This is a genomic window from Salinimicrobium sp. CAU 1759 (genome assembly GCF_054482715.1).
The window spans coordinates 1,861,528-1,976,870 of sequence record NZ_JBTLRK010000001.1 but is presented as its reverse complement, the minus strand read 5'-3'; the positions used below and the strand labels follow the sequence as shown (position 1 = coordinate 1,976,870).

101 protein-coding genes, 2 tRNA genes, 1 other RNA gene and 1 riboswitch (2 of these 105 only partly in view) are annotated in these 115,343 nt (G+C 41.7%); of the genes, 60 read left to right on the top strand and 44 right to left on the bottom strand.

Annotated elements, in window-relative coordinates; all coding sequences use genetic code 11:
• The 5 genes from ACXYMT_RS08950 to ACXYMT_RS08930 form a co-directional block, all read right to left on the bottom strand.
• Positions 1-1,143 carry the 5' portion of a CocE/NonD family hydrolase gene (locus tag ACXYMT_RS08950; RefSeq protein WP_459058733.1) on the bottom strand. It extends 726 nt beyond the left edge of the window, so the window shows 1,143 of its 1,869 coding nt (coding positions 1-1,143); the start codon lies at positions 1,141-1,143; its stop codon lies off the left edge, out of view.
• A gap of 68 nt (positions 1,144-1,211) precedes the next feature.
• The gene (locus ACXYMT_RS08945; RefSeq protein WP_459058732.1) at positions 1,212-3,221 is read right to left on the bottom strand and encodes a protein-disulfide reductase DsbD family protein; all 2,010 of its coding nucleotides are present in this window, start codon (positions 3,219-3,221) and stop codon (positions 1,212-1,214) included.
• The gene (tilS, locus tag ACXYMT_RS08940) at positions 3,218-4,480 is read right to left on the bottom strand and encodes a tRNA lysidine(34) synthetase TilS (RefSeq protein ID WP_459058731.1); all 1,263 of its coding nucleotides are present in this window, start codon (positions 4,478-4,480) and stop codon (positions 3,218-3,220) included. Before tilS ends, ACXYMT_RS08945 begins: the two co-directional genes overlap by 4 nt.
• Positions 4,481-4,734: 254 nt before the next feature.
• Positions 4,735-6,039, bottom strand: coding sequence for an anthranilate synthase component I family protein (locus ACXYMT_RS08935; RefSeq protein ID WP_459058730.1), 1,305 nt, complete (start codon positions 6,037-6,039; stop codon positions 4,735-4,737).
• Positions 6,039-6,578, bottom strand: coding sequence for an NADPH-dependent FMN reductase (locus ACXYMT_RS08930; RefSeq protein ID WP_459058729.1), 540 nt, complete (start codon positions 6,576-6,578; stop codon positions 6,039-6,041). Before ACXYMT_RS08930 ends, ACXYMT_RS08935 begins: the two co-directional genes overlap by 1 nt.
• A 126-nt stretch (positions 6,579-6,704) precedes the next feature.
• Here ACXYMT_RS08930 and ACXYMT_RS08925 point away from each other — a divergent pair, with 126 nt between their 5' ends.
• From ACXYMT_RS08925 to ACXYMT_RS08915, 3 genes are all read left to right on the top strand, one after another.
• On the top strand, positions 6,705-8,054 hold the full coding sequence (locus ACXYMT_RS08925; RefSeq protein ID WP_459058728.1) for a DEAD/DEAH box helicase: 1,350 nt from the start codon (positions 6,705-6,707) through the stop codon (positions 8,052-8,054).
• Positions 8,055-8,488: 434 nt separating this feature from the next.
• Positions 8,489-10,864, top strand: coding sequence for a PAS domain-containing sensor histidine kinase (locus ACXYMT_RS08920; protein ID WP_459058727.1), 2,376 nt, complete (start codon positions 8,489-8,491; stop codon positions 10,862-10,864).
• A 107-nt stretch (positions 10,865-10,971) separates the two neighbouring features.
• Positions 10,972-12,504, top strand: a complete 1,533-nt coding sequence (locus ACXYMT_RS08915) for a GH3 auxin-responsive promoter family protein (RefSeq protein ID WP_459058726.1) — start codon at positions 10,972-10,974, stop codon at positions 12,502-12,504.
• Here ACXYMT_RS08915 and ACXYMT_RS08910 read toward each other — a convergent pair.
• On the bottom strand, positions 12,501-13,064 hold the full coding sequence (locus tag ACXYMT_RS08910; RefSeq protein ID WP_459058725.1) for a TlpA family protein disulfide reductase: 564 nt from the start codon (positions 13,062-13,064) through the stop codon (positions 12,501-12,503). The genes ACXYMT_RS08915 and ACXYMT_RS08910 overlap by 4 nt on opposite strands.
• Positions 13,065-13,186: 122 nt before the next feature.
• Between ACXYMT_RS08910 and ACXYMT_RS08905 the strand changes: the two genes are divergently transcribed.
• Positions 13,187-15,379 (top strand): M3 family metallopeptidase, encoded by a 2,193-nt coding sequence (locus tag ACXYMT_RS08905; protein ID WP_459058724.1) that lies wholly within the window; start codon positions 13,187-13,189, stop codon positions 15,377-15,379.
• A gap of 47 nt (positions 15,380-15,426) precedes the next feature.
• Here the strand turns inward: ACXYMT_RS08905 and ACXYMT_RS08900 are convergent, their stop codons facing one another.
• The 4 genes from ACXYMT_RS08900 to ACXYMT_RS08885 form a co-directional block, all read right to left on the bottom strand.
• The gene (locus ACXYMT_RS08900) at positions 15,427-16,860 is read right to left on the bottom strand and encodes a phytoene desaturase family protein (protein ID WP_459058723.1); all 1,434 of its coding nucleotides are present in this window, start codon (positions 16,858-16,860) and stop codon (positions 15,427-15,429) included.
• The gene (locus ACXYMT_RS08895; RefSeq protein WP_459058722.1) at positions 16,860-17,729 is read right to left on the bottom strand and encodes an SDR family oxidoreductase; all 870 of its coding nucleotides are present in this window, start codon (positions 17,727-17,729) and stop codon (positions 16,860-16,862) included. The genes ACXYMT_RS08900 and ACXYMT_RS08895 overlap by 1 nt, the downstream gene beginning before the upstream one ends.
• A 74-nt stretch (positions 17,730-17,803) precedes the next feature.
• Complete coding sequence (locus ACXYMT_RS08890) at positions 17,804-18,022, bottom strand: hypothetical protein (protein ID WP_459058721.1); 219 nt, start codon at positions 18,020-18,022, stop codon at positions 17,804-17,806.
• Positions 18,023-18,210: 188 nt separating this feature from the next.
• Positions 18,211-18,354, bottom strand: a complete 144-nt coding sequence (locus ACXYMT_RS08885; RefSeq protein WP_459058720.1) for a hypothetical protein — start codon at positions 18,352-18,354, stop codon at positions 18,211-18,213.
• Between the two features lie 266 nt (positions 18,355-18,620).
• On the opposite strand from ACXYMT_RS08885, the gene ACXYMT_RS08880 reads away from it, so the two are divergent.
• Positions 18,621-19,985 (top strand): MATE family efflux transporter, encoded by a 1,365-nt coding sequence (locus tag ACXYMT_RS08880; RefSeq protein WP_459058719.1) that lies wholly within the window; start codon positions 18,621-18,623, stop codon positions 19,983-19,985.
• A 116-nt stretch (positions 19,986-20,101) separates the two neighbouring features.
• Positions 20,102-20,389 (top strand): hypothetical protein, encoded by a 288-nt coding sequence (locus ACXYMT_RS08875; protein ID WP_459058718.1) that lies wholly within the window; start codon positions 20,102-20,104, stop codon positions 20,387-20,389.
• Positions 20,390-20,716: 327 nt separating this feature from the next.
• Here the strand turns inward: ACXYMT_RS08875 and lpdA are convergent, their stop codons facing one another.
• Together lpdA and ACXYMT_RS08865 are read right to left on the bottom strand one after the other, a co-directional pair.
• Positions 20,717-22,123 (bottom strand): dihydrolipoyl dehydrogenase, encoded by a 1,407-nt coding sequence (gene lpdA / locus ACXYMT_RS08870; RefSeq protein WP_459058717.1) that lies wholly within the window; start codon positions 22,121-22,123, stop codon positions 20,717-20,719.
• A gap of 236 nt (positions 22,124-22,359) precedes the next feature.
• The gene (locus tag ACXYMT_RS08865; RefSeq protein ID WP_459058716.1) at positions 22,360-22,821 is read right to left on the bottom strand and encodes an Lrp/AsnC family transcriptional regulator; all 462 of its coding nucleotides are present in this window, start codon (positions 22,819-22,821) and stop codon (positions 22,360-22,362) included.
• Positions 22,822-22,980: 159 nt separating this feature from the next.
• Here ACXYMT_RS08865 and ACXYMT_RS08860 point away from each other — a divergent pair, with 159 nt between their 5' ends.
• From ACXYMT_RS08860 to ribB, 13 genes are all read left to right on the top strand, one after another.
• Positions 22,981-24,204 (top strand): aminotransferase class I/II-fold pyridoxal phosphate-dependent enzyme, encoded by a 1,224-nt coding sequence (locus tag ACXYMT_RS08860; protein ID WP_459058715.1) that lies wholly within the window; start codon positions 22,981-22,983, stop codon positions 24,202-24,204.
• Positions 24,205-24,440: 236 nt separating this feature from the next.
• Positions 24,441-25,091, top strand: a complete 651-nt coding sequence (gene deoC / locus ACXYMT_RS08855; protein WP_459059164.1) for a deoxyribose-phosphate aldolase — start codon at positions 24,441-24,443, stop codon at positions 25,089-25,091.
• Positions 25,088-25,786 carry a purine-nucleoside phosphorylase gene (gene deoD / locus ACXYMT_RS08850; protein WP_459058714.1) on the top strand — a complete coding sequence of 233 codons (699 nt, stop codon included), beginning with the start codon at positions 25,088-25,090 and terminating at the stop codon, positions 25,784-25,786. Before deoC ends, deoD begins: the two co-directional genes overlap by 4 nt.
• 200 nt (positions 25,787-25,986) lie before the next feature.
• Positions 25,987-27,465 (top strand): Na+/H+ antiporter NhaC, encoded by a 1,479-nt coding sequence (gene nhaC, locus ACXYMT_RS08845; RefSeq protein WP_459058713.1) that lies wholly within the window; start codon positions 25,987-25,989, stop codon positions 27,463-27,465.
• A gap of 144 nt (positions 27,466-27,609) precedes the next feature.
• The gene (locus ACXYMT_RS08840) at positions 27,610-28,248 is read left to right on the top strand and encodes a peroxiredoxin (protein ID WP_324719323.1); all 639 of its coding nucleotides are present in this window, start codon (positions 27,610-27,612) and stop codon (positions 28,246-28,248) included.
• A 12-nt stretch (positions 28,249-28,260) separates the two neighbouring features.
• On the top strand, positions 28,261-28,572 hold the full coding sequence (locus ACXYMT_RS08835; RefSeq protein WP_459058712.1) for a thioredoxin family protein: 312 nt from the start codon (positions 28,261-28,263) through the stop codon (positions 28,570-28,572).
• The gene (locus ACXYMT_RS08830; protein ID WP_459058711.1) at positions 28,553-28,801 is read left to right on the top strand and encodes a DUF6952 family protein; all 249 of its coding nucleotides are present in this window, start codon (positions 28,553-28,555) and stop codon (positions 28,799-28,801) included. Before ACXYMT_RS08835 ends, ACXYMT_RS08830 begins: the two co-directional genes overlap by 20 nt.
• 128 nt (positions 28,802-28,929) lie before the next feature.
• The gene (tpx, locus tag ACXYMT_RS08825) at positions 28,930-29,430 is read left to right on the top strand and encodes a thiol peroxidase (protein ID WP_459058710.1); all 501 of its coding nucleotides are present in this window, start codon (positions 28,930-28,932) and stop codon (positions 29,428-29,430) included.
• Positions 29,430-29,798, top strand: a complete 369-nt coding sequence (locus ACXYMT_RS08820; protein ID WP_459058709.1) for a diacylglycerol kinase family protein — start codon at positions 29,430-29,432, stop codon at positions 29,796-29,798. The genes tpx and ACXYMT_RS08820 overlap by 1 nt, the downstream gene beginning before the upstream one ends.
• 112 nt (positions 29,799-29,910) lie before the next feature.
• On the top strand, positions 29,911-32,280 hold the full coding sequence (locus ACXYMT_RS08815) for a DNA translocase FtsK (protein WP_459058708.1): 2,370 nt from the start codon (positions 29,911-29,913) through the stop codon (positions 32,278-32,280).
• 15 nt (positions 32,281-32,295) lie between these two features.
• A complete protein-coding gene (locus tag ACXYMT_RS08810; RefSeq protein WP_459058707.1) occupies positions 32,296-32,940 on the top strand; it encodes a LolA family protein in 645 nt (214 codons plus the stop codon).
• 3 nt (positions 32,941-32,943) lie between these two features.
• Positions 32,944-34,395, top strand: a complete 1,452-nt coding sequence (locus ACXYMT_RS08805; protein WP_459058706.1) for an LptF/LptG family permease — start codon at positions 32,944-32,946, stop codon at positions 34,393-34,395.
• A 31-nt stretch (positions 34,396-34,426) separates the two neighbouring features.
• Entirely contained in the window at positions 34,427-35,563 is a 1,137-nt protein-coding gene (gene ribB / locus ACXYMT_RS08800) for a 3,4-dihydroxy-2-butanone-4-phosphate synthase (RefSeq protein WP_459058705.1), read from the top strand.
• Here the strand turns inward: ribB and ACXYMT_RS08795 are convergent.
• A complete protein-coding gene (locus ACXYMT_RS08795) occupies positions 35,560-36,189 on the bottom strand; it encodes an NAD(P)H-dependent oxidoreductase (RefSeq protein ID WP_459058704.1) in 630 nt (209 codons plus the stop codon). The two genes, ribB and ACXYMT_RS08795, sit on opposite strands and share 4 nt — an antisense overlap.
• Positions 36,190-36,575: 386 nt before the next feature.
• Here ACXYMT_RS08795 and ACXYMT_RS08790 point away from each other — a divergent pair, with 386 nt between their 5' ends.
• Positions 36,576-37,622, top strand: a complete 1,047-nt coding sequence (locus tag ACXYMT_RS08790) for a helix-turn-helix domain-containing protein (RefSeq protein WP_459058703.1) — start codon at positions 36,576-36,578, stop codon at positions 37,620-37,622.
• Here ACXYMT_RS08790 and ligD read toward each other — a convergent pair.
• Both ligD and ku read right to left on the bottom strand, forming a co-directional pair.
• The gene (gene ligD, locus ACXYMT_RS08785) at positions 37,619-40,042 is read right to left on the bottom strand and encodes a DNA ligase D (protein ID WP_459058702.1); all 2,424 of its coding nucleotides are present in this window, start codon (positions 40,040-40,042) and stop codon (positions 37,619-37,621) included. The genes ACXYMT_RS08790 and ligD overlap by 4 nt on opposite strands.
• Positions 40,043-40,822, bottom strand: coding sequence for a non-homologous end joining protein Ku (gene ku / locus ACXYMT_RS08780; RefSeq protein ID WP_459058701.1), 780 nt, complete (start codon positions 40,820-40,822; stop codon positions 40,043-40,045).
• Positions 40,823-41,087: 265 nt separating this feature from the next.
• On the opposite strand from ku, the gene ACXYMT_RS08775 reads away from it, so the two are divergent.
• Both ACXYMT_RS08775 and ACXYMT_RS08770 read left to right on the top strand, forming a co-directional pair.
• Positions 41,088-41,747, top strand: coding sequence for a flavodoxin family protein (locus tag ACXYMT_RS08775; RefSeq protein WP_459058700.1), 660 nt, complete (start codon positions 41,088-41,090; stop codon positions 41,745-41,747).
• 20 nt (positions 41,748-41,767) lie between these two features.
• Positions 41,768-42,124: a phage holin family protein gene (locus tag ACXYMT_RS08770; RefSeq protein WP_459058699.1), complete on the top strand. Its 357-nt coding sequence runs from the start codon at positions 41,768-41,770 to the stop codon at positions 42,122-42,124.
• A gap of 176 nt (positions 42,125-42,300) precedes the next feature.
• On the opposite strand, the gene ACXYMT_RS08765 is transcribed toward ACXYMT_RS08770, so the two are convergent.
• On the bottom strand, positions 42,301-43,371 hold the full coding sequence (locus ACXYMT_RS08765) for an NADH:flavin oxidoreductase/NADH oxidase (RefSeq protein WP_459058698.1): 1,071 nt from the start codon (positions 43,369-43,371) through the stop codon (positions 42,301-42,303).
• A 350-nt stretch (positions 43,372-43,721) separates the two neighbouring features.
• Here ACXYMT_RS08765 and ACXYMT_RS08760 point away from each other — a divergent pair, with 350 nt between their 5' ends.
• The 6 genes from ACXYMT_RS08760 to xth all read left to right on the top strand — a co-directional run bounded on the left by ACXYMT_RS08760 (position 43,722) and on the right by xth (position 49,546).
• Complete coding sequence (locus ACXYMT_RS08760; protein ID WP_459058697.1) at positions 43,722-44,513, top strand: hypothetical protein; 792 nt, start codon at positions 43,722-43,724, stop codon at positions 44,511-44,513.
• Between the two features lie 109 nt (positions 44,514-44,622).
• On the top strand, positions 44,623-45,867 hold the full coding sequence (gene xseA / locus ACXYMT_RS08755) for an exodeoxyribonuclease VII large subunit (protein ID WP_459058696.1): 1,245 nt from the start codon (positions 44,623-44,625) through the stop codon (positions 45,865-45,867).
• Positions 45,868-45,871: 4 nt separating this feature from the next.
• Positions 45,872-46,072, top strand: coding sequence for an exodeoxyribonuclease VII small subunit (xseB, locus tag ACXYMT_RS08750; protein ID WP_459058695.1), 201 nt, complete (start codon positions 45,872-45,874; stop codon positions 46,070-46,072).
• Positions 46,073-46,165: 93 nt separating this feature from the next.
• A complete protein-coding gene (locus ACXYMT_RS08745) occupies positions 46,166-47,359 on the top strand; it encodes a sensor histidine kinase (RefSeq protein WP_459058694.1) in 1,194 nt (397 codons plus the stop codon).
• A gap of 253 nt (positions 47,360-47,612) precedes the next feature.
• A complete protein-coding gene (locus tag ACXYMT_RS08740) occupies positions 47,613-48,773 on the top strand; it encodes a PQQ-dependent sugar dehydrogenase (protein ID WP_459058693.1) in 1,161 nt (386 codons plus the stop codon).
• The gene (xth, locus tag ACXYMT_RS08735; protein ID WP_459058692.1) at positions 48,770-49,546 is read left to right on the top strand and encodes an exodeoxyribonuclease III; all 777 of its coding nucleotides are present in this window, start codon (positions 48,770-48,772) and stop codon (positions 49,544-49,546) included. Before ACXYMT_RS08740 ends, xth begins: the two co-directional genes overlap by 4 nt.
• Before the next feature lie 64 nt (positions 49,547-49,610).
• On the opposite strand, the gene metF is transcribed toward xth, so the two are convergent.
• From metF to ACXYMT_RS08720, 3 genes are read right to left on the bottom strand one after another with little or no spacing between them, the layout of a single operon-like run.
• Positions 49,611-50,567 carry a methylenetetrahydrofolate reductase [NAD(P)H] gene (gene metF, locus ACXYMT_RS08730; RefSeq protein ID WP_459058691.1) on the bottom strand — a complete coding sequence of 319 codons (957 nt, stop codon included), beginning with the start codon at positions 50,565-50,567 and terminating at the stop codon, positions 49,611-49,613.
• 23 nt (positions 50,568-50,590) lie between these two features.
• On the bottom strand, positions 50,591-53,818 hold the full coding sequence (locus ACXYMT_RS08725) for a vitamin B12 dependent-methionine synthase activation domain-containing protein (RefSeq protein WP_459058690.1): 3,228 nt from the start codon (positions 53,816-53,818) through the stop codon (positions 50,591-50,593).
• On the bottom strand, positions 53,815-54,840 hold the full coding sequence (locus ACXYMT_RS08720) for a homocysteine S-methyltransferase family protein (protein ID WP_459058689.1): 1,026 nt from the start codon (positions 54,838-54,840) through the stop codon (positions 53,815-53,817). Before ACXYMT_RS08720 ends, ACXYMT_RS08725 begins: the two co-directional genes overlap by 4 nt.
• A gap of 47 nt (positions 54,841-54,887) precedes the next feature.
• Positions 54,888-54,989: riboswitch (SAM riboswitch) on the bottom strand.
• Positions 54,990-55,221: 232 nt separating this feature from the next.
• On the opposite strand from ACXYMT_RS08720, the gene ACXYMT_RS08715 reads away from it, so the two are divergent.
• A tRNA-Ser gene (locus ACXYMT_RS08715) sits at positions 55,222-55,306 on the top strand.
• 577 nt (positions 55,307-55,883) lie between these two features.
• On the opposite strand, the gene ACXYMT_RS08710 is transcribed toward ACXYMT_RS08715, so the two are convergent.
• From ACXYMT_RS08710 to ACXYMT_RS08700, 3 genes are all read right to left on the bottom strand, one after another.
• Complete coding sequence (locus ACXYMT_RS08710; RefSeq protein WP_459058688.1) at positions 55,884-58,868, bottom strand: sensor histidine kinase; 2,985 nt, start codon at positions 58,866-58,868, stop codon at positions 55,884-55,886.
• Complete coding sequence (locus tag ACXYMT_RS08705) at positions 58,846-59,598, bottom strand: LytR/AlgR family response regulator transcription factor (protein WP_459058687.1); 753 nt, start codon at positions 59,596-59,598, stop codon at positions 58,846-58,848. Before ACXYMT_RS08705 ends, ACXYMT_RS08710 begins: the two co-directional genes overlap by 23 nt.
• Before the next feature lie 269 nt (positions 59,599-59,867).
• On the bottom strand, positions 59,868-60,326 hold the full coding sequence (locus ACXYMT_RS08700; protein ID WP_459058686.1) for a CBS domain-containing protein: 459 nt from the start codon (positions 60,324-60,326) through the stop codon (positions 59,868-59,870).
• Between the two features lie 168 nt (positions 60,327-60,494).
• Here ACXYMT_RS08700 and ACXYMT_RS08695 point away from each other — a divergent pair, with 168 nt between their 5' ends.
• Complete coding sequence (locus ACXYMT_RS08695) at positions 60,495-61,514, top strand: M28 family metallopeptidase (RefSeq protein WP_459058685.1); 1,020 nt, start codon at positions 60,495-60,497, stop codon at positions 61,512-61,514.
• Between the two features lie 120 nt (positions 61,515-61,634).
• Here the strand turns inward: ACXYMT_RS08695 and ACXYMT_RS08690 are convergent.
• The 3 genes from ACXYMT_RS08690 to ACXYMT_RS08680 all read right to left on the bottom strand — a co-directional run bounded on the left by ACXYMT_RS08690 (position 61,635) and on the right by ACXYMT_RS08680 (position 63,941).
• A tRNA-His gene (locus ACXYMT_RS08690) sits at positions 61,635-61,710 on the bottom strand.
• A 63-nt stretch (positions 61,711-61,773) separates the two neighbouring features.
• Positions 61,774-62,490: a bacillithiol biosynthesis deacetylase BshB1 gene (gene bshB1, locus ACXYMT_RS08685; RefSeq protein ID WP_459058684.1), complete on the bottom strand. Its 717-nt coding sequence runs from the start codon at positions 62,488-62,490 to the stop codon at positions 61,774-61,776.
• Between the two features lie 278 nt (positions 62,491-62,768).
• Positions 62,769-63,941 (bottom strand): trans-sulfuration enzyme family protein, encoded by a 1,173-nt coding sequence (locus ACXYMT_RS08680; RefSeq protein WP_459058683.1) that lies wholly within the window; start codon positions 63,939-63,941, stop codon positions 62,769-62,771.
• A gap of 129 nt (positions 63,942-64,070) precedes the next feature.
• On the opposite strand from ACXYMT_RS08680, the gene hutI reads away from it, so the two are divergent.
• The 6 genes from hutI to ACXYMT_RS08650 all read left to right on the top strand — a co-directional run bounded on the left by hutI (position 64,071) and on the right by ACXYMT_RS08650 (position 69,348).
• Positions 64,071-65,306, top strand: a complete 1,236-nt coding sequence (gene hutI, locus ACXYMT_RS08675) for an imidazolonepropionase (RefSeq protein WP_459058682.1) — start codon at positions 64,071-64,073, stop codon at positions 65,304-65,306.
• Positions 65,307-66,302 carry a formimidoylglutamase gene (locus ACXYMT_RS08670; RefSeq protein ID WP_459058681.1) on the top strand — a complete coding sequence of 332 codons (996 nt, stop codon included), beginning with the start codon at positions 65,307-65,309 and terminating at the stop codon, positions 66,300-66,302.
• Positions 66,295-66,645, top strand: a complete 351-nt coding sequence (locus ACXYMT_RS08665; protein ID WP_459058680.1) for a DUF1622 domain-containing protein — start codon at positions 66,295-66,297, stop codon at positions 66,643-66,645. Before ACXYMT_RS08670 ends, ACXYMT_RS08665 begins: the two co-directional genes overlap by 8 nt.
• Positions 66,646-67,104, top strand: a complete 459-nt coding sequence (locus ACXYMT_RS08660; RefSeq protein ID WP_459058679.1) for a GNAT family N-acetyltransferase — start codon at positions 66,646-66,648, stop codon at positions 67,102-67,104.
• A 64-nt stretch (positions 67,105-67,168) separates the two neighbouring features.
• Positions 67,169-67,972 carry an MBL fold metallo-hydrolase gene (locus ACXYMT_RS08655; RefSeq protein ID WP_459058678.1) on the top strand — a complete coding sequence of 268 codons (804 nt, stop codon included), beginning with the start codon at positions 67,169-67,171 and terminating at the stop codon, positions 67,970-67,972.
• 59 nt (positions 67,973-68,031) lie between these two features.
• The gene (locus ACXYMT_RS08650; protein WP_459058677.1) at positions 68,032-69,348 is read left to right on the top strand and encodes a DUF2254 domain-containing protein; all 1,317 of its coding nucleotides are present in this window, start codon (positions 68,032-68,034) and stop codon (positions 69,346-69,348) included.
• A gap of 42 nt (positions 69,349-69,390) precedes the next feature.
• On the opposite strand, the gene ettA is transcribed toward ACXYMT_RS08650, so the two are convergent.
• Both ettA and ACXYMT_RS08640 read right to left on the bottom strand, forming a co-directional pair.
• Positions 69,391-71,079 (bottom strand): energy-dependent translational throttle protein EttA, encoded by a 1,689-nt coding sequence (gene ettA / locus ACXYMT_RS08645; protein ID WP_324719395.1) that lies wholly within the window; start codon positions 71,077-71,079, stop codon positions 69,391-69,393.
• 113 nt (positions 71,080-71,192) lie between these two features.
• Positions 71,193-71,672, bottom strand: a complete 480-nt coding sequence (locus ACXYMT_RS08640) for a DinB family protein (RefSeq protein ID WP_459058676.1) — start codon at positions 71,670-71,672, stop codon at positions 71,193-71,195.
• A gap of 89 nt (positions 71,673-71,761) precedes the next feature.
• On the opposite strand from ACXYMT_RS08640, the gene ACXYMT_RS08635 reads away from it, so the two are divergent.
• Entirely contained in the window at positions 71,762-72,424 is a 663-nt protein-coding gene (locus ACXYMT_RS08635) for a hypothetical protein (RefSeq protein ID WP_459058675.1), read from the top strand.
• Between the two features lie 89 nt (positions 72,425-72,513).
• Here ACXYMT_RS08635 and ACXYMT_RS08630 read toward each other — a convergent pair whose 3' ends face one another.
• The gene (locus ACXYMT_RS08630) at positions 72,514-72,693 is read right to left on the bottom strand and encodes a CAL67264 family membrane protein (RefSeq protein ID WP_459058674.1); all 180 of its coding nucleotides are present in this window, start codon (positions 72,691-72,693) and stop codon (positions 72,514-72,516) included.
• A 223-nt stretch (positions 72,694-72,916) separates the two neighbouring features.
• Between ACXYMT_RS08630 and ACXYMT_RS08625 the strand changes: the two genes are divergently transcribed.
• The 4 genes from ACXYMT_RS08625 to ACXYMT_RS08610 all read left to right on the top strand — a co-directional run bounded on the left by ACXYMT_RS08625 (position 72,917) and on the right by ACXYMT_RS08610 (position 77,618).
• Positions 72,917-74,545, top strand: a complete 1,629-nt coding sequence (locus ACXYMT_RS08625; protein ID WP_459058673.1) for an acyl-CoA carboxylase subunit beta — start codon at positions 72,917-72,919, stop codon at positions 74,543-74,545.
• 3 nt (positions 74,546-74,548) lie between these two features.
• The gene (locus ACXYMT_RS08620) at positions 74,549-75,451 is read left to right on the top strand and encodes a hypothetical protein (RefSeq protein WP_459058672.1); all 903 of its coding nucleotides are present in this window, start codon (positions 74,549-74,551) and stop codon (positions 75,449-75,451) included.
• A gap of 8 nt (positions 75,452-75,459) precedes the next feature.
• Entirely contained in the window at positions 75,460-77,097 is a 1,638-nt protein-coding gene (locus ACXYMT_RS08615) for a M1 family metallopeptidase (RefSeq protein ID WP_459058671.1), read from the top strand.
• 98 nt (positions 77,098-77,195) lie between these two features.
• Positions 77,196-77,618, top strand: coding sequence for a DoxX family protein (locus ACXYMT_RS08610; RefSeq protein ID WP_459058670.1), 423 nt, complete (start codon positions 77,196-77,198; stop codon positions 77,616-77,618).
• A 1-nt stretch (position 77,619) separates the two neighbouring features.
• Here ACXYMT_RS08610 and ACXYMT_RS08605 read toward each other — a convergent pair whose 3' ends face one another.
• The 6 genes from ACXYMT_RS08605 to holA form a co-directional block, all read right to left on the bottom strand.
• Complete coding sequence (locus tag ACXYMT_RS08605; protein WP_459058669.1) at positions 77,620-78,720, bottom strand: AMP-binding protein; 1,101 nt, start codon at positions 78,718-78,720, stop codon at positions 77,620-77,622.
• 55 nt (positions 78,721-78,775) lie between these two features.
• A complete protein-coding gene (locus ACXYMT_RS08600) occupies positions 78,776-79,723 on the bottom strand; it encodes a CPBP family intramembrane glutamic endopeptidase (protein WP_459058668.1) in 948 nt (315 codons plus the stop codon).
• Between the two features lie 8 nt (positions 79,724-79,731).
• Positions 79,732-80,766, bottom strand: coding sequence for an o-succinylbenzoate synthase (locus tag ACXYMT_RS08595; RefSeq protein WP_459058667.1), 1,035 nt, complete (start codon positions 80,764-80,766; stop codon positions 79,732-79,734).
• Positions 80,767-80,933: 167 nt separating this feature from the next.
• Positions 80,934-81,614, bottom strand: a complete 681-nt coding sequence (locus ACXYMT_RS08590) for a metal-dependent hydrolase (protein ID WP_459058666.1) — start codon at positions 81,612-81,614, stop codon at positions 80,934-80,936.
• Between the two features lie 70 nt (positions 81,615-81,684).
• Entirely contained in the window at positions 81,685-82,587 is a 903-nt protein-coding gene (gene menA / locus ACXYMT_RS08585; protein WP_459058665.1) for a 1,4-dihydroxy-2-naphthoate octaprenyltransferase, read from the bottom strand.
• Complete coding sequence (gene holA, locus ACXYMT_RS08580) at positions 82,588-83,592, bottom strand: DNA polymerase III subunit delta (RefSeq protein WP_459058664.1); 1,005 nt, start codon at positions 83,590-83,592, stop codon at positions 82,588-82,590.
• A 63-nt stretch (positions 83,593-83,655) separates the two neighbouring features.
• On the opposite strand from holA, the gene ACXYMT_RS08575 reads away from it, so the two are divergent.
• From ACXYMT_RS08575 to ACXYMT_RS08560, 4 genes are all read left to right on the top strand, one after another.
• Positions 83,656-84,099, top strand: a complete 444-nt coding sequence (locus ACXYMT_RS08575) for a type I restriction enzyme HsdR N-terminal domain-containing protein (protein ID WP_459058663.1) — start codon at positions 83,656-83,658, stop codon at positions 84,097-84,099.
• A gap of 59 nt (positions 84,100-84,158) precedes the next feature.
• A complete protein-coding gene (locus ACXYMT_RS08570) occupies positions 84,159-85,151 on the top strand; it encodes a glycosyltransferase family 2 protein (RefSeq protein ID WP_459058662.1) in 993 nt (330 codons plus the stop codon).
• A 94-nt stretch (positions 85,152-85,245) separates the two neighbouring features.
• Positions 85,246-86,079 (top strand): OmpA/MotB family protein, encoded by an 834-nt coding sequence (locus tag ACXYMT_RS08565; RefSeq protein ID WP_324719411.1) that lies wholly within the window; start codon positions 85,246-85,248, stop codon positions 86,077-86,079.
• A gap of 171 nt (positions 86,080-86,250) precedes the next feature.
• Positions 86,251-87,363, top strand: coding sequence for a M48 family metalloprotease (locus ACXYMT_RS08560; RefSeq protein WP_459058661.1), 1,113 nt, complete (start codon positions 86,251-86,253; stop codon positions 87,361-87,363).
• On the opposite strand, the gene ACXYMT_RS08555 is transcribed toward ACXYMT_RS08560, so the two are convergent.
• The 3 genes from ACXYMT_RS08555 to ACXYMT_RS08545 all read right to left on the bottom strand — a co-directional run bounded on the left by ACXYMT_RS08555 (position 87,349) and on the right by ACXYMT_RS08545 (position 90,637).
• Positions 87,349-87,969: an L-threonylcarbamoyladenylate synthase gene (locus tag ACXYMT_RS08555; RefSeq protein WP_459058660.1), complete on the bottom strand. Its 621-nt coding sequence runs from the start codon at positions 87,967-87,969 to the stop codon at positions 87,349-87,351. The genes ACXYMT_RS08560 and ACXYMT_RS08555 overlap by 15 nt on opposite strands.
• A 70-nt stretch (positions 87,970-88,039) precedes the next feature.
• The gene (locus tag ACXYMT_RS08550) at positions 88,040-88,252 is read right to left on the bottom strand and encodes a hypervirulence associated TUDOR domain-containing protein (RefSeq protein ID WP_324719414.1); all 213 of its coding nucleotides are present in this window, start codon (positions 88,250-88,252) and stop codon (positions 88,040-88,042) included.
• 60 nt (positions 88,253-88,312) lie between these two features.
• On the bottom strand, positions 88,313-90,637 hold the full coding sequence (locus ACXYMT_RS08545; protein WP_459058659.1) for an ATP-dependent helicase: 2,325 nt from the start codon (positions 90,635-90,637) through the stop codon (positions 88,313-88,315).
• 181 nt (positions 90,638-90,818) lie between these two features.
• On the opposite strand from ACXYMT_RS08545, the gene ACXYMT_RS08540 reads away from it, so the two are divergent.
• Both ACXYMT_RS08540 and ACXYMT_RS08535 read left to right on the top strand, forming a co-directional pair.
• Positions 90,819-92,438: an FMN-binding glutamate synthase family protein gene (locus ACXYMT_RS08540; RefSeq protein ID WP_459058658.1), complete on the top strand. Its 1,620-nt coding sequence runs from the start codon at positions 90,819-90,821 to the stop codon at positions 92,436-92,438.
• Positions 92,439-92,445: 7 nt separating this feature from the next.
• On the top strand, positions 92,446-92,967 hold the full coding sequence (locus tag ACXYMT_RS08535; RefSeq protein WP_459058657.1) for a DUF7935 family protein: 522 nt from the start codon (positions 92,446-92,448) through the stop codon (positions 92,965-92,967).
• 121 nt (positions 92,968-93,088) lie between these two features.
• Here the strand turns inward: ACXYMT_RS08535 and ACXYMT_RS08530 are convergent, their stop codons facing one another.
• Entirely contained in the window at positions 93,089-95,116 is a 2,028-nt protein-coding gene (locus tag ACXYMT_RS08530) for a M1 family metallopeptidase (protein WP_459058656.1), read from the bottom strand.
• Between the two features lie 76 nt (positions 95,117-95,192).
• Between ACXYMT_RS08530 and recG the strand changes: the two genes are divergently transcribed.
• The 5 genes from recG to pheT all read left to right on the top strand — a co-directional run bounded on the left by recG (position 95,193) and on the right by pheT (position 103,183).
• Positions 95,193-97,298 (top strand): ATP-dependent DNA helicase RecG, encoded by a 2,106-nt coding sequence (gene recG / locus ACXYMT_RS08525; RefSeq protein WP_459058655.1) that lies wholly within the window; start codon positions 95,193-95,195, stop codon positions 97,296-97,298.
• Positions 97,299-97,412: 114 nt separating this feature from the next.
• On the top strand, positions 97,413-98,327 hold the full coding sequence (locus ACXYMT_RS08520; protein ID WP_459058654.1) for a hypothetical protein: 915 nt from the start codon (positions 97,413-97,415) through the stop codon (positions 98,325-98,327).
• A gap of 323 nt (positions 98,328-98,650) precedes the next feature.
• Positions 98,651-99,586 carry a hypothetical protein gene (locus ACXYMT_RS08515; RefSeq protein ID WP_459058653.1) on the top strand — a complete coding sequence of 312 codons (936 nt, stop codon included), beginning with the start codon at positions 98,651-98,653 and terminating at the stop codon, positions 99,584-99,586.
• A gap of 153 nt (positions 99,587-99,739) precedes the next feature.
• Positions 99,740-100,651, top strand: a complete 912-nt coding sequence (locus ACXYMT_RS08510) for a tetratricopeptide repeat protein (protein ID WP_459058652.1) — start codon at positions 99,740-99,742, stop codon at positions 100,649-100,651.
• Between the two features lie 108 nt (positions 100,652-100,759).
• On the top strand, positions 100,760-103,183 hold the full coding sequence (gene pheT, locus ACXYMT_RS08505) for a phenylalanine--tRNA ligase subunit beta (RefSeq protein WP_459058651.1): 2,424 nt from the start codon (positions 100,760-100,762) through the stop codon (positions 103,181-103,183).
• A gap of 62 nt (positions 103,184-103,245) precedes the next feature.
• On the opposite strand, the gene ACXYMT_RS08500 is transcribed toward pheT, so the two are convergent.
• Positions 103,246-103,833, bottom strand: coding sequence for a DUF4136 domain-containing protein (locus ACXYMT_RS08500; protein WP_459058650.1), 588 nt, complete (start codon positions 103,831-103,833; stop codon positions 103,246-103,248).
• A gap of 196 nt (positions 103,834-104,029) precedes the next feature.
• Between ACXYMT_RS08500 and ACXYMT_RS08495 the strand changes: the two genes are divergently transcribed.
• The 3 genes from ACXYMT_RS08495 to ACXYMT_RS08485 all read left to right on the top strand — a co-directional run bounded on the left by ACXYMT_RS08495 (position 104,030) and on the right by ACXYMT_RS08485 (position 105,267).
• On the top strand, positions 104,030-104,755 hold the full coding sequence (locus ACXYMT_RS08495; RefSeq protein ID WP_459058649.1) for a hypothetical protein: 726 nt from the start codon (positions 104,030-104,032) through the stop codon (positions 104,753-104,755).
• A gap of 75 nt (positions 104,756-104,830) precedes the next feature.
• Positions 104,831-105,067 carry a putative signal transducing protein gene (locus tag ACXYMT_RS08490; RefSeq protein ID WP_459058648.1) on the top strand — a complete coding sequence of 79 codons (237 nt, stop codon included), beginning with the start codon at positions 104,831-104,833 and terminating at the stop codon, positions 105,065-105,067.
• Entirely contained in the window at positions 105,067-105,267 is a 201-nt protein-coding gene (locus ACXYMT_RS08485; protein ID WP_459058647.1) for a hypothetical protein, read from the top strand. Before ACXYMT_RS08490 ends, ACXYMT_RS08485 begins: the two co-directional genes overlap by 1 nt.
• A gap of 79 nt (positions 105,268-105,346) precedes the next feature.
• Here ACXYMT_RS08485 and ACXYMT_RS08480 read toward each other — a convergent pair whose 3' ends face one another.
• The gene (locus ACXYMT_RS08480) at positions 105,347-106,972 is read right to left on the bottom strand and encodes an ABC-F family ATP-binding cassette domain-containing protein (protein WP_459058646.1); all 1,626 of its coding nucleotides are present in this window, start codon (positions 106,970-106,972) and stop codon (positions 105,347-105,349) included.
• 151 nt (positions 106,973-107,123) lie between these two features.
• Here ACXYMT_RS08480 and ACXYMT_RS08475 point away from each other — a divergent pair, with 151 nt between their 5' ends.
• Positions 107,124-108,572 carry a TlpA family protein disulfide reductase gene (locus ACXYMT_RS08475; RefSeq protein WP_459058645.1) on the top strand — a complete coding sequence of 483 codons (1,449 nt, stop codon included), beginning with the start codon at positions 107,124-107,126 and terminating at the stop codon, positions 108,570-108,572.
• Positions 108,573-108,626: 54 nt separating this feature from the next.
• On the opposite strand, the gene fsa is transcribed toward ACXYMT_RS08475, so the two are convergent.
• The 3 genes from fsa to ffs all read right to left on the bottom strand — a co-directional run bounded on the left by fsa (position 108,627) and on the right by ffs (position 110,292).
• Positions 108,627-109,280, bottom strand: coding sequence for a fructose-6-phosphate aldolase (gene fsa, locus ACXYMT_RS08470; RefSeq protein WP_459058644.1), 654 nt, complete (start codon positions 109,278-109,280; stop codon positions 108,627-108,629).
• A gap of 62 nt (positions 109,281-109,342) precedes the next feature.
• Positions 109,343-110,155, bottom strand: a complete 813-nt coding sequence (locus tag ACXYMT_RS08465) for an SDR family oxidoreductase (RefSeq protein ID WP_459058643.1) — start codon at positions 110,153-110,155, stop codon at positions 109,343-109,345.
• Between the two features lie 38 nt (positions 110,156-110,193).
• Positions 110,194-110,292: signal recognition particle sRNA small type (ffs, locus tag ACXYMT_RS08460), an RNA gene on the bottom strand.
• Positions 110,293-110,379: 87 nt separating this feature from the next.
• Between ffs and ACXYMT_RS08455 the strand changes: the two genes are divergently transcribed.
• From ACXYMT_RS08455 to ACXYMT_RS08445, 3 genes are read left to right on the top strand one after another with little or no spacing between them, the layout of a single operon-like run.
• A complete protein-coding gene (locus ACXYMT_RS08455; RefSeq protein WP_459058642.1) occupies positions 110,380-111,435 on the top strand; it encodes a glutaminyl-peptide cyclotransferase in 1,056 nt (351 codons plus the stop codon).
• Positions 111,436-111,843 carry an acyl-CoA thioesterase gene (locus ACXYMT_RS08450; RefSeq protein ID WP_459058641.1) on the top strand — a complete coding sequence of 136 codons (408 nt, stop codon included), beginning with the start codon at positions 111,436-111,438 and terminating at the stop codon, positions 111,841-111,843. It begins immediately after the preceding gene.
• Positions 111,840-113,351, top strand: a complete 1,512-nt coding sequence (locus ACXYMT_RS08445; protein WP_459058640.1) for a choice-of-anchor Q domain-containing protein — start codon at positions 111,840-111,842, stop codon at positions 113,349-113,351. The genes ACXYMT_RS08450 and ACXYMT_RS08445 overlap by 4 nt, the downstream gene beginning before the upstream one ends.
• Positions 113,352-113,447: 96 nt before the next feature.
• Here ACXYMT_RS08445 and glyA read toward each other — a convergent pair whose 3' ends face one another.
• Positions 113,448-114,722, bottom strand: coding sequence for a serine hydroxymethyltransferase (glyA, locus tag ACXYMT_RS08440; protein WP_459058639.1), 1,275 nt, complete (start codon positions 114,720-114,722; stop codon positions 113,448-113,450).
• A 110-nt stretch (positions 114,723-114,832) separates the two neighbouring features.
• Here glyA and fahA point away from each other — a divergent pair, with 110 nt between their 5' ends.
• Positions 114,833-115,343, top strand: partial view of a fumarylacetoacetase gene (gene fahA, locus ACXYMT_RS08435; RefSeq protein WP_459058638.1) — the start only. 779 nt of this gene lie beyond the right edge of the window; 511 of the gene's 1,290 nt are visible here — the first part of the coding sequence; it begins with the start codon at positions 114,833-114,835; its stop codon lies beyond the right edge, outside the window.

Below are 115,343 nucleotides of genomic sequence, written 5' to 3'. Positions count from 1 at the left end.
GGTGTCAAACATATAAGCTTCAGGAAGTAATATAGAACCATCGGCTTCACCTTTTAAAAAGTGGTTAAAGAAGATGGTCTCTACATCCTTTTGATAGTCCCTGGAGATATTATCTCCAAAGTAAACGTTTCCAATTGCCTGTCGCTCTTTCGTACGTGCCCAGTCTCCGTGGCTCCAGGGCCCCATAACGAGCATGTTGAAATTATTGCTGTTCTTCTCAATGGTCTTGTAGATATTGAAAGGTCCATAGAGGTCTTCGGCATCAAATAATCCACCAACCACCATTACTGCCGGCTTTATATCTTTTAGATGCTGTACGATCCCGCGTTTTTGCCAAAACTCGTCATAGTTTGGATGCTCTTTTAGCTGCTGCCAGAAAACATTGTCCTCACCATAATATTTATCAAGATTTTTGAGCGGGCCTGCATCAAGAAAGAATTGATATTGGTCCTTTGTTCCCAACTCCGGAAATGAGTACCAGGCAGTATCAGTCGGAGTGGTCTTTTCATAACCAAAGACAGCCGTTGCCCTCCAGTAGCTTAAAAAGTAAGCTCCATTATGGTGAAAATCGTCAAAAAAGAAATCTCCGATAGAAGCCTGCGGCGAAACAGCTTTTATAGCTGGATGGTCTGCAAGAAGTGAATATGTAGCATAAAATCCCGGGTAAGAAATTCCCCAAAGTCCAACTTTCCCGTTGGTGTTTTTGACATTCTTAAGCAGCCATTCTACAGTATCATAGGTATCGCTTGCTTCATCGATCTGCTTCCCCTTTTTTTTCGGAATGAACGGCCGCATATTGTCATACACTCCTTCGCTCATCCATCTCCCGCGTACATCCTGATAAACGAAGATATTCCCCTGCTTCATAAGATCTGCATTAGGGCCCACCAAAGAGCGGAATTTATCTTCCCCATAAGGCCTTGAACTATATGGGGTTCGGGTCATGAGGATTGGATACTTTTTAGAAGTATCCTTTGGTGAAAAGATGGTTGTATGAAGATTGATGCCGTCCCTCATTGGGATGACTACCTCTCTTTTGTTGTAATGTTCTTCAACTTTGTAGTCGGTTTGGGCATAAGTAAAACCAGGGTTTCCAACCAGTAGAAACAACACCGGAAGGAAAAAGATCTTAAAAAATTTCATTCAGTAAGGTTTTTTTTGAAGTCCCTAAAGATAGAAATTCCCACTAAAAACAAAATATTTAAGAAGTTTTACTTCTGAAATTGCTCCACTCCTTCTTCCAGCCATTCCCGGAATTCATCAGAATCAGGGGTATAACCCACCGGCTGGTTTAGCATATTCATGTCGTGATCGAGTAACACGTAAAAAGGTTGAGAATTATTTCTGAAGTTCAATGTTTGAAAAGTAGCCCATTTATCACCAATGGTTTGGATCTCTTTAATTCCGCCACCGGGTTTTTGGTAGTTGAACATTTGGTCTTCGGGCAACTCCTTCCTGTCATCCACATAAAGCGAGATCAAAACAAAGTCATCCTTCATAATATCATAAACCGCAGGATCACTCCACACCTGTTCTTCCATTTTTCGGCAATTCACACAGGCCCATCCGGTAAAGTCCAGTAGAATTGGCTTATTTTCCGCTTTTGCTGCAGCCACCCCTTCCTCAAAATCTTTGTAAGCTTTGAGTCCTAGAGGCCCTTCAGTTTCTTTCTCATAGATACTATAGAACAAGGGCGGCGGGAATCCACTTAACAGCTTGAGGTTAGCATGGGATGTATTAGTAAGGCCCGGAATAAGATAGACCACAAATGCCAGGGTGATGATTCCCAGGAACAATCTTCCTTTGCTCAATTTTGTTTTTGGCCCGTCATGAGGAAATCTTAAGATCCCAAAAAGGTAAAGTAGAAGGCCAATTCCCACCACGATCCAAATTCCTATGAAAATTTCCCTTTTTAGAAGCCCCCAGTGTTGCACCAGGTCGGCGTTTGAAAGGAATTTAAAAGCAAGCGCAAGTTCAATGAAACCAAGTACTACTTTAACCGAGTTAAGCCAGCCACCGCTTTTGGGCAAGGAATTGAGCCAGTTGGGGAAAAGTGCAAAAAGTGCAAAAGGAAGTGCCAGCGCCAGACCAAAACCTCCCATTCCAAAAGACAGCTGAGTTGCGCCACCATCTGTAGTCAAAGAGCTTCCCAACAGGGAACCTAAAATAGGGCCTGTACATGAAAAAGAAACCAGCGCCAGAGTAAGAGCCATGAAGAAAACCCCAATGATCCCTCCAAAACTCGATGCTTTATCGTCCATTTTATTGCTCCAGGAACTCGGTAGTGTGATCTCGTAATACCCAAAGAAGGAGAAAGCAAAAATTATGAAGATCACAAAGAAGATGATATTCAGTGTGGTATTTGTACTAATATTGTTCAGGATCTCCGGGTCGAGGGAATCCAGTAAATGGAACGGCAGACTTAATAGCAGGTAAATTAGAAAAATAAACACTCCATACATGATTGCGTTTACCAGACCTTTACGGCGTGTCCTGGCACCTTTGGTAAAGAAGGAAACGGTGAGCGGGATCATCGGGAAAACGCAGGGTGTCAATAGGGCGATCAATCCACCAATGAACCCCAGAAAGAAGATAGTAGTATAACCGTCTCCTTCTTCCTCTACAATTTCGGCTCCCCCTACTCCTTTAACGTTAATGTTTAGAGCTTCAGTCAACCTTTGATCTTTATCTGAAACCTCGAGATCTGTAAATCCTTCTACGACCTCCTTGTTGCCTATATCAAATGTAAATCGTTCAGTATCGGGTGGAAGACATTTCTCATCATCACATACAGAAAAATAAACTTCCGCAGTAATTACAAGATCTGTGGGATCCAATACTTTGATCTTCTGCCTAAAAACGGCTTCATCTTCAAAGTAAGTGATGTCGGCTTCAAAGACGGCATCGTAAAGCGCAGGAACATTAGGTTCTAAAGTGGGGCCAAGCAGCTCAAATTTTCCGGGAGCTTCAGAATAAGAAAATTCGGTTGGAATTGGTGCAATATCAATTTTGACCTCTTCCTGAGAGTAAAGGTGCCATCCCGGTTCTAAGAACGCAGTGAAAACAAGATTATAAATGGAATCATTCTCCTGCTCCACCCTTGCCTCCCACTCTATGGGATCTTCCAGTCCCTGTTGTCCCAGATTATTGGGATCAAAGATCTGTGCATTGGTGCCAAAAATGCTTAAAAACAAGAGCGTTAAAAATATGGGTAATCTCATGGTGTATAACTTAATCTCAAGATTTCTTTTGTTGTGTCTTCCACGGCAAAACGGGCATCGGCACGATGGCCAATAACCCAAATTATGTCCTTTCCGGAGCAAAGGAGCCAGCAATTCTCCTTTTGAGGCAAAGATAACTTCTCATCCTTAAAAAATTTACTCAGTTTTTTCTTTCCCTGCATCCCGAAGGGATAAAAATAGTCGCCCTGCCTCCATTTCCTTACAATTAAAGGATATTGAAGCTTATTGCGGTCAAGGTAGATCGTCCAGGGATCGGCTTTTAGTATTTCTTCTGTAGGTTCAAATTGAAAAGTTCCAATAGGCAACATCACTACTTCTTCATTTTCCCGGATCTCATAAACTTTATCCTCATTCGGCGGAAGGGTGGTAAGCAGTAGGTCTTCCCTATCCTTTATAAGACGATGCGTTTTTGAAAAGACCATTTTTCCCGCCTGGGCATCAAGAAGACCATGCACATCTTCCCATTCGGTAAAACCGAAGGATCTAAACAAATTATACATCACTGCCTTTGTATTGGGAAGGGTTTTTAACAACTTGACCTTAAAAGAATAACCGTATTCCTCCTGTTTTGCGATCTTCGGAAATATAGCTGAAATATAGTCTTCGATCAGCTCAGAACTTTGCTGAAGGTGACTTCTGGTCTTACTGAAACTCTCCAATAACTGAGGATTCAATTCCAGCAACTTCGGAATGACCTCCAGTCTCACTTTATTCCGGAAATATTTAACCGATTCATTGCTGCTGTCTTCTCTCCACTTCAGTTTTTGCAGGTGCGCATAATTTTCGATGTCCTCCCGGGTATAGGGCAATAGAGGCCGTACAATAAATTCATTCACGTCAGGTATTCCCGTTAAGCCTTCAAGTCCCGTGCCTCTTATAAAATTAATGAGCACCGTTTCAAGGTTATCATTGGCATGATGGGCTGTAAAAACATAATCGAACTGCAGCGTTTCCTGTAGCTCCCTAAACCAGTGATAACGTAGTTCCCGGGCGGCCATTTGAACAGATACCTTTTTTTCTAAGGCATAAGCTTCAGTCTCAAAACTTTCGATAAAAACTTCGGCTTCCAAAGCATCTGCAAGCTCCATAACAAAAGCTTCATCTCCATCGCTCTCATCTCCTCTCAGCTGAAAATTACAATGCGCCAGGGAGATATTAAGTCCGGCATCCTTGCACAGGTGAGCGAGCACGACACTGTCCAGCCCACCGCTCACGGCGAGAAGTATCTTTTTTTCCAAAGTTTTAGGAAAATGCTCTTCCAGGTGTTTTTTGAACGCTAACAGCATAGGCTCAAAGATATCAAAAATGGAACGGCTTATGTCTATTTTTCAGCTCCGTTTTTTGCCGGTATCCTTTAGACAGTACTACTTGACGATAGGCGGTAGCGCGAAGAATTTCACATTTATTAGCCATGGATAAATTGATCGTCCTTAACTATAGCGAAACCGCAAAAGATATTTTTTTCACACTACACGTTAAGTCCTGAACTTGGCTATTCCTCCTCCAGCACCTGCCTTAGCGCGGCAGCTTTCACAAGGCACTCCTGGTATTCGTTCTCGGGAACCGACCTGGCCGTAATAGCCCCGCCAACTGAAAAAGAAACATATCTGGCAGTTGAGTTATACAAAATACTGCGTATCACCACATTGAAATCAAAGTCACCCGAAGGGTCAAAATATCCTACGGCCCCGCTGTAAAGACCGCGTTTGGTCTCCTCGAGCTCTTCAATGATCTCCATAGCCGAAATTTTTGGAGCTCCCGTCATGCTTCCCATAGGAAAAGTTGTGCGCAACACCTCGACCGGAGGTATGCCTTCTTCCAAAGTTGCTCTAATTGTGGAGATCATTTGATGCACTTGAGGAAAACTATAGACCTTACACAATTCAGAAACTTCAACACTCCCTCTTTTTGCCGTTTTTGAGAGGTCATTCCGAACCAGGTCTACGATCATCACATTTTCAGATCTTTCTTTTGGATCATTTTCCAGGTTTTTGGCCAGTTCCACATCCTTTTCCGGGTTCGAGAGTACTCTTCGGGCTGTCCCTTTTATAGGCTGAGAGATCAATTGGTCTTCCTTCTTTTGAAGATATCTCTCTGGCGATGCAGACAAAAGGTACTTATCATAATTCCTGAAGAAAGTGGCAAAAGGAGGCCTGGAAATGTCATTTAAAGCAATAAATTTCTGAATCGGATCTATCTCTGCATCTTCAGCATAGAATTCCTGACAAAAATTAGCTTCATAGATATCTCCCCGCTGAATATGAGCCAGCATTTCCCCCACTTTTTGCAGGTAATCCTGTTTTGGAATTCGTGGCTGCATTTTTACAGCTTTTGCATTTCCTGAAAAATCCTCCTGAAAATCCCTTTTTTGAAGAATATGTTCCAGATCCTCTTCCAGCTCATCATCTACCACCGGAAGGTATTGTAGCTCTAATTCCCTGCCTCTTAAAAAAAGGATCTTTTTGGGCTGAAAAAAGAACAACTCCGGAAAATGGAGTCCGTCGTGATTTTTAGAATTAAGATCTTCCACGTCATTTTTAAGATCGTAGGAGAGATACCCAAAGATCCAGTCGGCCATGGTTTCCTGGTATTCCTTCAGCTTTTCGAAAGCTTCCGAAGCATCGGTTTGAATGGCAGTAAAAGCATCTACGGCTAAAACAGCTTCATAGTTTGAATAGCTGTCTTTATGGTCATTACTATCAAACCACACCACCTCCTGGAACTGTCGCGCCCATTGCAACAAAACTCTTTTAGCTGGAAAATTCTCTTCTAATTTGACTTTTTTGGATACCCGCACTACTCCTTGATTTGCTGAGAAAAAGACGTGACTACTTCAATAATTCCCAGATCAAAGACCTCATTCACAACCACACCTTTTTCTGAATCAAAATTTTCATAGAACTGTGGCAGACTGAAGCTTTCCACTACATTGGCTCCAAATCTCGGAAACTGATTTTTACAATATTCCAGCGCCGAAGCACCCCCGCGTTTACCCGGGGAAGTACTCATTAAAAGCACTTTTTTGCCATCCAGGAAGTTCTTTTCGACACGGGAAAGCCAGTCGATGATATTCTTAAAGAACCCGGAAACATTGGAATTGTATTCATTTGCGGCTATGATCAATGCAGGTGCCTCAAGGATCTTCTCATAAAGGAATTTCACGTCCTGCGGAATTCCTTCTTTTTCCTTTACAATACTATACATTGGAAATTCCAGCTTATGTAGCTCAAGCACTTCCACGGGATGATCTGAAATTCGATTGGTAACATTCAGGATCAATTGGTGATTAATGGAGGTTGGACTACTGGAGCCGGCAAAAGCAAGGATCTTTGTCATAAGTGCAAAATTGAAGGTCAAAAATACAAAATAGGCGGGGAAGAAATTAAGAATGTTGCCGGTTGTATAAAACCAATAGGCTTTCAACAATTTAAGCTTACCTTTGACCTTTTAAATTTTTACCGCGTGACTTTTCAGGACCTCAACCTTACCACACCCCTTTTAAATGCCCTTGAAGATCTAAAGATCTCTACTCCTACTCCTATACAGGAGCAATCTTTACCCGTAATTCTTTCGGGACGGGATATGGTGGGAATAGCCCAAACGGGAACCGGTAAAACCCTGGCGTATCTCCTGCCTCTTCTGAAAACCCTTAAATATTCTGAACAAAAGAATCCGAGGATCCTCATCCTTGTTCCTACCCGGGAACTGGTGGTACAGGTGGTAGAGGAACTTGAAAAGTTAACAAAGTATATCAATACCCGAATTCTTGGGATATATGGAGGAACGAACATTAATACCCAAAAACAACAGGTCGCACAGGGGCTGGATATAATTGTGGCCACTCCCGGCAGGTTATATGATCTAGCCATTAACCGGGATCTGCAGTTAAAATCCATACAAAAGCTTGTTATTGATGAGGTAGATGTGATGTTGGATCTTGGTTTTAGATTTCAGCTTACGAACATCCTGGATCTAATTCCTGCCAGTCGTCAAAATATTATGTTCTCGGCAACAATGACTGCCGATGTAGAAAAACTTATACAGGAGAACTTCAAGAATCCTGAAACAGTTTCTGTAGCCGCAAGTGGGGCTCCCCTGGAAAATATTCAACAGGATGGATTTGAAGTACCCAATTTCTACACCAAGGTCAATCTCCTGAAGTACCTCCTGGAAGACCGGGAAGCCTATCACAAAGTGCTGATTTTTGCAGGGAACAAGCGTATAGCCGACCGACTCTTTCAAAACCTGGACCCTCTTTTTCCCGAAGAGTGTACTATTATTCACTCCAATAAAACCCAGAATTACCGCTTGAGGAGTATCAGGCAATTTGGAGACGGCTTTTGCCGAATCCTTATAGCCACAGATGTTATGGCACGTGGACTGGATATTGAACAGGTAAGTCACGTAATAAATTTCGATACCCCTGCTTATCCCGAAAATTATATCCATAGAATTGGTCGTACGGGAAGGGCAGAAAAAGAGGGCCATGCGATCCTTTTTACCACGCCTTCAGAAAAAGAAGACCTGGAAAAGATTGAGTCTCTCATGGATTTAAAAATTGACTTCCAGCCCCTACCTGAAGAAGTCCAAATTTCTTCTGAATTAATTCCGGAAGAGCAGCCAAAGTCAGATGAAATTTACAACCCAGGGAAGTTCTCTGATGAAGATAAACCCGGGCCGGCATTTCACGAGAAAAAAGAAAAGAACAAAAAGGTGAATCTTGGTGGATCTTATCGAAGAGAGATCAAGAAGAAGTATAAAAAGCCGAAAACCCGCGGTGATAAGAATTACAACCGGAAGAAGAAAAAATAGGGATTAAAAACCTCATTTTTAAATACTTGCATTAAGAAATAATTCACTAAAAATAACGTTAAGATGAACTGTAGGTTTTTACCGCCGAACCACACATCCCATCTCTACTCCCTCCCCACTTTTCTCTGTGAATTTTACCTCCCCAGCAGCTCTTAAAGACTTAAATTGATCTTTTTCAGATTTTTATCTCTTAGTGTTTATGCCTTTTGTGAGGAAAAAAAAGTAAAATTTTGAAATTCCGTAAAAAAAATTTTTGAGGAACCATCAACAACCATGCGCCTTTAGAAATACTTTATTATAAAATCTTTAAAAAACTGAAAGACTGTTAGTTGAGTTTTAAAAAATTATATTAAATTTAACTTTAATGCCCCCCGTTGTATTGAAAGCATGAACAACAGGAAATCCCTTACCTGTTATTCGAAAATTTTTTCTTGATGAAAAAAAATACTTTTATGCCGGATGACTTTACTATAGGTGCCGCACACAGCCTGTTCAATGTCTACGAGGGACATGATAAGCAGGAATTCCTATTGTTCATCAATTCTGCTGATGATCTTTCTTTAAAAGCGGTAAATTACCGCTGTTTACAATACTTTAAAAGAGATTTTCCGCTCGCGCAAACCGACCATAATTTTTACCGGGAGATCATCCATCCGGAGGATTATTCGGTTATAGTACATCAATTGAGCAACCTTCGAGATTTTAAAATGAACGATGATAAAGGGGTGACTATTAGGGTAAAGTCCCCTTTCGGCTACTGGAAAAAGTTTTTATTTCAGTGTCGGCCCTATTTAGGTTTTGAAGGAGAAACGGATGAAGAATATGTCCTGGTCCTGGCAAAACCCTTGGGTAATAATAGATTTCAGGCAAGGAAAGGGATCAACATTGAAAACGAAAAATCACTGCAGGAGAGTCTCAACAGGTACAGAGTGCTGGTCAATTCCCTGGACCAGGGATTTGGCGTTGTAGAAATGATCTTTGATCTTAAGAAAAAGCCTTTAGACTACCTGTTCGTGGAGATCAATCCTGCTTTTGAAAAACACACCGGCCTTAATGAACCCCTTGGCAAAACGATAAGGGAATTTTACCAGCAGGATGAAAGCCACTGGTTCAGCACCTTAGGCGAAGTTGCGTTCACGGGAGAGGCAGTACGTTTTGAAGATTATGCGACTGCTCACGACCGTTGGTTTGATGTATATGCCTTTCCCATTGGAAGTTCCAAAAGTAGAAAAGTGGCCTGTCTTTTTTCCGATATCACCCCCAGAAAGGAAGCTGAGGAAAAACTTCAAAAGCTCAACGAGAAGCTTGAGTTTAAAGTGAAAAGCCGTACTCACGAACTGGAGGAAAACAATGAATTACTCCAGATGGTATTCGATACCGTTAACCAGGGGATCTTTCTCATGAAGCCTTTGTTCGGTGAAAATTATGACATTGTAGACTTCACCTATGTAAGAGTAAATAAGGTAATTAACCGTTATTACAATAAAAAGCGGATGGCGGGACGTAGTTTTTTAAAATACAACCCGCAAGCTACCGAAAAAGGAGTATTTGAAGCTTTAAAACAAACCATGCTCACCGGAGAATCGACCGATCTTGAAATTCCTGTTGAACGCAATGGAAGACAAAACTGGATTCATCTTACCAGCAGAAGACAAAAAGGACTCCTCATCTGTTCCCTGGAAAATATCACCCGGGATAAAATTAAGGCTCAAAAGCTCAAAGACAATATTAGATTCAAGAAGCAGCTCATTGAGACCTCGCCAGATATCATTATGATCTTCAATCTTTATGATGAGAAGGTGAGATATATCAACCGTGATCTTTCCATAGAAGAAGGTATGACCGTAGAAAATGTCAATGGGATGCCATTGCTGGACATTATCCCGTTGATCCATCCTCAGGACAGGCAAAAATGCCTGGAATTCCACACCCGCTTAACAAGAGCCAGGGACCATGATATCATGGAGGTTGAATTCAGGTTAAAGGGAGCAGGTAAACATTGGGATTTCTACAATGCCCGCGGTAAAGTCTTTATGAGGAACAAAAAAGGCAATGTTTACGAATACATTGTTCTTCTAAGAAATGTCCAGGCTCAGAAAGCAACTCAGCAAGCACTGATCTCTGCTGAAAAACTTTCGATCAAAGGAGAGATCGCAAGAACCCTTGCACACGAATTAAGGAATCCTTTAGCCAGCATTGGCATGTCTGCAGATATTCTGGAAAAATTGACTAAGGGTCCACAAAAGAAATTACTAAGTAACTATACAGGAATAATTAAAAGAAGTACTGACACGTTGAATAACCTGGTTACGGATCTTCTTACAACTTCAAATTACTCCAAACCTAATCTAGCAAAATGTTGCCTGGCGAAAACAACAAATAAAGCACTGGCTCATGCCCGGGATAGAATCTATCTCGCAGGGATAACAGTGCATAAGAAGTACCGGGGTTCTTACTTTATATACGCTGATGAAGAGAAACTAAAAATAGCTATTCTTAACATTATTGTGAATGCAAGTGAAGCCATGCTCCCAGATGAAGGAGTGCTAACTTTGAGTATAAAGAAAAAGAAAAATACTTTTTCTCTTAATATTACTGATAACGGTTGTGGAATGGAGAAGGACCAACTGGAAAGACTATTTGAATCCTTTTATACAAAAAAACCGGGCGGAATGGGAATTGGTCTCAGCTCGGTCAAAAATATTCTCGAAGAACACGGGGCTCATATTGAAGTGCAAAGTGTTCCCAAAGAAGGTACCACATTTGTACTCACCTTTCCCTGCCATGAGGACGCTTTAAAAGGAAAATAACCAGCGGCCGCTATAAAAACCGATTATTGTGTATCTTCGGCAATTAATTGGAGCAGTATTTTTTCCTGATCCTATTAAGAAAAAATTACAAAAGTTGATCGCAATTTATGGGGATAATAGATTCCATAGGCAATCTGGTCATGAAGAGCCGGATAGAAGACTTAGAAAATTCCATTAATAATCCTCATGAGACACAGCAAAGAGTCTTAAAAGACCTTTTGTCAACTACAAAAGAAACTTACTATGGAAAAAAATTCCATTTTAAGGATATTCATAATTACCGCCAGTTCCTAGAACAGGTACCTTTGAACAATTACGAAGATCTTTTTCCTTACATTGACCTTATTCTCAAAGGGGAACAAAATATTCTTTGGCCTACTCCTATTAAATGGTTTGCAAAATCATCGGGCACGACCGGTGCGACCAGTAAGATCATTCCCGTTTCTACAGAAGGTTTAGAGCTATGCCATTACCAGGGCGGGCGGGATATGCTGGCTTTATACATTAGGAACTATCCGGATGCGAAGCTTTTTTCAGGAAAGAACCTTTCTATAGGCGGAAGCCAGGAGTCAAGATATTCTGAGAATAATGCTCATTATATTGCTAATATTTCTGCAATTGTAATGAAGAACTTGCCTTTTTGGGCGCAATTCGGTCGTACCCCGGGATTAGAGGTGACCATGATGAGCAACTGGGAAGAGAAGATCAAAAAGATCGCAGAAATCACCTCTCAACAACGGGTTACCAGCCTTGCAGGTTCGCCGATGTGGATGCTGTTACTGCTTCAGCATATAATTAAAGAACAGAAAATCACCTATATACAGGACGTTTGGCCAGATCTGGAAGTTTTCTTCCATGGGTCTGTTTCTTTCGCTCCTTACAGACCGCTATTCGAAGAACTGGATAAGGACAAAAGTCTGCGTTATCTTGAAATTTTTAACGCTACAGAAGGTTTCTTTGCGCTTCAGGATCAAAAGGAAGATCCCTCCCTCCTGCTTATGCTCAACTACGGGATCTTTTACGAATTTATTCCTGAAAAGGAATTCCTTTCAGAAAACCCCAAAGTGATCCCACTTAGCGAGGTGGAGATAGGAAAAAATTATTCAATGGTGATTAGCACCAATTCGGGCTTGTGGCGCTACAAGATTGGAGATACTGTTAAGTTCACAAGTACCAGTCCTTACAGATTCACCATAAGCGGTCGAACCAAACATTGTATAAATGTGTTTGGAGAAGACCTTTTCGCAGAGCATGCCGAAAAAGCAATTTCTCAGGCTTGTCGTGAAACCGGCGCCATACTCCGGGATTTCACGGCAGCTCCTTACTTTTATGACCGCAGCAAAAAGGGCTATCACGAATGGCTAATCGAATTTGTTAGATCACCACAAAATTTACAGGCTTTTACCGATATCCTGGACAGGGAATTGGGCAAATACAATGATGATTACGCATCCAAACGAAAAATGGATGTTGCCATCCAGCGGCCTGTAGTTCGGGAAATGCCCGAAGGCACTTTTTATGAATGGTTAAAGAGGAAGAATAAGCTGGGAGGGCAACATAAAGTGCCCCGCTTGTCTAATAGCCGTGAGTTTGTTGAAGAACTGCTCCACATTAAGAAATCACTGCAGCCGGAAATCTAATTTTCCTTCAGCAACTCATCCAGCAGCTCTTTAAATCCTGAATCATTCCAGTTAGCCGAACCTTTCTTGCTCACAGCTATTTTCCCCTCTCTCGAGATCACAAAAGTGGTTGGCAATGTACGCGACTGTAACTTTTGAGGAGCCATATCTATGGGTTGGTATACCGGAAGACGGTAATCTTTTTTCTTCAGGAACTGCTCCAGTTTCTCAGTTTCTTCTGTAGAGACAAAATAGAAATTCACTTTATCTCCATACTCATTGTACAATTTCTGAAAAGATGGCATTTCTGCGATACAGGGAGGACACCAGGTGGCCCACAGGTTAATAACAGCTACTTCCCCAATACTGCTCCTAAAATTAACAGGATGTCCTTCCAGGTTTACAAGGTTCCAGTCGTAATCTTCTAATATCTCCCGCTCATCCTCAGCTATTTTGGATGGACTAAAGGAGATGATCCGGTTCATGGTTACCTGTATGGGTTTCCGGGTTTGTGGAATGAGCAACAGGACGATAAGGATAATGAACAGGATATTTGACCAGTTCTTTTTTAGAAATTCCATATTTATTAAAACTGTTTAAAAGTAGCTCTAAATTATCACCTGTCAAAAATGACATTTTTCGGCCCTCTCCATTTTTTAGATTATTAGTATCTTGGAAATCGAATAATTTTAATGAAGAGAAAATGATCCCCACAAAAAAATTGAGTATTGGTTTAATTACAGCCACAGTCATTGCTGCATGCGGTTCAGGAAATTCACCTACCCCCACACCACAGGATGAACAGGTTGAAACAGTACAAAAATCTACTATGAAAAATGATCTTTTACAGGAATGGACAGGCCCCTATGGCGGAGTACCTGCGTTCGATAAAATGAAACTTGAAGATCTACAGCCGGCGATGGAAACTGCCATGGCTTCGCACTTACAGGAAGTGCTTATGATCTCTGCAAATCCTGCTCCTCCCACTTTTGACAACACCATTCTTGCCATGCAAAAATCGGGTGAAGAGCTTGACCGCGTCTTTACCTATTACGGTATTTGGAGCAGCAATATGTCTTCGCCGGAATTCAGGGAGATCCAGCAGAGGTTAGCTCCTAAGATCTCAGAGTATTCCTCAAAAATATCTCAGAACAAAGAGCTTTTTGAAAGAGTAAAGGCAGTTTATGAACGTTCTTTGGAAGATCCCCTTTCTCCTCAAAAACAGCGGGCAGTACAGCTCATGTATGAAGACTTTGCAATGGAAGGTGCAGATCTAAATGAAGCCGACAAAGCCCGTTATGCTGAAATAAACAAGGAGCTGTCGCGTCTCTACACTCAGTTTAGCAACAATGTATTGGCCGAAGAAGAGAATTATGTCGTCTATCTTGAAGAAGATGAATTAAGCGGACTACCCGAATCTTACGTCAAAGCGGCTGCAAAAGCTGCTGCCGATCGTGGTGAAGAAGGAAAATACGCCGTATTAAACACCCGCTCCTCTATGGATCCATTCCTTACTTATTCAGATGAAAGAGAATTGAGAAAACAGGTTTGGGAGAATTATTACTCGCGTGGTGATAATGATGATGAATATGATAACAAACAGATCATCGAAGAGATCCTGAAATTGAGAGACGAAAGAGTCGAACTGCTTGGCTACGACAATTATGCCCAGTGGAGGCTCCAAAACAGGATGGCAAAAACACCTGAAAGAGCCATGGAACTCATGGAAGCTGTGTGGCCTGCTGCACTGGCACGTGTGGAAGAAGAGGTAGCCGATATGCAGGCACTTGCGAAGGCAGAAGGAAAGGATATCGCTATCGCTCCCTGGGACTACAGGTATTATGCTGAAAAGGTTCGCCAGGAAAAATATGACCTGGAATCTGATGAAGTAAAGCAATACCTGCAGCTGGACAAGCTTACTGATGCTTTATTCTATACAGCAGACAGAGTCTTTAACTATACTTTCACTCCGGTTCCAGAGGGGACAGTTCCCGTATATCATGAGGATGTAAAAGTTTGGGAAGTGACCGATAAAGACAGTGGTAAGCATATAGGCCTTTGGTATCTTGACCCTTACGCCCGTAAAGGAAAACGTTCGGGTGCATGGGCTTCACAGTACCGCAGCCATGCCGAGATGGACGAAAAGGAAGAAACAGTTTTAGCTTCCAACAACTCAAACTTTATCAAACCTGCTCCCGGAGAACCGGTCTTGATCTCCTGGGATGATGCAACTACTTTTTTCCATGAATTTGGTCATGCCCTGCACTTCTTTGCTTCAGAAGTAAAATATCCTATTCTAAACAGTGGAGTGAGAGATTACACCGAGTTCCAATCACAATTACTGGAACGCTGGCTGTCTACAGATGAAGTGATCAATCGCTTTTTAGTTCACCATGAGACAGGTGAACCAATTCCGCAGGAACTGGTAGCAAAGATCAAAAAAGCTTCTACTTTCAACCAGGGATTTGCAACCACCGAATTCCTAGCATCGGCTCTAATGGATATGAAATTACACACAACAGATCCTGAAGAGATAGACATGGAAACCTTCGAAAAAGAAACTCTGGAGGAGCTTAATATGCCATCACAGATCGTAATGAGACACAGAACTCCGCACTTTGGACACGTCTTCTCGGGTGAAGGATATGCTACAGGATATTACGGTTACTTATGGGCCGACGTACTGACATCAGATGCTGCGGAAGCCTTTAGAGAAGCACCGGGTGGATTCTATGATGAGACCGTAGCCGAAAAACTGGTGAAATACCTTTTCGCGCCACGTAATGCTATGGACCCTGCTGAAGCTTACAGGCTTTTTAGAGGAAGAGATGCTAATATTGATGCTCTCATGAGAGATCGGGGTTTTCCAGTTCCTTCTGAAAACCAACAGCAATAAAACTTTTTTAAGTGTCAAATGGCCGGACAAGTTCCGGCCATTTTATTTTAAAGCAATTCTTTAAAATGGTCTTTCAAGGTCTTTTGAGCCGCGTGAAATCCACACATTCCGTGCACTCCACCCCCGGGAGGCGTGGACGAAGAACAGATATAAACCCGTGGATCTGGGGTAGAATATGGTGATAAGCGGGCAACTGGTCGGGTAAACAGCTGCGTGATATCCTGTTTTCCGCCATTGATGTCCCCTCCAATTAGGTTAGGATCAAATTGCTCCATGGCTACGGTATTCATGGAGGAACGGGCAAGAATAGTATCCTTAAATCCAGGTGCCGCCCGCTCTATTTGATCTTCAATGATTTCTGAATAATCGGTCGTGCTTCCATTTGGAACGTGAACATAAGCCCATGCGGTGTGTTTTCCTTCAGGTGCCCGGGATGGATCAAAAGGAGTGTGCTGAGCCAATATTACATAAGGTGTTTTCGTCATGTTCTTCTCGTGAATGCCTTTTTCAGACTTCTCGATTTCCTGCTGTGAAAACCCAAGATGTACAGTCGCTGCCTTTCGGCATTTTTCGCTTGTAAATGGAATAGGCTCACTCAATGCCCAATCCATTTTAAAAACTCCTGCACCATATTTGTAAGACTCCATTCTTTTCCGGTAAAAAGAATTAAAATTAAGTCCTTTGATCTTCAGCAATTGTTTTGGCGTAAGGTCAAACAAATAAGCGTAAGCGTTAGGAAGATCCCTAATATCCTGAACAAGATGATCTGTATGGATTTCTCCACCTAGTGACTCGTAATACTTCACCAGGGAATTGAAAAAATTCCCGGCTCCACCTTTGGGAAAGGGCCAATTGTACCTGTGGGCACTGGTAGTAAGTACCAGCCCAAAAGAAGCCGAGGCTAAACTCGTCAAAGGTAATGTAGAATGCGCTGCCGAGCCATAAAAGAACATCCTGGTTTTCTCATTTTTGAAGTACCTGTTAGCTATCATCCTGGCCGAGGGTAAGGCCTTTAAACCGAATTTCATGAAGTGTAGAGGATGATCGGGTATTCCCAGCGGGCCAAGTAGATCTTTGTTGAGTTTATCCCAGTTATCCAGCAAAGGTTTTATTAAATTCAGGTAAGCAACTCCATCCTCTCCCAGTTGTGCGGCAGTGGTATGTATGTCTTTATAGCACGCATAAGCTGTACCATCAGTAAAAGGATGAGCATAGGCTACTTCTGGAAAGATCCATTCAAGGCCATGATCCTGCAGGGGAAGATTACGAAAGAATGGCGATGCCAAGCCAAGAGGTAAAATTGCAGAACCAACATCGTGTTTAAATCCCGGTAGGGTTAACTCCTGAGTCTTGGTAGCACCTCCGGGAACAGATGACTGCTCAAAAATAGCAGTTTTTAGTCCCTTTTGCTGTAGTCGTATTGCGGCAGCTATTCCATTACTTCCACATCCAATTACTATGGCATCATATTTTTCGGGCATTACGGTAAGTCTTTTTCCAGGTCGAGACTTTCGAGATATTCTTCAAAAGTGATATCTCCATGTTTTTCCCCGATCATATCATTAGTAGTCACAAATTTGAAATACTTTAGTTTGGCTGAAATGTTATCATCAACGAATTCCGGCAGGAACATTCCCCATTCGGCCACTTTCTCAGGAACAGGAATAACTTTCCCTCCAAGTTTATCGGCGATCATATCTGCCATTTCCCGGCGGGTATGAACAAGTGGTCCTCCTACTTCTATTAAGTCAGGACCTTCATTTAAATACTTTAGAACGACCTTTGCCAAGTCTTTTTGATGAATGCTGTTTGTACGGGCATTCCCTTCCCCTACTATAGGAATAACTTTTCTTTTCGCCATGATCGCCAAATCGTTCAAGCCCGAAAAAAAACCTACAGGCCTAATAATAGTATAATCCAGACCTGAGGCTTCTAAAGCATCCTCCACCATCTTATGAGATTTAGCTACCTCATACTCCAGGGCTTTTTCCGCACCTTTGATTGAGACATAGATAAATCTCTTCACGTTGTTCTTAACAGCATCGTCCAGGATATTGGAATTGGCATAAAAATCGTTTTCCATAAAAGATTTTCCGCCGTTAGTAAAGAGGCTAACACTTTTCCCAAGGGTTGAAATAACTATAGAGATATCTTTTGTAATATCCTTGATGATCTCATTACCTTCACTGGCATCGGCTCGCCAGACATCATCCGTCAGGTTTGACACCTTTTCAGCTCCTTCTGCGGAATGTACAAGTGCTCTTACTTTTTTCCCCTGTTGATGAAGTAAATTAAGTACTTCCAGCCCAAGAGCTCCTGAAGCGCCAGCCAATAATATTTTCTCCTCCATGATTATGTTCTTTCTTCCTGAAATTACAGGAAATAATCAGAAGAATTTAAGGTGAAACCGGGATTAACAAAAAATTAGTGGGCTGTATGCTCCATTTTCTCCCGTTGCATTTCACGCCGGCAGAAGGTCTTCAGCTTTTCCTTGGCTTTTGTTACCGAAAGGATCCTGCGGTGAGCACAAGTTACTTTTTCGGGTTTTCGGCTATTGATCAATCTGGAAAGAGTAGCTTTTTCTGAAGAATTCAACAAATCGAGGTGAGGCTTCATCAATTTGTAGATCGTTTTTACGTCCATACCTGAATTTTTTCTTAGCAACAGCTAATTAGTTCTACCTAAATATATTAAAAATCGAGAGAATGAACAAGAAGCTGAATTTCAGGAAGCTTTTGACAGAATATAAGGAAGAAATTATGTCATTATTAGGCAATAGAAAAATACCCCTTGGAAAAGGATTAGTTGTTTTCACACATCTAAGGTGCATGTTACTTGGCAATTTCCATTATGACCAAAACGATCGCCAGGAGAGCGATCAAAAAGATCATACCAAGCACTATAGCAATAATTACCTTTTGGGCAGTGGAAAACTCAACTGTATAGTTATTCCAGATGTTTGTTAAAACGCTCATGATGTAATAGAGTTTTCAGTAATTTTAGACCATATTAATAGTTAAATCATTCTACTCTTTTAATTTACGAAATTTCCACCTAATCAACAACTCCAAAAATTCCTCATAAGATTAAATTGTTTAATTTCTTGTTGAAGAACTCTACATTACATTTTTCTTAAAGATGTTTCTTACAATTTACAATTACATCTCTTTATGCTCCCATTGTTGGAATTATTAAAGTTTTAGCATAAATTGGACTGTAGCTGCAGTATTTTTGTGGCCAGATGAAGCAAAAAAAGAAATATACTGAAGGTAAAATCTTTAGTTCCCTCTTTAATCTTGCCGTTCCCATTATCCTGGCGAACATTCTTCAAACGGCTTACCAGTTAATAGACACATTTTGGTTAGGCCGTTTGGGTGCAAACGCAGTAGCTGCCGTGAGCATCAGTTTCCCCTTGTTGTTCCTCGTACTCTCCCTGGGTTCGGGCTTGACCCTGGCAGGTACGGTAGTGGTCTCCCAGTATTTTGGAGCTGAAGATCAAAAAAAGGTAGATTTCAATTCCTCGCAAACCATCTCCCTCATCTTTTTTGTCTCTTTACTGCTTTCTGTCCTTAGCTATTTTTCGGCCGCACCGCTCATGAAACTTATAGGAGCCGGACCTGAGATTTTAAATGACTCCGTTGAATATTTCCAGGTATCCTCAATAGGTTTCGTCTTTTTGTTCATGTTCTTTGCATTTCAATCTCTTATGCGTGGAATTGGAAATGTTATGCTTCCGGTATACATCGTACTGTTTACCGTATTTCTCAATTTAGTTCTGGATCCCCTCTTTATCTATGGATATGGTCCAATTCCAGGGTATGGGGTCGCAGGGGCAGCGGTAGCAAGCATTGTCACACAAGCTCTTTCCGCAGCAATAGGCTTATGGATCCTCTTTAGAGGAAAGAGCGGGATCAGGATACGCTTAGATCAAATGCGGCCGCACCTCTTCACTTTGAGGAGAGTTGTGAATCTGGGAATCCCCGCAAGTATAGAACAATCTACAAGGGCCCTGGGAATGACTTTTATGGTGGTACTGGTGACAGGTTTTGGAAGTGAGGTCGTAGCTGCTTATGGAATTGGAGCAAGGATATTAAGCTTTATTGTCATTCCGGCACTTGGATTAGCCATTGCCACGACATCGCTGGTAGGACAAAATATAGGAGCGATCAAGATCAAAAGGGCTGAAAAAGTGGCAAACCTCAGCAGCCAAATAGCTTTTTTCGGCCTCACGGGAATGGGCTTGCTTATGTATTTCTTTGCCGAACCTATTACAGCTTTCTTTATACCCAATGATCCCGATGTTATTCAAGACGCTGCGCTTTTCATCAAAATAATGGCACCCAGCTTTGGACTCCTGGGAGTGCAGCAGGTTTTAAATGGCGTCTTCAATGGCGCCGGATTCACTAAAGCATCTATGCTCATATCCATACTCAATCTTTGGATCATAAGATTTCCGCTTGCATTCATGCTGTCTCACAGGACCGATTTAAGCTACGAAGGGATATGGTGGGCCTTCCCTATTTCCAATCTTATCGCTGCCCTCGCAGCATTTATCTATTTCAAAAAAGGGTACTGGAAATTGAGAGTTTTTAGAAAACGAAAATGACATCAACACTTGATTCACAATAGCTTAACAGAATTATTGTTTTGCTGTTAAAACTCTTTTTCTTAAGTGGCAAAAATTTGAATTTAGAGTGATCATTAATTAAAAACCAGTTGACAATGGCAAAATCAGATTCAAAGACCACAAAAGATCATAACACCATAAAAAATTGGACTGAAGCCAGGGGTGGTAAACCTGCTGTAGTGGAAAGCACCTCAAACAGCAGTAAAGGCGGCGGACTCTTACGCATAAATTTCCCCGGCTATGCAGAAGATAATTTAAAGAATATTTCCTGGGAAGAGTTTTTCAGGATCTTTGACGAAAATAACCTGCAGTTCCTATATCAGGAAGAAACAAAGGACGGCGGGGAAAGCCGGTTTTTCAAATTTGTAGGTGACGACGATTAGTTCATTTATTAACCATTCTAGAACTATAAAGGCTGTCTTTCGACAGCCTTTTCCTTTTATAACTTTTAAATTAGGTTCTGCTTTTCTTCTTTGCGGCTTTTGCAGCACGCTTTTCTTTCAGGTTCAGCGCGGGTTCCTTCTTGGCTGAGTTCTTTGAAGGGGATTTTTCTTTTGGCATCTTTTAAAGAATTGATTTCGATATAAATGTAGTAAAAGAGTCAGAGCAAAAACGATTTATAAAAATTTTATTTTCATAATTGCACAAAAAAATAACGTGTCAAAAATGACATTTTTGACACGTTATTTTAAAGTTTAATTTTTAATGGCCTACATATGTATCGGCCTGTTACCGGTCGCTGCGAGGGCAGCTTCCTTGACGGCTTCTGCGTATGTTGGGTGTGCGTGGCTCATCCTGGAAATATCTTCAGCTGAAGCACGGAATTCCATTGCGGTCACCGCTTCAGCAATAAGATCGGCTACACGGGCCCCGATCATATGTACTCCCAAAACCTCATCTGTATTCTCATCTGAAAGGATCTTCACCAGTCCGTCGATATCTCCACTGGCTCTTGATCTTCCAAGGGCACGCATAGGGAATTTACCTTCCTTATATTTAACTCCTTCTTCCTTGAGTTGCTCTTCGGTCTTTCCAACTCCGGCAACTTCAGGCCAGGTATAGACCACGCCCGGAATAAGGTTGTAATTGATGTGCGGCTTTTGACCTGCAATAACTTCGGCCACCAAAGTTCCTTCTTCCGAAGCTTTGTGCGCCAACATTGGGCCTTTGATCACATCTCCAATAGCGTAAATGTTCCTGGTAGATGTTTGTAAATGTTCATTTACTTCAATTCGTCCGCGGTCATCGATCTTTACTCCGGCAGCATCTGCGTTGAGACCTTCTGTATAAGGTTTTCTACCTACCGAAACCAGGCAGTAATCTCCCTTGAATTCTACGTCTTTATCTTTTTTGTCTTTGGCTTTCACCACTACTTCATCACCATTTCTCTCTACAGCATTCACCTTATGAGAAACGTAAAATTTCATTCCCTGCTTCTTAAGGCTTTTCGTCAATTCTTTGGCCAAAGCAGAGTCCATTGTTGGAATTATGCTGTCCATATATTCCACTACAGAGACTTTAGCTCCCAGTCTCATGTAAACCTGCCCAAGCTCCAGTCCTATAACTCCGCCTCCTATTACCACCATGTGCTTCGGAATTTCTTTTAGCTCCAATGCCTCAGTAGAAGTAATGACCCTCTCCTTGTCAAGGTCGATGAATGGCAGATTGGCGGGTTTTGAACCTGTTGCGATAATGGTGTTCTTTGCCTCCAGGGTTTCAGACCCACCATCAGATTTTTTGATGTCAATATGGGTTGCGTCCTTAAAAGAAGCTACCCCCTCAAAAACCTCAATTTTGTTCTTGTTCATGAGAAATTTGATCCCATCTACAGTTTGATTCACCACAGAACGTTTTCTCTCTATCATTTTCTCCAGGTTTACCTTCACCTCTCCCGGTATTTCTATTCCATGCTCTTCAAAATGCTTTAATGCATCATCGTAATGGTGTGAAGAATCGAGTAAGGCTTTACTGGGGATACATCCCACATTCAAACAAGTACCTCCAAGGCTGGAGTATTTTTCTATAAGTGCGGTCTTCATTCCCAACTGGGCGCAGCGAATCGCAGCTACATACCCTCCGGGGCCTGAACCTATAACAGCAACATCATATGTGCTCATAAAAATATTTTTTGTTGATTTTTTAAAAGAGTAACAAAAGTACAAAAGTTAGTTCGGAGTTTATAGTCTGTAGTTCATAGATGTGCAACATCTTTATACCCCCGTTCTAAAGTTCGTCCTTTCACCTTTCAGATCTTTACATCATAATTCCTGAATAGGAACCGGGAATTTTATCGCAGCAAATTTAATTGGAAGAGATCCATTATTGAAAAACTTTAAAACCTAAACTATGAGCTTTAGCTTACACTCAGCACCGTAGTATTCTTCACCGGGCTAATCACAAATGTACTTTGGGTACTGCCTATATGTTCAAGGGCAGTAAGCTTATTGAGCATGAATTCCCGGTAGGCGTCCATATCCTTCACCATCACTTTGAGAATATAATCATACTCGCCGCTCACGTGGAAAACCTCCATAACTTCGGTTAGTTTGGTGACCTGACTTTCAAATCCGGTCACATTCTTTTTGGTATGCTGGACGAGTTTGATCTGGCAAAAAGCAGTAAAGGATCGCTCCACTTTTTCGGGTTTTACAAGGGCTACGTACCTGGAGATCACCCCTGCCTTCTCTAGTTTTCTGATCCTTTCATAAACCGCAGTCACCGAGAGCCCTAACTTCCCTGCCAGTTCCTTATTTGTCTTTTTAGAATTTTCCTGAAGGAGTCCAAGTAATTTTTTATCAATAGTATCTGTCTTCATCTGTAAAATTTTCTATAAGAATGGTGATTCAGCAAATATATCAGAAACATTATCTAAGAAGGTCACTTTTGACAGGTAATATTTCTATACATGAGCTTTATCATTGATATAAATTCTAAAACTTCTTTTCTTTGGAAGGAATATTTAAAAAAATCTATCATGAAGTTTAAACCGGCAGATAAAATTCAGGACTTACAGCATTTTGGAGAATTTGGAGGGGTAAACCCCAGTATATCCGATTCTTCAACCTACACCTTCCTTTCAGCAAAGACAATGTTTGACACCTTTGAAGGCAATGCTGAAGGTTGCTACCTGTACTCCCGCCACTCCTCTCCATCAAACCTTTACCTGGGAGAAGCACTAGCAGCTATGGAAGGCACAGAAGCTGCAAACGTTGCTGCCAGCGGAATGGGAGCTATTACCCCAGTATTATTACAGCTGTGCCAGACGGGCGATCATGTAATTTCCAGCCGGACCATTTACGGCGGAACTTATGCCTTTCTGAAGAATTTCGCGCCACGACTGGATATCAGCACTTCTTTTGTAGACATTACCAATCTGGAAAAGGTAGAAGCAGCAATAACTGAAAACACTAAAGTCATTTTTTGTGAAGCAGTAAGTAATCCTCTTCTTGAAATAGCAGATATTAAAGGACTTTCAAAAATTGCAAAAAAGCACAATCTTAAACTGGTCGTTGACAACACCTTTTCGCCACTTGCAATTTCTCCTGCAACTATGGGAGCAGATGTGGTGATCCACAGCCTTACAAAGTTTATTAATGGTTCCAGCGATACTGTGGGGGGAGTTGCCTGCGGAACCCAGGAATTCATCAATGAACTTCGTAGTGTGAATGACGGAGCAAGCATGTTGTTAGGTCCAACGATGGATTCTTTACGTGCAGCATCAGTTCTTAAAAATCTTCGTACACTTCACATTAGAATTAAGCAACATAGTCTTAACGCCCTGTTCCTGGCAGAAAAATTTGAAGAGGACGGACTGCGAACCCTTTACCCCGGATTAAAAAGTCATCCTGGCCATAAGCTCTATACCAGCATGATGAATGACGAATACGGCTACGGCGGGATGCTGGTCGTAGACGCCGGTTCTCTGGAAAAAGCCAATGCCCTAATGGAACTCATGCAAGACAAAAATCTTGGTTACCTCGCGGTAAGTCTTGGATTCTACAAAACCCTTTTCAGTGCTCCGGGCACATCGACTTCTTCAGAAATTCCTGAAGATGAGCAAAAGGAAATGGGACTTACAGATGGGATCATCAGGTTCTCCATAGGTCTTGATAATGATATTGAGCGCACTTATGAAATGATGAAAGAATGCATGGTGGAAGTTGGTATTCTTCAGCCTTCAGAAGAAATGGCGCAGTAGGGTCTAACTTGCCAGCCTGAAGCTAAAACAGCTATTCTATTGATAATAAGTTTCTAAAAAAAGAGGTTCCAAAAATGACATTTCGGGACCTCTTATTTTTTTAAGATTTGTCTTCTAAGCGACTTTGAATCTTTATATTTGTGAGGTTTTGCCGGCCAGGAGGGCCTTCCCTACATGATCCTCATCATTTTTGACGCGGTAGAATCATTACATTTTTGTAAAAACATTTAATCATGATTGAAATTAATAAGTACATAGATCATACTATCCTAAAGGCCACAGCTACGGAAGATGATATTATTGAACTTTGTAAGGAAGCTAAAGAATACAGTTTCTTTTCGGTGTGTGTCAACAGCGGCTATGTTAGTCTTGCCAAAGAGCAACTCAAAGGATCTGAAGTAAAGATTTGTACTGTTGTAGGCTTTCCGCTGGGAGCTATGTCTACAGAAGCTAAGATTTTTGAAACAGAACAGGCGATAAGAGATGGTGCCGAAGAGGTGGATATGGTGATCAATGTAGGTGAGCTACGGTCAAAGAACTTCAAAAAAGTAGAAGAAGAAATTGCCGCCATTAAAAAAGTCGTTGGCGAAAGGATCCTTAAGGTGATCCTTGAAACCTGTTATCTAACTCCGCAGGAAATAATTCTTGCCAGCGAGCTGGCTGTAAAGGCCAAGGCAGATTATGTAAAAACGTCTACCGGTTTTGGAATTGACGGTGCCAGGATGGAAAATATCGAGCTCATGAAAAAGGCAGTAGAAGGCAAGGCAAAACTTAAAGCTTCCGGTGGCGTTAAGAATCTCGATACGGCGCTATCATTTATTGAAGCCGGAGTAGAAAGAATAGGAACTTCTTCGGGAGTATCAATAGTAAAGGAATTAAAAAAATGAGCATACACATAGGCGCCAAAAAAGGCGATATAGCAGATACAGTATTATTACCCGGTGACCCTTTAAGAGCAAAATGGATAGCCGAAACATATCTTGAAGATATTACCTGTTACAACAAGGTGCGTAATATGTTTGGATACACCGGAACTTATAAAGGCCGTAGAATTTCGGTGCAGGGCACAGGAATGGGTGTTCCTTCAATTTCTATTTACGCACATGAGTTGATCAATGAATTTGATGTCAAGAACCTTATTAGAGTTGGTAGTGCGGGCTCCTATCAAAAAAGCGTAAAGATAAGAGACATTGTTATCGCAATGGCAGCATCCTCAACTTCCGGAATCAACCAGTACAGGTTCCAGGGAGCCGACTTTGCTCCTACTGCGAGTTTTAAGCTTTTTCAACAGGCCATAGAGAAAGCAAAAGAAAAAGAAATTGAGGTAAAAGCCGGAAACGTTCTTACCAGCGATGAATTTTATGCCGATGAATTTGAGTCATACCAGCTATGGTCAAAATTCGGAGTGCTGTGTGTGGAAATGGAATCTTCTGGATTATACACTATTGCAGCTAAACACGGTGTAAATGCCTTAGCTCTTTTGACCATCTCAGATTCCCTGGTCACAGGCGAAAAAACTACAACCCAGGAAAGGGAGAAAACTTTCAAAGGAATGGTGGAAATTGCCCTCGAATTAGGGTAAACTATCTTCTGAAGAGATCACAAGCGGAATTTCTCAAGTAGAATTTCCGCTTTTTTAATTGAGCTAAGGCCTGTTTAAAATCCATACAAAACCAGAATTTTGGTTCAAAAAGCCCCAACAGCCACAACTAATACAGCCTCAACTTTCAACTTTTGCCTAAAAATCGTAACATTACGGCTTCATAATTTAGACCCCCTTTAATGGAAGACGAAAAGTTTATTAAAGACACCAAAATTCACACTAATCGCGAACTGAATATTTGGGAAGCTTTATTCCCCGTTTTTGCTCTTATTGGAATGCTCGCGTATAATGTATTTGTTTATGGAGATGATTCCTTAAGCGGTTCAAATCAATTCATTCTTTTACTTGGAGGTGCTGTTGCGGCCATAGTCGGAATATTCAATAAAGTATCTTTCGACACAATGATAGAAGAGGTGGCGAACAATATTAAGTCCACCACCGGTGCTATTCTAATTCTACTAATGGTTGGCTCCCTGGCGGGAACCTGGCTCATTAGTGGCATCATTCCCACCATGATCTATTACGGACTACAGATCCTGAACCCGACAATTTTTCTAGCTGCTACAGTAATCATATGTTCTGTGATATCGGTTGCAACAGGAAGTAGCTGGACGACATCGGCTACGGTAGGAATTGCACTAATAGGAATAGCCGAAGCATTGGGTATTTCAGTGGGAATGACGGCAGGGGCTATACTTTCAGGAGCTTATTTTGGTGATAAGATGTCTCCTTTAAGTGATACCACCAACCTGGCTCCTGCCATGGCCGGTACAGATCTTTTTACCCATATTAGGTATATGACCTATACCACGGTTCCTACCATTATTATAACCCTTATAGTTTTTGGTATCCTGGGCTTCACCATTGAGCCGGAAGGAACTGCAGATACAGCATCAATACTTGCCTCTATAGATAATGCCTTTAATATCACTCCGTGGCTATTTCTTGTACCTGTACTGGTCATTGTGCTCATCGTAATGAAAACTTCCCCTTTGATTGCTCTTCTCTTAGGAACCTTACTTGGAGCTGCTGCCGCGGTAATTTTTCAGCCCGAAGTGGTGACACAGGTATCCGGCTATGACAGTCTTTCCTTTGAAGCTGCTTATGTGGGGCTTATGAATTCCATAACTGTGGATACTTCTATAACAACAGAGAATGAACAACTAAATGACCTGTTCTCCTCTGGCGGAATGTATGGAATGCTGGGAACTATATGGCTTATCATTTGCGCTATGGTATTTGGGGGAATTATGGATGCCATAGGAGCACTTGCAACTATTAGCAAAGCTCTGCTCAACCTTTTCCATACCACCTTTGGGCTATTTGCAAGTACCGTATTTAGCTGTGTCACACTAAATGCTACAGCTTCAGATCAATATCTTGCCATAGTTGTACCCGGGAAAATGTTTTCAAAAGCATACAGGGACAAAGGTTTGGCTCCCGAGAACCTTAGTCGCTCATTGGAAGATTCAGGAACGGTGACCTCGGTACTTATCCCCTGGAACACCTGTGGAGCATATCACAGTGGTGTTTTAGGAGTTCCCGTTGCCTCATATTTCTTCTATGCCATCTTCAATTATCTCAGTCCGTTTATGACCCTGTTCTACGCCGCATTCAATATAAAGATCAGGCAATTGGGAAGCAAAATCGCAGCTTAATAAGAATAAACTATGAGATGTTTTTTGAACGATTGACAAAAGCTATTATCAAATAAAAAATAAAGATTTGCGGCCCTTTTGAGGCCGCTCTTTGTTTTTATCTTTGCAGCCGAATTGAATCAATAACTATAAACTTAAGATACTATGGCATTAGTAGGAAGAAAATTTCCAAACTTAGAAGTAAACGCTATGAACGAAATGGGCGATACTTTTAAGATCAATGTTTTTGAAGAAGCAAAAAACAACGCTAAAAAAGTTCTTCTTTTTTGGTACCCAAAAGATTTCACATTTGTTTGCCCTACAGAATTACACGCGTTCCAGGAGGCTATGGCCGAATTTGAAAAAAGAAACGTAATGGTGATCGGAGCATCTTGTGATACTCCTGAAGTTCACTTTGCATGGTTAAACACTCCAAAAGACAATGGAGGGATCGAAGGTGTAACCTATCCAATCCTTGCAGACTCTAACAGAAACCTTGCTAACCAGCTTGGGATCCTTGATATTACCAATGAGAACTATAACGAAGAAACCGGAACTTATACTGTTGAAGGTGACAACGTAACTTACCGTGCTACTTACCTTATTGACGAAGAAGGAACTATTTTCCACGAAAGCGTTAATCATATGCCACTTGGAAGAAACGTGAAAGAATTCATTCGTTTAGTCGATGCTTATACTCACGTACAGGAAAAAGGTGAAGTATGTCCTGCAAACTGGGAGGAAGGTAAAGAGGCAATGAATGCCAACCGCCAGGGAGTAGCTTCTTACCTGAGCGCAAACTAAAAAGACCGAGACATGAGAGAATTGACAAATGATAATTTAGCAGAAGTAGTTTCTGAAAATGACACTGTGGTTGTGCAATATATGGCCGGGTGGTGTGGAAACTGCAGGGTGATGAAGCCCAAGTTCAAGAAGCTTGCTGCTGAAAACCAGAATGCGACTTTTCTCCTGGTAGATGCCGAAAAATTTCCTGAATCCAGAAAGCTGGCCAAAGTAGATAATTTACCAACCTTTGCTACTTTTAAGAATGGGGAATTGGTAAACCAGGTACAGACCAACAAATTTGAACTTTTAAAAGACTTAGTTAATGAAGTTACCAGTAATTAGACATCTGCAAAAGAATAACGATCAGCAAAAACTTGAACACACTCTTGAAGTTTTAGAATCATTTTGCGACCACAGGTCTGTAAGTAATGAAGAAATGGATGTTGTTGGAGAGTTGATCAGTAACATTTGCGGAGCCCTGGAGGTTCAAAAAATGATAGATGAAGGAGTGCCCGAAAGAGACGCGGCAAATAACTTCATGAAAAAGGTGCTGAGTTCTATTGATAAGTAACTCTTACCAATCTTTATATTTAGGCTGCCTAAGGTTTTTTAGGCAGCCTTTTTGTTTTATGACAATTTTAGTAAATAAGAAACCCTAAAATTTTAAATTTAGTAATTGAACCACCAAGGAAACAGGATATGTCACAAATCACACATAAGGGAAAGTCTATTACTACCTATGGGCACCTTCCCGAAAAGGGCGAAAGGGCTCCACATTTTGAACTTTTGAGATCTGATCTCAGTATAGCAACACTTCAGGATTTTAAGGGCAAAAGAGTCATTATGAACATTTTTCCCAGTATAGACACCTTTATTTGTGCTACCTCGGTTAAGAACTTTAGTGAGAGAGCCGGCGAATTAGATAATGTTGTCGTACTAAACATATCAAGGGATTTGCCTTTTGCACAGGAAAGATTTAAAAAAGCAAATGAAATTGCCAATTGTGAAAATCTTTCAGATTTCCGGGAACGTAATTTTGGAAAAGATTATGGTTTGGAAATGATAGATGGTTCATGGGAAGGTTTGTTATCCAGAGTAGTCATTGTGCTCGATGAAAATGGAAAGATCCTTCACACCGAACAGGTAAAAGATATTGACAAGGAACCTGATTACCTGGAGGCACTAAAACCCCTGTTATAATGTATAATTTTATCACCGGCCGTATTAAAGGTGGTGGTTATGCGATCAAAGGTGCCTGGCTGCTGTTGAGACACGAACCCAGCATTCAGGTACAATTTGTTATTTCCATCTTTGTCACCATTGCCGGCTTTTATTTTGATATCACTGCTACAGAATGGATGTTCCAGATTTTATCCATCGGGCTGGTCATGGCCACAGAAGGTGTGAACACAGCAATTGAGAATATTGCCGATTTCGTGCACGCAGATTACCACGTAAAGATTGGTCGTATAAAGGACGTGGCAGCAGGAGCTGTTTTTTTCGCAGCTATAGCGGCAGTGGCTGTAGGATTGATCATCTACCTTCCCTATATTTTCTACACGCTGTAGGCAGAAGTCAGGCAAAAAAACCTGCCGGCAACTTCTTTCAAATAGATTTTTGCTTTTCTTTATATTAGCTGATGCTAATTTGTATTTTTGCCCCCAAACCCTGAGTCTTATTATGGCTAAAAGAAAAGCTGTCAAAAAATCCCCTTCAAAACCCTCTTTTTCAAAGCCTTCTATTAAGCTTTCTCCCAAAGGGAAAGTCATACTGGGGAGTTTTTTGATCTTTTTCGGTCTGGCCCTTTTGATCGCTTTCACTTCCTTCCTCTTTAACTGGCAGGCAGATCAAAGTACTTTAGATCAACTTGGGAATCGCGAGGTAGAAACTCAGAACCTTCTAAGTAAATTTGGAGCAACTATTAGTAACTTCTTTATCTATGACGGGTTTGGAGTAGCTGCTTTCGCTATCGCTTTACTTACGGTCACAACCGGGATCTACTATTTCTTTAGTCTTAACAAAACTCCGCTTTTCAAATTTTGGTTCTGGGGAATTCTGGTGATGATCTGGTTATCTGTCTTCTTCGGATTTTTTGCAGATACTAACGCACTTTTAGGAGGAACGGTTGGCTATGAAATGAATGATTATCTTCAGGATTATCTCGGCTTTACCGGAACTATTCTGCTTCTGGCTTTTTTACTCATCACTTACCTTGTGGTAAGACTAAAACTTACTCCGGAAAAGATCCTTTCCGCATTTAAGAGGACCAAAAATGACATTTCTGAGGACCTTCGTTCTGCTTCAGTTTCCGAAGATATCAAGGTTAAAAGACCTTCAGAAGAAATAAAGAACGAACCTGAAGTACAGGCGAAGACCGCTACTCCCGAACCTGAAAAACCCAAAGTTCCTGCACCCACGCCAACTCCTGAGAAGGTGGTGATCCGTTCCCAGGAAAACCCCGATGATGTTGAAATGGAGGTGGAAACTGCGCAAGAGGAGGAAGTAGATGACAGCCTTAGCCGTAAACTGGTAGAGGACTATGGCGAATTTGATCCCACTTTGGAGCTAAAGAATTACCAGTTCCCCACCATTGAATTGCTAAAGGATTATAATGCTAATGGCGGTGGTATTACCATTAACCAGGAGGAACTTGAAGAGAACAAGAACAAAATTGTAGATACGCTCAAGAATTATAAAATTGACATCGCCCAGATCAAGGCGACCGTGGGACCAACAGTTACTCTTTACGAGATCATTCCGGAAGCCGGGATCAGGATCTCCAAGATCAAGAGCCTGGAAGATGATATCGCACTATCCCTATCGGCACTGGGAATAAGGATCATTGCACCTATTCCTGGAAAAGGGACTATAGGTATTGAAGTTCCAAACAAAAATTCGACAATGGTCTCGATGAGAAGCGTTATTGCCTCTCCCCGCTTCCAGAACGCCGAAATGGAATTACCTATGGCACTTGGTAAGACCATTTCAAATGAAACCTTTGTTGTTGACCTTGCTAAAATGCCTCACCTGCTTATGGCAGGGGCTACGGGACAAGGTAAATCTGTTGGACTAAACGCCATTCTTACTTCGTTGCTTTACAGCAAGCACCCGGCAGAAGTGAAATTCATTCTGGTAGATCCAAAAAAGGTAGAATTAACCCTCTTTAACAAGATCGAAAGACATTATCTCGCAAAGCTGCCCGATACCGAAGAAGCCATTATTACCGATAATACAAAAGTGATCAATACCCTAAACTCGCTTTGTATAGAGATGGACAACCGTTATGAGCTGCTCAAGGATGCAATGGTGAGGAATATCAAAGAGTATAACGCCAAGTTCAAGGCAAGAAAACTTAATCCGGAGAACGGTCATAAATTTTTGCCGTATATAGTGCTTGTGGTAGATGAGTTCGCCGACCTGATCATGACAGCCGGGAAGGAAGTAGAAGCTCCCATCGCAAGACTGGCACAGCTGGCCAGGGCCATTGGAATTCACCTAATTATCGCCACGCAAAGACCTTCTGTAAACGTAATTACAGGGATTATTAAGGCAAACTTCCCTGCAAGGATCGCCTTTAGAGTTACCTCCAAGATTGACTCCCGAACCATCCTGGATAGCCAGGGCGCCGATCAACTTATAGGAAAGGGGGATATGCTTTTTACACAGGGTAACACTCTCCTTAGGTTGCAATGCGCGTTTGTAGATACTCCCGAAGTCGATAAAATTACCGAATTCATTGGCTCACAAAAAGCTTATCCCGATGCTTATCACCTTCCGGAATATAGTGGAGAAGAAAGTGGCACATCTCTTGATATTGATGTTGGCGACAGGGATAACCTCTTTCGGGAAGCCGCCGAAGTTATTGTAATTGCACAACAAGGATCGGCCTCATTACTTCAAAGAAAACTGAAATTAGGTTATAACCGCGCAGGCAGGATCATAGATCAACTTGAAGCAGCCGGTGTTGTGGGACCTTTTGAAGGCAGCAAAGCACGACAGGTACTGGTCCAGGATATTGAAGGTCTTAACCAACTGTTGAATGAAGAATAGAGAAAATAAAAAATAATGAAAAGAATAATTTTATTAGTAGTAGCTTTTTTGACCTTTACAGGTTCTTATGCCCAGTCTTCAAAAGAGGCTAAGCAGTTGTTGGAGGAGGTTTCTTCAAAAGTGGAATCTTATGACAACATTATAATTGAATTTAAATACGCATTGGAGAACACAGCAGAAAATGTGAAGCACGAAACCCGTGGAGACGTTAGCCTTGAAAGGGAAAAATACCTGCTGAATATCATGGGTACTACCCGACTTTTTGATGGAAAGAAACTTTACACGATCATTCCTGAAGATGAGGAAATAAATATTTCCACTTACAATCCTGAAGATGACCAGGAAATTACCCCTTCCAAAATGCTGACTTTCTACAATGACGGGTACAAATCTCAACTGGGACCGGTACAGGATCTAAAAGGTAGAAAAATTCAATACGTGAAGCTCACTCCAATTGATTCAAAAGCAGAAATCAAGGAAATTCATCTTGGAATAGACAAGCAAACCAAGCATATCTACAATCTTATTCAAACACAGGACAACGGTACCAAGATAACCATAACGGTAAATAGCTTTAAAACAAACCAGCCCCTCCCCCAATCCCTGTTTCAATTTAAGGAAAGCAGGTATAAGGATTACTACATTAACCGGTTAGATTAGAAATTGAAGATTCTCGACAGGTACATACTTACCAGCTACCTTAAAACATTTTTTTCGGTTTTTGTAATACTCATGTTCATATTTGTATTGCAAACCATTTGGCTGTACATAGGTGAGTTGGCAGGTAAGGACCTGGATACAGAGATCATCTTTAAATTCCTGCTGTATTTCAGTCCCAAGCTTGTGCCATTGGTACTGCCGCTCACAATCCTACTAACTTCCATAATGACCTTTGGAAATTTTGCTGAGAACTATGAGTTTGCAGCCATGAAGTCGGCAGGAATTTCATTGCAGCGGGCCATGCGGTCGCTAACTGTATTTATTTTGCTGGTTAGTGTCACAGCTTTCCTCTTCTCGAATAACGTGATCCCGGCGGCTGAGTACAAGTCAATAAATCTTAGAAAGAACATTGCCCAGCTCAAGCCGGCGATGGTGATTTCGGAAGGAGTCTTTAATGACCTGGGGCAGATCAATATTAAAGTTGATGAAAAATCAGGGGAAAGAGGTCAGTATCTTCACGATGTGATCATTCACAAGAAGAACGAACGTCGTCCGGGAAATTATACAGTTATTAAAGCTACAGAGGGAGAACTTGTGGGTAGCACAGGCTCGAATATTCTAAGCCTTATTCTTAAGGATGGGAACTACTATGATGAGATCATGTCGACTTCCCCCCGTGACAGGATGAAAAAACCCTTTGCCAAAAGCTATTTTGAGGAGTATACGATCAACATGGACCTCTCTGGCTTTAATGATGTGGACCTTGATGAGGAAAGGTACAGCAACTCCCATAACATGCTCAAGATCTCGGAGCTCAATCGCACTATAGATTCTTTTTCTACCTCCTACAACAAGGAGCTGGAAACCTTCTCCAGAAATATGTACAACCGCACAGGATTTGAGAACTTAAAAGAAGATGTCCAGCCGGTAAAGGATACGGTTTTGAATCCTGAAGAAGGAATTTTACCCCTTTATGATCCATACCAGGCCTCCCAGATCATTAATCTTGCCCTGGGGAATGTAAATGGAGCAGTAGCAACAGTTACAAATAAGCAGGCAGAGCTCATACAGGCCACAAAGCGCCTAAACAAATTCGAGATCGCTTTACATGAAAAATACGTTTTAGCCTTTGCCTGTATAGTTCTGTTCTTTGTAGGTGCACCATTAGGAGCTATTATACGTAAAGGAGGAATGGGTTTACCTATGGTAATCGCTATCCTCCTCTTCCTCACCTATCACTTTATAGGGATCTTCGCGAAGAACAGTGCCGAAGAAGGACAAATAAGTCCTTTCCTAGGCACCTGGCTCTCCACCCTTATCATGTTGCCACTTGGTATTTTCCTTACCTACAGGGCAACGACAGATCAAGGTTTGTTCAGCTTTAGTATTCTTTTCGAACCTGTGAAAAGACTTCTGAAAAGAGCCCATATTATGGGACGTTCCGAAAAGGATTAATATCTTTGCGGCGAATAAGTACAGCTAGAAAATGAGCAAGGAAACTGCCTTTAAATTACATACTATAAAAGAAGCCATTGACGACATAAGAGCCGGAAAGGTGATCATTGTTGTTGATGATGAGGACAGAGAGAACGAAGGTGACTTTTTAGCTGCTGCTTCAAAGGTAACACCTCAAATGATCAATTTCATGGCCACCCATGGCCGCGGACTCATTTGTGCTCCTATAACCGAAAAACGCTGTAAGGAACTGCAACTCGAAATGATGGTGGGTAATAATACCGATCCTATGGAGACCGCCTTCACGATCTCTGTAGATCTTAAAGGCAACGGCGTTACTACCGGAATATCAGCTTCAGACAGAGCAGAGACCATTCGCTCCCTGATCGATCCTGACACCAGGCCAAATGATCTTAGTCGCCCGGGCCACATCTTTCCGCTTAAAGCAAAAGAAGGTGGAGTTCTTCGACGTACAGGCCATACCGAAGCTGCCATAGATTTTGCCAGGCTCGCCGGTTTTCCTCCCGCGGGAGTTATTGTTGAGATCATGAACGAAGATGGTTCTATGGCAAGGCTACCACAACTCATCAAAGTAGCCGAAAAATTTGACCTGAAGATTGTTTCTATTGAGGACCTGGTTGCCTACAGAATGCAACATGATTCTCTTATCGTTAAAAAGGAAGATTTTGATATAAACACCCGCTTTGGAACTTTCAGGCTAAGGGCTTATCAACAAACCACTAACAAGCAGGTACATATCGCCCTTACCAAAGGGGCATGGAAATCTTCGGACCCGGTACTTGTACGGGTAAATTCGACCCTCGTCAATAATGACATTTTAGGGACCCTTACCAATGATGCCGACAAGAAGCTGGACTATATGTTCAAAGCCATAAATGATGAAGGAAAAGGAGCTATTGTTTTTATTAATCAGGAAAGCCAGTCGCTTAACCTGCTTAAAAGGCTGGGAGAATTGAAAGACCTTCAGAAGAAAGGAGAAATTAAGGCCCCTCCATTAGTTATGGATTCCAAGGACTTTGGGATTGGAGCCCAGATCCTTCACGATCTCGAGATCCACAAACTTCGCCTCCTTTCTAACAGCAAACAGACGAAGAGAGTTGGAATGATAGGATATGGATTGGAAATAATTGAGTACGTGAACTACTAAAGTTCGATCACTGTTTCTTCAACCGGCCTTCTCACCTTCTTTAAAGAGGCGAAAAAGTCATCTTCTGCCCTATAGCCCACCGGTAATGCCAAAACTGCCTCTAACCCGTATTTTTGAAGATCAAGGATCTCATTATATTTCTGAGGTTCAAAACCTTCCATTGGGCAGGAGTCTATCTCTTCAACGGCACAAACTGTAAGCAAGGTTCCCAGTACAAGGTATGCCTGGTGGGTGGCCCATACTTTTATTTCATCTACTGGCTTTTGTTCAAAATCTCCTATTAAAGAATCCCGGAATGGGTGCAAGATTTCATCGGGAGTATTTCTCACTTCCTGTACGTTCCTGAAATATTTTTTGATGAATTCCTTATCGATCGCAGTTTCAATACAAATCACCAACAGGTGGGAAGCAGTACCAATCTGTTTTTGGTCATAGGAAGCTTTCATCAGGGAATGCTGTACTTCCTTATTTTGAACCACAATAAGCTTGAGGGGCTGCAGGCCGTAAGAGGTAGCGGTAAGGTTAAAAGCCCTCTTTAAAACCTCTAATTTTTTAGAGGGAAGTAACTTCTCGGGATCAAACTTCTTTGCTGCATATCTCCACTTAAGGGCATGGACACTTTTCATGAATGGTATTTTTTGCAAAGATACGCCACGCAAATAGAGGCTGCAAATCCCTTAACTACAGCAAAAATAAAAGTTAAAGATCAATAATTACCTTGTTTACGTTCCCGCCTGTTGCGATAAAACTGAAAGATCTTTCGAAAAAGATATGCGCTCACTAACAGCACCACCAGGGCTTCAAATCCTAACAAAAAATAATATAGAGTCATATATGGAACATTAGAAGGCTTACCACCCCAAAAATCAAATGTAATCTAACTCCATGTTAAAAATTGACGTTATTCCAACAAGTCATACAACTTATAACACAATTTTAGCTAGGAAACATCTTTAAATAGTTTAAGTTGTAGAAAGAACTAAAAAAATCAAAACCTCCTAAAAAGAGAGAAATGAAAATTTCTGTAAAGGCTCTACCTGTAGAAGAAATAATAGAAAGCTTATCAAAACAGTTTAAAACCCCTATCAAAAGAGATGGCGGGGAATTAACTATAGAACTCACCGATAAACTGGGACAAGGCTTTATAAGAGGAACCAGTTTTACATCTGGCGTAGGCGTTATAGAGTATAATGTCACGTTTTATAGGGATCTGGAAATCCATTTTGTGATCAATAAGACACATCCACTCAAATTCATTTTTTGCTCAGAAGGTAGAGTAAATCATGCTTTTGAAGAGAATATGGATATCCACAGCATAGACACTTACCAGAATGTTATCGTCTCCAGCAGTGGCCACAATGGTCATATCCTTTATTTTAAAGCGAATGAAACCTCCCATGTCTTTAGTCTAGAGATCATTAGATCTGAATTCAACAAAAGAAAAAATTTCGGGTATAAGGATCTTGATCCCCGATTGGAGAAATTATTTAAAGATGAAGTCTCACGAGAGCTCTTCTTTTACCAGGGAAATTACAGCATCCAGGCCGCCGACATAGTAGAAGCTATGGCCAATAAAGAACACACAGGTTTTCTACGTTCCATCTACCTTGAAGGCAAGGCCTATGAAATGCTGGCAAAGCAGATCAGTCAATACTGTGATGACCAGGACAATGGAAATAAATCGGCCCTGTTACGTAGAAGTGATGTAGAAAAGGTGAAAAGAGCTGTAGAGGTGATCAATCAGGATCTTAACCAAAATTATTCAGTTGAGGAGCTCGCCAAAGAAGTTGGTACGAACGTGAATAAACTACAGGAAGGCTTTAAGTATATGTTTGATCTTACCGTGAATAAATATGTGCAACAGGTAAAACTTGAAGCTGCCAAGAGCATGTTAACCGATGGCGAGAATAATATCTCTCAGATCGTTGGCCAGATAGGACTCAACAACCGCAGCTACTTTTCCAAGATCTTCAAAGAAAAATATGGAGTTAGTCCTAAATATTTTCTAAATCAGAAATATTCTGAAAGTGAGGAAAGTGTAGAGAATGAAAAAGGTTAGCCCGATAGTGCTTCCAGAGCCTTTTCAATATCTATGCCTTTGCCTAATACCGGTTTAAAAAGATTGGGTTTCTTCTCAATTCGTGCAGGCATTGTTTTAATTGTAAAATCCCTCATATCCAAACCCTGCTTTACCTCCTTCCATTCCAAAGGAGCCGACACTGTCGCACCGGGTTTAGGCCTTGCACAATAAGGGGCTGCCAAAGTCTGCCCTTTGCGATTCTGTAAAAAGTCAAGATAGATCTTCCCCTTCCTCTTTTTTACATTTCGTTCCATAGAAGTGATATCAGGTAATTTTTCCTGAATAAAATAACAGAGGATCTTAGTAAAATCCCTCGCTTCGTCATAGGTGTATTTTGCACCAAGGGGGATATATATATGAATACCACTAGAACCTGAAGTCTTTGGATATCCTGTTATTTTTGCTTTATCGAGCACTTCTTTTGCAGCTTGTGCCACCTCAATTACCTGTTCAAAAGTGGTTTTTTCTGAAGGGTCTATATCAATTACCGTAAAGTCGGGATGAAGAAGATTTTGAACCCTGGAGTTCCACGGATTGATCTCTATACAACCCAGGTTTGCCATGTAGATCAAACTGGCTTCGTTCTGGCACATGATGTATTCTATCTCCCGGTTGTTGTGCTTTGAAAATATTTTGGCAGATTCCAGCCAGTGAGGAAAAATACCTGCCGTATCTTTTTGATAGAATCCCTCCTCCAAAATACCGTTTGGATGCCGGTGAAGATTCTGCGGCCTGTCCTTCAAAAATGGCAAAATTGCATCGGAGATCTGCAGATAATATTCTATGAGGTCATACTTCCTCAACCCCGACTCCGGCCAATAGATCTTGTCCAAATTACTTATAGGAACAGAAATCCCTCCTATTTCCAGCGAATCTCCTTCCTTTTTTGATGCAGGCTTCTTCTTCGGAATTTTTGCCGTTTTCTCTTTGGTCACCTCCTGTGGGAGCTTATCCAATCGTAAACCTTTAAAAGAAGGATGCCGCATATTTCCTGAGCGGGTCCATTCCGAAAAGTTCACTTCACAAATAAGTTCGGGTATTAACCAGGTAGGGGTGCGTCCTTTTAATGAAGGTTTCTTTTTAAAGGGTTTTGCATCGGTTACAAGAGGCTGAAATTTTTCGTAAAGATCTTTTTTATCCTGCTCGCTAAATCCTGTTCCGCAGTTGCCTATGTACACCAGCTCCTCCTCCCTGTGCATCCCCAGGATCAGGGATCCGAAAGGACCTCCCTTATCCGAGTCTGTATAGCCACAGATCAAAGCTTCCTGACTTTCAAATGCTTTTATCTTTAACCACTTGTCACTTCTCGAGCCGGGAATATATTGAGAATCGGCTTTCTTGGCGATCACACCTTCCATTCCCATTTCTACCGCCTGCTCAAAAAAGGCCTTTCCCATACTCTCCACATGATCGCAGTAATACACCTGCGGAATATCCTCTATCACCTTTGGAATAAGACTTTTTCTTTCAGTAAGAGGCAGGTGCATGATGTTATGACCATTCAGGTAAAGAATGTCGAACACGTAGTAGCGTAGTTCTCCGGAAGGTTCTTTTTGATAATTCTGAAGTTTTTGGAAGACAGGCTTCCCGGACTCATCCAGTGCCACCACCTCTCCATCGAGGATCACATCATGTGGGATGACCTTTAGATGCTCATAAATTTCTTTGAATTTTGCCTTGAATGAGATACCGTTCCGGGAATAGAAATCGACTTTCCCTTTCTGAATGTTTGCAAGAGCGCGATACCCATCCCACTTCAATTCATAGATCCAGTTTGCTTTGTTGAAGATCTCCGGTGCCTTTGTTGCAAGCATAGGCTTGATTAGTTCAGTGACCTCAAGTTTCTTTACCTTTTCATGTTCAGCGTGTTCGCTCAGGTTCTCGGCGTCGTATGAAAGATCGGTTGAGAATTCATCCTTCTTTTTGATCAGCAGCCATTGATTGTCCTTATCTCCTCCCCGGCGGGTATGCACCAGGGCAAAAGTTCCTTTTACCTTAGTACCGAAAAATGACAATTTAAGGTCACCTTTTTTCAGCATTTTTAAGAGGTCCTTTTCATCACCTCCTCCTGCCGCTTCATAGGTGCCTTCATCCCAGATGCTCATCTCCCCTGCTCCATAATTACCTTTGGGAATAGTACCATGAAAACTGAGATATTTGATAGGATGATCTTCGGTCATCAAAGCAAGTCGCTTGTCTGCCGGATTCATAGATGGACCTTTGGGAACCGCCCAGCTCTTCAAAACTCCCTCCATTTCCAGGCGAAGATCATAGTGAAGCCGTGTAGCACGGTGGCGTTGTATTACGAACCGCAGCCGGCCCTTATTCTTTTCATAAGCAGCATCGGGTTCGGGCGTATTTGAAAAATTCCTTTTTTTGATGTACTCGTCCAGTGGCATTTAGGAAGCTTTGCTTTTCTTCTTCTTTTTATCGAGACTTGCTTTAAGCTGCGCCATAAGATCTGTCGCAGGAGTAGCTTTAGTCTCAAACTTCTCAACTTTTGTTTTCTTGCCGGAAGTCTTCGCTTTGATGATCTCCATAAGTTGATCATTATAAATATCCTTGTACTTCTCAAAATCGAATTCTTCGGTATACTGCTCAATTAGAGATTTCGCCATGTCCACCTCCTTTTTGGAGACCTTGACATCGGGAAGTTTCAATTCTGAAGGATCCCGTATCTCATCGGCAAACCGAATTACGTGAAGTACCAGAGCATCTTTGTAAACCCCGACCAGGCTAAGATTTTCCTTTGCCCGCATTACGAAAGTTGCCACTCCGAGCTTTCCTGTATCTTTTAAGGCATTCTTAAGCAGATTATAGGATTTCTCTCCGTCTTTTTGAGGCTCGAGAAAATAGGGCTTTTTAAAAAGTACATCGGCCACATCTTTTTCTTCAATGAATTCTTCGATGTCTATAGTACGGGATTTCTTCATGTTCGCCTTGTCAAAATCTTCCTTTTCCAACACGATATACGAATCATCCTGTTTATAGCCCTTCACGATATCTTTCCATTCCACTTCCTCGCCGGTCACTTCATTGACCCGTTTGTACCTAATTCTTGCATGGTCATTCTTGTCGAGCATGTCTAGATCGAGCTTTCGCTCCTCGCTACCCGAATACATTTTGATGGGAATTGTGACCAGTCCGAAACTAATGGACCCGTTCCAGATAGACCTCATAATCTGAAGATTTAAAGTTGATTCTCTACAAGATACCCGATTTTTCAATCACTCCCGAAGGATTAGCATTGTCTTAACGGTGGTAGCCGCCACTTGCACCAGTTCTCGTTAAGGTTTTAGGAAAAAGTCGCTAAAGCTTTCTTAATCATTTTGTTGCGGCACAAAAAAGAATATAACTTAGAATGAACTGAATGTATAACTGTTCTTCCCGGCAGGAAGAGCAAACCTAAAGCATCAAAGCAACGATGTGAAAAAAGAAGAAACAATGGAATTAAAAGCACTTTTTCTAAACTGTACTCTAAAAAAATCACCCGAAACCTCTAATACTTCTGCCTTTATTAAGCAAGCCCAAAAAATGTTTGCTGAACTCGATGTTGATACCGAAGAAATCCGGGTTGTAGACCACAATGTGAAATTTGGTAACACTTCAGATGAGGGGGAAGGAGATGGCTGGCCCAAAATTCTTCAGAAAGTTAAAAACAGCGATATCATGATCATTGCCACTCCTGTTTGGAGAGGTGACCGCAGCTCAATAGCTAAGTTAGTGGCCGAAAGGTTTGACGGCATCTGGGAAGAAGCCGATGAAGAAACAGGACAATATCCAACTTTTAATAAAGTAGGCGGAGTAATGGTAGATGGGAATGAAGATGGTGCCAAAAAAGCGATTTCCAGCATTTGTTTTGATCTTTCAGAGCATGGTTTCACTGTTCCCATAAATGCTTTTAGTTATTATGTAGGTAAGGCAGGGCCGGGTCCGGCGTATATTGAAGCTAAGGGAGACCGGCACTTCTTCACCAATCGCACTCTTTACATGATGGTTCACAATCTCACTCATGTGGCCAAGGTCCTAAAGGAAAATCCTTACCCAACAAACGTAAAGGAGCTGAAGAAAAAGGCTGAGAAGATCAGCGATACCGAAAAATAGAAACTAAATTTAAACTATTTATGTTAACCTGGTTAGTACACGTAATTATTGATGCCATAGTTCTTCTCATTGCGGCAAAAATGCTCCCGAAGGTAGAATTGAAGGGCTGGAAGACCGCCCTCGTTGTGGCTCTTCTTATTGGGGTACTAAGCTTCTTTTTGAGCTGGATCCTTACCGTAATCCTAAATGTTGCCACCCTTGGAATCTTTTATTTCCTGGGCCTCGGGTTCATCACGAGGATCATCGCCTATGCGATCATCATTGAACTGGCAGATAAACTAAGTACGGGGTTTAAGACCCATGGATTTATGCCTTCACTTTGGCTTGCGATCATTATTGCCATTGTGAGTTCAATAGTAGATTGGATCATTTTGTAAATCCCGAAAATTTGTTGAGACAATTGTCCCAGCATTACAGGCTGTAAAAACGAGGTCTACCCTAAATCCCGGGGCGATGCCCTGGGCTCTTATATCCCAGCCCTTCAGACTGAAAAATTTCTTCTAAAAATGTCCTTTTTGAAACTCCAAAAAGACTGATTGGCTTGAACCAAATTCTACATCGGTTTTGCCCGCAAATATTGGTTAGGCCATTCGACTTCGGCGTCCAACGCAGCGGCGGCCTCTAATGGAAAGTATGGATTCCTCAACATTTCTCTACCCAACAACACAAGATCGGCCTGTTCTTTTTCAAGCACCTCTTCCGCCTCCTGCGGAGTGGTGATCATACCTACAGCGGCCGACATAATCCCGGCTTCCTTCTTTATCTTTTCTGAAAATGGCACCTGATACTTCTTCGCAACCGGAATGGTTACCTTGGGAACTAGTCCGCCGGAAGAGCAGTCGATAAGATCTACCCCCTCCTCTTTTAATAGCTTTGACAGTTGAACCGATTCCTCCTGGTTCCATCCTCCCTCAGCCCAATCGGTGGCCGAGATCCTAACGAATAAAGGCAGCTCCTCCGGCCAGCTCTCTCTCACTGCCCGGGTCACTTCAAGCATGAGCCTGCTGCGATTTTCGAATGAGCCCCCATATTCATCTTTTCTGTGATTGCTAAGCGGTGAAAGGAACTCGTGAAGCAAATAACCATGAGCTGCGTGTATCTCCAGTACTTTAAAGCCTGCCAAAAATGCTCTTTTTGAAGCTTCTTTAAAATCGGATATCACCTTCTCTATTCCTGCTGAATCAAGTGCTACCGGCGCAGGATTCTCCTCATAGAATGGAATAGCCGAAGGTGCTACCGGTTTCCAACCTCCGTCTTCTTCAGAAATAAAGTTTCCACCTTTCCATGGTCTGGTAGTAGAAGCTTTTCTCCCGGCATGTGCCAATTGTATTCCCGGCACACTTCCCTGGGCTTCCAAAAATAAGGTGATTTCCTTCAGTTTTTCCACATGCTCATCTTTCCAGATCCCAAGATCATCGGGAGTAATGCGAGCTTCGGGAGAAACTGCCGCAGCTTCAGAAATTACAAGCCCGGCACCTCCAGTTGCCCTCGTTCCAAGATGAACCAGGTGCCAATTGTTCGCAAAGCCATCTTTGCTGCTGTACATACACATAGGCGAGACACCAATACGGTTCTTGAATTGAACTGATCGTATTTGTAAAGGGGAAAACAGTTTGCTGCTCATAAAGGACTTGTTTCGTTTCTTCAAAACTAAGGAAAATGCAACGGCTATTTTTCCCACAGCTATAGGCAAAAATCATTTGAAGATCGATTTAAATAATATTCTGCAGGTGATCCCAAAAACAGATTTTTCTAAAAACTTAAAGAGTTGTAGTAAGATTACTCCGGGAGGATTTCCCTCTGTTTTTTGGCTGAAGGAACGGGATCACGTAATTCTCAAAGAAATTAAAATACAGACTATCAATAAATTACGTATATTTAGAGAAGTTTAAGAACTCTCCCCATTTTTAGGACAGCTTCCATATGGAAGGAAAATCCCCCCTTTGCATTTAATATTAATTAAATCTTTATACTATGAAAAGAATGCAGTTTATGATGATCTGGGGCTTATGTTTCCTGATTTTTAGCAGTGTTAATTCCCAGGAGAATCAAAATCAGGCCTTCTGGATACATGAAGACCAGGTAAAGCCCGGGCTTGTGGAGGAATATGCAGATCACTCCAAAAAGCTTGTGGCAATGGCAAAGGAGAACAATTTCGAAGGAATGGGTTGGAATGTTGCTCAAATGGATGACGGCACCTTTTTATCTATCACTCCCATAGAGGATTTTGAGCACCTGCAAAGTCTGTCTTTTGCAAGTCTGCAGGAAAAGGTAGGGCAGGAAAATTTCAGCCAGTTGATGAGCGGCTTTAATAAATACTATGATTATCATGGAGATTACATCACAATTCTGGATAATGATCTCTCGTATATGCCTTCCGGTGAAGGAATAGTACAAGATGGGAAAGACTTCAGAAAATGGCATTTTATGAAAGTCACTGCCGAAAATGATTCCAAGATGAGAGAAAAACTCAAGGAACTAAAAGATCTTTATGGCAAAAAGAACTCCAAAATGCATTACCGGGTCTATCGATCTGGATTTGGTCAAATGGGCAACAATTATGTGGCTGTTCTTTCGGCAAAAGACGCACAGGATTACGCACGCCTTTCTGCTGAAAATAATCAGATCCTCGGAGAAGAGGGAAAGCAAAAATTTCAGGAGATCATGGACCTTGTGACCGAATATCGAAATACACAGGGGCGAATGAGACCCGATCTTGCTTATATTCCCACTGCAGCGGCAGCTCAACCTATCCAAAAAGATTGAAAAAAACATTAATTATAATTTTCTAAAATAGATGCTCTGATCTTCATTTTTCAGAGCATTTATTTTTCGGTGAGACTTTTTCCAATATCTTAGCGAGGAAGATCTCGCTATGCCCGCCAAACAAGTATTTCCGCTGTCCAAGCTTACTGAAGCTATTGAAAATGTGATCAACCGGCACTGCAGTAAAGTGGTATGGGTAAAAGCTGAAATTGTAAAGCTGAATCACTATCCTCACACCGGCCACTGCTATCCCGACCTTGTAGAAAAAAAAAATGGAAAGATCGTAGCCGAACTCCGTGGAAACATCTGGAAATCGAACTTTGATCTTATCAATGAAAAATTCCGACAGGTACTAAATGAGGATCTCCGGGATGATATGACGGTAGTGGTGCAGGCAACAGTGACTTATCATTCGGTCTACGGCCTGGCTCTGAACATACTGGATATAGACCCCGAATACACTCTTGGAGAACTGGCCAAGCAAAGAGCCGAAGCCATAAAAAAACTTGTTTCAGAAGGCATTTTTGAAGCCAATAAGCAACAACTTCTTCCTCGCCTGCCCAAAACCATTGCTGTAATTTCTGTGAATAGCAGTAAAGGATACCAGGATTTTATAAATGTTGTTGAAAATAATCCCTGGGGTTATCAATTCTACTGTAAACTTTTTCCTGCCATTCTTCAGGGAGAACGGGCAGTTACAACTATTACGGCCCAACTAAAAAGGATTGAACGGCACAAGAAGCTCTTTGATGCTGTTGCGATCATTCGTGGTGGGGGTGGCGAAATTGGGCTTAGCTGCTATGACAACTATGATCTTGCCAAAGCAATTGCGCAATTCCCTTTGCCGGTCCTTACCGGAATTGGCCATTCCACTAACGAGACCGTTAGCGAACTGGTGAGCTTCAGGAATTTCATTACTCCTACCAAAATAGCGGAATTCCTGCTCCAGGAATTTCACAATTTCTCTCAACCGCTCAGGGAAAATCTGCAGAAATTAGTGACAGGCACAAATCTTCTTTTTGAAAGGCAGGAGACCCGATTGGAAAAGGTATCAAGGTCCTTCGGCTTCTATACCACCAGGATCCTGGACCGCGAAAAGAATAAATTAACCTCCTGCAGGCAGGTGATCCATTCGCGAGCAAAGGGTATTTTAAAAGAAGAAAATTCGGAACTAAAGAATATTGCAACTTCAGTTGAGCTGCTTTCTCCAAAGAACATCCTAAAGAGAGGCTTCAGCATTACCAGGAAAGATGGCAGGATTGTTACAGACGCAGGTCTACTAAAGCCCGGAGACCTTATAGAAAATGAGTTTTACTTTGGTAAAGCTTCAGCAGAAATTAAAAAAACAACCTAATGTAATGGGAACGAAAATTACCTATACCGAAGCATTTGATGAATTACAGCAAATTGTCACAGACCTTGAAAGTGCCGAAATTAGTATTGATGAGCTTGACGCCAGAGTAAAAAGAGCTTCTGCCTTACTTAAAATTTGCAGGGAAAAACTCTACAAGACAGAACAAAACGTCCTGGAGACTCTTAAAACACTGGAAACAGAATAAAAACGGTACTGTAAGAAAAAAGCCGCGTTAGGAACTGAAATTAATTCGTACTTTGCCAATAACCGTGAACAATTAATTTCTGCATTTATCGAAGTGAATACCAAGAAGGATTTATCTGGCGATTTAACCGCCATAAATCAAATATCCATAGTTCCCCAATTACTGGAGGTCATTTGTCGTACTACAAAATTAAGATTTGCTGCTATTGCAAGGGTAACCGATGAGCGATGGCTGGCATGTGCTACTTTAGACAATATACCTCTTGGGCTTAAGGCGGGAGATGAGCTGGATATCAAGGATACCTTTTGCGACCAGGTCCATAAGACCGGAAAGCCGGTGATCTTTAATAATGTTCACACAGATACAACTTATAGCGACCATCATATTCCCCCACTATTTGGCATCGAAAGTTACATTTCTGTTCCCATTTACAAAAAGAACGGGGAATTCTTTGGAACCCTTTGTGCCCTGGACTCTGTCCCGGCCAATATAGATACTACCGAGGTTAAAGACATGTTCAAGCTCTTTACAGATCTTATTTCCTTCCATCTCGAAACGGTGGAAAAAATGGAAGCTACCTCAAAGACTTTAAAAGAAGAGCGGGAAATGGCCGATTTAAGAGATCAATTTATTGCCATTTTAGGGCATGATCTCAAGAACCCCATTGCAACCATGAGAATGAGTTCAGACATTCTACTTAAGATGTCTAAGGAAGAAATTACGCTGAAGCATGCGGCAATGATCAAATCCACTTCTTTCAGGATGCAGAATCTTATTGAGAACATTCTCGATTTTGCAAAAGGAAAAATGGGCGAAGGAATTGTGCTGGATCAGGCTTCAAACAATGGTTCTCTTGTAAATATCCTTGAACAGGTCATTAAAGAAATTAATATTAGCTCGCCGGAAAGGAAGATAGATCTTAAGATCGACCTGAAATCTGACGTTTATTGTGACAAGAACCGCATTGGCCAGCTATTAGCCAATTTACTGAGCAATGCAGATCAGCATGGAGACAGAGATGCACCACTAAAAGTTTTTGCTCATACGACAGATGATCACTTCGAGCTCACAGTGACCAATAAAGGAGAAAAGATCCCGGAGGAAGCCATCGATCATCTTTTTCAGCCTTTTTACAGGGATAAAAACGAGGTGAGCAAGAAAGGCCTGGGACTCGGACTTTTTATTGCGGCTGAAATTGCAAAAGCGCATAAAGGAAAGCTGCTGGTAACCTCGACAGCTGAGGACACCAGTTTCACTTTAAGGATGCCTTTAAAAGAGAGATCATAAGTGCTCAAAAAGCTCATTTTTGAAGCCTTATATTTTTCACAGTTATAAGGGATCATCTTTCATTGATCTCAGGATATTTTCTCTCCTGATCCAGCTCGCGATCTACAAAAATATATCTTCATAAATACTGGTACAGGTCCCTTTCTTTTCAAACAATTCTAAAAGTTTGAACAACCTCTGTTAAGTCTTTATTAAGCAACTTGTAAGCAGCCTTAAGTCTTTTTATATTAGGTAAATACCTAAACAAAAAGCTATGAAAAGGAAATCTTCAACCAGGGTAATTGCCATTGAATTACCACTACAACAATCAATAATAGCACTGCTAATAATGCTACTCTTCAGTCTCACCGCAATGGCCCAGAAGCCTACCGTAAAGACTGATGCAGGTGCCATCAAAATCGATGTAATAAAAGAAGGGCTCGATCATCCCTGGGGAATGGCATTTCTACCAGATGGCAGATTGCTGGTGACGGAAAGGGCGGGGACACTAAGGATCCTGGACAAGAACAACAACCTTTCTGCACCACTTTCTGGCACACCCGAAGTTTTGGCACAGGGACAGGGTGGTATGCTTGATGTGGTGCTACACCCAAATTTCGATCAAAACAAACTGGTTTACCTCTCCTTTGCTGAACCCGGTCCTAATGGAACTGCCACGACTGCCTTGGGAAGGGGAAAACTCGAAGGGAATTCCCTGCATGGATTTGAGACTATTTTTCGTATGGAGCCAAAGGTGGAAGGTCCAAATCATTTTGGAGGCCGTATCATCTTTACTCCTGAAAATGATATTTTTCTCACCCTTGCCGAAAGATTTAAGTTTGAACCTGCCCAGGATCTTTCCAGTCATTTAGGTACTGTTGTGCGACTCAACGAAGACGGTACAGCTTCTGAAGAAAATCCTTCTTTTGATGCTGAAAATGCTTTGGCTGAAATCTGGTCTTACGGACACAGGAATATCGAAAGCGCAGCATTACATCCTGAAACTGGTGACCTTTGGGTCGCTGAAATGGGACCAATGGGTGGAGATGAATTACAAATAGCATCTGCCGGAAAAAATTATGGCTGGCCTGTGGTAAGCTGGGGAGATAACTATGATGGTAGTGAGATCCCAGACCCTACAACACATCCCAAATTTGCCGATGCAGTTATTCATTGGACACCAACAATTTCTCCTTCAGGAATGATCTTTTACGATGGCAATGTATTCCCGGAATGGAAGAACAGCATGATGATAGGCGGACTTACATCCACCGGAATAGTTAGGGTAAATGTGGACGGGGAACAGGCCCGTGAGGTGGAAAGGATTCCGTTGTCTGTAAGGGTTAGAGACGTAGAACAGGGACCTGATGGAACCATATGGGTGCTTACAGATGAAGACAATGGAAAGATCCTTCAGCTTAAGCCATTGAAATGAAGATAGCCACTTATAATGTAAATGGAATCAATGCGAGATTGTCGGTATTACTTCAATGGCTGAAGGAATCGGGACCAGATGTTGTTTGTCTTCAGGAATTGAAGGCTCCAGATGAGAAAATTCCGAAGAATGAAATTGAGCAAGCCGGCTATACCGCTCTTTGGCATGGCCAGAAAAGGTGGAATGGAGTTGCCATTCTTGCCAAAAACGATCTGGATATAAAGGAAAACGGCCGCGGTCTTGCTGGTGATCCCGAAGATGAACAGAGTCGTTACCTGGAAGCTGTGGTCAATGATATTACTATTGGTTGCCTTTACCTGCCTAATGGCAATCCCGCACCGGGACCTAAACTGGAATATAAAATGCGCTGGTTTGATCGCCTTACCAAACGTGCAGCCGAATTAATTAAAAAGGATGAACCAGTAGTTCTCACCGGAGATTATAATGTAATTCCTACAGAAAAGGACGTCTATAAACCGGAAAGGTGGGTTGACGATGCCCTTTTTAGACCTGAGGTTCGAAAAGCATTTCACGATCTTGTCGCCCAGGGATGGACAGATGCAATTCGCAAATTGTATCCTGAAGAGACCATCTACACCTTCTGGGATTACTTCCGGAATGCCTATGGGAGGAATGCAGGTTTGCGAATAGATCATTTCCTGTTAAGTCGTCACCTAAAGGACAAGCTCAAGGATGCCGGAGTAGATAAACATGTGAGGGGTTGGGAGAAGACCAGCGATCACGCTCCAGTTTGGGTGGAAATTGAAGAGTGAGTTCCGGCAGCTAATAATGGTTTAGACTCAGGTTCAAAAATGACATTTTTGATGCCCATTTTGGTTAGAACACGCGGGAAGCTATCGCTTTGATGTTGGCGCTCTTTCCCATGGAGTAATAATGTAGAACGGGAATGCCCGCAGCTACCAGTTCTTTGCTTTGTTCCACACACCATTCGATCCCTACCTGGTGAACCTCCTCATTGTTCCTGCACTTTTCCACTTCATGAGTAAGATCGTGTGGCAGGTCTACATGAAAGCGATGCGGAATCATTGTAAGCTGTTTCTTGGTGGCAATAGGCTTTAAACCCGGAATAATTGGTACAGTGATCCCATTTTTCCTGCACTCCTTTTCAAACTCAAAAAACTTCTGATTATCAAAAAACATCTGGGTTACCACATATTCTGCTCCTGCCTCTATCTTTGCCCTTAACCGCTGAATATCCTTTTGAAGACTCGGGGCTTCCATATGTTTTTCGGGATATCCTGCCACGCCAATACAGAAGTCGGTATTATGCCCGTTTTCAAGAGCTTCATCCAAAAATTTTCCGCAGTTCATTTTCGATATTTGCTGCACAAGTTCATTAGCGTAATTGTGGCCCTGAGGATCGGGGGTAAAGTAGATCTCGCTTTTTACAGCATCTCCTCTCAAAGCCATTACGTTTTTTATACCAAGGAAGTCAAGGTCTATCAGGAAGTTTTCGGTATCTTCTTTTGAGAATCCGCCGCAGAGGATGTGAGGCACCGCATCTACTTTGTACTTACTTTGTATGGCAGCACAAATACCTACCGTTCCTGGCCTTTTTCGCACCACCCTTTTTTCAAGCAATCCTTTTTCACGCTCGATATAAACGTACTCTTCTCTATGGTAGGTCACATCAATAAAAGGAGGTTTGAACTCCATAAGGGGATCAATGCCATCAAAGATCGACTGGATATTTTGTCCTTTTAAAGGGGGCAGGATCTCGAATGAGAAAAGCGTCTTGTCTTTAGAGCTAGCCAGGTGTTCGGTTATTTTCATTTTAATAAATACTTTGTTTCTAGTTATGCATTGTCGGCTATTGACGGCGCCAGCCACTTCTGCGCTTCTTCAAGCGAAATTTGTTTTCTGTCAGCAAAATCCTGTACCTGATCATTTTTAATTTTCCCAACTCCAAAGTAGCGCGCCTCGGGATGTGCAAAGTAATATCCACTTACGCTGGCTGCGGGCCACATAGCGAGACTTTCGGTAAGCTTCACCCCTATCCTCTCCTCTACTTTTAAAAGTTCCCAGAGCGTCAATTTTTCCAAATGATCGGGGCAGGCTGGATAACCGGGTGCAGGTCGTATCCCTTTATAGCTTTCTTTAATGAGCTCTTCATTGCTCAGGTTCTCTGCGGGTGCATAACCCCAATGTTTAGTACGCACCTGTTTATGAAGATATTCCGCAAAGGCTTCAGCAAGACGATCGGATAGGGCTTTGATCATGATCGAATTATACTCATCATGATCTTCTTCAAATTTCCTGGCGAGTTGATCCGTTCCAAAACCTGCAGTGACGCAGAAGCATCCTATATGATCCTGAATTCCCGATTCTTTTGGAGCAACAAAATCGGCCAGAGCGAAATTCGGTTTTTCTCCATGCTTCTTTAACTGCTGACGAAGACTTCTGAAAATGACATTTTTGACACCCGATGATTCATCAGCATAAACTTCAATATCATCATCATTCACAGAATTTGCCGGAAACAGCCCAAAAACAGCTTTAGCAGTAAGCATTTTTTCCTGAATTACTTCTTTGAGCAGAATTTTAGCGTCATCGTAGAGCGCCGTTGCCTGTTCCCCTACCACTTTATCTTCAAGGATCTGTGGAAATCTTCCATGCAGCTCCCAACTCCGGAAGAACGGGGTCCAGTCGATAAATGGAAGTAATTTCTCCAGCTCAAGATCCTCGATCACCTGCACTCCTATTTCCTTCGGCCTCACCACATCAATTTTGCTCCAGTCAGTCTGAAACTTATTTTTCCGGGCTTCGGTAATGCTCAGGTATTCCTTTACTTTTCCTCTTTTTTTGAAGTTCTTTCTGAAGGTGTTGTATTCAGCTTTAACATCGGCCCTGAATTTTGTTGCCGTCTTTTCTCCCAGCAGATTACCCACCACCGTCACCGCCCGCGAAGCATCATTTACATGAACAACTGCATTGCTGTACTGCGGATCGATCTTTACGGCGGTATGAGCTCTCGAGGTCGTTGCCCCACCTATTAAAAGCGGAACAGTGAATCCCTGTCGTTCCATTTCTTGTGCCAGGGAAGCCATTTCGTCAAGAGACGGAGTGATGAGGCCGCTAAGACCAATAGCATCAACACTTTCGGCTTTTGCGGTCTCAATTATCTTCTCGGGAAGTACCATCACCCCGAGGTCGATCACCTCATAGTTGTTACATGCAAGCACTACGCTCACAATATTCTTCCCGATGTCATGAACGTCACCCTTGACTGTGGCGAGAAGGATTTTGCCTGCCCCGCCGTGGCTCTCCGAAGAAGCTTTTGCCCCCCCGGCCCCCTGAGGGGGAGTGAAAGCTTCCTCCTCGGTTGTAGATTTAAGTGCTATTAAAATTTGATTTAAGACCTTGTCCAGATTCTTTTCAATCTCTTCATTGCGGAATCTAATCACCTTGAAACCTTGAGCACGTAACCACTTAGTTCGTTCTTCATCGCTCTTTTTGTTTTCTAGTCTCTGGTGAATCAGACCGTCCAGTTCAATAATCAATCTGTGCCTGAGGCACAAAAAATCTGCAATGTATGAACCTATGATGTGTTGCCTTCTGAATTTATACCCTTCCAGCTTCTTATGGCTCAAAGCCTCCCATAAAGTTGCTTCAGCAGGAGTTGATTTTTCATACCTCATCTCCCTGGCAAATTTCTTCATAGCCCCATACATCTCAGGATCTGCCGTCCGCCAATACTCTTCACCTTTGACTACTACTCCCCGGCCCCTCTCCCCCTGAGGGGGTAGGGGGGCTTGGGGCCGGAGAGCTTTTTTCTCCTCCTCAATATATGGCAGCAAATGAGCAACTGTCTTTTTCATCACCCTGGCCGATTTCACCACCTGAGGCAGGAACATCTTGCCACTGCCAAAAAGATCTCCTACCACGTTCATTCCGGTCATAAGAGGACCTTCAATGACATCTAAGGTGCGGGAAGAATTTGCCCTTGCAGCCTCAACGTCTTCCACGATGTACTCATCAATTCCTTTTACCAACGCATGAGTGATTCGCTCCTGCAACGGCTTTTCCCTCCAGGAAAGATCTGTTCTACTTTCCTTTTCTTTACCCACCACAGTTTCGGCAAAAGCCAGCAGACGTTCGGTGGCTTCATCTCTACGATCAAGGATAACATCTTCCACATGCTCCAGCAGATCCTTCGGAATGTTGTCATAAACCTCCAAAAGTGCAGGATTCACGATGCCCATGTTCATTCCGGCTTTAATGGCATGATACAGGAAGACCGAATGCATGGCTTCCCGCACGGGATCATTTCCGCGGAAAGAGAAGGAGACATTACTCACTCCTCCACTTAGGTTCACGTGTGGCAGATTTTCTTTGACCCAACGTGTGGCTTCAATATAATCCACAGCATTGCGCCGGTGTTCTTCCATTCCCGTTCCTACAGGGAAAATGTTCAGATCAAGAATAATATCCTCAGGAGGAAAATGCGCTTTTTGGGTAAGAAGGCCATAAGAGCGTTTCGCGATCTCAATGCGACGCTCATAATTATCGGCCTGGCCTACTTCATCAAAAGCCATTACTACAACAGCCGCTCCATATCGCCTGATCTTTTTAGCCTGAGCCAGAAATTCCTCCTCCCCTTCCTTCAAACTAATAGAATTCACGACACACTTGCCCTGGACAACCTGAAGTCCGGCTTCAATGATTTCCCATTTGGAACTGTCGATCATAATGGGAATACGGGCTATATCGGGTTCGGCCATTAACAGGTTAAGGATTTTTACCATCGCCTCTTTTCCATCTATAAGTCCGTCATCCATATTCACATCCAGGATCTGTGCTCCACCTTCGACCTGATCACGGGCAACAGAAAGAGCTTCATCATACTTCTCCTCTTTGATCAACCTCAGAAATTTTTTCGAGCCGGCTACGTTGGTTCGCTCCCCTACGTTGATGAAATTGGAATCGGGTGTAATGACCAGCGGTTCAAGGCCGGAGAGTTTTAAATACCTCTGCTGCTTACCTTCCAAAAATGTATTTTCTGAGGTCCTTTTTTCTTCTATCATTTTACTTCGGTTTCGGGTTGGAAGATCTCTTTTTTGAACTGTCGCGGTTTATATTCTTTAGCTACTTCAGCAATGGCCTTTATATGCGCAGGAGTGGTTCCGCAGCAACCACCGAGTATATTGACCAGTCCCCGTGACAAAAACTCCCGGATTTGCTCTGCCATTTCCCCCGGACTCTGGTCATATTCCCCAAAAGCATTTGGCAGGCCTGCATTAGGATAAGCAGACACACCAAAGCCGGATCTTTTCGCCAAGACTTCCAGGTGTGGCGTGAGCTGTTTTGCACCAAGGGCACAATTGAAACCAACGCTGAGCACTGGAATATGGGAAATGGAAATAAGGAAAGCTTCGGCAGTTTGCCCGCTCAAAGTTCGGCCGGAAGCATCTGTAATAGTTCCGCTGATCATTACGGGAATATCGATCTTCATCTCCTCCTTTAACTCTTCAATGGAAAAGAGGGCAGCCTTGGCATTTAAAGTATCAAAAACGGTTTCTACAAGTAGTACATCTACACCGCCATCGATCAAGGCCCTCGCCTGTTCCTTGTAGGCAATAGCAAGGTCAGAAAAAGAAATTGCCCTAAATCCGGGATCATTAACATCGGGAGACATGCTGGCAGTTTTATTGGTAGGACCAATAGCACCGGCTACAAAGCGTGGCTTTTCAGGATCTTCAAAAGTGACATTTTGAGCCACTTCCTTTGCGATGCGGGCAGACTCAAAATTCAGCTCATAAACAAGCTCCTGCATCTGGTAATCGGCCATGGCAATACTGGTGCCCGAGAAAGTATTGGTCTCGACAATATCTGCACCGGCATCTAAGTATTCACGATGGATCTCGGCAATGGCTTTAGGCTGCGTAATAGAAAGGAGATCATTATTCCCTTTAAGCGATACGGGCCAATCGGCGAAACGTTTTCCACGAAAATCTTCTTCGGTAAAATTATATTCCTGAAGCATGGTGCCCATGGCACCATCAAGGATCAGTATTTTTTTGGAGAATAGGTCTTCTATTTTTGACATTGGTTTGCGCAAAAAGGCTATCAAAAAAGAAGTCGGGAAAGAATTCTTAGTTATCTATCCACATTAGCGTGGTAGAACGTAGCACCTTCTCCTAAGGAGGGTTGCTAAGGTTTCACAGGGTCTAATCCCTCAACCTTTCTTGATAACTTGGTTTATTAAAAAATGAACTTAAGCAAAGATATCTAATATACTTAGAAATCCAAATGGTAGTTTGTTAGAAAAGATAAAAGACCGCTGCGCCACAAGAATCAAGAACCAAGACTGTATTTAGCTAAAATCCTACCTCTGAATGGATTATTAGAAGTGGGAAAAATTCTTGCTTCAAAAAGTAAAATTTCTTGTTCAATATTTAAAAAAGCTTTTTATATTTGCACCCGCAATGGAGGAATGGCAGAGTGGTCGATTGCGGCAGTCTTGAAAACTGTTGAGGGTAACACCTCCGGGGGTTCGAATCCCTCTTCCTCCGCAGATGTTAAATGCTTCCCTGAAAGGGGAAGCATTTTTATTTTAAGGAAGGTTTAAACGAAGTTTAGAAACCTGCATTAAAATGAATATGCTGACGGACGCAGCCTGGAGCATTTAAAATATGAAAGGTTCCCCACATCAGGGATCAGTGAAAAACCTCTCTTCCTCCGCAGGCCATAGCTGTATTCCTCAAAGGCTTGAAGGCGTAATTGCCACAGGCTTTGGAGCAGTCGTGGGAATTTTTTAATAGAACTTCAGGACAAGGTAATATTCTCGAAAGATGTAGCCGACAGCATTTAGAAAATTGTCCGCAATAAGATAGCAAGGACCAACGGCAGCATTACAATTTTTAGTGAGGAAGGTAGGTTTTGTGTTCTGTGAAGATGACAAAAAAAGTTAGAGAAGTGACCGCACTGCCAGCACAAGAAAAGTTATAACCCCTACTTTATAACTAAAATTTTACGAGCAGATCAATTCTGATCATAGCTGCCACTTTCTCTAATTTCCACCAAATCTAGTTTAAATCGGAGCATCGACAATTGCCATTTAGTTAACGTATGGGAATTCGAAGTAAACGTTTAAACCTGTAGTCTAAGAATTACGGTAGTACCCTTACCTTTAACAGGGTTTATTTGAACTGTTTTATCTAAATCGTACCCCAGCAACGTGAGGCGTTCTTTAACAAGGTTAATGCCTTTGGAATTATGAAGTTTATTGGTAGAATTTGCTGTAAATCCAACCCCATTATCTTTAATTTCACATTCCAAAATATCTCCAGGTAACTGCTTAAAAGAAATTTTTAAAGTAGGGTCTTTAACACTGTTTGGAAAGGCGTGAACAAAGACATTCTCTATAAAAGTTTGTAACAACATAGTAGGGATCTCAACCTCATAGACATCTATGGCCGGATCAATTTCAAAAATGACCTTCACGGCATTATTGAACCTGGTATTTTCTACACGGGTGTAGGATTGTAAATATTCAATTTCTTCAATAAGTAAGATGGTGGGCCTGGTACAATGATCCAGGTTTAGCCGGATCAATTTGGCAAAATCCCCAAGAAAAAGGTTGGCATTATCAATATCGCTATCCAAAATATAATTCTGAATGGAATTCATGGCATTGAAAATAAAGTGCGGATTCATTTGTGCAAGCAGGGCCTCCATTTTCGTTTCTTCAAAACGCTTTTGAATTATCCTTTTCTGGGCTTCAAAGCTCTTATGTTGCCTTATCTGGATCTTATAAATACTAAAGACCGCAAGCAAAATGGTGCACACTGTCAACAGAAAGAACCACCAGGTTTTCCAAAAAGGCTGCAGTATGGCCAACTTCAACAAAGGTTGAGTAAAGCTTAAGCCAGTACTTTGATCAAGCACTCTCACAGCTATGTCGTAATCATTAGGTGTCAAAAAGGGTAAAAAAATCTCAGGTTTATTTGAGGGAATACTCCAGTTATCGTTTCTATTTAACCTGTATTGGTATTTTAATTTGTTTGGAAAAGGATGTGGGTTAGTACCGAACCTGAATAAGATCGTGTTTTGATTATGCGCCAGTTCCAATTCATCAGAATCCAATACTTTTGAAGAGGAAAGTTTATTGTTGTTGATAAAGATCTCTTTGATCTCCAATTCCTCTACTAGTTTTTGTTCATCAAAAAGGCCATTCAGATCCAGAGCATAAAAGCCATTTGCACTGCCAATGTTTAACTGGTCGGCATTAACCTCTGCACTCAGCAATGGCTGCTTCAGCCCTTGCTCCTCATCCAGGAATATTTTTCGGCCATCTTTAAATAGAGTCAGCCCTTTTTCTGTTCCAACTATCAAATTTCCCTGGTATTCCTTTAAGAATGAAATGGTATTCCCCTGAATATCTGCCCGGGGAATTTTCTCTAAAAGCTTAAATGAAGGTTCATCATCGAAGATAAAAACATCTCCGAATTCATTGGAAATGGCCAACTTTTCACCTAAAGTAGTAATGTGCCTTAATTTCTTTTCGCCCCAGATATTGTTCACCAGGTATGATTTGAACCTATTTTTTTCCCAAACATAAAGCCCTGAAAAAACTGAAAGGAAATAGGTCTTTTCTTTCTGTTGTAAAGAATTTACCACCATTGTCGGGGTATAGGGCTCTTCCGGCGCAAAAGTGTTATAGGTAAAAGAATCCAGGTCCTCGTAGATCCTTACTCCTCCATATGGATGGGTTTCAATGAGCTTTCCGGTTGGAGTGAAATTGATCTCTTCTGTATGCAGGGGTAAATAGCGGAGTAACTCCCCTGAATCTCTAATAGCAAAAACCCCGATGTTGGTATTCAGCCAGAATATGTTCTGGAAGACTTTTATGTCATAAAATTTTATGTACTCTGCCTTTGTAGAATAATCCAGTTCGTAAAAATGATCTTCATATCGGGGTAACGGCAGTTTAGTATTCAGGACATAATTTTCCTGCCATTCCTTTAGTTGTTGCAGGGAGATCTTTTTGTCATTTATTCCATTTTTTATAAAGATGCCACTGTTCAGCAGCAGTGCAGAGGTGGTTTCTGTTCTGGCAAATCCCAGTACGTTTGTACCTTTCAATTCATTGAATTTGATTTGGGGATCCAGTACAACTTCAAAAAGTCCGGTATCTTTGGTGCCAATATATAATCTTTCAAAAGTGGGATCATAGGCCAGGCAAAGAACTTCCCTACTCGGGATATTGAATTCAGATGCCCTGGAGATCATCTTATTACCTACTAGTTCAAAGATCCCACCGTTTGTATCATAAATTCCCCAGGCCGCTGCAAAAGTCCTATGGTCGGTTGTTTTGACATAATCCCAGATTATGGAGGTTCCGATTTTTTTTCCTGAATGGGAACTACTTTCATCAACAAAATTTTCCAGGGATTTTTTTGTTAAGAAACCTTTGTTACTACTGTAGATACTATCATTTTCAACTGATACAGCATAGATAGGCTTTGCATTATTTACCCTAACCAGCACCGGCCGGTCTTCCTTGAAGATGATCTTAAAGACGCCAGAAAGATATGATGCGAAATAAACCTCATCCCGGTAGATGAAAAAATTCTGGATCCTGAAAAGTTCATTCTCCCTGGAAAGTCTTAAGGAGTGAACTTCAAAGGAATTGATGTCGACCACTGAAACTCCATCACTGGTTCCCACAAACATCTTATTTCCTCTTGAGAGTAGCTTGGTTATTTCATTATGGACCAGGCCGTCTTCCTGAGAGATCACTTTAAAGTCCTGTCCATTATATACCGTAATACCGGCACCGTAACTCCCAAACCATAAGTTTTTATTGTTGTCTTCTGCAATGGCCCAGCAACTGTTCAGGGCCAAACCATCCTCTTCAAAAAAGTATTTGAAGGTGTCATTTTCTTTTTTGACCACTCCATTTTCGGTGCCGATCCATAGCACATTATTGCTGTCCACCAGTAATGACCTGACAGCATTATTCGGCAGCTCATTGGCTGCAGTGTAGTTCTTAACGGGATAGATTTGTGAAAATGCTGAATTAGACCATAAAAGGAAGAAGCAGCAAAATTTAATGACTCTGTAAAATGGCATTTATGAATTCTTCTTCTTTTCGAAAAGAAACAGGAAGTCTCTCCCCACTGGTTAACTCTACTTCCTTGTTGGCCTTGTGATACCTGGTAACGTAATTTAGATTGATCACGTAGCTCTTATGGATCCTTTGGAAAGAATTGGCAGGAAGTACTTCTTCCACATATTTTAAAGTCTTTGAAGCTGTTTTAGTGATCCCGTCAATTTTTTTAATGCAGCAATAGTTACTCTCGGCCTGGCAATATAAAATTTGATTGGAGTGAATAAGTTCAAAACCATCAACGGTGGGAAAGGCTATTTTACTAACGTTCTGGTCATTTACATTGAGATTCTCCAGCAACAGAGACAGTTTCTTTTGAGCTGAACTTCCAGCATTTTTGCTTTCAAACCTCTTGACCGCATCGGCCAGTTCGAGACTGTTTATCGGCTTCAGTAAATAATCCAGAGCACTGCGCTTAATGGCCTTTATTGCGAATTGATTGTAGGCAGTAGTAAAAATTACCTCAAAGTTAATAACATCAAAATATCTGAACAGTTCAAACCCATTCTTCTCGGGCATTTGGATGTCCAAAAAGACCAACTCCGGCTCATACTTTTTGATGGCAAGTACGCCCGAGTCTACTGAACTGCATTTCTCAACAATACAGAACTTGTTAGGAAAATACCTGTTCAGCGTTTTCTCCAGCAAACTTTGGGCGTTCACTTCGTCGTCAATAATTACTGCTTTTATCATAATTTAAAACTACAATTAAAAAGGAAATTTGGATCTACTTCACAAAGAAAAAACCCGCAGCTTGCGATGCGGGTCCTTGTATAACATAAAAATTTTGCATTTGCCTTACAAAAATCGGATGAATGACACATACTGAAGAAATTTCTTACTTCACCTGTTAAATGCAGGTTAAACAGCAACATCAGGTGTTTGTCTGTAGAAAGAAATGAATTAACTTAACAAACACGAAATTCGCCTGCAAAGGCACCACAAGTGAGAAGAGTCTCCCCCTACATAGCTCTTCTCACTTTTTTTTCCTCAAGATCTTCATTTTGTTCCTCAAGAAAGAATCTAATAATATCTGTTGTGGTAACTATGCCAGTAAGACAATCATTATCTACAACAGGCAATGCATGAAATTCGTGTTTAAGGAATAACCCGGCTGCTTCGGCAACTGTGTGCTGTGATGTGATGCATACCACCTTTTTGGTCATGACTTGTTCTACCGAGAACATATTATAAATCGTGGTTTCCACTTCTTCGCCATCTACATCAACGGCATCGGCGAAGGAAATCCGAAGGAGATCGTTTAGACTCAGCATTCCTACAATTCGCTCATTGTCGACAACAGGTAAATGTCTTATATGATTTTTCTTCATAATGGATTCAGCCGTCGAAAGATCATTGTTAAGCGATAGTCGCAAAATATTTTTTGTCATGATCTGGGATACAGGAATATCATTTTTCATAGGTCTGGGTATTATATCATTCTCTTAAAAATACGACAAATTGCACTCAATTGCTACCCTCTCAGCACAATTCTTGAAGAAAAATTGGCTGATCAATACTTCGACCCAAATTAAATTCTGAGGAAATCTCTTATCTTGCCACTCTTATCAAAAAACCTAAAACTTAAAATGAAAAAAGTACTATTATTTTCTCTTGCTGTGAGTTTGCTGGCTTGTAAGGCCCAGCAGCCCCGGGAAATTTCGGAGGCCAATCCCATGGAGTATGCGAACACCATTACTGCTGAAGAACTAAAGGAACACCTTTACATCTTTGCCAGTGATGAATTTGAGGGAAGAGAAACAGGGGAACCGGGTCAAAAAAAGGCTGCCGAATACCTCAAAAAGGAATATAAAAGCCTTGATATTGTTTCTCCGCTAGGGGGAGATGATTATTTCCAGGAAGTCCCCGGTAGTTTTTTTACCCGCGGAGAAGTGAAAGATACTGAAAATGTCCTGGCTTACATTCATGGAAGCAGCCTTCCACAGGAAGTTCTGGTGATCTCATCACATTATGACCATGTTGGAATAGATGATGAAGGAAACATTTACAATGGGGCCGATGATGATGGTTCGGGTACAGTGGCCATTCTTGAAATAGCCGAAGCTTTTAAAAAGGCACAGGAAGATGGTTTTGCTCCAAAACGTTCGATCCTGTTCCTGAATGTCACAGGTGAAGAAAAAGGCCTTGTAGGTTCCCGTTATTATACCGAAAATCCTGTTTTCCCTCTCGCAAATACAGTGACCAATCTCAACATTGATATGATAGGTCGCATTGGTGAGAACATGGAAAGCGCCGGAGATTATGTGTACCTCATAGGAAGTGATAAATTGAGTACCGAACTTCATGAGTTGAGTGAGAAGGTAAATGAAAGATATCTGAACCTTAACCTGGATTATACTTTTAATGACGAGAATGATCCTAACAGGTTCTACTACCGGAGTGATCACTACAATTTTGCAAAGCACGATATCCCTATCATTTTCTACTTTAACGGCGTTCATGAAGATTATCACCGTCCCACCGATACGCCAGATAAAATAAATTACGATCTACTGGCAAAAAGGGCAAAATTGGTGTTCCTAACTGCCTGGGAAGTTGCGAATCGCGATGCCCGTCCTTTTGTAGATAAACCCACTCTTACAGAATAAGCTAAGTAGGTAGAAAAATATCTTATTTACAGACCTCCCGGGTTTTCACAAACCCGGGAGGTCTTTTTTTATAAACTACCTGAAACAAAAAAAGCTCCTTGTTTTCACAAGAAGCTTTCCGGGTGGAAGACCGGGTTCGAACCGGCGACCTCTGGAACCACAATCCAGCGCTCTAACCAGCTGAGCTACAACCACCATTTTAATCGGACGCAAATGTAGTATAAATCCTTTCTTTTACAAAAGAAAAAAAACGAATTTTTTATAGAAGATCGAACAGCGAATCTACCGCCACATGACGGTTCACGTTAAATCCTTCGGCGTATTCCACGTTGATAAGACGGCCTAAATCCCTGGCTCTGTAGGTGATGCTATCAAAGAAGTTACTGCTGGAAATAGGAGTTTCGGGTTCCTTGCTGTCTTCATCCCAGAATTGGGAACGATATGCTTTTACAGATTCCATCTTTTTATCCATAAATCCTGTCACATCCACCACCACATCTGGCTCCAGATTTTTCCATTGTATGTAGTGAAAAACGTTTTTAGGACGCCAGGCTTTTTGGGAATTCCCGTTGTAGATGGTCTCGATCTTTCTCAATCCACTAAGAAAGCAGGCATCGGCTACCAGTTTGGCTCCTTTGCCGTGGTCGATATGCCTGTCATCTATAGCGTTGCACAGTACCAGTTCTGGCCTGTACCTTCTAATTACTTTTATAATTTCCAATTGATGGGCTACATTGTTAACAAAGAATCCGTCGCTGAATTCCAGGTTCTCCCGCATAGATAGACCCAGGATCTTTGCTGCATCTTGAGCTTCTCTATCTCTTATTTCGGCTGTACCACGGGTTCCCAATTCACCTCTGGTAAGATCCAATACCCCCACTTTCTTTCCGCGGGAGATCTCTTTTGCAAGAGTTGCCGAGCAACTGAGTTCAACATCATCGGGATGGGCACCAATGGCCAATATATCTAACTTCATTTCTTTTAATTTCTCTTCTGTGGTTTAAAAAATGCCACGAATACACGAATAATTTTTAAGCAAAGATCTCAACACTAATCTCTATAAAGTCTAACTCTTATCTTTTAATTCCTGTCTCTTTTAAAGCCACAAATTCACTAATAATCTAATTAACCTTCACTCCTAAAAGCCTCTACCTCCTCCGCAGTTTTATTTTCCAAAAATCTGACCACTGAACAACGGTCACTGAACACTAGTCTTGACTCTTCTATTAAGTGCGAACTATCAACTACCAACTTCTACAGCCGCACATCCAGCATGTCCTTTCTTGTCTCTTCCAGTGCCTGTTCTATATCTGCAATCAGGTCTTCGGGTTCTTCAATTCCAACCGAGAATCTCATGAGATGATCGCTTATCCCCTGCTCTGCCCTTTCTTCAGGAGTCAACAGTGCATGAGAGGTCTTAGTGGGGGAAAGGATAGTAGATTCAACTCCTGCCAAGCTCATGGAAGGTTTTATGAGTTTCAGGTATTTCATGAATGACTGGGAATCCAGCTCATTCAGTTCGAAAGATAACATCCCTCCAAAACCGTGCATTTGCTTTTTAGCCAGCTCATGTCCCTCATGTGATGGCAATCCCGGATAATAGACTTTTTTTACCAGCTCATTTCCTTCAAGGAATTCGGCCAATTTTTGAGCATTCCCATTTTGGGCTCTCACCCTTAATCCCATTGTTTTTAAGCTGCGTTCCAAAAGCCAGACAGTATAATCACTAAGACTTCCGCCAAAATTCTTGGCAAGCTGAAAGATCCTGTCGATATATTCTTCCGTTGAAATAACGGTTCCTGCCAGTATATCACTGTGCCCGCCCATATATTTTGTAGCGGAATGTATAACGACATCAATTCCAAAATCAATAGGATTTTGATTTACAGGGGAAGCAAAAGTATTATCGATCATGCTCACCAGGCCGTGTTCCTTTGCGAGTCCCGCAACGGCTTCCATATCTGTGATGGTAAGCAGCGGATTTGAAGGAGTTTCAATATAAATTACTCTGGTATTGTCACGGATCTCAGCTTCAAAAGCTGCCGCAGAAAGATCTTTTGCAAAGGAATATTCGATCCCAAACTTCTCAAACTCCTCGACCACCAGGTTGCTAGTGCCGCCGTATAATGTCCGCTGAAGAACCACGTGGTCTCCCTTGTGCAAAAAGGCAAATAGTGCTGTACTTACGGCAGCCATTCCGCTACCAAAAATAAGTGCGGCCTCGCCATGTTCCAGGGCAGCCATCTTCTTGGCCAGGGCGTGCTGGTTTGGAGTATTAAAATATCGCGGATAACGTTTTACTTCCACATCTTCATAAGCATAGGAAGTAGACATAAAAAGCGGGGAAACTGCACCCCGAAACTGTTCATCTTTAAGCTCTCCCACATGGGTGCAAATGGTGTTGAGACCTGGTTTTTTATGAGTCATAATTGTTAGAAAAAATTCTTTCCTAAGGTAAAAATAATTACCGAAAAATAAGGAGTGCCAAAAATGCCATTTTTGGAAGGCGTCTTTGGTAGGCCCTGTAATTTCTCGGCACTTTTCTATCTTTACGTTATGAAATTTATCTTTAAGAATATTAAGCAGCTCATCCAGGTGCGGGAGGAAACACTTAAGCCGCTCAAGGGTAGTGAGATGAAAGACCTTCCTGTGATCAAAAATGCGTGGTTACTCGTGGAAGACGGTAAGATTGCCGACTTTGGAAGCATGCAAAACATTCCTGCTTTTGAAGGAGTATCTGAGGTAGACGCCTCGGGAAAATTCCTGCTTCCGGGGTGGATCGATTCCCATACCCATTTGGTCTATGCCGGAAATCGCGAACAGGAATTCATCGACCGCATTAACGGACTCACCTACGAAGAAATAGCTGAAAAAGGTGGAGGAATAGTGAATTCGGCTAAAAAGCTGCAGGACACTTCAGAAGAGGACCTATATGTGCAATCGGCCAAACGCCTGGAGGAGGTCATGAAGATGGGAACCACGGCCATTGAGATCAAATCTGGTTACGGTTTGACCACGGAAGCCGAGCTGAAGATGCTAAAGGTGATTAGGAAATTACGTGAAAATTATGGTCTTCCTGTAAAAGCCACCTTTTTGGGAGCACATGCGATTCCCCCGGAATTTAAAAACGATAAAGAGGGCTATCTCGACTTGCTTATCAATGAGATGATGCCAAAGATTGCCGGGGAAGGCCTGGCAGAATATGTGGATATTTTCTGTGAAAAAGGCTATTTCAGCGTCGAGGATACTCATAGAGTTTTGGAGGCAGGAAGGGAACATGTACTAACTCCAAAGATCCACGTAAACCAGTTCAACGCCATTGGCGGTATAAAAGCTGCCGTGGAACACGGTGCTCTTTCTGTAGATCACCTCGAAGTAATGCAGCCGGAAGACTTTGAAGTCCTGAAGAACAGCGACACCATGCCGGTGGCCCTTCCCTCCTGCTCCCTTTTTCTGAGCATTCCCTATACCCCGGCCCGTGAAATTATCGATGCGGGGTTACCACTCGCACTCGCTACCGATTATAACCCGGGAAGCACTCCCAATGGCAATATGAATCTTGTGATCTCGCTTGCCTGTATCAAGATGAAGATGAATCCCGAAGAGGCTATTAATGCTGCTACCATTAATGCGGCTTATGCCATGGGAATTCTTGACACCCACGGCAGCATCACGAAAGGTAAGGCTGCAAACCTCATCCTCACAGATGCTATCCCTTCCTACGGCTTCCTGCCTTACTCCTTTGGCGCCAATCATATCAATTCTGTCTACATAAATGGAAATAAGGTCTAAATGAGTCAGCTGAAATTTTATTCTGAAAAACAGATATCCAAATTCATTTCGACCAGGCCCGGAGAAATAAAGTTGGGGGAAACAATTCAGTTTGCTTCCGGGCTTGAGGATCTTGAAAAAACGCAAGCTAAATTTGTCCTTTTTGGGATCCCTGAGGATATTGGGGTGCGGGCAAACTACGGCAAACCAGGAACTTCCAATGCCTGGCAGGAATTCTTGAAGTCTTTTCTCAACGTACAGGAGAATCGTTTTAATTCGGGCACGAACATCCTGCTGCTCGGGGAGGTAAATACTTCAGCATTAATGCAAAAGGCCGGAAATATTGATGTATCAGATCCAAATTATGTTCAAAAGCTCGGTGATCTTGTGGAGCAGCTGGATTCCGCAGTAAGTGAGGTTGTCAAAAAGGTGATTTTGGCCGGGAAATTTCCGGTGATCATTGGCGGAGGTCATAATAACGCCTTTGGAAATATCAAAGGCGCTTCAGAAGCACTGGAACAATCTATAAATGTATTGAACATTGATGCGCATACAGATTTGCGGCAGCTCGAACACCGGCATAGCGGTAATGGTTTCAGCTATGCTTTCAAAAAGGGCTTTTTAGAGAGGTATTCTGTTTTTGGATTGCACCAAAATTATACTCCGCAGTATATTTTTAAAGAAATGGATGCTTCCGAAGCATTTCATTACAGCATGTTTGAGGAATTTTCCAGGCACAACCACAAGAACATTTTTAAGGAACACCTTAATTTCGTTCACGGGAAGAAATTTGGACTCGAACTGGATTGTGACGCCATTGCAAATTTTCCCAGCAGCGCAATTTCTCCTTCGGGAATAAGCCTGGAGGAAGCCAGGGTACTGCTAAGAGAGGCTGCAAATGAAAAAAATTGTTGCTATCTTCACATATGTGAGGCTGTTGCTGTGGACCAGTTCCCTACCGGTAAAGCTTTAAGTTATTTGGTTGCAGATTTTTTAAAGGAAAGACAACATGCATGAAACAGTACAATATTATGTAGATCTTATTGCCTTAGCTATTGAAGTTATAGGAGTTTTGGTCATGGTGATAGGACCAATTTTCGCGCTGTACAGGTATTTTTTCGACAGGCATGAAGATGGGAGTTCCTACCGCACGTTTCGGCATGACCTGGGAAAAGCCATCTTACTGGGACTTGAGTTTTTGGTGGCCGGAGATATAATTGCAACTGTTAGCACGGCGCCTACCATGAACAATGTGTTGGTGCTGGGATTAATTGTTTTAATCAGAACTTTTTTAAGTCTTTCTTTGCAGGTAGAACTCGAGGGAAAATGGCCCTGGCAGAGAACAAAAATAGGAGACTAAATGGAGATCATATCTTATGAACCTCAGTATGCTGAAGATTTTAAAAACCTGAATATCGAATGGCTTGAAAAATATTTTTGGGTCGAACCTCATGATGAAGAGGTCTTGGGTAAACCTGAAAAATATATCATTGATCCCGGAGGAACGATCTTTTTCGTTCTGGAAAATGAGAAGATCATTGGGACTGTTGCTTTAATGAAGATCGAAGAAGGCATTTTTGAACTTACTAAAATGGCTGTTGTTCCGGCAGCACAGGGTAAAAATGTAGGTCAGCAGCTAATGCAACATACTCTTGATTACGCCCGAAGTAAAGGCTGGAAAAAGCTTATCATCTTTTCAAACCGAAAACTGGAAAACGCCATTCACATCTACAAAAAATACGGATTCCTCGAAATTCCCATAGGAGAAAACAATCCCTACGCCCGTGGCGACATTAAAATGGAGCTTCCGCTTTCTTAAAGTACTATTAAATCTATGGTGAAAGCTTTCATTTTTATTTAGTTTTAGTTCAAACTGAATAATTATGAAACGAATACTACTGATTTTTCTAGTCTCTGTGATTAGCTTTTCATGTAAAAATGAGAACAGGGAGATCCCTGAAGTGACAGGCGAGGATGTGATGGAGGAGGAAACTGCAGCAACTGAAGAATCTGCAGAAATTGATATTAATCCTATCTCTCACGCCACAGCAGTGATCAACTGGGGAGAAACCGTTATTTATGTTGATCCTGTTGGCGGGGCTGAAGCCTTTTCGGCAATGGAGAGGCCAGATATGGTGCTTATTACGGATATACACGGAGATCACATGAGTGCCGAAACCTTAGGTGCCCTTAATTTACAGAACATTCCTGTTATTGCACCACAAGCTGTCAAAGACGAGTTGCCCGATTCTTTGGCAACAAAGATCACTGTCATGAAAAACGGTGAGATGCGCGACCAAAGCGGGATCTCTATTGAAGCTATTCCTATGTACAACCTTAGGGAAGAAGCCAAACAATTTCACCCCAAAGGTCGGGGTAACGGATATGTTCTCGAAAATAACGATCAACGTCTATACATCGCCGGAGATACCGAAGACATTCCTGAAATGCGAAACCTTGAAAATATTGATATAGCACTGGTACCTATGAATTTACCTTACACAATGCCGGTTGATGCCGCTGCAGATGCCGTTATTGAATTTGCTCCCGATAAGGTTTACCCTTACCACTTTAGAGGAAAGGACGGTAAAGCCGATGTGGAACGATTCAAACAATTAGTCAACGAAGGAAATAAGCAAGTCGAAGTGGTAATGGCGAACTGGTATCCTGAAGACTCTGGTCAATAGCTACCCAAAAATGACATTTTTGACCCCGCTCTTTGCGGGGTTTTATTTATCTCAACACAATGAAATCCCTATTCTCCGGTTTTTACTCCTTTTACCGAAAGATAAAAAGCAAAATTGCCTTTTATCCATCTCTTTTTGCACTTTCAGGACTGCTGTTCGCGTTCCTGATGATGTACCTGGAAAACAGGGGAATTTCAGACTACCTGTCCGATAATATTCCGGTGCTGGTGGTAAGCAATGGGGATACTGCTCATGTTATCCTTAGCGCCTGTATTACAGGACTTATTTCCATGATGGTCTTTAGTTTTTCTATGGTAATGGTCCTGCTCAACCAGGCTTCCACCAATTATTCACCAAGACTGTTGCCGGGATTGATCTCCGACCACAAACACCAGGTCATCCTGGGGATCTATCTCTCAAGCATTCTCTATTGCATCTTTATTCTTTTTTATATTCAGCCCACCGGTGATGAGTACGAAGTCCCGGGATTTGCAGTTCTATTAGGTGTACTCGCAACAGTCATTTGCATTTATGCCTTCATCTATTTTATACACACTATCTCACAAAGTATACAGATCACCTTTATCCTGGATGACATTTATATTTCGGCAAAGAAAAGGCTCCACCATGTACTTGAATGGGATAAAGATGCTCCCGATTCATTTCCTGATACTACAGACTGGTATGAGTACCAGAATAAGGACAGTGGTTATTTAAGAGAAATTAGCAGGGCCAAGCTTCTTGAATTTTGTAAAGAAAAGGAAACATTGATAGATATCCTGCCTGTAAGAGGCATGTTTGCACTTCAGGGAATCCCGTTATTCCGAAGTAAAAAAGCCCTGACAGAACAGGAAATAGAAAAAGTCTTCTCCTATTTCTACTTTTCCCGGGAAGAAATGGTAAGCACAAATTATGTCCTGGCCTTTAAACAAATCGCTGAAGTGTTGGCTAAAGCTATGTCCCCCGGAATCAATGATCCCGGAACCGCCATGAATGCCATTGATTATCTAACAGAACTTCTAAGAATTAGAATGCGCTTAAGTGACCATTCTTTTATTTGTGAAAATGGAAAGGCATATGGGCAGGAACGGGTAGTGAAATTTCATGAGTTACTATACAACCTGCTAGCCTCCATTCGCACATACAGCAAAAATGATATTGTCGTGGTCCAAAAAATTGGACAAATGTTTATCTATTTACAGAAGCAGGAAGCTAAAGAGATGTCTTATTATAAAACTCTCAAAACAGAAGCAGAAAGAGTGCTATGGGACGCTCATAATTCGCTGGACAACAAAAGTGATCAGGATGTAATAATGAGAATGGCAAAAGATCTGGAAGTAGAAATTCCATCTGTAGATAATAAAAAACTGCCCTAGAATGTCTTCCGGGCAGTTTTTTATTCATTTAATTCTAAAATTCTATCTAACCAGTTTCTTGTATTTGATCCTCTTAGGAGCCACATCTCCAAGACGTTTTTTCCTGTTCTCTTCATATTCAGAGAAGCTTCCTTCAAAGAAATAAACTTCAGAATTTCCTTCAAAGGCAAGAATGTGCGTACAAACCCTGTCCATGAACCAACGGTCGTGGGAAATAATGACCGCACAGCCCGCAAAATTCTCCAAACCTTCTTCGAGAGCACGCAGCGTATTTACATCCAGGTCGTTGGTGGGCTCATCCAGCAGCAGCACGTTTCCTTCTTCTTTTAAGGTCATCGCGAGGTGCAGTCGGTTTCTCTCCCCTCCCGAAAGCTTGCTGACTTTTTTATTCTGCTCACTTCCGCTGAAGTTGAATCGACTTAGATAAGCTCTGGAATTTACCTGCCTTCCGCCCATCATGATCAATTCCTGCTCATCGCTGAAGTTTTGCCAGATGGTCTTTTCAGGATCAATATTCGTATGGCTCTGGTCGACGTAAGCGATCTTCGCGGTATCACCTACTTCAAAAGTTCCTTTATCGGGCTGCTCTTCTCCCATGATCATCTTGAAGATGGTGGTTTTACCCGCACCGTTAGGTCCAATAATACCAACAATTCCGGCTTGTGGAAGTTTGAAGTTCAGGTCGTCATATAACAATTTGTCACCAAAAGCTTTGCTTACTCCCTGTGCTTCGATAACATTGGTTCCTAAACGCGGACCGTTAGGAATATAGATCTCCAGCTGTTCGTCCATTTGCTTCTGGTCCTGGCTAAGGAGTTTGTCGTAGTTATTTAGACGTGCCTTTTGCTTGGCCTGTCTACCTTTTGGAGCCATTCTTGACCATTCAAGCTCGCGTTCTAAAGTCTTTTGACGCTTACTGGCTTGCTTTTGCTCCAATGCCAATCGCTTGGCTTTTTGATCGAGCCATGAAGAATAATTCCCTTTCCACGGGATTCCTTCTCCCCTGTCAAGTTCGAGAATCCACCCGGCAACATTGTCCAGGAAGTAACGGTCGTGCGTTACGGCGATCACAGTTCCTTTGTATTGCTGCAGGTGTTGTTCCAACCATAGAACAGACTCTGCATCCAGGTGGTTGGTAGGCTCATCAAGAAGTAACACATCAGGCTCCTGAAGGAGGAGTCGGCAAAGCGCCACTCTTCTTCTTTCACCTCCTGAAAGTACCCCGATCTTTTTGTCGGGCTCGGGAGTTCTAAGCGCATCCATGGCGATCTCCAGCTTGGTATCCAGTTCCCAGGCATTGCTGGCATCGATCTTATCCTGTAGTGCAGCTTGCTTATCCATAAGCTTCTGCATCTTATCGGGATCTTCATAGACTTCGGGAAGACCGAACATGTCATTGATCTTGTTGTATTCTTCAAGAATAGCCACTGTTTCGGCTGCACCTTCCTTCACCACTTCCAGCACTGTTTTATCATCATCCAGCTTTGGCTCCTGTTCAAGGTACCCAACAGAATATCCCGGAGCGAAAACTACATCTCCCTGATAATTTTTTTCTTCCCCGGCAATAATACGCAGCAAAGTGGACTTTCCCGAACCATTTAATCCAAGGATCCCGATCTTTGCCCCGTAGAAGAAACTCAGGTAAATATTTTTAAGTACCGGTGTGTTTGCTCCCTGATACGTCTTTGTGACGCCGGACATGGAGAAAATCACTTTCTTATCATCTGCCATAAAATGTTGTTTTTCAATTTGTTTTCTGAAGACTGTAAGATCTTCTTCTTATTCTCTTTAACAGACAAATATCACAATTTTAGATTTGATTTTATCGTTGCTTCCGAATAATTTCAGGAGGAATAAAGTCCGAGGTGCCTTAGGATGATCAAAAGCTGTCCGCTGTGGTAGGAAGTATGCTCAATGACCAGCAGAATTTCCCTGAAGATCGTATGTTTCTCATTGGAAGGAACAGTATGAGTAAGATCAAATGCTTCACCAGTTAAAAGGTGACCAAGTTTTTGACGATCTTCAAAAAAGGCATTTTTGAGCCCGTTCCATTCTGCCTCATCGACAGGACCTTGTTGCTGTGGCCAATAAGCCCCCGGCCAGTCTGGGGATTTATAGTCTACTTCTATACAATACTTTAAAATATCCTGCTGGGTGTACCACATGTGATAAAAAATCTCATAAAAGGAATATGGAAGATCAATAGGCCTAACCGAGAGTTGATCAAAAGTTATTTGCTTCAGCATTTCATCAACGGTCATAAAAGCTTCCCCTCCAAAAAGGTGTTTTGACAGGGTTTTCTTTAAATTGGAATCTGAGGTCATAGTTGCTTTTCTATCAAAAATACCCAATAATGGGTATTGTTCTCTCTCAAAGAAACAGATAAATTACTTCAGCAATTAACAGGACATAAATGACCAAATTAAGAATGACTATTATTGGTAGTATTTTGCTAGCCATTATTTCTATGCAGAGCAGCTTTGCCCAGGAAGCAGAAGAGAATATAAATGACAGAGACTACAAGGTGAGACCGGTACGGCTGGGACTCAAATTAGGATTCCCAAACATTATTGGAGGAAATTTTGAATATGTCACTCCATTGTTGAACGACAGGCTCTCTGTAAGTGTGGATTATTCTACTTTGAAATCGGACTGGTTCCTTTCTAGTGAAGACAATGATGATAATACAGATATTCAACTCTCTTATCTGGAGGGTGGATTCAATTATTATTTTTTTAAGGCTGGAAAGGGCTTGTATGGAGGGCTTAACTACGGCAAGTTTAAATTCGAGGGGCAAACCTCGGTTGAAAAGGAAGGTAAGGATGGTACTGGGGAAATTGACTACACCCATAATTCGATCAGCATCAAATTAGGAGCGAAAATTGGTGGCCTGTTCTACCTTAGGCCGGAAATTGGCTATGCCTTTGCTTCACTGCCCGAAACAGTGGATTACACAGCTAATTATGAAGATGGCACTTCCGAAAGAGAGACCTATGATCTTGTTGAAGAGTTAGCCGTGCCAGATATTTTCTTTAAAGGATTTATGGCCAATATTGGAATTGGCTTTGCATTTTAGATTATTTGGATAACCTGGAGAGGGGGTAAAATCACTTTTACTCCCTCTCTAATTTAAACATGGTGCTTTCTTGAAGGAAACCTGTTTTATCAAACTCTGCCTTTCAACGCATTGAAAGCCCAGGACATCACGAAAAAACCTATTCCCACTGTAGAGAAGCCTATTGCATAGTCCTGATATTTTAGCACCCCTAAAAGAACCAGGGCTATACCTATTAATAAGGTGCAAAAAGACGCCCATGCAAAAATTGAATTTTTGTTCATTTCCATAATACCAGCAAATAATTTAGTTGTTATCCAGATATTGCTAATTGTCGGCAAAAGTAATGATGTGTAGCAACCGCTTCTATGACAAATATCGCATTTTAATATGTTTTTGTAAGGATTTTTAGTTCACGGCTTTTTGTATTTTAGCAACCATTGAAAAATCTGCAATTTTTGAGAAGTTCATATTGTAGACAAAAAACCATAAACCGACTATTTTACTTTATCAATGGATATTGAATTTAACAAGAACGAAGACCACAATAAACTATTAGTTTCAGATCTTAAACAACGTCTAAAGCAAGTCAAGCTGGGTGGCGGAGAAAAGAAGATCGCCAAACATCACGCTAAAGGAAAGATGACCGCCCGGGAAAGGGTGGATTATTTGCTCGATGATGATGCGGATTCTATTGAAATTGGAGCTTTTGCAGGAGAAGGAATGTACAAGGAGCACGGCGGATGCCCGGGGGGCGGAGTTGTGGTAAAGATCGGGAAGATCTCCGGGCAGCAGTGTATTGTAGTAGCTAATGATGCTACGGTTAAAGCAGGTGCATGGTTTCCTATAACGGCAAAAAAGAACCTTCGGGCGCAGGAAATAGCAATTGAAAACAAACTTCCCATTATTTACCTGGTAGATTCGGCGGGCGTTTATCTCCCGATGCAGGATGAGATCTTCCCCGATAAAGAACACTTCGGCAGGATCTTTAGAAATAATGCCGTGATGAGCAGCATGGGTATAACCCAAATTTCAGCAGTGATGGGAAGCTGCGTAGCCGGTGGTGCTTACCTCCCCATCATGAGCGATGAAGCTCTTATAGTAGAAAAGACCGGAAGTATCTTCCTTGCTGGAAGTTATCTCGTAAAAGCTGCTATTGGAGAATCTATAGATAATGAAACTCTTGGCGGTGCTACTACTCACAGTGAGATAAGCGGGGTTACCGACTATAAAGCCAAAGACGACAAGGGTGCACTTGACACCATCAAAGGTTTGATGGATAAGATTGGCAGCTATGAAAAAGCAGGTTATAACAGGAAACAACCAAAGAAACCTGCCAAAGATCCAAAGGAGATCTACGGGATTCTTCCAAAACTGCGGCACGAGCAGTATGACATGCGGGAAATAATAGCCAGACTTGTTGATGATTCGGAATTCCAGGAGTACAAGGAAGGATACGGCCAAACTATTATTACAGCTTATGCCAGGATTGACGGCTGGGCTGTGGGAATTGTTGCCAACCAGCGTAAGATCGTTAAAAATGCCAAAAAAGAGATGCAGTTTGGCGGAGTGATCTATTCAGATTCTGCCGATAAAGCCACCCGGTTTATTGCTAATTGTAATCAAAAGAAAATTCCGTTGGTGTTCCTTCAGGATGTTACCGGATTTATGGTGGGAAGTAAAAGTGAACATGGCGGCATCATAAAGGACGGTGCAAAGATGGTTAATGCGGTGAGTAATTCCGTTGTTCCGAAGTTTACTGTGATCATCGGGAATTCTTATGGCGCCGGAAATTACGCTATGTGCGGAAAAGCTTACGACCCCCGACTCATTTTTGCGTGGCCAAGTGCCGAGCTGGCAGTTATGGGTGGAACCCAGGCTGCAAAAGTTCTCGCTCAAATCGAGACTGCAGCAATGGAGAAAAAAGGTGAAAAGGTGGATGCCGAAAAAGAGAAGAAGGTATTTGAGGAAATTAAAGCCAGGTACGACAGGCAAACTTCAGCCTATTACGCCGCAGCACATTTGTGGACAGATGCTGTGATCGATCCGTTAGAGACAAGAAAGTGGATCTCCACCGGGATCGAAGCTGCAGACCACGCTCCCATTGACAAGGATTTTAACCTGGGGGTAATTCAAACTTGATCCATGAAATTTCTATTTATCTCCATTGTTTTCATTCTTTTCAACGCCGCCGGCTATAGCCAGGGCGTACCTGAAGAGATGGAGAACAGAAAAACGAAAAGGTATATCCCAATTAAACATATTAGGAAAAAGGGGCTGGTCTTAACAAAACAGGATTCTCTCGACTTTCATTTTCGTGACCGGGATACACTGGTGCTGGTTTCTCCTGCTCTTGAATTTTATTTTCCCGAAGGTATACGAGTACAGATAAAACCACAAGATTCCCTTTTTATTGAAAAATATAAAGAGGCTGTTTTTGGATCAAAGACCAGAAGGGATAGAAATAAACAAAGCCTAAAGATCTGGAAGAATGGAATCCATTTATATTTTGACCCTTCTGTTCCAAAAAAGCATCAAAGAGAATTACTAAAGTTCGCTGAGGATCTTGACTCCCAAGTTGATTCACTACATTTTACCGAAGTCAGGAAAAGAGAAGATGCGAATTACCTTATATTCTACAGGAACAGTGAAGAAGATTTCGATCTTGATCCCAGGATATCCGATGCGAAGTCGGGTTATTACCTCAACTGGACCAAAAATAAGGATTTGACGAGAGGGTCTCTCAAAATTAATGAATATGCTTATGAAGATGAAGAAGAAGCCCTGAAGGATCTTAAAATGCGATTTTTTGAAACTCTTGGTTATTTTAGATATTCCGAAAGGTTGTCTTGCGGAAGCTTATTATCTACCTGCAGGGGTGAAAAAGAGTTATCTAAAGAAGATCTTGAAATACTTAAATATCACTACTCTTATCAAAATTGCTACGGAATAAGTTTGAAAGCCTTTGAATCTCAACATAAACACCGCCGCAAGAGATTTGCCGAATATCCTTACATTATGATGTATGTTTCTCATCCCATTGAATAAAAGCAGGTATGAAAATCCACATTCTTCTTCTAATAATATTTTCCTGTAGCACTTTATCTGCCCAGGTAGTTACCAGTAAACGTGAATTTACTGAAGCCGATACTTTGCGTGGTTCTCTCCGGGCTGAAAGAGCTTATGATGTACTCAAATACAATTTGCAGGTAAAGGTTGAGCCGGAAGAGAGATATATTTCAGGCTTCAACGGCATAACTTTTAGAGCCGAAGAAGACTTGCCGGTGATGCAGGTGGATCTTTTTCAGAATATGAAGGTAGATTCCATTCTTTTCCGCGGAAAAAGAATGGATTTTAAGCGTCTACACAATGCTGTTTTCATTGATATGGAACCAATGGTAAGGCAAAACGAAAAAGATTCCATCAGGTTCTTTTATTCAGGAAATCCTATAGTTGCCAAAAATGCACCCTGGGATGGTGGTTTTATCTTTGATAAGGACCAGCAGGGAAATCCCTGGATCGCAGTTGCCGTACAAGGCACTGGGGCCAGCCTTTGGTATCCCAACAAGGATCACCAAAGCGATGAACCCGAAGAAGCTCTTATAGGTATTGCTGTACCACATGATCTTATGAATGTGTCCAATGGACGCTTTTTAGGAAAAGAGATCCTGGAAGACGGCTATACCCGCTGGAACTGGAAAGTGAGTAATCCTATCAATAACTACAATATCGTAGTAAATATAGGGAACTATGTTCATTTTGAAGACCAGTTTCGACATCTGGATCTGGACTACTATGTCTTGCCCTACAATCTTGAAAAGGCTAAAGAGCAATTTGAGGAGGTGAAGTTCATGATGAACTGTTTCTATGAAAAATTTGGAGCTTATCCTTTTGAAAACGATGGGTTCAAACTCATTGAAACTCCTTACCTGGGTATGGAACATCAAAGCGCTATTGCCTATGGAAACAAGTACCAAAAAGGATATTTAGGACGGGATCTTAGCGGGACAGGAGTTGGTCTAAAGTGGGATTTTATTATCATTCATGAAACCGGCCATGAGTGGTTTGGAAACAGCATAACGGCTAAAGATATTGCCGATCTTTGGATCCATGAAGCATTCACTTCTTATTCTGAAGCTGTCTACATAGAGTGCCGCTTGGGAAAAGAGGAAGCCCTGGAATATCTAGAAGGAATACGCAGGAATATAAGTAACAATACGAAGATCATAGGTACATATGGCGTGAACAGTGAAGGGTCGGGCGATATGTATTATAAAGGAGCTAATCTGCTCAACACAGTGAGGAGCATCTATAACAATGATGAACTTTGGTGGAAAACTCTAAAGAGCTACACTGAAATCAATCGACATAAGACCATTACCACCCAAACTACAGAAGATCACTTTAATGCTGCCATAGATTACGACCTGCAACCGGTGTTCGATCAATATTTGCGTCATGCTGCTTTACCGGAATTACAGTTTAAAAAAGAAGGAAAAGATATTCAGTATAGATGGCAAGCTGATGTTGCCGGGTTCGATATGCCGGTTGATGTAGTGATAAACGAAAAAGAGGTTCGAATCTATCCTACTCAAAAATGGCAAAAACTGGAACAGAAAGTCGAATCGGTCGAGGCAGTTGAATTGAAGGAAAAGGAATTTTACATTAAGCGCAAAATCCTGAAAGAGGTATAAAGCAGTGACCCGGGAAATCCGAACTTCAACATTTCAAGTAATATTTCTGGCGCAATTAATTAATTTTCAGTAAATTATAGCTTCAAACATTTGGAGTTATGATGACGATCAAATCATTGAACAAATGGGCCAACGCGCATTCATATTATCCGCTTGACCTGCTGAGAATTGCTTTAGGAGTTTTCTTTTTCTTAAAAGGAATACAGTTCATTTCCCAAACCCACATGCTTACCGAGCTCATTGGACCTCTCAAAGGTTATGGGGGGGTAATGCTGGCAGTACACTACATCGCACCAGTGCATTTAGTGGGGGGATTGCTAATTGCTTTTGGTTTGCTCACCCGTTGGGCATTAATAGCACAAATCCCCATCTTACTGGGTGCGATCCTGATCAACTTCGCCGGAGTGATGGACTGGGGAAATCTATTACTGGCACTGGTGATCCTGGCCGTGAGTATTTTCTTTATCTTTTACGGTTCCGGAAAGCATTCAGTGGATTACTATCTCAAGATGAAGATGTAACCTAATTCATTCTACTCTTCAAGGTGTTAGCGCGATGGATCTTACCGTTAGGAGTTTCTTCAAACTTCTCAACGAAGTAGATCTTTTTGGGTACTTCAAATTTTCCAAGTTTTCGGCAGGCTTTAATTTCCCTTTCAAGATTGTGAAGGGCGACTTCACAAAATTCACTTTCGACCATCAACACCAACTTTTCGCCCAATGCAGGATCGGGTAAAGAAGTAACAAAGAACCTGTGAGCAATGATTGGAGCCAGTTTAGCTTCAATTTCTTCCGGATGTAGCTTCACCCCTCCCGAATTAATTATATTGTCAATCCTTCCCTTCCAAATAAAACTCTTGTCTGAAACCAGGTCCACAACATCATTGGTGACCAAAGTTTCATTGGAAAGTTGGGGTGCATCAATTACTAAACAATTTCTATTGTCAACATCGATCTTTACATTGGGCAGTGTAGTAAAAGGCACCGGCTCTTCCTGGCCTTTCTTTTTTGGGTTGATACGGCGTGCGGCTATATGAGAAACGGTTTCGGTCATACCATAAGTTTCATAGACTTCTGTTCCTATACCCTGTACCAGGTTCCGAAGATTGGCAGATACCGCTCCCCCACCTACGATAAGTTTCTTAATGAGATGTAATCGGCTTAAAGAATTATCCAGTTGAAAAGGGGTCATTGCACAAAAGTCATAGATCTTGAAAATGCGGTCAAGAGGATTTGCCTTTGGAAGCTCAAGATCCAGCTTCCAGCCAAGAAGCATTGCGCGCACCAGCATCATTTTACCAGCAATAAAATTTACCGGAAGACAATGCAGTGCAGTGATGCCCGGGCCCAGGTCGAAATACTTACCGGTAGCCCTGGCACTGTTGATCATTTGCTGCTTTTTTATAAATATCCTTTTTGGTGGACCGGTAGAACCTGATGTCTTCACCTCTACATAATCTTTGTCATTAAGCCAATCAAGCAGAAAATTTCCTGCCTGCCCTTCATAAGGCTCTCCTTCCTTGATAAGACTGTAAGCTACCGCAGCCAAATCTTCATTGTTATAAAATAAACCATTAAGCCTGAATTCGGGATGCGTTTCAGGTAAGCGGAAATTATCTTGCATAACTTTAGTAAAGTTTAACGCTTAAAAACTAAAGTTAACAAATTGTGCAGGAATATTAAATTTCTTCAGAATACTTTAGGGTTTGAGGCGGCGGACTAACTTTTCCAAAGAGCTTTTCTCTCCAGTTATTCCACCGGTAAGTCCTGGCCATTAGAAAGAGAAAGATTGGATATACAATGAAAATGGGAAGAAGAATATCCAGTCCAGCCGAAGGTTCTGAAACATCTTTAAGAACAGAATTGGTTTCAAAGGCAGTCCAGTCCGCTGTGATAAGTAAAGCGCCTACCAAATTATTTCCGGCATGAAACCCAAGGGCAAGTTCAAGCCCCTCATCCATTAGGGTCATGATCCCAAGGAGTAGTCCCGTACCTATGTAGTAAACCATGATTATATAGCCAAGTTTTTCAACTTCAGGATTCCAGAGATGCAGACTCCCAAAGATCACTGAAGTCACTATAAGGGGCACCCATTTATTACCCGCAAGAACACCAAGCCCCTGCATGAGGTAACCCCGAAACAAATATTCTTCAAAACTCGTTTGTAACGGCACCATGATCAAAGCTATGGCAGCCAGAATGAGGAAAGGCACCATCTGAAAGTTCCAAAGAAAATCTTCAGGTCTTAAATTGTAATCAATGATGGTGGTAACAACAGTAAATACAGCGATAATGCTGAAGCCAAAGAAGAAACGCCCCCAATCCACCTTCCTTCGTGTGGTAGTCGCTTCTTTTATCTTCTGATTATGTAAGAATTCTATTACGAAGAGAAGTGCAGCAAGTCCTACCGCAAAAGACAATAAGAGCAAAAAGAAAGAGAGATTGGAGTCCAGCACCTGCATCATTTCAGCCTGAGTAAGAGTGAGCACTTCGGGTCCTGCTTCAAAAAAAAGAGCTGCCATAAAAGGCAAAGCACCAAATAACTGCCAGGCCAGGAAGATAATTACGAGGCCAATCATATATCTCCACCATTCGGTTTTTGCATTGTAGGCTTGCTTAATAAACATGATATAATTTATAGGTTAAAATTCCATTTTTGAGAGGGAAGATACCACAACTCTCCTTTATCAACTTCCAGCGGAGATTCAAAATTGTTGGTGTACAGCCCTCCTGTTCCCAATCCCTGTGGCATAGGATTTTTTAAATTATAAGTGAACTGAGCAATAGCATTCAAGCCCACATTACTTTCCAATGCACTTGTGATCCACCAATGGGCCTTTCTCTTCTCCAACAGGTCTATCCATTCTTGCGTTCCCTTCATTCCACCAATTAAACTGGGTTTGAAGATAAGGTATTGCGGTTCTATTATTTGTAGTAGTTTTTTCTTTTCCGTTACATCGGTCACCCCTATTAGTTCTTCATCCAGTGCAATGGGCAAAGGTGAAGTCTTACCAAGTTTTGCCATTTCTTCGGGTTGACCTTGCTTTATTGGCTGTTCTATACTGTGCAATTCCAGTTCGCTTAGCCGCTTCAGTTTATCAAGTGCTTCAGCAGGTAAAAAAGCACCATTTGCATCGACCCTTATCTCTATTTCTTCTGAAGTAAATTCCCGCCGAATATATTTCAGCAGTTCAATTTCAGTTTCAAAATCAATGGCTCCGATCTTCAGTTTAATACAATTAAAGCCTTCCTTAATCTTTTGAACGATCTGCTCTTTCATGAACTGCTCCTCCCCCATCCAAACCAGTCCGTTAATGGGAATAGCTGCCTGGCCGCGAGTAAATTCAGAAGGAAATAGCAGGAAGGGATCATTTGCAGCAAGAGACCTGAAGGCCATTTCTACCCCAAACTGGATGCTTGGGAATTCCCTTAACTCCTCCCAGAGCTGTTCTTCCCCCAGGGCAATGTTCTCGCATACCCACTTCAGTTTTTCTTCATAATCTGGCCGGTCATCGAAGCTAAGGCTTCTTAAGATTCCGCATTCTCCAATTCCTGTTTTCCCATCCTTTTTCAGAATTAAGAACCAGGTTTCTTTTTGCGTAAGAACGCCCCGGGATGTTCCGCTGGGGCGTTTAAAGTTGAGGATATATTTGCTGTAACTCGCTTTCATGTAGGAGAATCGTAACAATTAGGGGTAAATGGGGATTTGTTATTGGTTAATGGTTAATAGGTTAATTTTTAATATATAAATAAGGGACCACGGGAACAATCAGTACAACAATTATTAACTATTACCCTCATACGGTCCACAATGGATTACTAACTACTAACTACTAACTACAGCTCAATAAATTCTCCCGTTTCCAGCAACATAAGATCCTTTCCTTTCTCATAGAACTTGCGTTTTGCCTCTTCATGATCTATTTCGATATAGCCAAAAGTGTCATAGTGACATCCCAGGACCTTATCGCATTCTACAAAGTCACTTGCCAGTATAGCATCATCTACACCCATAGTGAAATTGTCCCCTATAGGCAGAATGGCCAGGTCAAGCCTTGTGTGCATGGGAATGAGTTTCATATCCATCGTGAGCGCAGTATCTCCTGCGATATAGATATTCTTGTGTTCACCCTCGATCACAAATCCGCCAGGTTGCCCGCCGTAGCTACCATCAGGAAAGGAACTAGTATGAATGGCATTGACATATTTTACTGTCCCAAAATCAAAACTCCATTTACCACCGTGGTTTAGAGGATGTACTTCTAAACCTTTTTTCTCATAATGCGAAGTGATTTCATAATTACTTATGATCACAGCTCCAGTTCTTTTGGCTATTGCCTCGGCATCTAATGTATGGTCTTGATGAGCGTGAGTGAGCAATATATAATCTGCCTTTAGATCATCAATATTCACTTTATCTTTCACCTTTTCATTTCCTGTAATGAAAGGGTCTATTAATAGGGTAATTCCTTTGACTTCAATTGAAAAAGTACTGTGTGCGTAATGAGTAATTTTCATGATGTGGTGTTTTCAAAACAAATTACGAAATCTGCCGAAAATTACCTTTCAAAAAAGGCATTTTTGGGACCTATAATATCTGCCCTAATGAAAAGAGAAGCGCCAAAAGAAAGGTTCCCAGGGCAAGTTTCTTTAGTTCGGGATCCAGTAAAACCGGATTCTTATTCTCCATCACCCTTTTCAAATGCATTAAAAGCGGAAAAAATGCAACCAGATAAAAGATATCATCAATCCCGGTAAAAGAAAAAGCCGAAAACATTATAATGCAGGTAAAGGCAGCGAGCAGTAGAAAATAATGGTATTGTTTGGCATTTTTGATCCCCATCTTAACTACAAGTGTATTCTTGCCTGCCTTAGCATCGGCTGCACAATCACGCATATTGTTCAGGTTGAGAACTCCTGCGCTTAAAAACCCTATTGTAGCGGCAGGAAGTAAGACCCTCCAATCCCATTCCAGGGAATAAAGAAAGTAGCAACCATAAACGCCTACCATTCCAAAAAAGACAAAAACGAAGACATCTCCCAGACCGCGATAACCGTAAGCAGAATCCCCCACAGTGTACTTCACTGCTGCAGCAATGGCCGCAATCCCCAGAAGCAGGAAGATAATTCCATAAAGAAGGCTTCGGGTACCAAAGGCGATATAAATTAGAGTAACCGCAAAGATGAAAGTTAGAATTCCGGTGATCACCATGCCGTAGAACATTTCTTTGGGACTTATTAATCCGCTTTGCAAGGTGCGTTCGGGCCCCACGCGCTCTTCATTGTCGGTTCCTTTGACAAAGTCTCCATAGTCGTTTGCAAAATTTGACAGGATCTGCAAACCTAAGGTTGTCGCGAGAGCAAGAGCAAAGATCACAGAATTAAACACATCCTGAGCCACAGCTATGGAACTACCAACCAAGATCCCCGAAATTGAAAGCGGAAGTGTTCTTAATCTTGCTGCACTTACCCAATTATCAATATTTGCCATTTAATTCATTATTTTCACCAGGAGCTCTTTCAATAGGTCTCCCTGTGGTACGTTTGCAGCCCCTACTCCTTTGCCTTTCACATCTGTATCTCTCAAAAATGAGATAATACTGCTCACTTTTTTCATATTGTAATTGCGGGCGGCAGCCACATAATCTTTAACAAAGAACTTGTTCACCTTCAGGGTTCTTGCCACATTCATTTCAGATCTATCTGTAAGCGCATGATACTGTTGCAGTTGAGAAAAGAAGCTAAAAAGCAGTCCTACGGTCACTACCATGGGATGGTCCTTTTCATTTTGCGAAAAGTAATTGATAATTCGGTGTGCCTTTAGCGTATCCTTTATGCCTATAGCTTTACGGAGCTCAAAAATGTTGAAATCTTTGCTTATTCCAATGTTCTCTTCAATTAGTTCGGGGGTGATAATGGTTCCCTTAGGCGCTATAAGCTGAAGTTTCTTTAGCTCATTATCAATTTTATCAAGTTGGTTACCTAAAAATTCCAGCAGCATTTGTGCGGCTTTAGGTGAAATTTGATAGCCTCTTGAATGCATTTCTTTTTGGATCCAGTCAACCACCTGATTTTCATATAGGCGTTTATTCTCGTAAAGAACTCCCGTCTTAGCGACAGCCTTGTAAAGCTTCTTTCGCTTATCCAGTTTCTTATACTTGTAATTAAAAACAAGGACAGTAGAAGGCTGTGGATTTTCGGCATAGGCTGTCAACTGCTCAATGCTGCGGGAAAGATCCTGGGCTTCCTTTACAATGATCACCTGTCTCTCGGCCATCATGGGAAAACGTTTCGCATTACCAATAATATCATCAATGGTTACGTCTCGACCATAGAGCACCATTTGATTAAAACCCTTTTCATCTTCCTGCAGTACGTGATCCTCGATATAATCTGAGATCTTATCAATGAAATATGGCTCTTCTCCCGTTAAAAAATAGATGGGCTTTACATCTCCTTTTTTAATGGCAGTTACAATATTTTTTACGTCATCCATTTACAGCTGGTTTTCCGAAGGGGTTGAAGAGATCTTTCTTCTGAAAAAATTTTACTTTTGGGCATGCATGAACTTAACTTCCCCCGGTACTCATTCCGGCTCAAAAATAGCGAAAATAAAGTAGCTGTTTTTGATGAGCTTCGGAAAAAATTCGTTTTGTTAACGCCCGAAGAATGGGTGCGTCAACATGTGGTACAGTTTCTTCTTCAAGAAAAGAATTTCCCAAAAAGTCTGCTCAACGTCGAAAAACAGTTAAAAGTGCACGATCTTATAAAGAGATATGATGTTCTAGCCTACCGGCCCAATGGCAGCATTCACCTCGTTGTGGAATGTAAAGCTGCTTCGGTGCCCATTACACAAGCCACCTTTGACCAAATAGCACGCTACAATCTTGCGCTACAGGCCAAATACCTTATGGTGACCAATGGGCTGCAGCATTACTTTTGTCAGCTGGATTATGAAGCTGAAAAATATCACTTCCTCCCCGACCTTCCTGAATGGGCCTGAAAAATGTCTTTTTTGACACCTTATCTTCCTATACCTCAATTTTCCTTTAATTTGCAGCAGTGAAAGTAGCAGTCGTTATACTCAATTGGAATGGAAAAGCCTTGCTGAAGCAATTTCTTCCTTCAGTGGTGGCCCATTCTCCCGAAGCCACTATTTATGTTGCCGACAATGCTTCTACAGATGACTCGGTAACTTTTCTTCAGGAACATTTTCCGCAGGTAAGAATTATTCAGAATCAAGTAAACGGGGGATTTGCAAAAGGTTATAACGAGGCTCTAGCAAAACTGGAAGAAGATATATTCGTTTTGTTGAACAGTGATGTAGAAGTGTCACCGGGTTGGTTGCCTCCACTCCTTCAGGAAATGCAAAATGATGAGAAGGTCGCTGCAGTACAGCCCAAGATCCTCAACTATAGAAAAAAAGAATTCTTTGAATATGCAGGAGCTGCCGGCGGGTTCATAGATGCTTTAGGTTATCCCTTTTGCCGGGGTAGGATCTTTGAAACTCTGGAAGAGGATCTGGGACAGTATAATGATAATCACGACGTTTTTTGGGCATCGGGAGCCTGTATGATGGTAAGAAGAAGTGACTTTATGGAAGCCGGCGGTTTTGATGAAGATTTCTTTGCTCACCAGGAAGAGATTGATCTTTGCTGGCGTTTTTTTAATATGAACAGGAGGGTAAAAGCAGTTGGACTGTCGAAGGTCTATCACCTGGGTGGTGGAACCTTGAACAGCATGCATCCCCGTAAAACTTTTTTAAACTTCAGGAACAGTTTATTCGTTCTCCTCAAAAATGCTCCAAAAAAGCAGCTTTTCCTTTTAATTTTTTCGCGCCTGATCCTTGACGGCCTTGCCGGATTAAAATTTCTTTTCGAGCTAAAACCCTCACACTCAGTCGCTATTCTCAAGGCACATGGAAATTTTTATCTGCACTTCAGAAAAATGTGGAAAAAAAGAAAAAATCTTCAGAAAAGCACAAAATATTATCATAATACCTCCGTTGTATGGGCATATTATCTGCGGGGAATCAAGTCATTTGAACAGCTGTAAAATATTTTGTTTAAAGTGTATTTTAAATTTCCCCATGACCTCAGATTTTGTATTTTTGACACGTTTAACATTTAATCACAACAATTTAAGAATTATGAAAAAATTCATGCTTTTATCGGCAACTGCTGCCCTCCTTCTTTCTTCATGTGTTTCTCAGAAGAAATATGCCGAGTTGGAAGCTCAACAAAAGGAGACTCAGGACAAGTTAAACACTGCGACAGTTAAGCTTAACTCATGTCTTGACGAAAAGGAAAGATTAAACCAACAAATAAATCAGCTTAGTAACCAGAATACAGCCTTGTTGAACAACGTGGGTGATCTTGCTACTTTGTCTAAGAAAGAAGCCGAAAACCTTGAACGTTCTTTAGAAAGCATCAAGGAAAAAGATATGAAGATTCAGCGTATGCAGGACGCTATTACCAAAAAAGACTCTGTTACTCTGGCATTGGTTACCAGTCTAAAAGGTGCTCTTGGAAATATAAATGATGAAGACATCCAGATCAACGTAGAGAAAGGTGTGGTATATGTTTCTATTTCTGATAAACTTCTTTTCGAAAGTGGAAAGTACAATGTAACTCCACGTGCTAAAGAAGTACTTGGAAAAGTTGCTACTGTTGTTAAGAACAGACCAAACATTGAATTCATGGTTGAAGGTCACACAGATGACAAGCCAATTAGAAATGCAGTTCTTCAGGACAACTGGGATCTTTCTGTAAAGAGAGCTACTTCTGTAGTTCGCGTTCTTCAGGAAGAGCACGGAGTTGAGCCACAAAGAATGACTGCTGCAGGTAGAAGTTACTATGTACCTGTTGCTTCAAATGAAACTGCTGAAGGTAGAGCTAAGAACAGAAGAACACGTATCGTGATCCTTCCAAAACTTGACCAGTTCTATAACCTGATCGAAGAAGGAATGAAGACTGCTGAATAAGCACTTCACATATCTTATAAAAGCCCGGCAAATGCCGGGCTTTTTTTATTTCTTACATTCAAAGCACTCCTCCTACAACTTTAACATGTTAATTTTCAGTTAATTAGAGTATCACGGATTAGATTCCTTTATTTTTACAATTCCCTACCCTAAGTTTTAAAAGAATCTACTATGTTACGTCTCTGCAAAAAATTGCTGGTGCCGGTGCTTACTTTTTTTATTCTAGTAGCCTGTGAACCTGAACAGCCTGAAATCGCATTAAAAAGAAACCTGGATCCTTTCACCTACCCATATGTAGCACAAAAGAACGTTTCTTCTAAATCTGTTCTCCCAGAAATCCCATTGTTTTCTGAGAACTTGCAGGATGCAGTGCTTAATGCTATTGTTCCGTCAGAATGTGGAGCTACCAGGTTTTCTGAAGTCCAGTGGAAACATTTTACTGCACTCATGGAAGATCCTGTCGCAATGGCAAATTTTCAGCAGTACATACATCTTAACCGTTATGCTCCTTTTCTGCCTATTGGGGAGCAGTACTTCGGTAGAGATGGAGAATATACACAACTTGTAAAAAAACAGACTAGGGACCTGGAGAGATTTTGGGAGCTGAGTGAGGACATTAAAGTTTATGGGCAGCACAATGAAACCCTGAATGACAAAGAGAAGCTTCTAGATATTCTATGGTATCTTATTGAGGATGTAGAAGAAAAGGAACATCTCATGCCACTTGTCGAGGAGATCCTTTACTATAACAGTATTTCACCGGTTTTGCCGGAGTCACCTTTTCTTTCCAGTGATGGATATGCCTCTCATAACGGCCGTATAGTAATAGGCGATGGTCTCGTTCAGCTTTTTGCTGAGACAGGCCTTGAGGAAGAAATAGTTTGGACTGGAATTCTTTCACATGAATGGGCACACCAGATCCAGTTTCAACATATAGATCTATGGTATCCCGTTGCCTTTGAAAGTGCTGCAGAAAGAACCCGTACTCTGGAACTGGAAGCCGACTTCTTTTCAGGTTATTACATGACCCATAAACGTGGCGCAACTTATAACTGGAAAAGAGCTGAAGAATTCTTTGAACTCTTTTACCAGGCAGGAGACTGCTCCTTTGAGTTCGAGCAACACCATGGTACTCCCCTTCAGAGAAAACAGGCTTCCTTTGAAGGGTACCTGCTGGCGCATGCAGCAAAAAAGAAAGGTCATATCCTTTCCCCCCAGGAATTACACGATCATTTCGAGCAAAAGGTATTTTTCGATCTTGTTGAGCGACTAGAGTATCTCTAGACTGCCTTTGCCTTCTCTAATCACCTCGGGCTCGGGAGTAGTAAGATCTATAACCGTAGAAGGGATGTTATCTCCGTACCCGCCGTCAATCACTATATCTACCAAATGATCCCACTTTTCAAGGATGAGTTCAGGGTCTGTGGTGTATTCAAGAACCTCATCATCATCACGAATAGATGTGGAAACAATAGGATTACCCAGGCCTGCAACCAGTGCTCTACAGATGTTATTATCGGGAACGCGAATTCCTACAGTTTTTTTCTTTCTGAATACCGATGGCAAATTATTATTCCCCGGAAGCACAAATGTATAGGGGCCGGGTAGATTTCGCTTGAGGATCTTAAAGGTTGGAGTATCTATTTGCCTAACATAGTCTGAAAGGTTACTTAGACTTTCACAGATAAAGGAAAAATTTGCCTTTTCTAATTTGACTCCGCGAACCTGTGCTATTCGCTCAAGAGCTGCATTATTGGTAATATCGCAACCGAGACCATAAACCGTGTCTGTAGGATAAATTATGAGGGCACCATCTCTTAAGGCCTCAACAACTCTCTTTATTTCTTTTGGATTAGGGTTCTCTTCATAGATCCTGATTAATTCTGCCATAGTTGTAATTATTTAAATGCACCAAAAATTACGAAAATTCAGGGCCTTTTAATAATAGTTTCATTAAAAATTAATCCTTCCTCTCTACTTCGCTTTCCAGCTTAAGAACTTCATTCCCGTTTTCCTGCTTTATGTAAAGAGCTTTGTTATCGGGTTTGCCCTTGCGGGTGACTTTGGTGCCCTTGATCGTGTGAGTGACTTCATGGTCAAAGGTATCCTCTACCTTTCCGGTGGCTGTTCCCTTTCCCCATTTCCATGTTACTTCTGTGCCTTCTCTTATCATTTTTGTTTTAAAATTAAAAAGAAGACCGTCCTTAACCTAAAGAATAACAAATACTTAACCTCAGGACAGCACTTTTAGTTTAGCGAATTTGAGGAGTAACTTTTTGATTCCGCCATTCTCGAAATCGATCTCAGCTTTTTTATCCTGACCTACACCTTCAATGCTCAATACCTTTCCCTTTCCAAACCTCATGTGCTCTACTTCATCACCTTTCTCCAGTTTTACAGCTGGACCCGCAGGTGCCGGAGCATCTGGCGAAGCAGCCGGACGAAGTTTCCTCAGCTTCCTAAGTTGTTCATCTGTAGGTTTGTGAGATGGAGGCGGCGTTCCTTTCACCGGTTTTGTTTGACGGAATTTACTCTTGTCGACCTCCCCAAAGATATCTGTATCAATGAGTGGCTTATATTTGTAATCATCTTGTGGAACCATAAATTCGAGGAACTTCTCGTCTATTTCCTCTATAAATCTACTAGGTTCGGCATCCACTAATTTCCCCCAGCGATAACGCGACTGGGTATAGGTGAGAAATGCTTTCTTCTCTGCTCGTGTGAGAGCCACATAGAAAAGTCGGCGTTCTTCCTCGAGTTCAGATCTAGTGTTCATACTCATGGCCGAAGGAAAAAGATCCTCTTCCATTCCAACTATATATACGTATGGAAACTCAAGTCCCTTGGCCAGGTGGATAGTCATTAAGGCCACACGATCGTCATCGCCTGAATCCTTATCCATATCGGTAGCAAGGGCAACATCTTCCAGGAATTCTGTAAGAGATCCTGTGGCATCTGCAAGTTCTTTCTGGCCTTCCACAAAATCTCTCATCCCGTTGAGCAGCTCTTCGATATTCTCGATTCGGGCAATACCCTCGGGAGTTCCATCTTTTTTAAGCTCCTGAAGCAGGCCGGTCTTCTTAGCAACATTCTCGGCTATAGTAAAAGCATCGGCAGTCTCATTCATGATCTGGAAACTTTTGATCATATTGACAAAATTCTCCAGCTTATTTTTTGTTCCCCTGTTAATTTTGAGATCGATCCTGTCAAGGTTTTCTATGATCTCAAAAATGGATCTTTTATAGTGGTTCGCCGCAATGGTCAACCTGTCAACAGTAGTTTGACCAATACCACGAGCCGGGTAATTGATCACCCTTTTAAGCGCCTCTTCGTCTTTTGGATTGATGACCAATCGCAAATATGACAGGACATCTTTTATCTCCTTGCGTTGGTAGAATGAAAGTCCGCCATAAATTCTGTACGGAATATCCTTTTTTCGAAGGGCATCTTCCATGGCCCTACTCTGGGCGTTAGTGCGGTAAAGTATTGCAAAATCTCCGTTCTTCAACTGGTTCTCCATTTTATTCTCAAAAATGGAACTCGCAACAAACCTTCCTTCTTCCCCATCGGTGAGCAACCTGTTCACCACGATCTTAGGACCATCTTCATTTGCTGTCCACACCACCTTCTCCAGCCTTGTCTTGTTCTTTTCAATAATGGAGTTGGCAGCCTCTACGATATTTTTTGAAGATCGATAATTTTGTTCAAGCCGATAAGTCTGCACATCCTCATAATCTTTCTGAAAGTTCAGGATATTGTTGATGTTGGCACCCCGGAAGGCATAGATACTCTGCGCATCATCTCCCACCACACAAATATTCTGAAATTTATCTGAAAGTGCTTTCACAATAAGATATTGAGAGTGGTTGGTATCCTGATACTCATCAACCAGAATATACCTGAAGCGATTCTGGTACTTCTGAAGCACATCGGGGAACCTGTTAAGCAGTTCGTTGGTCTTTAGCAGAAGATCATCAAAATCCATTGCCCCTGCCTTAAAACACCTGTCAACATACTCTCTATATATTTCTCCCAATCTTGGCTTTTTAGACATTGCATCAGCCTCCATAAGCTCAGGATTCTGGAAGTAAGCCTTTACAGTGATGAGGCTGTTCTTGTAAGAAGAGATTCGGGAATAGACCTGCTTGTATTTATAAACATCCTTGTCCAGCCCCATTTCCTTAATTATGGCCGAAATAAGCCGCTGAGAATCCTGGGTATCATAAATTGTAAAATTCGATGGATACCCAAGTTTATCGGCTTCAAAACGCAGCATTTTTGCAAAGATGGAGTGAAAGGTTCCCATCCACAGGTTCTTGGCCTCACTATTTCCCACGATCTTTGCTATTCGTGTCTTCATTTCCCGCGCAGCCTTATTGGTAAAAGTAAGGGCAAGAATATTGAACGCGTCAACACCCTGGCTCATAAGATAGGCTATGCGGTAAGTAAGGACACGCGTCTTGCCAGATCCCGCACCAGCGATCACGATCATCGCTCCGTCTTTTTGCAAGACTGGAGCTCTCTGTGCATCATTAAGTTCGGCTAAATAAGATTCCAATATTATCTTCTTTTGAACGGTGAAAATAAGTAAAATGAGCTAAAAACCGAACCCTGCGGTTATATCTTTTTAACCTTGACCGAACTCTAATTATCGTCATTTTACAATTTTTTTAAAGAAATTAATTTTGGAGCTGCTGCTTTATAAACTAACTTTTGGTTTTTAGCCAAAAACTTGTTTTATGGATAATGTTCTTGAGTTTCTGGGAAATCTCTCCTGGTGGGTATGGCTCCTTATTTTTATTGCCCTGGTTGTGATATATGACATCTTCATTAATAAGAAACACACCATCCTGCACAACTTTCCCTTAGTTGGACATTTTAGGTATATGCTGGAGAGCATTGGCCCGGAACTAAGACAATATATTGTTGCTGGTAATAGGGAAGAACTTCCGTTCAATCGCATTGAGCGGGGTTGGGTATATGCATCTTCCAAAAATGAGAATAATTACGAAGGTTTTGGAACAGACCAGGATATCAATGAAGTCAACTATGTCTTTATCAACAATGCGGTTATTCCTTACCACATGCCTAAAAAGCACATTAATCGTGAGGATCCCTACTTCCTGGCCTGTGCGAAGGTGATTGGGGAACATCACAAAAGACGTCGGCCTTTCAGGCCGGCTTCTGTCATCAATGTTTCGGCTATGAGCTTTGGCTCTTTAAGTGCCCGGGCAATAGAATCCCTCAATATTGGCTGTAAAAAATCATACGCCTTCCATAATACAGGAGAAGGAGGATTATCTCCCTATCATAAAAAAGGTGCCGATGTCGTGTTCCAGATTGGGACCGGATATTTTGGTGTGAGAAACCCCGACGGCAGCTTTTCCATGGAAAAACTGGTGAAAATGGTGCAGGAATATCCCAGCATTCGGGCTATTGAAGTAAAACTTTCTCAGGGTGCCAAACCCGGAAAGGGAGGTGTACTTCCGGCCTCAAAAATAACTCAGGAGATCTCTAAGATCAGGCATGTACCTATGGGTAAAGATGTGCTCTCTCCTCCTTCCCACAGCACCTTTGGCAATATGCAGGAGATGGTAGACTGGATCGAAGAAATTGCTGAACAAACGGGGCTTCCCGTAGGAGTAAAAGCTGCAATAGGTAAGCTTGATAAATGGCGGGAGTTAGCAAGCATTATGGCAGAGACCGGGCGCGGCCCGGACTTTATTTCGGTAGACGGCGGTGAAGGCGGCACGGGAGCAGCTCCGCCAAGTTTTGCAGATCATGTTGCCTTACCATGGTTGTATGGGTTTACAGACCTTTACCAAATCTTCCAGGCAAGAGATCTAACCAGTAAGATCGTTTTTATTGGTAGCGCCAAACTCGGCTTTCCTGCTAAAGCCGCCATGGCTTTTGCTTTAGGTGTAGACTGCATTAGTGTAGCCAGGGAAGCCATGCTTAGTATTGGATGTATACAGGCGCAATCCTGCCACACCAACACCTGCCCTACCGGTGTGGCTACCCAGAACAGATGGCTTCAGGCGGGGATTAACGTGAAAAACAAAGCCGAAAGAGTGAATTACTACTTCAATAACTTTAGAAAGGAACTGCTGGAGATCACTCATGCCTGCGGATATGAACATCCCTGCCAGTTCACAATGGATGATGTCGAGATCAATCTGGGGGACAGATTCATTGCCCAGACTCTTGCTGAAACCTTCAAGTACAACAAAACAAAAGTTCCATTTGATTCTGTTGCTACTTTAGCAGGATGTCCTAACTTAGGGGGCTCCTATAGAAAAGGAGAAGAAACCGATGTGAAAGAGGTAGAAACCGAAGACACTTCGGTCTCAGATCAATAATAAACCTATGACAGAAGATTCTATTTTACAATTGTTGTTCTACCTATTACCTGCAGTTGTGGTAGGAATAATAGCCTTTTATTTCTTTAACCTCCATACTCAAAATGAGGAAAGACGACGCAGATTTTTACTTCACAAGGAATTCCAAAAACAGGCCATACCATTAAGGTTACAGGCGTATGAGAGAATGGCTCTTTTCCTGGAAAGAATATCTCCTGGTAATTTACTCGTTAGAATAAAACCTGCCGGAAATTCAAAAGAGGCTTATTCGAATCTTTTGATCAAAAGTATAGAACAGGAATTTGAGCACAACCTGGCACAACAAATCTACATTAGCGATGAATGTTGGAATGTTATCAAGGCTTCTAAGAATGCCACGATCACCAACATCAGGAAGACTGCCGGACGGGAAGAAATCAACACAGCCGATGATTTGCGGCAGCAAATAGTGACCTCCCTCATTGACCAACAGCCACCAAGTGAAACCGGACTATCCTACATCAAAAAAGAGGTTAAAACTTTGTGGTAGAAAAAAGAACAGAGAAGCTAGAGCCCGGAGCCAGGACTGAGAAGTAGGACCACTCCTATTCAATCTTTTCATATAAAATTTTCAGGAGCTACAGGATCATAAATTTTTCTCAATCCCTCAACTAGTTACTGCTAAATGAAGGTTTGATCGTTTCAAGAAGCTTTTTGGCAAATTTCCTAAAGCGGTAGTTATGATGTTCTGTCGCATCCTTAAGGTTACGGAGACTTTCGTCATCAAAGGCATTTAACTGGTAAAGACATCCAAAAGCGTTCTCCCGTACCTGGAACCTGTTATGAGGAGCAGTATATCCTCTTAACTCCTGAATGTACTGCTGCTTTTTAGTTGTTTCCACTGCAGGAGTTGCCAGGCTTAGCGTAAGCCAAAGCGTCCTGATGTTCTTGTCTAGAAAACCTTCTGTTCCTTCCATTTTTTGAAGGTAATCCATCCTGCTCTCAGGGAAGGAAGTCCATAAATTGTATAGCGCCATTTCCTGGGTCAAATAAGAGTCATCTGAAAGCAGGCTTTCATAATCCGACTTTAATTGCTCCGGAACCTTTTGTAAGGTAAAAGTTATGGCCTGCCGGGTAAAAAGATTACCACTGGAAAATGCCTTTTTATAAAGGTCTAATACTTTTGTAGGCTCCTCTAAGGCGAGCTGTAAAACCGCTTCCTGTCCTAAATAATCATTCACCGGAAAGCTAAGCGTTCTTAGCAGCAGGTTTCTTTTTTCTGAAACCGGTAAGGGCTTGGCTGCAGCTAACTCCAGGTATTTCTGAATGAATGGGGATTTCTTTAAAGATTCCAGCGCCTCTGTTCCCTGAAAAGCTGATTGCTTCAGCCAGTCATCCACAAAACCCGAAAGATCCTGTCCACTCGCGGCCTCCATTTCAGCAATTAGATCTTCTGTTGTTGCCGAAGCGTATTTATATTTTTCGAGATAGTTTGTTACCGCTTTATCAAAAGCTGCCTTTCCTACTTTTTCTTTAAGAATGTGAAGTGCCCAGGCACCCTTTTGATAGTAAGTAAGAGAACTTGAACCTTCAGAAACCACAGCCTGTCCTTTACCGGAGTCACTCAAATTTTTGAGCTCTTCGGCAGTTTTGAAAAGCTTTCGGTAAAAATAATCTTCTCCAAAGATCTCTTTTTCGGCAAGCAATGCATAATAGGTTGAAAAACCTTCCTGAAGCCAGTGATCTTCAGGATCTTGCGCAGTAACAAAATTTCCAAACCATTGATGCGCAAGTTCATGTGCATTTACATTGACGTAATTTTGATCATTATAGCCAATGGAATCCACCAGGAAAATATCAGAAAAGATGGTGGTTCCCGTGTTTTCCATTCCGGCATAAAGGAAATCGCGAACGGGGATCTGCTTATAGTTCTGCCAGGGATAAGGCACCCCTATTTCTCTCTGAAAAAAATTCATCAAAAATGTGCTGTGACGATAAGTAGGCTCTACGCGATCTTCCATTCCAACCGGATAGTAAAATTGCATTGCAGTACCTGTCTTCAAATCGGCCACCTCCTCATAATCTCCGGCAGCGACAGCTACAAGGTAGCTGCTCATGGGGTTTTGCATATCAAACCTCCAAAGGGAAAGAGAATCATTGATCTTCTCTTTTTGAACCAGTTCGCCATTTGAAACAAGAACTTCATTAGAAGGATAAACGAAGCTAAGATCGAACTCCAGCTTCTCTGTGGGATCATCAAAACTGGGAAGCCAGTGCGAGGTGTATTTGCCCTGTCCTTGTGTCCAAACCTGGTAATCCTGCTCCTCTGCTTCTTCAGGCTTCTTCGGAATAAAGTACATGGTCTGTTCCGGAATTGCGGAATATTTCAGCTTTAACTCCTGATCCTTTCCTAAAGAAAGATCTCCTGTAATCCAGAATTTCTTATCATCACTTCCGAAGTCAACAGGTTCATTATTTAAAAAAACTTCAGAAAAATTCATTTTTTGAGCATCTATAAAAATGCTGTCTACCTGCTCTAAAATGTCAAGTGCGTAAATAATTTCTCCTGAAACTGCCCTTTTTGAAGGGTTAATAGTGATCACCCCCTCAAGTTTTGTGAAGTCTACCGGCGCCGGCTGTTGTGCAGGTATAAGAAAGCTCAAAAGTGCCGCCGGCAGGAAGAAAAAAACGATTCTCATAATTCAAAGATAGGCTACCTGCAGCAAACCCCGAAAAACTCCCCTTCCTAAAAGGCTTTTTTTTATCTTCGTTTCCATGAACCCCAGTCTGCTGCAAACTCCCATTGATTACCTAAAGGGCATTGGACCCAACAGGGCAGAAATTCTTCGGAAGGAGATTGGCGTTCACACCTATGGAGACCTGCTCAATTTTTTTCCAAATCGTTATCTCGACAAAACAAGGTTCTATAAGATCTCGGAGCTTGAAAGGAATTCTGCCGAAGTCCAGATAGTGGGCAAGATCGTGCACCTGCGAACTGTAGATCAAAAGAAAGGCAAACGTCTTGTGGCCGATTTTGTAGATGACACGGGAAAAATGGAACTTGTTTGGTTTAGGGGTCAAAAATGGATACGCGAAAACCTAAAGATCAACACTCCTTATGTCATTTACGGAAAGACCAACTGGTATAACGGTGTCTTTAGTATGCCTCATCCTGAAATGGAACTGGTGGAGGATTATAAAAAACAGCTGCGTACTGCGATGCAACCGGTTTATCCTTCTACCGAAAAACTAGGGAAAGCAGGGGTTACCAACCGGGTGATAAGCCGTTGCGTACAACAACTCTTTCTCGAGAGTGGCGGAAAGTTCATTGATCCACTTCCGGAAGGTATAAAGGAAGAACTGCATTTGCTACCCAAAGCAGAAGCATTGTTCAACGCACACTTTCCGAAAAGTCAGGAGCTGTTGGCTAAAGCTCAGTTCAGGTTAAAATTTGAAGAGCTGTTCTACATCCAGCTGCAGCTGTTGATGAAGAACTTGATCAGGAAGAAAAAGATTAAGGGTTTTCCTTTTGAAGAAGTGGGTTCGCACTTCAGCGAATTTTACGAGAAACATCTCCCGTTTGAATTAACAAATGCGCAAAAAAGAGTAATAAAGGAGATCCGGCAGGATCTGGGGAGCGGCGCCCAAATGAATAGACTGTTGCAGGGGGATGTGGGTTCAGGAAAGACCATAGTGGCTTTGATGAGTGTTTTGTTAGCGCTGGACAATGGATTCCAGGCCTGTCTTATGGCTCCTACAGAAATTCTTGCTATCCAGCACTTCAACGGAATATCAGAACTGGTTGCAGATTTGGGTATCAATGTCAGGCTCCTCACAGGTTCGTCAAAGACAGCCGAAAGAAGAGAGATCCACGAAGCTCTGGAAAGCGGAGAACTGCATTTATTGATCGGCACCCATGCCCTGCTCGAAGAAAAAGTAAAATTTCAAAATCTTGGTCTTGCTATTATAGATGAGCAGCACCGTTTTGGGGTGGCCCAGCGGGCAAGACTTTGGAAGAAGAACCACCTGCCGCCTCACGTCCTGGTTATGACCGCCACTCCCATTCCCCGAACACTGGCCATGAGCTTGTACGGTGACCTGGATGTCTCGGTGATCGATGAACTTCCGCCCGGGAGAAAAGAGATCAAAACCGTCCATAGATATGACAGTAACAGGCTTAAGGTCTTTAGATTTATCCGGGATGAAATAAGGAAAGGCAGACAGGTTTATGTGGTTTACCCGCTTATCCAGGAATCTGAAACTATGGATTATAAAGATCTTATGGACGGCTATGAAAGTATTGCCCGGGAATTCCCAATGCCCGAATTCCAGATCTCCATCGTCCACGGACAGATGAAACCTGCCGACAAAGATTATGAAATGGATCGCTTTGTAAAAGGTGAAACCCAGATCATGGTAGCTACTACCGTAATTGAAGTGGGAGTAAATGTTCCCAATGCCAGTGTAATGATCATTGAGAGTGCAGAGCGTTTCGGATTATCCCAGTTACACCAATTGCGTGGCCGCGTGGGCCGTGGTGCGGAGCAGAGTTTCTGTATCCTTATGACCGGCCATAAACTATCCAATGACAGCAAGACCCGACTCGAAACAATGGTACGCACTTCTGACGGTTTTGAAATCGCAGAAGTCGACCTAAAACTCAGGGGTCCGGGAGATCTTATGGGAACCCAGCAAAGCGGAGTGCTCAATTTAAAGATTGCTGATATAGTTAAGGATAATGACATTTTAAAGACTGCCCGTCATTATGCCTTACAGCTTTTAAAAGAAGATCCTAACCTGGAAATGGAGAAGAACAGGATCGTAAAGTTCACCTATTCTCAACTGGTGAAGGAGAAAACCATCTGGAATTATATCAGTTAATTCCCACACGTCGATTTTTCTTACAATCTTATCGAATAACTGGCAACCAGTGATTTATAATTGGATTTTTGCTGTAGTTTAGTTCTTCTAATTAACCAAAACTACCAACTTATTATGAAGAAAATTTATTTATTGTTTGTAGCTGCAGCTTTGGCAGCTTGTAGTGCAGAGCCTGTGGAAAATGAAGCTTTTGAATCTTTAAATGCAACAGTGAACGGAAAGAACAAAATTGCCGCTACAATTGTATATGAAGGCTTAGAAAATCCTGGATTTGCGACAATATCTTTTGACCTCATAAAGTTCCATTCTAACGATCCGAGTAAAGATCAAATGAAAGGAAAAGTGTTTGTTTCCAATGATTGTAATAACTTAATTTTTAAAGTAGAAGGAGAAGATATCGGAGACATTAATTTAGGTATTTATACCGATGAAGCCGATTTTCCAGCTCTTAATGGTGCTAATTCCAATGTTTCTCCAGAATTACCTATTACAGAAGATTCTTTTTTCAATGGAATCTACACTCTTCCTATAGGTGATTTAAAGGAGATTTATGTTTTTGTCAATGCCGGTGGACATTCCTGGGGAGGAGATTTGGATTGGGGAAATGCTAAATATTTTTTATACGAGTTACAACTTGAAACCTGTTCCACACCTTGTACTCTTGGAAAAGGATATTGGAAGAACCATTCAAATGATAATCCTGGAGGACAAGATGACGTATGGCCTGTAATGGAATTAACTTTAGGTAACAAACTTTATAACCGGAAAGAATTGAATAATATAATGGATGTTCCCAATAATGAAGGAAATAATCTGGTAATATTTTCCCAGCATCTTATTGCGGCAAAATTAAACGTAGCTAACGGAGCAGGAAATTCAGATATAGAAGCTACTATCGCGGAATCTGATGAATTGATAGGTGACCTTGTCATCTTAGAAGATTCTTTCTCAGACGAGCAAAAAACAACAGCTAATACATTAAAAGACCTACTTGAATCTTTTAATAAATCATCACCTTGTGAAGAATAGTCTAAAAAATAAATTTTATTTTAAAAATCACAGGCCCCTCTCCGGGGCCTTTTTTCATTTCTCCTCTTTCCCTCCACATTTTTCCAGCAGGTGATTTTTTCAAGACCCTTTCCCAAAACCCAGTTTCAAGACCTAAATTTACGTGGAAAATTCTCTCACTATCCTACGCCTCTCCTGCCATTAATTCCCAATTTAAGGATAAATACTTCCCTCTAAAAACCGGTTGACGTTTTCAAGTATGATTTAGACGACAATGCTGTAAATCAGTGTTTTTCAAAGACTTATAACATCTACATTTGAGAAATCTTTAAATTATTAACCATATGAAAAAGTTATTTCTCTTAGTCCTAATAGCAGCGGGGTTCACTTCCTGCTCAGTAGAAGAAACTCCCGAAAAACAAATTTTCGAGGGGCTTGATTTGGTAGCCTCAAACAGTTTAGACTGTGGCGGGCTCGTAACCTATCCATTCGGATCTTACGACGTCGGGAAAATTGAAGCCATTGTTTGGCAGGATCCCATCACTTTTGAAAAGTATCTAAAAGTCGATATTATTAGCGCTACCGGTCACAATCTCGTTCAGTCAAGAGTGGAAGTCGCTAATGAAGTGGCAGACTTTCCAACGGTAGGAGGAGGAAATTTACCTCCGGGACACATGGCTGAAAATGGTCCTGACGAAGGTGCCTATTTATTTCCTCTAATTCTATTTGAGGGTGAATGTGAAATCTATATTTCTGCCTGGGCAGTTTTCACTGCAGGTGGTTCTGAAGCTGAAAAATTTGCCGGTAATCTCTATTTTGTAGATGACAAAGAACAACTGGGAAAGTATTTTGCTTATTGCCTGCCCGACTGTGATACCGACACCGAATTACACTGTGAAACTGCCTACATGATGGGAAACAGGACCCTGAACTCCATCTACGGAAAACCCAACAATTGGGGGTGGGTTCTGGATTATGATGTAAGTGTATTAGGAACTGAAGAGACCATTCCTCTTTATGCTGCAAGAGGGCAGAATGATCCTAAGAAAGGATACCTTGTGGGCTATGTAACCATAATTTATAATTTAGATGGTTCAGTTTCTACACAACTTGACCTGTTAGATACTAATCATTATCTAAACGGAGATTACCACGTGTTTGTTGGCGAACGACTTCCTTCTAAACGTCCCGTTCCCGGACAATTTACAAATACCGGAGATCAAAATTTAGATGGAAAATTTAAGATCATTGTCCATGCTGATGTGTGTTGGGAAGAATAAACCAGCAACTGCATTTTACCTCAAAAGGCCCTCATCAGGGCCTTTTTTGTTTTAAGGGTTTTCCCCCGTTTTTGACCTTATCCTTCTCTTTCAAATACTGCAAGGGCAAAATTCAGTAAATTTACCCTACAACTAACTAAAAATAAATGAGTTATGGAATCAAGAGCTAAAATTAGCGGAATAACTGGTTTTCTGCTTGTCCTGTTCATCTTTACCGGGTTTGCACAAGAAACCAAAACTTTTCCTGTTTCAGAAAAGATCTATAATGAGTACAAAGAGAATGGTGTAGAAAGCGCGATCACAGAATACCAGAAGATCAAAAAGGATCAAAAAGCCGATCTTTCACAGGCACAATTAAATATTGTCGGCTACTGGATCATGAGTAATGAAAAGGATATGGAGGCTGCAGGGAAGATCTTCAGGTTAAACATGGAAGAATATCCAAAAGCTGCCAATCCCTATGATTCTTACGGAGATTACCTTGTAGAAAAAGGAAATGAGAAAGAAGCAAAAGAATACTTTAAAAAATCGGCTGCCCTTTCTAAGGATTCCAATGACGACTGGGAGAAAAACACTCTGTATCCTATGACCAGGAGCAAGATGGCTAAACTTGATAAAAAACATAAGCAAATGGATTTCCTTCTTGGCAATTGGAATATTGACGCCATTGCTTATGAAGATGGTAAAGAAACTTCCAAAATGAAAACTAGGGACAAGATCGAATTTGATGAGGAGACCAATTCAATTTTTATCCATCATTACAATGAACAGAATGAACCCAAGGGAGTGAGAATAATAACCTACGATGCACTGGATGATGAATTTGAGGTCGCTTATTTTAATTCTGACAGATTAAGGGGTATCGAGGTTTCTAAAATGAAAATGAAGAACTTAGGAGAAAATCATTTTGAATTAATGGATACCTTCACAACTAGAGAAGGCGAAGAAATGCAGTTGAAGCACGAGATCAAGAAAATTTCAGACAGTGAATTGGACTGGGTGATCATGGAAGAAAATGACAATAATGAATGGCAAAGAGTTTATGCCATGAATATGACTAAATAGGCGCTTTAATTAGATAAATTTTGAAGGAAGGAGGGCTCATTCTCCTTCCTTTTTTATTATGCCAAAATCATTCGTAATGTTATCTTTGCAGCTGGAAAAAATTATTCAATGAAGATTTCATATAACTGGCTCAGACAATTTATAAAGATTAATCGCAGTCCTGAAGAAACAGGGGAATTGTTGACAGATCTGGGTCTTGAGGTAGAAGGAATTCATGAGTTTCAAAGTGTAAAAGGCAGCCTGAAAGGAATAGTTGTTGGCGAGGTGCTTACCTGTGAGCAACATCCTAATGCCGATCGCTTAAAAGTTACTACAGTAAACCTGGGTAATGGAGAGCCGGTACAGATAGTATGCGGTGCGCCTAATGTGGCTGCCGGACAAAAAGTTCCTGTCGCAACTGTAGGAACTACCTTGTATGATGAAAAAGGAAGTCCGTGGGAGATCAAGAAAAGTAAGATCCGTGGAGAGAGCAGTCATGGGATGATCTGTGCAGAAGATGAGCTGGGATTAGGCCAAAGTCATGAAGGGATCATGATCCTTGAAGAAGATCTTGAGCCCGGAACTCCAGCGGCAAAGCTTTTTGAAATCGAAGACGACCAGGTATTTGAAATAGGTCTAACACCCAACCGTGCCGATGCTATGAGCCACTGGGGAGTAGCCAGGGACTTGAAAGCCGGTTTACAGCAACAGGGAGAGAACCAGGAGTTGATCACCCCATCTGTAAGTAGTTTCCATGTGGACAGCCGCAGCCGAAAAATCCCTGTGAAGATCACCAATGCCGATCTTGCACCCCGGTACTGTGGTGTGACAGTTTCCGGAGTGGAAATTAAGGAGTCTCCAAAATGGCTTCAAAACCGACTAAAGTCTATTGGGATCACCCCAAAGAACAACGTGGTAGACATTACCAATTATGTGATGCACGAACTAGGGCAGCCTCTGCATGCCTTTGATGCCGACAGGATCACCGGAAACGAGATCATTGTCCAAACCCTGCCTTCGGGTACAAAATTCAATACTCTTGACGAAATAGAAAGAGAACTTCATGAAGAAGATCTAATGATATGTGACGCAGAAAAACCTTTGGCTATTGCCGGAGTTTTTGGAGGGATAGGAAGTGGAGTGACCTCAGGAACAACTAATCTTTTTATAGAAAGCGCATATTTCAATCCTGTTACTGTAAGAAAAACAGCAAAGCGACATGGATTGAACACCGATGCTTCATTTAGATACGAAAGAGGTATAGATCCAAATATTACCGAATATGCACTTAAACGCGCTGTTCTCTTGATTCAGGAACTGGCAGGAGGAAGCGTCTCAAGTGATATTGACGACCATTACCCAAAGAAGATTGAGGATTTTCCTGTATTTCTAACTTTTGAAAAGATTAATACACTTATAGGTCAGAACCTTTCCAAAGAAACTATTAAATCGATCCTGGCTTCTCTGGAGATAAGGGTCAATAATGTGACTGAAACAGGAATGGGACTTACCATTCCGCCTTATCGTGTTGATGTAAAACGGGAAGCCGATGTTATAGAAGAGATCCTTCGGGTGTATGGTTATAACAACATAGAATTTGGGGAAAAGATCAATGCATCTGTCGCCAATTCAACCCGTTTTGAAGATTATAAGCTTCAGAATCTAATTGCTGGTCAGCTTGTTGGGCAAGGATTTTTTGAAAGCATGGCAAATTCTCTTACCACCCCAACTTATATTGGTTTGAGCGATCAGCTTAAAGAAGAACATGCGGTAAAGATGCTCAATCCCCTTAGCCAGGATCTCTCTGTATTGAGACAGTCGATGTTATTTTCTGGTCTCGAGGCCGTAAGCTACAACCTCAACAGAAAACGTGCAGACCTGAAGTTTTTCGAATTCGGAAAAACATACCACAATTACGGCAACAGGGAGGAGCAAAAACATCTTTCTATATTCCTATCGGGAAACCGCAACAGGGAAACCTGGGCGAATCCGGTACAGAAGGGAGATTTCTTCTACCTAAAAGGTGTAGTTACTTCAGTTTTAGAGAGATTGGGAATTACGAACACAAAAACTTCACCTGTCAAAAATGATATCTTTTCTGAAGGTATTTCTATAACTCATAATAAGACCAAACTTGTGGAATTTGGTGTGGTCAAAAAGAAGATCCTAAAGAAATTCGACATTGGCCAGGAAGTACTTTATGCCGACTTTAACTGGGACCTGGTGGTGGACACCTCCAAAAATCAGCAAAATAAGTTTAGGGAAATTTCGAAGTTCCAGGCTGTGAGAAGGGACTTTGCGCTTCTTCTTGACAATTCGGTGAAATTTGAGGAGATACATGATATTGCCTTTAGGACCGAAAAGGACCTGCTTAAAGATGTTAATCTTTTTGATGTATATGAGGGCGCCAATCTTCCGGAAGGAAAAAAGAGCTATGCTGTGAGTTTCATTCTTCAGGATGAAAAGAAAACCCTTACTGATAAGCAGATCGATAAAATAATGAATAAACTTCAGCAAAACCTGGAAAAACAGCTGGGGGCTGAGCTTAGATAACTAGATAAAAAGAAAGGCTGTTCATATGAACAGCCTTTTTTGATATGGATCAATAAATTATTTTATTTTGGTAGCTTGTCAAAAATGGCATCTACGTAAGATCTTATTTCTTCATCCAGATTACCCGGTGCTATGAGATCTTCGGCTCTACCTCTCCACACGATCTCATTCGTCCTGCGATCGATAAGGTCAATAACTATCGTACCTTCCTTATACGCTACTTGCTCTATTCCATTACCAACTATCCTTGGTACGGTAAAATAGTTACTATAAGCATAATTTCTATAGTAAGGTCCAACATAAAATCCGGGACGGTAATAGCTGTAGTTAGTATAGACAGGATTTGCGTTCACCGCCATTTCCTCATCAAGCATAAGGTGATAATACACTAAGAGGTCGGGCTGGTTGCGGTCAAGACGATAATTGAGATCTTGCATATTATTTCGAATCTCATCTATCACGATCTCATTGACCAAAGCATTATTATAGTTGGAGGTCTGGATTGTGTCCTGGTTTGGCAAAAAAGCATAGCTGTTGTAGCTGTTAAGACTCTTCGCAGTTCTTTTATTGGCATCCACTTTTGGACCGCAGGAAGTTAACAGTATACCTGCCATAAAAGTCAAGCTTAAGAAGTGTCGTAAAAATTTCATTTTTAAAGATTTTAAGGTTTCAGTTTTCAAGATAAGATTATTCCCTATCCCTTTAAGGTTGTGTCCTAAGGTTTAAAATGAATTTAACCATAGACTCTTAAAATTAACAGTAGAACTCCTTAATGATTAGCCAAAAATCAGACTTTTGCAAGTTTTGTTGTTATTACCTAAATTTAGAAGCTAAAGGAGATTGATCATGTTGCTAGAAAGAATAAACCTCCAGAGGAGAATGGAGTTGCTGCGTGCAAAGGAGATGAAGGAACATGAGGTTCTTGAGGAAGTGAAAAGAATCCTGGAAGGAGAAGGTCATTCAGGAGAAAATATTCTTGATAGAATTTCCGAAACAGAAAGCGAAAAAGAAGATGCGAATCCTCTGATCTTTGACCTGCTGGAGAGCAACAGGATCTTCCATCTCTCCCAGATCAAAAAGATCTGTGTTGATTATAGATTGCGCTTTTTAAATACCAGGTTCTTTAAAGGTGATTTGCCGCAGGAAGCGCTGGATGCAGTCAAAGCACTGGAAAAGCAGCATAAAATTGAGATCAAGGGCGCCAAAATGCTCGCCCCTGCTAAATACTTCAGGCTGGAAAATGCCGATGACCCTATGCTTTTCGCGCCTCTTGGAAATGATTATTATTACCTGGTCCATAAATGGGGCACCGATATGCATCCCCTGAGAAAAGTCCTCATGTGGCCCCTAAAGAATTTGGAAAATCTATTGATCTTCAGTTTCTTTTTTAGTTTTTTATTCACCTTTGGGATCAGAGAAGTCTTTTTTTCAAAGTTTCGGGAAACAAGCCAGTTTGTTATTCTTTTCATGTATTCCTTCAAGTCTGTAGTAGCTCTTATTTTTTTCTACGGAATTAGTCTCGGAAAAAATTTTAGTTCCGGAAACTGGAATAGTAAATTCTATAACGCCTGATGCAAGTGTTAAACTGAAATTAAAAGCACCCTAAGTACATTCCCTATTCTTAAATTTATGGGGAAATACAACATTATGAGTGAAGAAGAAGAATATAAAAGAGTTTACACCGGAAGCGAAGTAAATGTGCAACACTTGCAAAACCTGCTCGAAGAAAAAGATATTCCTACCAGGATAAGGAATGACTTTGATTCAGGTTTAAGAGCCGGTTTTGGAGGCGGACTGCCGGGACAGGTTTTACTCTTTGCCAAATCAGAGAATTACGAAGAGGCTTTACGCATCACTAAAGAAACTTTTCCCGATAGTGACTAATGAAAATGAGTGCTGCTTCAGGTCGTAATTATTTCAACCTATTTCTGGGAATAGCCTTCCTGGGTTATGGTGGATACCGCATTTTTACTTTTGTGACAGGTGCAGAGTATACCACCTTTAGGATAATTGTGGCTATAGGATTTATTATCCTTGGAGGCTTTGATCTCTACAAATTCTTTAAGAACGAACCAAAGACATAAAAAAAGAGGTCTCAAAAATGTCATTTTTGAAACCCCTTCCTGAAATTATAATACATTTTAGACTGTACTTTCCAATAGCCTAAACAGCATACATCTTTTCACGTTGCTCTCTTATCTTTTTGTCACTCATGTACTCATCAAAAGTAATATAACGGTCAATAGCACCATTGGGCGTAAGTTCAATTACCCGGTTTGCCACTGTTTGTGCGAACTCATGATCATGCGTAGTGAATAAAACGGTTCCTTTAAAATTCTTCAGGGAATTATTGAAGGCCGTGATAGATTCCAGATCCAGGTGGTTCGTAGGTTCGTCAAGCATAAGAACATTTGCTCTCATCATCATCATTCTACTCAACATACAGCGCACTTTCTCTCCTCCTGATAATACTCTTGAGGTCTTCAAAGCTTCTTCTCCACTAAAGATCATCTTTCCAAGAAAGCCACGTATGTAAACTTCTTCTCTTTCCTCTTCGGTCTTAGCCCACTGTCTTAACCAATCAACTAGAGTAAGATCATTATCGAAGTATTCGGAGTTGTCCAATGGTAAATACGACTGGTTTGTAGTCACACCCCACTGGAATTTTCCTGAAACGGGTTTTTGTTTGTCGTTGATGATCTCGTAGAAAGCAGTGGTAGCACGTGAATCTTTAGAATACACAACTACCTTATCCCCTTTGGCGAGGTTGATGTCCACCCCTTTGAAAAGAGTTTCCCCTTCGATGGACGCTTCAAGACCTTCTATGTTCAAAATTTGATCACCCGCTTCTCTCTCCCTTTCGAAAATAATGGCAGGATATCTTCTACTGGAAGGCTTAATATCATCAATGTTTAGCTTTGCAATCATCTTTTTACGCGAAGTAGCCTGTTTGGATTTCGCTACGTTTGCGCTAAAGCGACGAATGAACTCCTCAAGCTCCTTTTTCTTATCCTCAGCCTTTTTGTTCTGCTGCGCTCTTTGACGGGCAGCCAGCTGTGAAGATTCATACCAGAAGGTGTAATTTCCGCTATAGTGATTGATCTTTCCAAAGTCAATATCCGAAATATGAGTACACACTGCATCCAGGAAGTGACGGTCGTGAGATACCACTATCACAGTATTCTCATAGTTGGCAAGAAAATTCTCAAGCCAGTTTATGGTCTCATAATCCAGGTCGTTGGTAGGCTCATCCATGATCAACACATCAGGATTTCCAAACAAGGCCTGAGCAAGAAGCACCCTTACCTTCAGTTTGTTATCTAAGTCCCCCATTGAAGTGTAATGACTGTCTTCTTTGATACCGAGATTCGACAGCAAGGCTGCTGCTTCACTATCGGCATTCCACCCATTCATTTCTTCAAATTCCACCTGTAGGACTCCTACCCTTTCTCCATCGGCATCACTAAAATCTTCTTTGGCATAGATCTCGTCCATTTCTTTCTTGATGTCATAAAGAGGTTTATTCCCCATTATAACTGTCTCCAACACCGGATACTCGTCATAGAGATTGTGGTTCTGCTCCAACACAGACATCCTTTTCCCTGGCTCGAGATGAACGTGTCCCGAAGTGGGATCAGATTTTCCGCTTAAGATCTTTAAGAAAGTGGATTTTCCGGCGCCATTGGCACCTATTATTCCGTAGCAATTTCCCTGAGTAAAGGTGGTATTGACCTCATCGAACAATACTCTTTTCCCAAATTGAACAGATAAATTTGAAACTGATAACATATGGTCTATTCTAAATTTTTGCAAAAGTAGCCAATTATAAACTTTCATTAAAAGATTAACTTTTATAATTACCTATTTAACGATGAGTTAACATTGAGGTGCATGCCCTACTTCTACATTTGCTATCCCTTATTTTTGCCCTCCAGGAAACTTGAATAGAATAGATTCAAATATTACTCGTCATGCCTTACCAGCACTGCTTTTGCTGTGCCTTCTCTTTTTGTTGGCGGCCTGTGGAAGTGCAGACGAAGACTCTGTTCCCTATGCCTACCTTGGAGGCCAAATTGTCAACCCTACTACAGATCATGTTGTGGTAAAGCGCAACGGAAGGGTTCTCGACACTGTTTTTCTTGATTCTCAAAATCGTTTCAGCTATAAGGTCGAGGATGTACAAAAAGGTATTTATGTTATGCAGCACACTCCCGAGATCCAAAATATCTATTTGAGTCCCGGTGATAGTTTACTTTTAAGAGTAAACACAGTGGCTTTTGATGAGTCCCTCCACTTTAGCGGAACCGGTGATAAGTATAATAACTTTCTCGCCGAGATGTTCCTGCAGGACGAAGAAAATTCTCAATTGCTTCTTTCGTTCCATGAATATACTCCCGAAAATTTTCTCCGTAAAGCCGATTCTATTAAATCCTTGCGGCTTGACTTCCTAAACAATACCTCCAAAAAAAGAAAATTTTCAGAGGATTTTGTTTGTCTCGCGGAAGATATAATTGAATACGAGAACAATGATCTAAAAGAGCGCTATTCATATCTGGTCAATAAGTACTATAAAGAATATTCCAAACAATTTCCTGAAGATTATTACGGTTACAGAACCGATATCGATTTCAATTCCGAAAGAATGCAGTGTAGCCCCGGCTACAAAAGATTTATTGAAAACTATTTGATCAATTACTCTCTTTCCTGGTGTGCCAATAGCGGCCTGGATGAATCTGACTGTTATAACCTCAACAATGTGAATAATGTCACCTCACGATTAAGAAAAGCAGGAGAGTTGATTCAGGTTCCAAATTTGAAGAGGACTATCATGGAAAAAATAGCTGTGAGAGGAATTGTAATGGCTAAAAGCAGGGAAGACATCATAGCTATCCTTGAGGAATTAAAAGCGCAGGATATCCCTACTGAAGAGCTTGATAAGATACGACAGCTTGGCACCATCCAGCTGGCCTATTTACCCGGCACTTCCCTTGCCAACGTATCTCTTTTAAATATGAAAGGGCAACTGGTAACCATTGGGGATGTGGTTGAAAAACCCACGGCAATTTTTCTATGGTCGGTCTTTGATGAAGGACATGTTGAGGAGCACGAGCTCATCAAACAGTTCAAAAAGAAATATCCCGAAGTAAATTTTATTGGGATCAATGTTGACCTGGGTGAGGAACCAGCATGGAGAGTAGCTGTGAGACAAAATTCATATGATCCGGGATCTGAATATCAACTCGGCTCCACGAGGATAAAAAAAGATTACTTCCGGTATTTCCTCGATAAGATCCTTCTAATAAATGCTTCAGCCGAGGTGGTGGTAGGTGATAGCTACCTCACTTCTCCCGAATTTGAATCTCACATCCTCGGTTTCCTGAACCAATAAAAAAGCCTTTCTTCCGCAGAAAAAAGGCTTATATAAAATGTCATTTTTGAAACCTTAGTTCCCCTTCTTATGATCTGCAAGGAATTTCTCCAGGCCAATATCTGTCAAAGGGTGATTCATTAATCCTGTGATAGCCGAAAGAGGACCGGTCATCACATCCGCACCAATCTTTGCACAGTCAATAACGTGCATAGTATGTCTCACAGATGCAGCCAGTATCTGGGTTTCGAAGCCGTAGTTATCATAGATCTGGCGGATCTCCATGATAAGGTTCAATCCGTCTGTAGAAATATCATCCAGTCTTCCAATGAATGGGGAAACATAAGTTGCACCGGCTTTGGCAGCCAAAAGCGCCTGACCTGCAGAAAATACCAGGGTGCAATTCGTTTTAATTCCTTTATCGCTGAAATATTTTATAGCCTTAATTCCATCTTTGATCATAGGCACCTTAACAATGATCTGGTCGTGAAGGGCAGCAAGCTCTTCTCCCTCTTTTACAATATTGTCAAAGTCGGTCGCAATAACTTCGGCGCTTACATCACCGGTAGTTATTTCGCAAATCTTCTTGTAATGGGCAATGATGTTTTCTTTTCCGGTAATGCCTTCCTTTGCCATTAGAGAAGGGTTGGTAGTCACCCCGTCAAGAACCCCAAGGTCTTGTGCTTCCCTTATCTGGTCAAGATTGGCAGTGTCAATAAAAAATTTCATAGTGTGTTGTTATAAATGATTAAATACTGCTGAAAAATGCCATTTTTCAGACTCCTGCAAAACTACAATTTATAATGCTTTAAGAGTAACCTCTCATAAACTTTATCGGGAAGTACTCTCTTGAGAGCTATTGAAAATTTTTGAAGTGGCTCCCCCACCTTGTAATGGATCTTTGGCTCTTTTTCCTGAATTATCCCGTAGATGGCTTTAGCCATTTTATTGGGGTCTTCTCCCCGGTCCACATGTTCATTCATGATCTTGAGGGTATTGCCATATGCTTTCTCATAAGGCGAACCTTCAATCACCGGCGCATGATACCTTCCCGCTGCAATATTTGTCGCGAAATCCCCCGGAGCAATGTTGGTCATCTTGATATTCGAGTCTTTCAATTCCATCCTGAAAGCTTCGGTAGTAATTTCTAAAGCTCCTTTTGAAGCCGAATAGATCCCGCGATAAGGAAGCCCCATATAACCGGCAATGGATGTTACGTTGATTATGAGTCCGCCATTATTCCGGCGCATTTCGGGAAGTACGGCTTTTATGACATTTATGGGACCAAAAAAATTAGTATCGAAAGCCTTTTTTATCTCCTCATCGGGTGTTTCTTCAATGGGCCCTGTAATGCCTACTCCGGCGTTATTAATAAGGATATCGATTTTCCCTGCTGAAGAAATTACCTCGGCTACGGCAGATCTTATGGTTTCGGGTTTGGTAACATCAAGTGCCACTAGAGGAAATGGAGAATTCTGCTTTCCCGGATTGCGGCTGGTTCCAAAAACGGTAAAATTCTTTGACTGAAGAAATTCGGCTATGGCTTTGCCAATTCCTGAGGATGCTCCTGTTATTAGCACCACTTTTGAAGCTGTTTCTGTCATGTTGCAAAGATGCAATAAATCTCACTTATAGAAACAAAAAATGGCAAGCTACCCACATCACACCGCTACGACCGCTTACCCTTGCTGCGTTCCCGCCCTGGGGGATTCAGCAGGAGCTGGTTGTGTGGGACTTGCCGGGGCAAATATACAACCTTTCATACTTTTTGCAAGCATTTTCTAAGCCGAATTCTTTAATTTAGCTTGCACCAAATGATCTATTAAAAATGAAAGCATATAACTCCCTCATATTGATATTATTGACCTATTTCCTCTTTTCCTGCGGAAGCGATCCAGAGGATGCATCCACGGAATATAACCTGGAAATAGCCGAAAATAAGAAGGAATTTCAGTTGGGAGATCAACTTCGGGCCCAGGTAACGGGCGAGAAAGATTCAGTCATTTATTTCTTAGGAGACCAGCAGTTGAAGAAGACAATCGGGAATGAAGCTTTGAACCACACTTTGCAAAATGAAAAGCTAGGGAAATGGAATTTGACTGCCCGCATTTATCGAAACCGCGATTTTGTAGAAAAGCAGCAGGAAATCACTCTTTTCAATGATAAGGCACCAGCCACTTACACTTACGAGATAGTTAATAAATACCCTCACCAGGAGGATGCATACACCCAGGGGCTGGAATTTTATAATGATCAGCTTTTTGAAAGCACGGGCCACTACGGGACTTCATCATTGAGATTAGTTGACCTTGAAACAGGTGAGGTTCAGCGAAAAATCGATATTCCCTCGACCTTTTTTGCTGAAGGAATAACAATATTAAATGATAAGATCTACCAGCTTACCTGGAGAGAAGGGGTTGGTTTTATCTATGACGTCGATTCTTTTGAAAAGACCGGAGAATTTAAATACGGCCAAAGTAAAGAAGGTTGGGGCCTGGCTAATGACGGTACTACGATCTACAAAAGTGATGGCACAGAAAAAATATGGTTCCTTGATCCTGTGACACTTTCTGAAGATGGATTTATTCAAACCGTCACTAATAAAACCGTTGCCACCCAACTTAATGAGCTGGAATGGGTAGAAGGAAAGATCTATGCCAATACCTATCAAAAAGATGGAGTTGCAATTATAAATCCTGAAAATGGTGCCATTGAAGGCGTGATCAATTTTTCAGGATTAAGAGATCAACTGGGGAACACTCAGGATCTGGACCCTATTAATGATGTTTTAAATGGAATTGCCTTCGATAAGGAAAACCAGAAACTCTACGTGACCGGTAAAGACTGGGATACTCTTTTTGAGGTAAGAATTATTGAGAATTAGATGGTAGTACCCGCAGAAACTTATACGCATCAAAGAACCGTAAGTAAGGAAGATCTCGACGATCTTAATCATGTAAACAATGTACGGTATGTGCAATGGATACAGGATATTGCCAAAGAACATTGGGAAGTAAGGGCTACAGATAAGTTAAAGAAGGATTTTATCTGGGTAGTGATAAGACATGAGATCGACTACAAAAAACAGGCATTTTTGGGAGATGAGATCCTGATAGAAACTTTTGTGGGTGAAACGACCTTTGTCACTTCAGAAAGATTTGTCAATATTAAAAATGCTGAAACAGGAGAGATCCTGGTAGCCGCCAAATCCATGTGGTGTTTACTGGATGCCGATTCCAAGAAGCCTACAAAGATCACCGAAGACCTGCGCACTGTGTTTCACAAGAAATGAAGAAATTTACTGAAATCATTCTTCTATTGTTGCTGGTGTTGTGGAGCTCCTGCCGCAGTGATTTCGGGAATACCGAGTCTTCAGGCCAATTAGAATTTTCCAAAGACACTGTATTCCTTGATACAGTATTCACCAACCTTAGCACCCAAACCTATTCTTTAAAAGTTTATAATCGTTCAGGAGAGGATATCTTCATTCCGCAGGTTAGCCTTAAAGATGGTGAGAACTCTCTTTACCGGCTCAATGTCGATGGTGTGGCAGGAAACAGCTTTGAGAATGTAGAAATACTGGCAAGAGACAGCATATACATCTTTATTGAAACTACTGTCCCTACAAGTACAATGGAAGAAAACGAGTTTCTATATACTGATAAGCTTCAGTTCCGCTCCCGATCACATCTTCAGGAAATTCCTTTGGTTACTCTGGTGAAAGACGCAATCCTGTTGTATCCGAAAAAGGACTCCCAGGGCATCCCTCAAAGAATTCCCGTTGGCACAAATGAGAATGGCGAGCCCATCCTGGTTTCCGGATTTCAGTTAGATCAGGATCAACTAAATTTGACCAGAGAAAAACCTTATGTCATCTACGGTTATGCTGCCGTTCCCGAAGGAGCCACTCTTTACATAGAAGCAGGAGCCCGTATTCATTTTCATTCTGAAAGCGGAATTCTGGCCTTAAAAGGAGCTTCGATACGGGTAAAAGGTACCCCCAGCACAGATCCCGAAAAATTGGAAAATGAAGTGATATTTCAGGGAGACAGACTGCAGAGTCTTTACAGGAATCTTCCGGGGCAATGGGGAGCGATATGGCTCCAAAAAGACAGCGAAGATCATCTTTTTGAACATGTAACTATCAGGAATGCCGGAGTCGGATTACTTGCAGAAGGAACCACCCTCTCCCCTACTTCTGTAACCCTCAAAAACGTCCAGATCTACAACTCCGCTCTGTCAGGAATAAGAGCTGAGAATACTGAGATCACTGCCGAGAACCTTGTGATCAATAACAGCGGACAGGCCTCCATCCATATCAACGGCGGAAAATATCATTTTAGACACCTTAGTCTTGGCAACTACTGGCAGCAAAGCTACCGGGAAGCACCGGCATTAGTTATCACCAATTTATCGGGAGAAGAACCCTCACCTCTTAAAGCAATATTTCAAAACAGCATCATCTACGGAAATGAGACCAGAGAACTGGGTTTCGAACTTGATGAGACCGTTCCGGTTGAAGTGTTCTTTTCTCACAGCCTGCTAAAGTTCAGCGGCGGACCGGAACCTGAAGGCTTTTATGACTTCAGCAACAGTGACATCTACGAGAATATTTGGCTAAATGAAGATCCGCTTTTTGTAGCCCCAAAAGATAATGATCTGAGCCTTCAGGTTGGTTCTCCGGCTATAGATAAAGGAGATTTAGATGTTGCTCAGAAAGTTCCACAGGATATCCTGGGAATAGATCGAATTTCAAGTCCCGATCTCGGAGCTTACGAATTCGTTGAGATTGAGGAATAAAAAAGAGTTGTCAAAAATGTCATTTTTGACAACTCTTTTTTAAAGAAGACTTCGCCCCTGCGTTTCAGAAAACAGAAGCCAGAACTTTTATTATAATTACATTTTAAAGAGAGGTCTGCCCTGCATTAGCTCCAGCACATCTTCCCTTACCGCATCAAGTTTGTCCTCGTCCTGATAATTGGTGATCACGCGGTCAATAAGGTCTACAATAGTATCCATGTCATCCTCTAATAATCCGCGGGTGGTAACTGCCGGAGTACCAATTCGAATTCCGGAAGTGACGAACGGAGACTTATCATCAAACGGCACCATATTCTTATTAACAGTGATATCGGCCTTCCCAAGAGCTTCTTCAGCTTCTTTCCCGGAAATATTTTTGTTACGCAGGTCGATCAACATCATGTGATTATCTGTTCCGCCAGAGATCACCTGGTAATCTTTTTTCATGAAGGCTTCAGCCATTCGTTTGGCATTCTTCTTTACCTGTACAGTGTAATGAAGGAATTCATCTGTGAGTGCTTCTCCAAAAGCTACTGCCTTCGCAGCGATGATGTGTTCCAAAGGACCACCCTGATTGCCGGGGAAAACCCCGCTGTTGAGCAACATTGACATTTTCTTTGGGCTTCCATTTTTTAAAGTTTCACCAAATGGATTATCAAAGTCCTTACCCATCATAATAATTCCGCCTCGAGGTCCGCGAAGGGTCTTGTGGGTTGTTGAAGAAACTATGTGACAGTGAGGAATTGGGTCGCTTAAAAGTCCTTTAGCAATTAACCCTGCGGGATGCGCGATATCGGCAAAAAGTATAGCTCCAACACTATCGGCTATCTCACGGAATCTCTTGTAGTCGATCTCCCGGGAATATGCAGATGCACCGGCAATGATCATTTTAGGCTGCTCTTTTTCAGCTATTTTTTGTACTTCATCATAATCTATCAGTCCTGTTTCTTTATCTACTCCGTAGAAAACAGGCTGGTAAAGTTTTCCGGAGAAATTAACAGGAGAACCATGAGTTAAATGTCCACCGTGTGAAAGATCAAAACCCAGAAACTTATCTCCCGGCTTCATGCAGGCATGAAAGACAGCGGTGTTCGCCTGTGATCCCGAATGTGGTTGCACATTTGCGTATTCGGCATTAAAGAGTTCTTTAAGTCTTTCAATGGCAAGATTCTCAACTTCATCTACAACTTCACACCCCCCATAATATCTTTTTCCGGGATAGCCTTCGGCATATTTATTTGTGAGTACAGAACCGGCTGCTTCAAGCACCTGTTCACTTACAAAATTCTCACTTGCAATTAGCTCTAAACCATTTAGTTGTCTATCTTTTTCTGCATCAATTAAATCAAATAATTCTTTATCCCTTTGCATATGCATTTTTTACGTTAAATAATACTCAAAAATAGCAAATACATTCGGTTCTTAGTAAGAAAATAATATATTTGGTTCGAATTGATTTTAACAAAATACCAACATTTATTATGTCCATTACAGCTAACGACCCTTCACGAAAAACATGGCTGGAAGTACCCGAAAATTCTGATTTTCCTATACAAAATATTCCCTTCGGAGTTTTTCTAACCAGGGATGATATAATTACGATAGGTACCCGTATTGGCGATACCGCAATTGACCTTGGAGCCCTGCACCAGCTAGGCTATTTTGAAGGAATCCCGCTAACCGACGATATTTTTCTTCAAGACACGCTCAACGATTTTATTTCTGATGGTAAAAAGACCTGGAGACTTGTAAGAAATCGCATTGCTGAAATTTTTGACGCAAACAATGATAAACTTCGCGACAATGAAGAACACCGGCAGGTCGTGCTTTTTGGACTTGACGAGATCGAAATGCAAATGCCAGTACAGGTAGGAGATTACACAGATTTTTATTCAAGTAAAGAACACGCTACTAATGTGGGAACCATGTTCCGCGATCCCGACAATGCTTTGTTGCCAAACTGGCTTCACATTCCTGTAGGCTACCACGGAA

Coding starts and splice junctions, on each gene's coding strand:
- ACXYMT_RS08865 (WP_459058716.1), bottom strand. CDS start 22,821: ATGAAGACAGATACTATTGATAAAAAATTACTTGGACTCCTTCAGGAA.
- ku (WP_459058701.1), bottom strand. CDS start 40,822: ATGAGGTCTATCTGGAACGGGTCCATTAGTTTCGGACTGGTCACAATT.
- ACXYMT_RS08650 (WP_459058677.1), top strand. CDS start 68,032: ATGAAATCCCTATTCTCCGGTTTTTACTCCTTTTACCGAAAGATAAAA.
- bshB1 (WP_459058684.1), bottom strand. CDS start 62,490: ATGAAGTTAGATATATTGGCCATTGGTGCCCATCCCGATGATGTTGAA.
- ACXYMT_RS08860 (WP_459058715.1), top strand. CDS start 22,981: ATGAAGTTTAAACCGGCAGATAAAATTCAGGACTTACAGCATTTTGGA.
- holA (WP_459058664.1), bottom strand. CDS start 83,592: ATGGATGACGTAAAAAATATTGTAACTGCCATTAAAAAAGGAGATGTA.
- ACXYMT_RS08575 (WP_459058663.1), top strand. CDS start 83,656: ATGCATGAACTTAACTTCCCCCGGTACTCATTCCGGCTCAAAAATAGC.
- ACXYMT_RS08725 (WP_459058690.1), bottom strand. CDS start 53,818: ATGATAGAAGAAAAAAGGACCTCAGAAAATACATTTTTGGAAGGTAAG.
- ACXYMT_RS08450 (WP_459058641.1), top strand. CDS start 111,436: ATGGTAGTACCCGCAGAAACTTATACGCATCAAAGAACCGTAAGTAAG.
- ACXYMT_RS08640 (WP_459058676.1), bottom strand. CDS start 71,672: ATGACCTCAGATTCCAATTTAAAGAAAACCCTGTCAAAACACCTTTTT.
- ACXYMT_RS08880 (WP_459058719.1), top strand. CDS start 18,621: ATGAAGCAAAAAAAGAAATATACTGAAGGTAAAATCTTTAGTTCCCTC.
- ACXYMT_RS08740 (WP_459058693.1), top strand. CDS start 47,613: ATGAAAAGGAAATCTTCAACCAGGGTAATTGCCATTGAATTACCACTA.
- fsa (WP_459058644.1), bottom strand. CDS start 109,280: ATGAAATTTTTTATTGACACTGCCAATCTTGACCAGATAAGGGAAGCA.
- ACXYMT_RS08600 (WP_459058668.1), bottom strand. CDS start 79,723: ATGTTTATTAAGCAAGCCTACAATGCAAAAACCGAATGGTGGAGATAT.
- ACXYMT_RS08770 (WP_459058699.1), top strand. CDS start 41,768: ATGTTAACCTGGTTAGTACACGTAATTATTGATGCCATAGTTCTTCTC.
- ACXYMT_RS08695 (WP_459058685.1), top strand. CDS start 60,495: ATGAAAAAAGTACTATTATTTTCTCTTGCTGTGAGTTTGCTGGCTTGT.
- ACXYMT_RS08565 (WP_324719411.1), top strand. CDS start 85,246: ATGAAAAAATTCATGCTTTTATCGGCAACTGCTGCCCTCCTTCTTTCT.
- ACXYMT_RS08620 (WP_459058672.1), top strand. CDS start 74,549: ATGAAATTTCTATTTATCTCCATTGTTTTCATTCTTTTCAACGCCGCC.
- ACXYMT_RS08490 (WP_459058648.1), top strand. CDS start 104,831: ATGAGTGAAGAAGAAGAATATAAAAGAGTTTACACCGGAAGCGAAGTA.
- ACXYMT_RS08895 (WP_459058722.1), bottom strand. CDS start 17,729: ATGGAGGAGAAAATATTATTGGCTGGCGCTTCAGGAGCTCTTGGGCTG.
- lpdA (WP_459058717.1), bottom strand. CDS start 22,123: ATGAGCACATATGATGTTGCTGTTATAGGTTCAGGCCCCGGAGGGTAT.
- ACXYMT_RS08900 (WP_459058723.1), bottom strand. CDS start 16,860: ATGCCCGAAAAATATGATGCCATAGTAATTGGATGTGGAAGTAATGGA.
- ACXYMT_RS08705 (WP_459058687.1), bottom strand. CDS start 59,598: ATGATAAAAGCAGTAATTATTGACGACGAAGTGAACGCCCAAAGTTTG.
- ACXYMT_RS08795 (WP_459058704.1), bottom strand. CDS start 36,189: ATGAAAAGTGTCCATGCCCTTAAGTGGAGATATGCAGCAAAGAAGTTT.
- ACXYMT_RS08815 (WP_459058708.1), top strand. CDS start 29,911: ATGGCTAAAAGAAAAGCTGTCAAAAAATCCCCTTCAAAACCCTCTTTT.
- ACXYMT_RS08890 (WP_459058721.1), bottom strand. CDS start 18,022: ATGGACGTAAAAACGATCTACAAATTGATGAAGCCTCACCTCGATTTG.
- xth (WP_459058692.1), top strand. CDS start 48,770: ATGAAGATAGCCACTTATAATGTAAATGGAATCAATGCGAGATTGTCG.
- ACXYMT_RS08710 (WP_459058688.1), bottom strand. CDS start 58,868: ATGCCATTTTACAGAGTCATTAAATTTTGCTGCTTCTTCCTTTTATGG.
- ACXYMT_RS08680 (WP_459058683.1), bottom strand. CDS start 63,941: ATGACTCATAAAAAACCAGGTCTCAACACCATTTGCACCCATGTGGGA.
- ACXYMT_RS08670 (WP_459058681.1), top strand. CDS start 65,307: ATGAGTCAGCTGAAATTTTATTCTGAAAAACAGATATCCAAATTCATT.
- pheT (WP_459058651.1), top strand. CDS start 100,760: ATGAAGATTTCATATAACTGGCTCAGACAATTTATAAAGATTAATCGC.
- ACXYMT_RS08540 (WP_459058658.1), top strand. CDS start 90,819: ATGGATAATGTTCTTGAGTTTCTGGGAAATCTCTCCTGGTGGGTATGG.
- ACXYMT_RS08700 (WP_459058686.1), bottom strand. CDS start 60,326: ATGAAAAATGATATTCCTGTATCCCAGATCATGACAAAAAATATTTTG.
- ACXYMT_RS08605 (WP_459058669.1), bottom strand. CDS start 78,720: ATGCAAGATAATTTCCGCTTACCTGAAACGCATCCCGAATTCAGGCTT.
- ACXYMT_RS08875 (WP_459058718.1), top strand. CDS start 20,102: ATGGCAAAATCAGATTCAAAGACCACAAAAGATCATAACACCATAAAA.
- metF (WP_459058691.1), bottom strand. CDS start 50,567: ATGAAAATAACCGAACACCTGGCTAGCTCTAAAGACAAGACGCTTTTC.
- ACXYMT_RS08760 (WP_459058697.1), top strand. CDS start 43,722: ATGAAAAGAATGCAGTTTATGATGATCTGGGGCTTATGTTTCCTGATT.
- ACXYMT_RS08515 (WP_459058653.1), top strand. CDS start 98,651: ATGAAAAAGTTATTTCTCTTAGTCCTAATAGCAGCGGGGTTCACTTCC.
- ACXYMT_RS08820 (WP_459058709.1), top strand. CDS start 29,430: ATGTATAATTTTATCACCGGCCGTATTAAAGGTGGTGGTTATGCGATC.
- ribB (WP_459058705.1), top strand. CDS start 34,427: ATGAGCAAGGAAACTGCCTTTAAATTACATACTATAAAAGAAGCCATT.
- ACXYMT_RS08810 (WP_459058707.1), top strand. CDS start 32,296: ATGAAAAGAATAATTTTATTAGTAGTAGCTTTTTTGACCTTTACAGGT.
- ACXYMT_RS08720 (WP_459058689.1), bottom strand. CDS start 54,840: ATGTCAAAAATAGAAGACCTATTCTCCAAAAAAATACTGATCCTTGAT.
- ACXYMT_RS08630 (WP_459058674.1), bottom strand. CDS start 72,693: ATGGAAATGAACAAAAATTCAATTTTTGCATGGGCGTCTTTTTGCACC.
- ACXYMT_RS08835 (WP_459058712.1), top strand. CDS start 28,261: ATGAGAGAATTGACAAATGATAATTTAGCAGAAGTAGTTTCTGAAAAT.
- ACXYMT_RS08500 (WP_459058650.1), bottom strand. CDS start 103,833: ATGAAATTTTTACGACACTTCTTAAGCTTGACTTTTATGGCAGGTATA.
- ACXYMT_RS08910 (WP_459058725.1), bottom strand. CDS start 13,064: ATGGAATTTCTAAAAAAGAACTGGTCAAATATCCTGTTCATTATCCTT.
- ACXYMT_RS08905 (WP_459058724.1), top strand. CDS start 13,187: ATGATCCCCACAAAAAAATTGAGTATTGGTTTAATTACAGCCACAGTC.
- ligD (WP_459058702.1), bottom strand. CDS start 40,042: ATGCCACTGGACGAGTACATCAAAAAAAGGAATTTTTCAAATACGCCC.
- ACXYMT_RS08615 (WP_459058671.1), top strand. CDS start 75,460: ATGAAAATCCACATTCTTCTTCTAATAATATTTTCCTGTAGCACTTTA.
- xseA (WP_459058696.1), top strand. CDS start 44,623: ATGCCCGCCAAACAAGTATTTCCGCTGTCCAAGCTTACTGAAGCTATT.
- ACXYMT_RS08555 (WP_459058660.1), bottom strand. CDS start 87,969: ATGGCAGAATTAATCAGGATCTATGAAGAGAACCCTAATCCAAAAGAA.
- ACXYMT_RS08920 (WP_459058727.1), top strand. CDS start 8,489: ATGAAAAAAAATACTTTTATGCCGGATGACTTTACTATAGGTGCCGCA.
- ACXYMT_RS08665 (WP_459058680.1), top strand. CDS start 66,295: ATGCATGAAACAGTACAATATTATGTAGATCTTATTGCCTTAGCTATT.
- ACXYMT_RS08635 (WP_459058675.1), top strand. CDS start 71,762: ATGACCAAATTAAGAATGACTATTATTGGTAGTATTTTGCTAGCCATT.
- deoD (WP_459058714.1), top strand. CDS start 25,088: ATGAGCATACACATAGGCGCCAAAAAAGGCGATATAGCAGATACAGTA.
- ACXYMT_RS08765 (WP_459058698.1), bottom strand. CDS start 43,371: ATGAGCAGCAAACTGTTTTCCCCTTTACAAATACGATCAGTTCAATTC.
- ACXYMT_RS08945 (WP_459058732.1), bottom strand. CDS start 3,221: ATGAGATTACCCATATTTTTAACGCTCTTGTTTTTAAGCATTTTTGGC.
- ACXYMT_RS08790 (WP_459058703.1), top strand. CDS start 36,576: ATGAAAATTTCTGTAAAGGCTCTACCTGTAGAAGAAATAATAGAAAGC.
- ACXYMT_RS08465 (WP_459058643.1), bottom strand. CDS start 110,155: ATGACAGAAACAGCTTCAAAAGTGGTGCTAATAACAGGAGCATCCTCA.
- ACXYMT_RS08520 (WP_459058654.1), top strand. CDS start 97,413: ATGAAGAAAATTTATTTATTGTTTGTAGCTGCAGCTTTGGCAGCTTGT.
- ACXYMT_RS08595 (WP_459058667.1), bottom strand. CDS start 80,766: ATGAAAGCGAGTTACAGCAAATATATCCTCAACTTTAAACGCCCCAGC.
- nhaC (WP_459058713.1), top strand. CDS start 25,987: ATGGAAGACGAAAAGTTTATTAAAGACACCAAAATTCACACTAATCGC.
- ACXYMT_RS08485 (WP_459058647.1), top strand. CDS start 105,067: ATGAAAATGAGTGCTGCTTCAGGTCGTAATTATTTCAACCTATTTCTG.
- ACXYMT_RS08455 (WP_459058642.1), top strand. CDS start 110,380: ATGAAAGCATATAACTCCCTCATATTGATATTATTGACCTATTTCCTC.
- ACXYMT_RS08510 (WP_459058652.1), top strand. CDS start 99,740: ATGGAATCAAGAGCTAAAATTAGCGGAATAACTGGTTTTCTGCTTGTC.
- tpx (WP_459058710.1), top strand. CDS start 28,930: ATGTCACAAATCACACATAAGGGAAAGTCTATTACTACCTATGGGCAC.
- ACXYMT_RS08840 (WP_324719323.1), top strand. CDS start 27,610: ATGGCATTAGTAGGAAGAAAATTTCCAAACTTAGAAGTAAACGCTATG.
- ACXYMT_RS08550 (WP_324719414.1), bottom strand. CDS start 88,252: ATGATAAGAGAAGGCACAGAAGTAACATGGAAATGGGGAAAGGGAACA.
- ettA (WP_324719395.1), bottom strand. CDS start 71,079: ATGGCAGATGATAAGAAAGTGATTTTCTCCATGTCCGGCGTCACAAAG.
- ACXYMT_RS08915 (WP_459058726.1), top strand. CDS start 10,972: ATGGGGATAATAGATTCCATAGGCAATCTGGTCATGAAGAGCCGGATA.
- ACXYMT_RS08530 (WP_459058656.1), bottom strand. CDS start 95,116: ATGAGAATCGTTTTTTTCTTCCTGCCGGCGGCACTTTTGAGCTTTCTT.
- ACXYMT_RS08560 (WP_459058661.1), top strand. CDS start 86,251: ATGTTACGTCTCTGCAAAAAATTGCTGGTGCCGGTGCTTACTTTTTTT.
- ACXYMT_RS08660 (WP_459058679.1), top strand. CDS start 66,646: ATGGAGATCATATCTTATGAACCTCAGTATGCTGAAGATTTTAAAAAC.
- xseB (WP_459058695.1), top strand. CDS start 45,872: ATGGGAACGAAAATTACCTATACCGAAGCATTTGATGAATTACAGCAA.
- ACXYMT_RS08885 (WP_459058720.1), bottom strand. CDS start 18,354: ATGAGCGTTTTAACAAACATCTGGAATAACTATACAGTTGAGTTTTCC.
- ACXYMT_RS08625 (WP_459058673.1), top strand. CDS start 72,917: ATGGATATTGAATTTAACAAGAACGAAGACCACAATAAACTATTAGTT.
- hutI (WP_459058682.1), top strand. CDS start 64,071: ATGAAATTTATCTTTAAGAATATTAAGCAGCTCATCCAGGTGCGGGAG.
- ACXYMT_RS08830 (WP_459058711.1), top strand. CDS start 28,553: ATGAAGTTACCAGTAATTAGACATCTGCAAAAGAATAACGATCAGCAA.
- menA (WP_459058665.1), bottom strand. CDS start 82,587: ATGGCAAATATTGATAATTGGGTAAGTGCAGCAAGATTAAGAACACTT.
- ACXYMT_RS08445 (WP_459058640.1), top strand. CDS start 111,840: ATGAAGAAATTTACTGAAATCATTCTTCTATTGTTGCTGGTGTTGTGG.
- glyA (WP_459058639.1), bottom strand. CDS start 114,722: ATGCAAAGGGATAAAGAATTATTTGATTTAATTGATGCAGAAAAAGAT.
- ACXYMT_RS08610 (WP_459058670.1), top strand. CDS start 77,196: ATGATGACGATCAAATCATTGAACAAATGGGCCAACGCGCATTCATAT.
- ACXYMT_RS08655 (WP_459058678.1), top strand. CDS start 67,169: ATGAAACGAATACTACTGATTTTTCTAGTCTCTGTGATTAGCTTTTCA.
- ACXYMT_RS08930 (WP_459058729.1), bottom strand. CDS start 6,578: ATGACAAAGATCCTTGCTTTTGCCGGCTCCAGTAGTCCAACCTCCATT.
- ACXYMT_RS08590 (WP_459058666.1), bottom strand. CDS start 81,614: ATGAAAATTACTCATTACGCACACAGTACTTTTTCAATTGAAGTCAAA.
- recG (WP_459058655.1), top strand. CDS start 95,193: ATGAACCCCAGTCTGCTGCAAACTCCCATTGATTACCTAAAGGGCATT.
- ACXYMT_RS08495 (WP_459058649.1), top strand. CDS start 104,030: ATGTTGCTAGAAAGAATAAACCTCCAGAGGAGAATGGAGTTGCTGCGT.
- ACXYMT_RS08480 (WP_459058646.1), bottom strand. CDS start 106,972: ATGTTATCAGTTTCAAATTTATCTGTTCAATTTGGGAAAAGAGTATTG.
- ACXYMT_RS08535 (WP_459058657.1), top strand. CDS start 92,446: ATGACAGAAGATTCTATTTTACAATTGTTGTTCTACCTATTACCTGCA.
- ACXYMT_RS08775 (WP_459058700.1), top strand. CDS start 41,088: ATGGAATTAAAAGCACTTTTTCTAAACTGTACTCTAAAAAAATCACCC.